This window comes from Longitalea luteola (genome assembly GCF_017356035.1).
GTDB classification, from domain to species: Bacteria; Bacteroidota; Bacteroidia; order Chitinophagales; family Chitinophagaceae; genus Niastella; species Niastella luteola.
In genome coordinates this window covers 230,686-346,028 of sequence record NZ_JAFIQX010000001.1, presented here as the reverse complement: position 1 = coordinate 346,028, position 115,343 = coordinate 230,686, and the positions used below count along the sequence as shown (strand labels likewise).

Here is a 115,343-nt window from a genome sequence, read left to right as displayed (position 1 = left end):
GAAAGGCCTCTTTCCGCATCTCGAGATATTGAGATGTATTCATCATATCTACTTTCCTTGAAACGTTTCCCCATCCTTGTTGCATGTTAAATGTAAGAGTGCCTTTTCCGGCTTTTCCCTTCTTTGTTGTAATAAGTATGGCTCCGTTGGCCGCCCGGGATCCATAAATTGCTGTAGCGTCTGCGTCTTTCAAAACAGCTATTGATTCAATATCAGCCGGGTTCACATAGTTAAGTGGACTGCCATTTTGAACTGTTCCTTCCATGTAATTTCCATATGCAAGCCTTGATGGAAAAGGCACCCCATCTATAACAATCAATGGATCTAAACCGCTTTCAATACTATTTTGCCCTTGAATACGTACATTTACCCCACCGCCAGGCAAACCGGTTAGCTGTGTAACTTCTACACCCGGAACGCGACCTTGTAATGTCAAAAGAGGGTTTTGAACAGGCTGTTTCTCAATGTCGGACGCTTTAACACTTGACACATTGCCAGTAGTCAACCTCTTACTCGTTGTACCATATGCAATCACAACAGTTTCATCTAAAAAAGTAGATTTAGGATTGAGGCCAATAACTAAAGATTTACGTCCTTTCAAAGAAACTATTGCTGTCTCAAAACCAACATAGGAGATTTCTAAAACAGAATTGTCGTCCACATCCTTTAATAGAAAGGAACCATCGGAATTCGTAATTGCTCCTTTACTCGTTCCCTTAATTTTTACATTTGCTCCAACTAGTGGCATCCCCTCTTTGTCAGTTATTTTACCTGTCACATCTACTCCGGGGTCTTCTCTAATTTTCTTCTCTTGCCTGAATTTTAATGTGATATTATTTCCCCTGATAACATAAGTAAAAGGTTGATCTTTAAAGCAAAGATCCAATGCCTGTATTAGAGGCATATTCTTTACGTTTATAGTCACTTTTTTCGCTTGACTAATCAAACTAACATTATAAAAAATAGCATAGCCCGTTTGGTTTTCGATTAGATGCATGACTTTGAGAAAAGGAGCATCAATTTCAGACAGAGTTACGGTCTGCGTTACGGCTTTTGCACTCAGATGCAAGGAGGTAGCCAATAAAATAATTCCAGAAATTTTCATAACACGTGTCAATTGTCGTGAAATAGAGCAGTGTAGTTTTGGCATGGTCATGCTGGTAGCAGAGCCTTTGCCGACAGCAAAAGATTGCATAGCTTTGTTTTGTGTGAGTAATAAAACCAGTTATAACTTGCATCCATCACGTCGGGTACCATCCGGCGTGATTTTTTTAAGGTTACTTGAGACGGGTTCAATGGTTAGCGGTCATATCACTTGGAGATGTAGCGCTATACTTTCCGTTAGGAATGGAGATAGAAGAAGGGATGGCACTGTCAGGACGGAATTGACTTTCGCCGATTAACCGCTCAATTGCACTTTTATTTCTACCGAATACCAAACAACCTCTTGGTAATCTCCAAAGGTTTAATGAATTTTTATAGGTACTAGATGTATATTCCAAGTTCTGAAATAAAAAATTACGAAGACTGAGTAAAGTAAAGCCCCGGAGGTTGAAACAAGATTTGAATCGCGAGTTTTGGACAAGCTCACGTTGATTCTATAATGTTTAGTGAAGAACTCCGGGGCTTTTCCTACGGGTCTTCCGACAAATTTTTCAAATATTAGTTGACAATTATTTTCTTTCCTTCCACGCTAAAATGTATAGAATTTTGTTCGAGTAATGCTAAAACCTCAGATAACTTACTATTTCGTTTGATTCTGCCACCATACGCCTCTGAAGAAACTGGACCTTTATACACGACTTCCATATCGTACCATCTTGCGATCTTTTTCATCACCGCTCGGATATTTTCATTGTCAAAATGAAAATATCCATTTTTCCAGGCAATCACATGATCAACGTCTACATTATCGACAGTTTTCAGCAACCGTTTTCCAACATGCAGCTGCGCTTGCTGCCCGGGCATCAATATCGACGCTGAAGTGCCACTGGTCATTTTTACCTTGCCTTCGAGTAGCGTAGTTCTAACAGCCTCTTCATCTGAATATGCGTTTATATTAAAATGCGTCCCGAGTACCTGAACACTCCAGTCCTGTCTTCCTGGCGCGGCATTGGCAACAATGAAAGGCTTATCACTTTTCGCCACCTCGAAATATGCCTCGCCGGTAATCACCACTCTTCTCTCACTTTCAGAAAAATTCACAGGATACGTGATACTCGCTTCAGAGTTAAGCCACACTTTTGTGCCATCCGATAATTTTGTAGAAAACGTTTGTCCTTTCGATGTTTCTAGTGTATTATATATGATTCGAAATCCTGACTCATTCTTCTTACCCATCCCTTGCCTGTTGATATATGTTACCTGTCCGTTTTCGTTCGTGATGGTAACGCCGGCCTGTTCTGCCACTTTTCCCACACTACTGCTATCCAAATTCAATTGCGTCCCATCGCCTAATATCAATTTTGCCTGCGCAGATCCAGGAGCAACATCTTCTGCTGCAGTTGTGGTGTGTTTGGTTTCTGCGATGGCGACGCTCGGTTTCTTCTTAATCTGAGAAAACCACAAGAATCCCCCAAAGGCTAAAAGAAATATAACGGATGCAGCAGCCACCATCCTCCAACCATGCCACCAGTTTGAATACCCTACCCGACCTGTTCCATTTATCAAAGCGTTCAACTTTTCCCATGATCTTTCATTTTGCAACTTCAACTGTTCGATACGCTGGTATTTTACCGATACGTTATCCTCTTTAACAATGTTATCAAAGATGATTTTATGTTTTACATCTTCCGCAAGCCAAGCCTGTAGCATTGCCCTTTGCTCCTGCGTTAAATCAGGATAGTGGGATAAAATATCGGCTATAGAATCGTAGTCATTCATTATAATGGTTTTGGCAGATGCACATTACCCAACGTTTACTGCACGTAACATTTACTCAACACTTTTGACAGTATAACAGCATGTGATAAAAAAAATTCAATTGAAAAAGGAAGAAAATGACATATTATTTTTTACAATATCCAAGTGACTATAAAACAACAATATAAGGAGTTCTTTACGGCAAAAAATGATCCGTAGCTTACGGACTGCGTCCGCGCAATGTTTATTTACAGTATTAATAGAAATGCTTAGCCTCTCGGCGATTTCCTGCCTGCTTAGACCAGAGAAATAGTAAAGTTTACAAGCTTCCCGGCATTGAGGCGGTAAAAGTTCTACAGCCTCATATAACTTCTCAAATAAAGCAGCTTCGTAAGTATACTGTTCAATTAACAGTTGTTCGTCGATTACATTTATCGGTATAACAGTTTCTTGGTAATTACGTGCTGCCTTTCTTGACTTCAAGTAATTTAAACAAGCGTTTTTGGCGGCTATATATAAAAAGCTACGAATTTGGCTGACCGAATTAAAATTCGCGCATCGTTCCCAATATTTTAGGAAAGCGTTGGTAGCAATGTCCTCTGCCTCCCCTGACTCTTGAACGATCTGTTCACAAAAAAATCGAATATGGTGGTATAAACGACCGTGCAGGGCTTTGAAGGCCAAAGTATCACCCCTTTGTAACTGTTCTGTTAGTAACGCATCATCTTGTCCATTGAGCATATCAGTTCCTTCTTTGTCTTTGGCGGTTCTTGGTTATATATACTAAATTACAAAAAACACTAACACTAGTTAGTAATCAGCATTTTAGGCATAGATAATAAACGACATAGGTTTTTTTGCGGCTATTGATTACCAGGACGAGGTTGGATAAGAAGTAGACATTTACGAAGGATAACGCAATGGCAAAATAGAAAGGAAAAACATTACTGCAAAATTGTGAACATTTTAATGCAGCTGGAATTGGATTATGAAACTAGTAATTTGGCAAAAAGGCGCAGGCAATTAGTCTTTTAATTTAATATTTTTTTTTAAAACTTCAAAAAAAGTTTGCCCTAAGATGGAAAAAACTTTGATTCTCGTTGAAAAGTGAACTAAATTGAATAGCAGATACAATAACCTTACCTAGAATGACACGATCAGCAAAACGGATATATGCCTTCCTGGATGAACAATCTACAGAATATAGAAATGCCCATGGAATTGAATTTCATCTTAGCGTTGACAAGTCAATCTTTGTGATATTTGCCCTTGATCTCCTGAACCATATGCAGACTTCGGACTATTATACCCCTCCAATTCTTTTGACAGCTTCCTAGAGGATTTCGAGATCAGAAGCAGTCGTCAACTAAAGACACTGAACCCTTCACAACTGCGAAAAATGTACTATAAGGGCAAAGTCGAAATTTACTGCGCAATCGTAGCAAAGTCTATTTTGTACACATTACATTTCCGGTTGACAAACAATAAATCAATGATCGTGCGGGATGACTACGATAACGAACACCTGTTGGACACAATCCTTAACACCCCTCACCAGTTCCTAAGCTATACCGAAAACCATTTCTGGAAGAAGAATCCCGGACAGGAGGAAAATGGCTTCAGATGAACTACCCTTTTTGGGTGTCTGGCTTAACAAATAGTAAATGGGTCAGTTCCGGATCATTCTTTATCCGTTCTATTTCAGTTTCAATAATCTCAACAACATCATTTTTAATGGTAATGTAGTTATTCTGAATGTCGATTGGTGAGATGTTTCGCTTCGGTAGGGGTTTGTATGCATCTTCCTCTGCTTTTATTGCCGAATGGTCGTTCTGAATTGAACAGTGAAACGCCTTCAGCTTGATCTGCTGGTCTGGATTGTCGGCCAGCACCCCTACAAATTCACCTGCCGACAGCATGGCGATTTTGGCGGCAGGAACAGCACTGTCTAACTGAGTATTTCGGCTAACATTGGTCTCTGTTCGGTTGATCGACACACTTTGCCGCTCCTGTACGATCTTTCCAATAATCTCCGACACCGCTTTTGCTGTATCTCCTGTGGCCTGGCCGCATAGTATATTACCAGCTAAATTAAATATAACGTCTGCCTGTTCGCGTCCATAACTCTTTCGCATCTGCGCTATATTTTGGATAGCCAGGTAGCAGAAAATACGATAGCCGCGTGATATAGCTAAAAAGTTCTCTATCCCATTGGCGAACAGGCTGGAAAATTCGTCCGCAATTATACAACACTTCTCCATGCCTTTCTTTGGCAATATCCGGAACACACGATTGAGATAAAGTGATATAACCGCGCCGTAGGTCTGTGTCTTTTCTGGATTGTTGGCTAACACTACAATCTTTGGATCTGATGCATTGTTTATATCAAGTGTAAAATCGTTTCCACTCAAAACATAATACAGAAGCGGAGAGGCGAGTCTAGCCAACGCGATTTTAGCAGAAGCAATTTGGCCTTCAAGCTGCTCCATCGCCCGATTGCAGTAGGCCGTTATGAACGGATTAATTTTTCCTGCGTAGCGCCCATCCAAATTTTAGATGGATGGGCGCTACGCAATCAACACCTCTATCTCCGGCTCAGTGCCGAGAACAGGAAACAAGTCTTCGTAGTCCATCTGCATCAGTTCAATTACGTGTGGGAGTGTGCAGTACTTACCGCCCTTGTACTTTCGCAAGAACCAAATAATCGCGGTGACAAAATTTATTGGCGATTCGACAAAGAAATCCCCGGTTTTCTGGATCCACTGCATATTTAACCCCAGCAAAATCGTCCGCGAACTTTCAGTTGCATCCGTAATATCCTTCATGCTGGACGGCTCCAAAGGGTTGCACCGGTTTATAGGCTCATCGAAATTAATGATGTAAAACTTTGGGGCCTTCTTATAAAGGTGCTTAGCCTTCAGCCACGAGTTGTAAGCGATCTTCGCAAGGTCATCATACTTAAAATCATAGAGCAGCATACCAGGAAATTGCCGCAGCTCAATCTTTTGTTTGATGATATGACGAATAAGGAAGTACGTTTTACCTGCACCAGGGCTGCCAATAATGAGAACCATTCGAGCGCCATTAATGATGTTCAACCACATCTGACGCAGCTTTCCTTTATAGCGATATTTACCAGGAAGATTAACGCTGTATGGATTTTCAAGTAGCCGTTCTTCCTGCGGGAAGGTTTCATTTTCCTCGTTAAAAATATCATCGCGCATCTTGAGTTTGATCAGGCGGCTGAGACGCGACCCTCCTGTAAGGATGAACAAAAAACCTATAGAGGTGGTAAGTATGTAAGTGCAGGCCGTTTGTGTAATTGATAAGTGACAGAAGAACCAAACGACACCTCCCCAGTACAGAGCATTGCCAAAAACCAGATAAAAGATGATATGACTTCCTTTCGCTTTGATATCTTTCTTGCCGGGCGTCCCTATCATGGATATGGCTAAAAAGCCAAGCGCGATCAGTTTGGTGACGTAACTTTTTGAGAACAACCCTATGTTTGCGATGTTTAAAAGTATCCGTTCTACTATCGGATGTATCAGCCCCCACGCTTCAAAAGCCGCAAAGCAAATCACTACGAAATGCAGCACCAGAATCACCACACTTGCCTTGCGGAACAGATCAATTATTGCCCGTAAGCTTTGCTCGTTCTCCCCTGTATTCATACACACCTCCTTTCTATAACGCCTTTACTAATTCAATTCTATCTTCTTCGCTTCTTTCTTTTCTTCCTGGCTTCTTCCAGTAGGGCTGACGAAATGGAATGGCCACCGGTTGTTATTTCAAAACATTCATCTACCATTTTTCTCAGATGGCTTTGTAACTGCTGATCAGACATTTCTTTGATTTGTTCTGCTACTGTACCGATCCAATCAGTCGACGCACGACGCAGGTAGTCCGTTCGTTCCGGCGTAACGCCGTTAATTTGCAGGTAACGGGATAGTTTTGGTGCCAATGTGCTGTAATCATCTCTGCTGGTATTCCGTCTTCCCAGAGCATACAAAACATTGTTATTTGATCCGCATCTCGCATCGACAAGCAATCCCTGGCTCATCCATTGAACCATTACCGACCTAACCCCTTCATCAAATCGCGTCTGAGAAATCGTATTGGCTACTAATCGTTCATTTTCGCGGTGTTGCTCGTTTCGTCTGTCATTGTGCAGGCTTTCCTTGATTCCGGCGGCAGCATACCTCTTGCTGTTATCCAAATCGGAGCCGTTAAAAATGTAAAGCGTTTTACGATCTACATATGTAATTCCATAAGTCCGTCCATCCTTGCTTTTCCTGAAAACAATGGAGATATCATAGCGGTCAAGTTCGTTCAAGAAGCCAGTTTCAGTTACCCCTTTAGCCAACACATCATCAATGATTCTACAAACTCGAGCTTTGTAGTTATCTCGTCTTCGCGCGTTTGCCTCAAACTTTTTACTTATTTCTTTCAGAATTGGATTGTCATAGATCGAGCTTGCTTTGATTGATTTTCCGATTTTATTTCCCGCCGGGTCCAGCAAAGAGTAAAGCAAACCACCGTTTTCTTGCATTTTCGTACCTGGAGCCCCTGTATCTGCTACTACATTAAAAGCATTCAAAGCCGCGTTATATTCCGCAAACGTCGTAAACTTAAAGTGGTGAAATACGCTCCGCACAACATTGCTGATTTCTGCCTTAGTTTGCCGTTTTCCGTATTGCGCTTTCGTCAGGTCTGCAGGCCTTAATATCGCCTGAGAAACACTATTACGGCCTTTGGCACGTACCAAATTGAAATCAGCTTCTAATTTTTCCCTAACGGCAGAAGACTTTGTTTTGCCCAAACAATTAAGGTTGATGCGCTCAGCATCGGACTGGATCGGGGTACTGACGATATGTAGGTGCGGGTGAGAGGCGTCCGTGTGGCTGTAGACCAAATAAGGCTGGCTACCGAATCCGATACCCTCCATATACAACCTGGCGATTTCCTGAAACTGTTCGTTGGTAAGGTTGTCAGAAGGATCAAAGTTAATGGATATATGAACGCACCTATGATCAATGGTAGGTCGCAAATCCGCAAGGCGCTGCAAAACGTTCAACTTTTCCCTAAAAGAAAGTTCGGCAGCATCTTTAGGATAATTGGCTGCCGAAAGCAGTACAGCACCCCCCTCCTCCACCTTATTTTCGTTATACGACAATGCCCCTCTGATCATCTCTCCACTTCCTATTATTGCAACCATTTATTTGAAAAAACATCTATCTTCTTTTGAATTTCTGCTATTCTTTTCAATAACTCCCCTTGCATCTCCAAGCTATACGGCACCCAAATGTTTGGATCCGTTTTAGGTATACTGTTAACTTTTTTTACAACCTGGTTAAAATTTTTACTTATCGCCAGCAGATCACCACGCAATCCGATAAGTACCCACATAAACTCGTCCATTGACCTGTCCCTGGTCAGCACGGTAATCGGTTTGTCAAAAAGCGCGCTCCGGGCATATTCACTGACCTTTTGAAAAGTAGTTGACGAAAGTTTCTCCTTTAGGAGTTTATGTTCTTGTTCTGTTAACCGGATATGGCACCAGAATTCTCGGTTACCTTTGCTGCTTTTTCTCACTTTAGCCATTCCGAAGGCATATTGATTTTTGAAACAACAACCCGCTGAGTTTCGAAGCAGGTTCCTCACCACTGCACGACTTTGGAGTGCAGTAAACTCACGTTGTGATACAACGGTACATCTTGCTGGCGACAAACGACAGTCGCCGAGATCCGCTTGCACCTCTAACAGTTTTTTGGAAGTAGCATATATATATCTATCCTAAAATAAGTTCACATAAGATTTATAGGCCACGGTTGTCAAAGTCTTACATTGAATATTTCCGGATTATCAATCCCATACTTTCGAACATTGTCCTTCAAGTCAATCCACAGCATTATCATACAGTCAGCGACTTCAATAAGCTCCTCTTTTGTCAGATTATATATATTTTTAACGGAAGGAAGTTCTTTATTGTTTTTTGAATCATGATCATAAAAAAAGACCAACCGGGAATAATAGTCAGCTAATTCAAGGGATGATACAATCGAAAAAATACCTCCCAGCACCTTGATTTGCCTTCCGCTACTAAACGTTATTATATCCTTTTTAAGTACCGCCATAATGAATGTATTTACTTCACAATCTTTTAACCTTACCAATCCAACTCTTGATGACTCGGATACCCTTATTTACCTTTATGGGAACAGTCTGAATTGATTTCTCGTATGCATCATCCGGTGTGGGCAATGCGTTATTTGGATGATTTGGATAGTATGCTGAGTAGCTGCCTTTACTTACCTGCAATCCATGAAATAGAGCAGGCATTTCATATTTTGGATCAAATTTTCCTTTGAATCCAAATTCAATCGGATCATTGTGGATTTTAGTTTTTAGAGACAAGCAAAAATCGGAAGCCTCCAGACCGCCACCATACCAAATCATGATATCGCGCTCCGAACTCTGCTCCTGAAAAGCAAAAAGGAGATAGGATTTTAGCTGGGTTTCTATGGATCCCATTGATTTTTCATAGACTAGTTTCGTGTAGCCGGCATCTCGAATCGGCTTCATAAATTCATGAACGTTTCTCTCAATAATTTCAGGTAAATCCATCGGTTACTATATTTTGTACGTGGCTACTTTCTTTGCCATCTCCTGCAAAATCTGAGGTCTGATTCGACCCGGATGCCTTTGTAAAAAGTTAGATGCTGTATCGACTGCAGCCACAAAAGTGTGGACCTTTTCATTCGGGCATACCTGACCTTCGTGCATCGACCGATTTCGAATAAAGTCCATTAGAGTTCCTTTATCATGATCATTGGCAAAGTTTCTGAACACAGTTTGCCCGTTTCGTTTTGACAGTCGAATAAGTTCCAACGGATTGTCCTTAAAAAACAATCTCGTACTTAAAGGTGTATAGCCGGATTCAACGAGATACTTTTCAAACGAAACTTTAGAATTCAGGTCTGTGCCAAGTGCGGCCAGTTCATTAACAAGTTCTTTATTAAACATTCTATAACTTTCCATATACCTGCATTTTAAGAGTTTGAGTTCTGAGTTTTTTGAAGCCATTGGCACAAGGATGCGGTTCTTCAATATGTAATTGTATATGCGATTGTCTTTGCAGTACCAGCTTCACCTTGCCCATGATCTCCCTGGTAAGGGATGGCTTTTAAGGTGTATGCGCCGGCGGCAGGAGGGTTCCAGTTCCCATAATAGAAGTTACCACTCCCATCATCGCCATGCAGCGAATAAGGAGCTCTGCTATCTATAAAAGCTTTGCTTTGCCTGCCAGCCAACTGAAATTTTATGCTTCCGGTTGTTGACGTGTTTGCCCGGATGTTTACTTTCTTTAACCCAAGCGCACCCAGGCTTATTACCTGACCGCTTTGGATTCTCAACACATCCTTTTCTGTGGCGGCGTTAACCAGGATGAAATCTGTAACTACATTTCCCGAAGCACCAGGCGATGGTGTGGTGGGATTTGAAATTCCAGGAATTGTACTCCTGTCGGTTGAAACCATATCCTCATAGGCAGCTCCTTCGTTACCCAGTTTAATGTCATCGAAATAAAGAACCCGCTTGCTCGTGGATGAAGTACGGCTACCATTCCAATAGGACTTGTAAATACCGATTTTCCAATAAGGCAAATGATAATTGCGATTGATCGGGTACGCGTTCGGTCCTTTGCGATACATAATCTTATGTCCATCACGCCACATTTCGATTAACCCATCAGATCCCGCTGCGTGGTTCACACGCATTATATAGGTATGCCATTTGTCTTTATCCAGTACACCCAGATCGATCCAGGTATCACTTAGGATTCGCAAGAACAGTCGATCTGATTTTGTGCGCAGGCAAAGAGCTGGTGTAGCGCCTCCGCCTTGGTGCCATTGGCTGATCACCTCATCGGTGGGATCAACCTCATATTCAAAACTTGGAACATACAATGCAAAGGAATACCACCGGGTATTGTGAGTTGCTTTCGGAAATATTAATTCAGCTCTTGTTCCGCTCTCTACTTGTTTATCTGAATCTCTTAATTCAAAACGAATGGATTTTGTACCACTAAAACGTTGAACTGTAGAGGCAGTGATTGAAGGAAGCCGCAGCCTGAAACTTTGCGTAAGTATCATCGAACCATTTTGCATCGGCATTCTCGTAATACAGAAGGTTGCTGGTTGCCCGGCTCGAAACCATTTCGTTGACTGTGGAGACAACTCCAACGACCGGGTAGATAACGGCATCTTTTCTACAAGAGTATAAAGATGCTAAGAATAAGTACATGGCTATTAAATAGTGTTTTCCCAGTTGGCAGTCCCTTTTTTCTTTAGTGGATATCATGCATTCCACTTCCTCTTCTTCGCGCCTAACTCGCTTTTTCATTGTGTCCTTTGCTAACATATCAAGTCCCTCCAATTTATCTTTTAGTCGAATGTCATCGTCAAGACGGCCACCGGTAACTGCAGACTTGCAGCCCCAACCGACGGCTTTATATACTTCTACCTTTTCCGGTTCGAAGGATAACCTGCTTTCCAGAGCTTTGAACTCTATTAACCCGCCTTTCCCTTTCCTTCAGGCTCATATATTTCCTCAAAACGGTATCTAAACCCTTTACCGGCTCCATTTCAGTCATAGCAGCATTCATACGGGCTAATAACCTACGTGATTCAAAACCAGGAACCACCGGTTTCAAAGGTGACAAGTCAATTCTGTCGAGGTATGACGAATGAACGGAAAGAACAACACCGTTAACATCCTCCTGGCCTTTAGGATAGTGATAAGTTGTATGTTGATAATTTACTGCAGCAAACGATTTATACCCTTTTCCATCAGGTTTAATTTCGCTTAAATGAATACCAGAACAGTATCCATTCAAATCTTTATCCCATGCCAAACCTTCTTCCATCCTGTTATAGTCGATATTGAACATGGTATAAAATGACTCGACAATATCTTTGTGATAGAAAACATCCTGACTAATGGTATTTGATACTTGCCGACTTCTTATTTTTCCATCATGTACAAATAATTTATTACTAAATGACAGCTGGAAATTAAGAGACGCCCTTTTATATGCAGGAATTGCTTCGCGCAAAAGTTTTACCCCTGAACTCGCCAACAATACGTCATTTGCGTCGTGTACCATATAAGCTGCTAACACGAAGTTATTTTTGGGACTATAACCCTTAAAGGAGGCAAGCGAAATACCAGCTTCCTGCTCAAAACCTTCTATACCTTCTGGAAATGTATAAAACAACCCGGGCACATTTACTCCATTTCCTCCTACATCTTTACTGTCAATTTGAACAACTACCTTATTCATAGCGTTGCTATCAGTAACTAATACCTTAGTGATGTATGGAATATTCAGGTGTCTCGCGTTCAAGGAATAACTGTCAAGATCCAAATCTGCCAATACATAAAGAGCGGCTTTGACATCAGCGAAATGCATGTTTCTGTTGTATTGCCAGCCCTCCGAACTCACCACCATCGCCAACTTATATTTCCATTCATCGTAACTCATAAACCTAACCAATCAACTCATCCTTTTATTATCTCGTCTTTCATTACCACCGCTAAACTTCTCCCACCAACCGTTCAAAAAACTCCTGGATGCTGGCACGATTGGGTTTACAAACAGCAGCAAAATCATTTTTAAACTTCGCATCAGCTTGGCCGCCGTCCTCCAATGTTAACACCTTGTTTCCCAATCGAAGTGAGATTTTTCCCCCTGCCATAAAGCTAATTTTCAATATCTGTTATTCAGTCCAAGCACCTATTAATCAGAACGCCTCACAGGAGTCGGCACATGCGCCCGTCTCGCAATCCAGGCATGGGTCAAATAACGGTAGCTGCTTGTACGGGTCAATGGTTTTACTATCGTCGACTGCCAACCGGTGTTCAAATGATGCCTCGTGCAGGAGATCATCTACTGATCTGTAATCCCGAAAAAATCTGACTGGCAATTTGATATTTAGATTTCCTTTGCTCTTTTCAGGAACATAAGTACCATATCGGTTTTCCATTTCCCTCCACCAATCTGCGAGGTGCGGGTTTTCCTTAAGAATGGTAATCAATTTTCGATTGCTTTTCTTCCAGCATAGATCGCAGTTACCCTCATAGCTCTTTAATTGTAGGTCAAAAGCCTGCCTTGACCAAAACAAATTGACATCGCTTTTGGTTACTTTAAGCCATTGCGCCAGCGGATAAACCAAACGTTCGTGCTTGGCGGTTCGCAAGTTAATCCGGCCGGCCTCATCGTATCGGATACCGATACCAGTGTAATATTTTTTCCACCCCAACGAGCGCGCATAAGCTCGAATCGCGTACGCTTTCAGTTCTCTTGAACATTTTGGAGCCCCCAGATTCGGAATGCCATGCTTTTGGATAAATGATTCAAAGGGTTCTCCTTTTCGGCTGGCATTGTTGAAATCAACCTTTCGCGCCGAAACCCCTTTCCCTGGTTCTAAACTCGTAACCGCCTCTATCCAATGCACTTGGAATCCTAGGATCTTATCGCACTGGTCGACAAATTGTAAGGTTTCTTCACGCTCTTTACCCGTGTTAGCAAACACGACCATCATTTCAAACTGACCGGACTTGTTTTGCAACAGCCAGTGAGTCATAAAAGCACTGGTTCTACCACCTGAAAAACTTATCAATAACCTCTCCTTCATTACTTATCTTCCTCAGTTTGTTAATAGCACACTCTACAGAATAGATGGATCTTTAAAGTATCGCTCTATTTCAGTAACCGGTACATAAATCTTTCTTTTCTTCTTTATTGTATTAATTTTATTGCTGGCCACGAGCTCATCGAACTTTGACCGGCGAATTCTGACCGCATCCATGAATTCAATAGCTGTAATGTAATTTGCAGGTATATCAGACTTTGAATTTGTAGGGGTGGTCATTTCACTTAATCTATCAATGATCTCCTGCTGCTTTGCTTTTATCAAGTTTAAATCTTCAGCAGGAATAATCAGCACTATCGTCGAACTGCTCAAATCCATTCAACCACTTTTTAAGAACCAAAATATATTCTCCGAGAAGCGACATTTCACACATTTTCCCATATGGGATAAATTAACTTCCATCGATATTATATTGCAGACACACTAAATATGATGAACATGAATAAGTGGAAGCAAGTGATTATGGATAACATGTTTTTAAGAAATGCCTGCTCGGATTTATCTGGTCGTTATTTCTTTGCCAGGGAAAGGGGAAACTTCAAACCTTATATACAATTCAAGTTGGGCCGTCAGCAAAATGATTGTTTTTTGTATTTTTCGAAGGTGCCTTTTTCCAGAGAATATGAACAGGCCTTCGTAAAAGCAGTTTCGAAGAATGATGTTACCAAAGTAAGCACGTTTCTTCATTTCCATTACAAGGCTTATCCCGATAAACAGGAATTCCTTAATTGGGTTAAGTTGACGTTAATAGCTTCGCTTAACAATGCAAAACGTTCGATTAACAGATGTGCAATAATCAAAGGGATCATTTGGGCACAACAACAAAATGACGTCATTCAATTCGAACAAGCACTTAAGGTCGAAATTGTAAAACTGCTTGAACCAGCATATGACGAAGTCGAAATACTGGAAACTGAAGCCTTCCAAATAGCAGAACAAATATCGTCCGGCGTTCAGCGACGATTAGTTGTTAGTGTTGCTAAATTTTAGATTAAGCAATTGTAAAACATGAATAAGCGGTGGGTATGGACTGTGAGAAAGCCAAGCAGGAATTGGATAAAAAAGCAACGGAAAATAATAATAATTTTGAGGAAAAACAGGAGAAAGAATTAGTAACTTTAATAGCAAACATTATTGTTGAAAAAGTATTGAAACAAGATGGACAAGAAAGGAATACGATACTTAAGGTATAGCAGTGACAAACAAAGCTTTCACAGTATCGAACGTCAAGATGCTGTTACTTCGCATTGGATGAATTTCAATAATGTCGTTATAACTGACACATTTGTTGATGAAGGTCACACTGCTAGAAATTTTGATCGCCCTGATATTAAAGAGCTGTTTCAATTTATCAAGAAGAATTATAAAACAATAGATTTTTTAGTCGTTTCAGAGTTAACTAGGTTTAGTCGAGAGGCCGGTGATGCAATTAACATGGTTAAGAAAATTCAAACAGACTACGGTGTGAGAATTGTAAGCGCAGGGCGTGGTGCAATCTATGATTGCATGGATCACAATTCATTCTTTATGATGGGGCTCGAATTTTTGATGGGGAATTCGGAGAATATCAAACGTCAGAATGATATAAGAGGGGGAATATATGCAGCCAAAGCGATTAAAGGCTTGTGGATTCAAGGTGGGCATAAAGCGCCCTATGGTTATACAAAAATTGGGTCAGGCAGCGAAAGAAGATTAGTAATAGATGAAACGCAAGCTTATATCGTTCGGTATATCTTCGAGGCTTTCCTGAACAATACGCCTATTATGACAATATACCAGGATGTTCGGCAGCTTGGCTTTAGTAAGACCGGGAACTCGGCCGTTCAGGAAATTCTAACAAACCCTATATATGCTGGATACCAAAACGTGAAAGCCTGGAAGGAGCAACCGGGAGGTTTGTTTCCAATGTCCAATCATACAAATATCATCGAAGTTGCAACTTATAATCGTGCTCAAGAAAAATTGCAACGTTCAGTTGAAAGACATCGGGTCAGTATAGCAGAAGATTTTCCGCTGCGAGGTGTTCTGCGCTGCCATTGTCAGAAAATGTTAACAGGGGCACCAAGTAAGGGTCGGCACGGAAAGTATTACAATTATTATAAGTGCAATCATAGTGGTCATAATAACTTGAACGCTAATAAAATTCACGATCAGTTACTCGAGGCACTTAAGTACATGAGCCTTCCAAGTAGGATGATAAAAAAGATCAGCAGCGAATCTGAGGGAATTTTAGAAAAAAAACTTTCAGAAAATGGAAAACTGTTGATGAGTAAGCGGACGGAAATAAGCGAGAAAGAGCGGCAATTACATTCTATCGAGGCCAAGTGGATTAACAATGAAATCAAAGCAGATACCTATCAGCGGTGGCATACTGATCTTAGCAGAAGCCTTGCTATATTAAGAGATGAAATTAAAGATATGAATCGGGCGGATGAACAGAGATATATGTTGTTGAAAAATGAATTGCAAAAATTATCTGACTTAGCGACCGTATATAGCAGTGCAACTATCCCTCAAAAACACGAACTTTTAAGAAAGGGGTTCGATAACGGTTTATACTACAAAAATGGCCTCTATCGAACCCCTTACATGATGGAAGTGTTTCATCATAGTACATTGATACTCAGCCAGAAAAAACTACTGGAAATTGATGAAAATAAAAAAACCGGACTAAAAGTCCGGTCAAGTGGAGGTGACCGGATTCGAACCGGTGTCCAAACATATCCTTCAAAAGCTTTCTACATGTTTATTCCGGAATTATTTGTCGGGAAATAACAGGAACCGGACGAACCAATTACTTCCTTAGCTGAATAGTCTTTTGTAACCGGCACAGCCTACGGTTACAGCATTCTGTATTTGTTTTAAGTCGGCGGCGGAGCGTGGTTACAGAACGACCTGCCCGGCGGCCCTAATGACTACTTAATCACTGATTAGGCAGCCATGGCAAATTGTGTATTGCCATTTGTGTTTTGAATATTCAGATTTACGTGCTAATTATCCAACGCACGACATGCTTACACCTTCAAAGATCTACGCTGTCAAAACCATACACCCCCGAATTCAGTTTGTGGTTTGTCGTTTGTTGTCCTTATTCTGCCCATCTGATTACATTCGGCATCAAAATGTTCAGAAGTAACTAACGACAAACAGACAAAATACAAACTGCAAATTTAATACTATTTCCTTGCTTCTGCCAATCTTACACCTTTTACCATTAAATTTTTCATTTTCAATAACATATCGTCACGACTCCGGCTGCACAAAAATCCCGGTCCTGGCTGGCCCAGGCTGACCTGCAGTGCCGATTCCAGCATGGATGCGCCTATAATGCGCCTTATTTTAAGTGCATTTCTTAAATGTGATAATTCAGGCAAAAAAGAATCCCGTTCAGGCCAGGCCCAAACGGGATTTATAAAAAGTTAAATCTTTTAAATTCGTGTGTTGCCCGCTTTCGGCGTTTTCCGCCTGCCTGTCGGCAGGCAGGTTAAGCGTTCTGTGTCTTAGTTCTTGAACAGATATCGCCAGAAATCCAGTCCTAGCGCATAAGCCATAACGCCCAGCAACAGGATCATTCCGGCCATTTGCGCATACTCCATGAACTTATCGCTTGGCTTGCGGCCGGTGATCATTTCATACAGGGTGAACAGTACGTGTCCGCCATCGAGGGCCGGAATAGGCAGGATATTCATGAACGCCAACACAATGCTCAACAGCGCTGTCATCGTCCAGAAACGCTCCCAATCCCACTGGGCGCCAAACATATTACCGATGGTTAAGAAGCTGCCCAGCGACTCACTGGCCTTCACTTCCTTACTGGTGAACAGCAGCTTGAAGTTCTGCACATTCATTACCAGGGTGCTCCAGCCCTTCTTTACCCCTGCCGGTAATGATTCAAAGAAGGTATATTTCTTTACTGCGAATTTTAGGAATTTGTCGGGCGGCCGGGGATAGAACCCAATACTGGCTTCAGCGCCCAACTGCACTTTTACTTCGGCCGTATCGGTTTGATTACGCAATACGGTCAACGATACTTCTTTATTCTTATAGCTCTTTTTAATGTCGCTCAATTCATAAAACGAACTTACCGGCATGCCGTTGAAGGCAATGATCTGGTCGTCTTTCTGCAAAGCGCCTGACGTAAATTTTGCTGTGCTTTTATTAATGCTGTCTACTACTGCCGGAAATTTGGGATAAGCCAGCGGATCGCCTTTACGTTTGATCAACTGACTGATCGTTCCGTCTGGTATGGCTACATCCATGTTTTGTCCGTCCCGGACAACCTGTATGGTCTTTGCTTCATTCAGGATGATGTCGGTGCTCAGGCGGCTAAAGTTCTCTATTTCCTGGCCATTAACAGCGACGATCTTGTCGCCATCCTTCAATCCAATGCTTTTTCCAAGGCTGTCTACATACACGCCATACACGGCATTTTTTGCAGGCAGGTATTCTTCGCCCCAGACCCACAGGATCATGGCAAATAAAAAGAATCCGAGTATAAGGTTAACCGTAACACCGCCGATCATGATGATCAGGCGCTGCCAGGGTTTCTTGGCCCGAAATTCCCAGGGCTGCGGCGGCAATTTCATCTGCTCCTTATCCATACTTTCATCGATCATCCCCGAGATCTTTACGTATCCGCCGAGGGGTAACCAACCGATGCCATACACCGTATCGCCGATCTTCTTTTTTACCAAAGAAAACCAGGGATCAAAGAACAGATAAAATTTTTCTACCCGGCATTTAAACCATTTGGCGGGCAGAAAATGGCCCATTTCATGTAATATGACAAGTATAGATAAGCATAATATTAATTGTCCTGCTTTTATACCTACTACAGCCCAGTCTATTGCTAACAATGTGATCATATATACGCTAGATAAGCGGTGTGTTTATTTTAAAATAGACTCAAAATATCGAATAATCCTGCAATTCAGTCAACCGCTCAAAAAATTTAACGGAAAAGGTTTGTGACCGGTTCCGGCTGGAGTTACAAAGTCAGCGCTGGCCTTGATTGAAGGAGTTCCAGGTTTCAAGTTACAGGGAAAAAAGCCCTGAAACATGGAACATGTAACATGGAACTTTGAACTTGTAACCCGTATCACCACCTTTTCATTATCATTCATAGTTCCTCTTAGCCTAAACTACAACTTTATAAGTGAGGCAGCAAAATTACGGGCCTCGCCATCGCTGTCAAAATATTCTTCCAGCGTGGGTTTTTCAATAACCGGCACGTGTTGCAGGGTTCTTTCAATCAGGTCGGTCATATCTAAAAAGCCAATACGATTGCGTAAAAAAGCAAATACGGCTATTTCATTGGCGGCGTTCAGCACACAGGGCTGATTTCCACCCCTGAAAAGGGCTTCTGTTGCCAGTATCAGATTCCTGAATGTTTTGGTATCGGGTTCCTCAAATGTAAGCTGGCTGGGATTCTTGAAATTATACCGGGGAAACTCGTTGGGAATTCGGTGGGGGAATGCCAGTGCATATTGAATGGGCAGCTTCATATCGGGCAGTCCCATCTGTGCTTTAATGCTGCCGTCTTCAAACTGAACAAGGCTATGAATAATACTTTGGGGATGAACCAATACCTGTACCTGCTCGGGACCCAGGTCGAACAACCAGCGGGCTTCGATCATTTCGAGGCCCTTGTTCATCAGGGTAGCCGAATCGATGGTGATCTTGGCGCCCATTTGCCAGTTGGGATGCTGCAGCGCATGGTCGCGCTTTACATTCACCAGGTAGTTGGGCTTCTTACCCAGGAATGGTCCGCCACTGGCTGTTAATATAACTTTTTCGATCTTGTTGCGGGTCTCTCCTACCAGACACTGGAAGATGGCTGAATGTTCTGAATCTACCGGAATGACCGGCACGCGTTTTTCAATGGCTTTCTGCATCACAATATCACCTGCCACTACCAAAGTTTCTTTATTGGCCAGCGCAATCGCTTTCCCCGCTTCCAACGCGCATAGTGTAGGGCGTAAGCCGGCAAAACCTACAATGGCGGCCAGCATCATATCATAACAATCCATGCCTGCCACATCTTCCAATGCTTTCTCGCCGGCAAATACTTTTATATCGGTATGCGAAAGGGCTTCTTTTACCGTGAGGTATTTATTTTCATCTCCAATTACCACAATATGCGGATTGAACTGCAGGGCCTGTTTTATCAACAGCTCATCATTGCTGAAAGCGGTTAATATTTCCGCTGTGAATTTGTCGGGATTAGCGGCTATCACTTCCAACGCCTGACAGCCAATTGAGCCTGTTGATCCAAATATTGCAATACGTCTGTGTGGAAAACTGTTCGACATGATCCGGTTTCAATAATTTGTTTAGTAAGCTGATCAGACAGCGTTAACGTTAAAACTACTCTACATATTTTTCGAGTGCCGAGGCAATATTACGATCATTGCTTAAGCGCGGCACTTTATTCTGACCGCCTAATTTACCAATGGATTTCATATAATCTATGAAGCCATGTTTTTTAACCGGGCGAATATGTAATGGTAACAATATATTGCCAGTGATGAGATCGTTGTAGTAAATATTCTTTTTGCGCAGATTCACATCCACCTTCTCGGCAAAACGGTCGAGGTTCTCCGGTTTGTTCTCGAACTCGATGAACCACTCGTGGTACGATTTGCCTTTGCCCTGTTGGATCATGGGCGCTACCGTAAATTCAGTGATATGCACCCCTTCTTCTTCTGCGGCTTTTATAAGGCTTTGTTCTACTTCTTCCCCAATAACATGCTCGCCAAATGCCGAAATAAAATGTTTGATACGACCGGTCACTACCAGCCTGTACGGATTTGTTGAAACAAATTTAACAGTATCGCCGATATTATATCCCCATAAACCTGCATTGCTGTTTATGATAAGGGCATAATTCTCGCCCACTTTCACATCTTTCAGTGATAAACGGGTGGGGTTGGCATTAAATATTTCACCAGCCGGAACAAATTCAAAGAATATTCCGCTGTTAGTATTCAATAATAATCCTTCTGCTTCCTGGGAATCCTGGAATGCCATAAAACCTTCCGATGCCGGAAATGTTTCAATAGCGGCTATCCGTGCGCCGATGCTGTCGAACAATTTGGTTCTGTATGGTTCAAAGTTCACACCACCATGCACCAGCACCGAGAAATTCGGAAATATCTCTTTGATCTTTTTGCCGGTCTTCTCCATCAGCCTGTCGAAATACATTTGCGCCCATGGCGGAATGCCGCTGATGAGGGTCATATCCTGTTTGATGGTTTCCGCTACTATTTTATCGAGCTTGGTTTCCCAGTCATCTATACAGTTGGTTTCATACGAGGGTAACTGATTTTTGCGCAGGTAACTGGGCACATGATGGTTTACGATGCCGCTCAAACGGCCTGTAGGTATCCCTCCAATGCGTTCCAGTTCGGGCGAACCCGATAAAAAGATCATTTTACCATCGGTAAACGTAGTATTTCCCGATTCGGCAATATAACAAAGCAGGGCATTACGTGCCGTGTTGATGTGGTTGTCGATCGATTCTTTACTGATGGGAATATACTTTACACCACTGGTGGTGCCGGAAGTTTTAGCCAGGTAAATTGGCAGTCCTTTCCACAGAACATTGTGTTTGCCTTCCTTGATCTTTTCAATATAGGGCTTGAACTGTTCGTAATCCCGGATAGGTACGGCCTGAACATACTCTTCATGCACATTTATTTCCGGTAAACGGTGGTCTTTACCAAATTCAGTTAGCTTACCTATTTTGAGCAGTTCCTTCAGGATGTTTTCCTGGTCTGCTACTGCGGTGGCCATGCCCTTTCTGATACCTTTATATATATAATGGGCAAATGGTTTTGCCAGAAACGATTTTATTTTCATTGAATCCCGTATTCCATCGTTAGGAGAAACAAACCTACGTCAATTAGTGAAATGCGCAAAGATTGATTTGCTGCAAATCGCTCAAAACATTAATTAACTCGTTCAATGTCTGAATGTTCGAAGAAGCAGGTGTTAAAAATAGTTACTTGTTACCATATACCGGGAAATCAGTTTACAGTTTAAAGTTCATAGTTTTCAGTCGCTGCGCCCCGGTAACTGGAAACCGGTAACCGGCCACTGAATTCAATCTATAGTATATAATGTTATGGTTTCGCCCGGCCTGTAAACAGTTAACAATCAATATTTCTTACTAATTTGCCTGAAAACCGGCCATTTCCAGGGCAAAAACCTGAAAAAAATGTTTCGTTAAAGCCTTCACAATCTGATGCAAACCCTTACCTTTGCACTCCTAATTTTGGAAACCTATGTTTGCAATAGTTAAAATCGCCGGACAGCAATTTAAGGTTCAAAAGGACCAAACTTTATATGTACCGCGTGTAGACGGTAAAGCCGGAGACAAAGTTGAATTTTCTGAGATCCTGCTGTTAGATGATGCAGGTAAACTGTCTGTAGGCAGTGCAGTTAAAGGTACTGTTAAAGCAGAGATCCTTGATCAAGTACAAGGCGATAAAGTGATCGCTTTTAAAATGAAAAGAAGAAAGGGTTTCCGCAAAAAACACGGACATCGCACGCAATACACAAAAATTCAGGTAACAGGTATAGCCTAATAAATTCCAAATCACAAATCTCAAGATCCAAAAATAAGATCTCAAAATACAAATCACAAAATCCAAAAACCTGATTAGAAATTTGGACCTGGATTTTGGAATTTATTTGAAATTTGAATTTTTTTTGGTTTTTGGAATTTGGTTCTTGAGTTTTATCTGGCTCTTGTTATTTGGTTCTTGAAACTTGAGTTTTGAAATTTTAAAATAAATAACCATGGCACATAAAAAAGGGGAAGGCAGTGTAAAGAACGGTCGCGACTCCCAAAGCAAACGCCTGGGCGTTAAAATATACGGTGGTCAATCTGCTATTGCAGGTAATATCATCGTTCGTCAACGTGGCACTGTATATCATCCCGGAAAAAATGTTGGTATCGGAAGAGACTACACCATTTTTGCATTGACTGATGGTGTTGTTGAATTCAGAAAGACCAGAAACGATAAAACTATCGTTAGCGTAGTAGCAGTAGCGTAAGTTGTATAGTGTATAGTGAATTTTTCACAAAATGTGAAAAATTTTTTGGCGGTTTGAAATTAGTTTTTATTTTTACACTAGTTAAATTCTATTTACTAACCGTTAAAATTCACAAAAACATGGCAACTAAGAAAAAAGCTGCTAAAAAAGCTGCAAAGAAAGCTGCTAAGAAAGCCGCTCCAAAGAAAAAGAAAGCTGCAAAGAAGAAATAACTTCGGCTTCTTGGAAAGCAAAAAATATCAAGTCCTTTCGGTTCAACCGGAAGGACTTTTTCTTTGTACCTACTTAAGCCAACGCAGAACGCTGAACGCAGAATGCAGAATGCAGAACGCAGAACGCGAAACGCAAAACGCGGAACGCTTAAGGCAGAACCCACATCAGCCAGCAGGCGCTCAACACCCAATAGAACGCTCGCCTGCCCGGCAGCAAAACGCTTAATCCGCCAAAGCCGGACATGCGCGAAACGCCGGACCAGCACGCAGAACCTGCCTGCCGGCAGGCAGGCGCAAAACGTTTAACGCAATGAAGAACGCCCGCCCCTCCGCCACTTCCGCGTAAATTCTTAATTTTACAGCGGTCACCATAGCATTCCCCCTCTTATCTTACATAACTGTATCGAATCCTATATAAAACCATTGGCAATTACCCTGGTACCGTTTTTTCATAGTCACATGTAAAATGTAGTGAACATACTATAGTGTAACTGTACAGTAAGCGTAATGAGTTATGTTAACACTACACCCAGGACTAGTTATTGATGTATGAAGTCGAAAGTATGAAGCATGCGCCTTGTGCCTTCAGCCTTGCGCCTTAAGCCTTATGCCTTCAGCTTTAAGCCTTGAGCCTTATGCCTTGAGCCTTTTATAAGGGATTTCCTTTATCGATATACAAAACAAAAACTACAACTGCTTGTCATGTTTAAAAAAATCCTTGTTGCCAACCGGGGCGAGATTGCTATCCGGGTACTACGTGCTGCTACCGAGTTAAACATTAAAACCATTGCCGTTTACACGTTTGAAGACCGGTACTCCCTGCACCGGTACAAAGCCGATGAAGCCTACCAGATCGGCAAAAACGATGATCCGCTTAAACCTTACCTCGATATTGAAGAGATCATCCGCGTTGCCAAACACGAAAAAGCCGATGCCATTCATCCCGGTTATGGCTTCCTGTCAGAAAATGCACGTTTCGCCCAGCGATGTGCCGAAGAGAATATTGCCTTCGTAGGCCCTACAGCCCATATCATGGATCAGCTGGGTGATAAGATCGCTGCGAAAAAAGTAGCGCAACAGGCCGGCGTACCTATGATCGAAGACAGTAAAGCCGATATTCAATCCATCGACATTGCTGTACAGGAAGCGCGCCGTATCGGTTATCCCATCATCATTAAAGCGGCGGCCGGTGGTGGCGGCCGTGGGATGCGGGTGGTACGCAATGAGGAAGACCTGCAGAAGAACGTGCTGGAAGCCCGCAATGAAGCCAAAACAGCATTTGGCAACGATACCGTGTTCTTCGAAAAATTCATTGAATCGCCCAAACATATTGAAGTGCAGATACTCGGCGATCACCATGGGAATATCATTCACCTCTTTGAACGCGACTGCTCTGTACAACGACGCTTTCAAAAAGTAGTGGAAGTGGCGCCCGCTATATCACTGAACACCGAAACGCGGCAAAAATTGCACGACTATGCCATCCGCATCTGTAAACAGGTACACTATAACAACGCCGGTACGGTAGAGTTCCTTGTTGATAAAGCGGAGAACATCTATTTCATTGAAGTGAATCCGCGCATCCAGGTGGAACACACGGTTACTGAAGAAATAACCGGTATCGATATTGTAAAAAGCCAGATCCTGGTCGCCCAGGGTTATGCCCTCACCGATCCGCCGATCAATATCGCTTCACAACAACAGTTACAGATCTCCGGTGTAGCCATTCAATGCCGGGTGACTACGGAAGATCCTTCCAATAATTTCAAACCCGATTTCGGAACGCTCATTGCCTACCGCAATGCGGGCGGCCCCGGCATCCGCCTCGATGAAGGCAGCTCCTACCCCGGCGTAAGCATTTCTCCTTTCTTCGATTCATTGCTGGTAAAGATCACCGCCAGCGGCCGCAGCCTCACAGAGACCTGCGACCGCCTCGTGCGTACGTTAAGAGAGTTCCGTATTCGCGGTGTAAAGACCAACATTCCCTTTTTAGAAAACGTATTACAACATCCCACCTTTCAGAACGGACACGCTACTGTTGATTTTATCGACAACCATGCAGAGTTGTTCCACTTCGCGCCGCGCATGGACCGCGGCACCAAAGCATTACAATACCTTGCCGAGATCATTGTGAACGGCCATCCGGATGTGCCGGCTGTTAATCCTGCCGTAACCTTTCGCTCACCGGTAGTGCCCGATGCCGCGCAACATCATATTACCCCCGGTTCCAAAGACCGGCTTACCGAAATGGGCCGCGACCGGTTCATCGACTGGCTAAAGAACAATCCCGCCATTCAATATACCGATACTACCTTCCGCGATGCGCACCAGTCGCTGCTCGCCACGCGGGTACGCACCACCGATATGTTGAAGGTGGCCGAAACTGTCGCTAAAAACCATCCAGAGATCTTTTCCCTGGAAATGTGGGGCGGCGCTACATTTGACGTGGCCCTGCGCTTTTTACACGAGTGCCCCTGGCAGCGCTTGCAGCTCATGCGCGAACGCATTCCCAATATCCTGTTCCAGATGCTGATCCGCGGCTCTAACGCCGTAGGTTACACCGCCTATCCCGACAACCTCGTAGAAACCTTCATCGAGGAGTCGTGGAAGAACGGCATCGATATTTTCCGCATCTTCGACTCGCTCAACTGGCTCGAGGGTATGACCGTAAGCATCAATGCCGTTCGCGAAAGAACGGGCGGGCTGGCTGAAGCCTGCATCTGTTATACGGGCGATTTCCTCGACCCGCAGCGCAATCAAAAGTTCAACCTGCAATATTATATCGACCTGGCAAAACGCCTGGAAGATGCCGGCGCCCATATCCTTGGCATAAAAGATATGGCCGGGTTATTAAAACCCATGCAGGCCGGTATCCTGATAAGTGAATTGAAAAAAGCGATCGATATTCCCATCCACCTGCATACCCATGATACGTCCTCTATTCAGTCTGCCACCTATTTAAAAGCTATTGAAGCCGGGGTTGACGTAATTGACGTAGCCCTCGCTTCCATTTCGGGCCTGACGTCACAACCCAATTTTAACTCCATCGTGGCCATGATGAAAGGCCATCCGCGGGAATTGCCTTTGAACCTGCCGAAACTGAATGAACTTTCCAACTACTGGGAAGATGTGCGCGAATACTATTATCCGTTTGAATCGCAGTTAAAAGCAGGTACGGCAGAAGTTTTCGATCATGAAATTCCGGGTGGACAATACTCCAACCTGCGGCCACAGGCGCGTTCGCTTGGGTTAGAACACCAGTTTACCGACATCAAGAAGAACTATGTGGTAGTAAACAAACTGTTTGGGGATATTGTTAAAGTAACTCCCTCCTCAAAAGTAGTAGGCGACATGGCCTTGTTCATGACCGCCAACGGTTATACCGAGCAGGACATCTTTGAAAAAGGTGAAACCCTTTCTTTCCCCGATTCAGTGATCGGTTTATTCCGCGGCGACCTCGGACAAACTCCCGGCGGCTTTCCGGCCACGCTGCAAAAGCTCATTCTTAAAAATGAAACAGCGTTCACCGACCGGCCCAACGCGCATTTACAACCGCTGAACCTGGAAAAGGAATGGAAAAAATTTGTAACCAAATATGGCAAGCAGTACACGCCGCTCGATCTGTTGTCAGCCCTGTTCTACCCCCGGGTATTCGACGAATACCATCAATTCAAAATGCAGTTTGGGGAAGTGTATTATGTTCCCTCCCCCGTTTTCTTTTATGGACTGAAACCAAACGAAGAAACCCTGATAGAACTGGCGCCGGGCAAAAGCATTCTTATTAAATTCTTACATACGGGTGGAACCGATGAGAATGGCTATAAACAGGTATTTTTTAAACTGAACGGACAAACGCGCTCGATCTTTGTAAAGGATAAAAGCTTTACATCCGTAAAACCCACCCATAAAAAAGCAACTGCTGATAACGAGATCGGGGCGCCCCTGCAGGGAAAACTGTCTAAAATACTTGTGAAGGCCGGCGATACGGTTCAAAAGAATACAGCGTTGTTTGTTATCGAGGCCATGAAAATGGAATCGACCATTGTAGCGCCGCATGCGGGCGTAGTAAAAAGCGTTGTGTTGAACGAAGGGGTTTTCGTGGAGCAGGATGATGTGGTGGTGGAACTGTGAGGCGTGATTGTCACCAGGTACGTCACATCTTATGGATGTGGCATACCTGGTAACCTTGGAATTAAGCAATTTTTGTAGTAAATTACATTGAGTTTCAGTATGATTACTGGTAAAAGAAATTAAATTATGCCTGAGAATACTTTTCATATTCGCATAAAAAAACAATATGCAGCCGCTCTGATCGAAGATCTGATCAAAGTGAACGCAGTTGAATCAATTTCCGATGACGAAACGGTGGAGCTTACTGAACAGCAAAAAGCCGCTTTGGATAAAGAACTGGCAAATATTGCCTCCAACCCCGATTACTTACTTAAATGGAATGATGTAAAACACCGGTTTAAAAAACCCTGATGTCATATACCATTTATGTTTCTCCTACCGCTGTTGAAGATATTAATGCAGCCATCGAATACTATAATGCCCTTGCGACCGATCTGGGTTACCGGTTTGCCGATATCGTAAATGAATATTTCGAACGCATTGCATTTTCTCCTACATCGTCTGCCATTCGTTATAAAAGCATTCGCTGCAAACCTATTAAGCGGTTTCCCTTTCTAATTACTTTCACGATAGATGAAATAAACCAATCTGTTAACATCCTGCGTGTTTTTAACACTTACCAGGAGCCTCTTTGGTAATTACGCACGATAAAATAAACTGGAAAAAAGTAATTTAGCAGGCTGGTTAACCTAGCACAAATCAACATGATAGATAATTACTTCATCGCTGATCAATTTTCCATGCTGGCCAAACTGATGGACCTGCACGGCGAAAATTCGTTCCGGTCACGAACCTATTCCAGTGCCGCTTTTGCTATTGAAAAAGTAACGCATCCCCTGGCCGACATGCCCGAAGAAAAACTGGTGACCATAAAAGGCATCGGCGAATCGGTAGCCAAAAAAGTGATCGAGATCCTGCAAACCGGCAAACTGAGCTCCCTGGAAGACATCATTTCCAAAACACCGCCCGGCGTACTGGAAATGATGAACATTAAAGGACTCGGCCCCAAGAAGATCGCTACCATCTGGAAAGAAATGGGTGTTGAATCGGTAGGTGAACTGTTGTATGCCTGTAATGAGAACCGCCTCCTGCTGTTCAAAGGTTTTGGCGAAAAAACACAAAAGAACGTACAGGAATCCATCGAGTTCTATATGAAGAACCAGGGCAGCCACCTGTATGCAGAAACGGAACCTTACGCTGTCGTAATTGACGCCACCCTGAAAAAACAATTTCCACAACGGCAGTTTGCCCTTACCGGACAATTCCGGCGTCAGGCAGAGATCATTGACCGGCTCGAATGGGTAACCACCGCCACCACTACAGAACTGCTGGCCTTCCTGGGCGCCAATAATTACACGACAAGGGAAACACTGGAGGATATCTTCACCGTAATGGGCCCCGAAAATGTATTACTGAAATTTTATACGGCCACACCCGGGAACTTCGCCACTGTTCTGTTCCAGACAAGCGGTAGCGAAGAATTCGTTACAGCCTGCCAGGCCTTACCGGGCTGGAACGGTACAGCTACCTACCCATCGGAAGAAGCTATTTTTACCGCATTGGACCTGCCCTTTGTTGCCCCACCGATGCGCGAACAGGCCAATGTGCTGAAAACGGTAAAGAATAACCCGGTAAACCTCATCAAACCCGGCGACATTAAAGGCATCATTCACAGCCACAGTCAATGGAGCGATGGCGTGCATACAATAGAAGAGATGGCCAAAGCCTGTATTGATAAAGGTTATGAATACCTGGTGATCAGCGACCACAGTAAAAGCGCCGCGTATGCCAATGGCTTAACCGAAGAACGCATCCGGGAACAACACCGGTATATCGATGAGCTGAACGAAAAACTGAAGCCGTTCAAAATATTCAAAAGTATTGAATGTGATATTTTAGGGGATGGCGCCCTGGATTATTCCGATAATGTGCTGGGCACCTTCGACCTGGTGATCGCCTCCGTACATTCCAATTTGAAAATGACGGAAGATAAAGCCATGATGCGGTTGTTGAACGCCATCCGTAACCCGCATACTACCATCCTGGGACATATGACGGGCCGTTTATTGTTGAGCCGTCCGGGTTACCCTGTCGATCATGTAACGATCATCGATGCGTGTATTGAACACCAGGTGGTCATTGAATTGAATGCGCACCCACGCCGCCTCGATATTGACTGGCGCTGGATCGATTACGCTATTGAAAAAGGTGTGCTGATCTCCATCGATCCCGATGCCCACTCCATTGATGGCTATGATGATTGCCGTTATGGCGTGCTCGCCGCGCAAAAAGGCGGATTAACGAAAGAACAGAATCTTAGTAGTTTTACGCTTACGGAGTTTGAAGAATACCTGGCTAATAGGAAGAAAGCCAGGGGAATATAGCTTCGCGTTTATGGTTTGTTGTTTGTGGTTTGTGGTTCTTTACCTTTCAGCAGTCTTACTATTGCCCAACTCAAAACAATTTTGGATTTTGTACCGCTAAGAATTAATGAGGAATGCCGAACCTGCGAAGCAACTACAAACAACAAACCATAAACCACAAACGCTAACTACGAAGACGAATCACCCCGCTTACGAATTAATTTGCTCTTAACAAGGGTATTTTCACATAAAACGTCGTTCCTGCTCCTTCTTTGGTCACAAACCAGATCTCCCCTTTCGCCTGCTCCACAATACCTTTACTCATCGCCAGCCCCAAACCTGTGCCGGATGTTTTGGTAGTAAAATTAGGGGTGAAGATGCGGGATTGGGTTTGCTCAGGAATGCCCTCGCCATTATCTGTTACACTTACCGTTATAAACTCGCCGTTCAATTGTTCATTCACCCTTATGATGCGATGGTCGCGGTTAGCACAGGCTTCCACAGCATTCTGCAGCAGGTTGGTGAATAACCGGTTCAGCTGCGTGCGGTCGGCAAACAGCAATACCCGCTGCTCAACCGGGTTCCATTTAAAGTCGAGGTTACCACCGGTATTGTATAAAGAAGCCAGCGATTGTAACATTTCATGCAGATCGAACACTTCATTCTTCGGATTACCAATATTGGCAAACTGCGAGAAATCGGAAGCGATCTTCGACAGGTGATCGATCTGTTCTACCAGGGTTTTTGCTACATTGGTCGTGAGCTTCTTTACGTCTGTCTGGTTATTATCGATGGCTTTCTGCAAGTATTGAATGCTCAGCTTCATGGGCGTTAGCGGGTTCTTGATCTCATGTGCAACCTGCCGGGCCATTTGCCGCCAGGCGCCTTCCCGCTCGCTTTTAGCCAGTGCTTCGGCACTTTCTTCCAGCTTTTGCACCATCTTGTTGTACTCCCGAACCAATACACCTATTTCATCATCGCGCTTCCAATCGATCGCCTCGTTCACCTTGCGCAGGTTCACTTCGCGCATCTTCTGACTGATGATGGTAAATGAATGCGCGATCCGGTTGGTGATGAGCAGGGCGATACCACCTGCGATCAGGAAGATGAATGCAATGAGGTTGATCACGGTAACCACAAAGTTCGAGATCTCCTGTTTTAATTCTCCCTGGCTGCTGTAGGAAGGAATATTCAGGAACGCCACGGCATGACCGCGCTCGTCCCTTATAGGCGCATATATACTCAGGTAATCAAGTTTACCTACCTGTTCATTCGTAACGGTTTGTACCTGCTGCAAATGATTTAACCGGTAATAAGCCAGCGGGTTCATTTTATTGCTCAAGACCCCGGTTATATAAATATTCATATCGGGGTTCGAAGTCACGCGTAACCCGCCGATGGTATCGTACAGGTTCACATCCATACCATGCACCTCTGATATCTCCTGGATGAGCTTTTCCATTTGTTCACTGAACACCGGCTCATAAAACACGGTATCATAATTGAACGAATGGTGCTGATTGATATGTGACTGCACCTGGTTCACCATAATGCCCATGGCACGGGTAAGCCGGTCCTGGTTATTACGTTCGTACCGGTTGATGAAGAACAGGATGGTAGCCACACCGATCACCACAAACGACAGTAAGCTCACCATGAGAATGGTACTATGGATCTGCGACCGGATGTTTAACTGAAAGGCCTGCTTCAACGCTGACCAATGGAACCGGCTTTTGATGATAACAGAGCTTAACCGGTAAAAAGCCAGCAGGAACAAAAAGGTACTGAACAGGTAAGCGAACAGCGTAATGGCCTCGATGAACGTATTACTTTTACGGGCAATGATCACCACTTTGTCTGATGAAGGCCGGTACCACAGTTCTTCAAATGAATTATTGCGGCGGCGCTCAAATTCATTCTGCGGGATCAGGTAAGGCGATAAATGCGTGGGAAAAGCGTAATCATTGTAATTCAGGATCAGGTTGCGCAAGCTGTCGTAAATGGCGTATGAATACACCGAAGAATACTGCTCCGGCAGCAATACGTTGGTTTGGCGGAACAGTTCGGGCGTAAGCGCTTCAAATTTAGACCGCCGAGGATCGGCGAGTACGAACAGGGTGCCCAGTTTCTTTTGTTGGTTGTATGCTTCGCGCCTGTAGATGTAAGAGAATTTATCGAATGACTGCTCAAAAAAGCGCATGCCGGGGATGGCTGTTTTCTTACCCTGGATCTGAAAGATCGTATTCAGGGTATCGTACGATGCCTGCTCGTCGTTGTACAAAGGCATATCTGTTGAGTCGAACGTAAATATCCTCAGATTATACCTGTAGTTGAGCTCAACACTTTTTTGAACGATACTGTCTTTGAGGTAAGCATTGGTTTGCGGTTTGCTGAAGCGGTCCATATTCTGCACCACAAAATTGCTATCGAGGTAGGCGAGCGTAACGCTCAGCATATGTTCACTCGAGGGGTCGGCCTGCAGGGCCAGTTTCTCGGCAAAGCGCTTACGTTGCTCCAGTTCAATTTTACCATTTTCGAAAATGATAACGGCCGACATGGAGAAAGAAAACACGAACAACCAGAATAACACGCCTGACACGTTCAACCGTAAATTATGGCCGGCGAAAATACGCTGCTGCATCAGCCACATAAAGGCCAGCAGCCATAACAATACATACAGGTTCAACTCTACAATATTGTTGTTGCCCGTGAAGGTGAGTATAGCCAGACCGATGCCGGCGGCAACGATGAACATGAAATAATTGCGGTCACCTACCAGTTTCCCGGAAACGGTGAGCAGGATCTGCGACATGAAGAAATAGCTCAGCGCCAGGGTCGCCAGCACAACAAAGCCGACAAAGCTGTACGGTGTCGCAATCAGGCTGAAGAAATTGGTAACATTGAAAGAGATCTTGGCATCCGATACCATGGTTTGCAGAATGGCGGCAAATGTAAAGGTTACGATCACCAGGGCGCTCACCGCAGCCCCCAGCACCAGCCAGTTCTTCCAGGGTTCGTTGTAAGGGCGTATAGCGGCGACATTTATCCGCCGGTTTATAAAGGTGATCACCCAGCATAAGAGCAGGGCATTGATCATGAGATCGCCCAGCGAGCTCAATACATAACTTGACCCATAGATAGCGGGATCGAATAACTCAAACTGCCGCAAGGCAAGAATGTCGGGGAAACCATATACGATCAATCGCAGGGCGCCCAGCACACCGGCCAACAGGCCCACGCCATACCAGGTGCCATACAGGCGGCCAACATAATCGGCTAACTGGTGCAGGAACAAAAACAACAGGAAAAAGCCGACAACCATCACCGATATTACCCAGATATTGTTGGGCTTGCCATGCATGGTATTCTGCTGCAGGTAGAACAATACATCGCCGGCGAGGCTTTTTACCGGGAAATCAGTCACGGTATTGGATATATCCACCTGCTGGGTGGCTCCTTTTACGCCAACAAATTCCTTTTGCAGGTTTTCCGTTTCCACATTATACTGCCACTTACGCATTACCGGTATCAGTGCTTCGGCTACGAGGCGGCGGTCGTTCCGCAACAATAATACCTTGGCCGTATGCACATAATAGCCGTTCGATAAACGTTCCCACCGGCTGCTCATGCTGTCTTCCGATACATACAGCCCGTTCTTTAACCGCTCCATCTGGTTCGACTCGTTGTCTTCACGCGCTTTTTTAACGGGAAGGATCAATTGCGTATTCCAGAACAGTAGCACGGGACGTGCATCATACTCCGATTCTGTTTCGTCATAAATGTATAAACCATATCCTCTTTCCTTATCGAGCAATTTTTGCAGGGTGGCTTCGCTATAAGTTTGATCTACCAGCGAACCCATCAGGGCAGTGTCACTGGTGATGCGCTGAAAGTCCCTTTCCTTTTCCTGGATCCTGTTCTGAATCAAGTGCGCAAAATACCGGGGAGAAGTAACATCAGTGACATACCTGTTCAAAAAATAGGCAAGTGTAAACAGGCTGATGGCGGCTATTAAGATATACGTCTGCCTGTTCAATAATTTGTGCTGCAATGACTTCAAGTATCGGGGTTTTGTTTTTTGATAGCGTTCCAAATGGCATCCATTTCCGCCAGGGTCATATCGGCCAGGGGTTTACCCTGTTGTAATGCCAGTTCTTCCATGCGGGTGAACCGTGCAATAAATTTCTTGTTGGTCTTTTCAAGCGCGTTCTCTGCATCAATCTGCAAAAATCGTGCATAATTGATCAGGGAAAACAGCAGGTCGCCAAACTCTTCTTCTATCCTGTTCTTTTCATTGGCGGCCACTGCTTCATGCAGTTCCTGTGTTTCTTCGGTTACCTTATCCCAAACCTGGTCGCGGTTATCCCATTCGAAACCAACCTGCCGGGCTTTTTCCTGCAGGCGGGTGGCCTTTACCACGGCCGGCAATGAAACCGGAACGCCGCTTAACACCGACTTCTTGCCTTCTTTTAACTTCAGCTTTTCCCAGTTCTGCTTTACTTCTTCCTCATCTTTTACCTGTATATCGCCATAGATATGCGGATGGCGGTGGATCAGTTTTTCGCAAATGCCATGGATGGCTTCCTCCAGGGTAAATTGCTGTTGTTCAGCTCCGATCCTGGCATAAAATACCATATGTAACAGCAGGTCGCCGATCTCTTCTTTAATGCCTTTCCAGTCGTTCTCCGTAATGGCATCGGCCAGCTCATACATTTCTTCAATCGTCAAAGGCCGCAGGGTTTGAACCGTTTGTTTTTTATCCCACGGACATTTCTCACGCAGGTCATCCATAATAGTTACCAGGCGCATAAATGCATCCGCTACCGCTTGTTGTTGTGCCATATATCAACCAATTGTTAAAATTTAAACACTGCAAATAAAAAGAATGCCGTGAACAGGAAAAGGAGCGACAGGGAAGCCAATGTATTCAATATAAAGAATTTGAGCAGTGTTTTACCCCTGCCCTGCCCATAAAACTTACGCATGGCCTTATAGGCATACCATACTCCATATAACAATACCGCCGCTTCCAGCCAGCCGATCCAGTTCCAGTGCATTGACTCGCGTATTTTCATAAGACCGAAATATACAAGCAGGTCAATGAAGGTAAAGATATAGAGATATATTAAAAATATGCCGTGTGTTACATACAGGAACTGCCTGCGCCTGATGTACAACAATTTCAGGTATAAAGCATACAGCGGCAACGACACAAACAACAGGTAAGGTAATGTATGTGTGAATTTTTGCAGCAGGTCTTTCAACATGGCTCGCTGGTTGCCATTGTACCGGGCATGCAGAGCTATTTCGCGGTGTTTGGCCTTGCGCGCTATCCAGTTGTCACGTTCATCAGCCGGTAATTTTTTTTGTGCAGAGTCGTACTGGGCGATGCTGCGGTACTTTTGATCGGGATTTACCAGATTGAAACTATACCGCTCCTTTCTTCTCTTTTCCCTCCGTTCCAGTTTCTTCCTGTAATTTTCCTTCCATTCCTCGCTTTTTCCGGCAGTATCTGCCTCCAGCTTTGCCACGTATGGTTCCATTGCAATGGTAAATGCATCTTCAATTACTGCCGAATCACTGCTGTTCTTTGCATTTCCCAGCGCTTTCAGTCTGGCCGAATCAAGGCTGTGTTTAGTCAGTTCTGCATCTTCCACTTCTTTTTTCTCACGCTTCCGGTCAAGCATGTTAAAACTGAACATGGAATAAAAGATGATGAAGAACACTGCAGACGAAAATACATACATCCTGATAGGATGCAGGTAACGGGCCCGGCGGCCCTCAAGATATTCTTTTGGTAAAAATCCCGGGCGGGTGATCAGGTACCTGGTTGTGCTGAAAAATTTGCCGTCGTAGTGCGTGATGTCATAAAAAAAGTGGGTTATCAGGCCCCAGACTGTTTCTTTTGGCTCAATATTTTCCTGACCACATTTATGGCAATACCTACCGTGCAGCTCGGCATTACAATTCAGGCAGATTTTCTCATGGCGCTCTTTACTATGTGACAAAGCAGAAATTTTAACTAAAAATAAGGAAACAGGCTATTTTACAGAAAAATTCACAGTTACGTTGTATTATTGGATCAAATTATTCGTTACTAAAGCGCTAAAAAAATAAGCCGTTTATAATATGACCAGATTTTTGGGGTTAACTCTTCTTATTAGTTTTATTGCTCATACAGGATACAGTCAACATTACTATAATGATCTTGTGATGAGCAATGAAATTGTTAAAAAACGGGCAGTATACCAGGCCAATAAAGTGAGATCGGTTAAAATGATCAGCTACGATAACAACAACCAGCCGATCGAGGGTTTTGGCGGTTCACAGGCCGTTGCATCTAATTATGCTACCATCACTACCGAAACCTCTACCAGTCTCAGCGGCAAAGACGAGATCACGCATTACTTCAACGAAAAGGGACAGCTGAGCCAAAGCATCGACACCACTGATGGCAACAAAGTGGTGATTCAATATACGTATGATGCCAACAACCGTATTAGCGGTATAACTAATACATCTTTTTCACCCGGCGGTTACACCACCCGGGAACAACACCTGTGGTTTTATAACGCAGCCGGCAAACCGGAAAAGATGTTGAAAATTAAGAACGGCACAGATACCACCAACGTTACCTTTAAGCTTGATGAAAAACAGAACGTGGGTGAAGAAAGAAGTGTACACAATGGCGTTGAGCAGCCCGTAGTGTATTATTATTACGATGACAAAGACCGCCTGACCGACGTGGTCAGATACAACAATCGCGCAAAAAGGCTCTTACCTGATTATATTTTTGAATATGATGAAGCTGGCCGCATTGCCATGATGCTGGTAACCACATCGGGCGGCGCCGATTACCAGAAATGGTTATATAAATATGATGAAAGAGGATTGAAGCTGAAGGATGAGTGTTATGCGAAGAATAAGATGTTGATCGGGAAGATAGAGTACAGCTATAAATAATGTGCTGATGTGCTGATGTGCTGATGAAATACAATGCAATAATGTGATAATGTGATGATTTGATAATGAAATTGAATGGGTAATTTGCTGAGTGCAGGTTGCCCATTTTTAATTGAGTGTCGTTTAGTTAAGTAGTGTTTCGGCTTTGTTCAACGCCTGATCGCCGGACGTTCGACTAAGCTCAGGGCCTACCTGCGTTGCATTTACCAGATATCAATTGTAAGTTCGATTTCTTTATCGCCGGAAATGGTGATTACCAGCTTACTGGCAACGAAGCTGTTGCCTTTATATTCTGGCACAGCGGAATAGTTTAAATTATGACCTGCCACCAGCAGCTCTTCTATCATGCCATCTATACGGGCTTTTTCTTCCAACACAAAGGGCGGCACATAAATGATGTTCATAACAAGGTCCTGTCCGCCCCAGTCTAATGGCATCAGATGTAGTTTAACCAGCTCTTTTTGCGCACATAACTGTTGCGCTTTTTCATGGTCATCGATATGTGAATAATCGGCAGATGGCGGCATGGGAGTGGTTACAAGTGGCAAGTTACAGGTTTCAGGTTTATCGGGTACCAGTTACCGGTTACCGGGTACCAGTTACCGGTTACCGGGGTTCCAGTTACCGGGTACCAGTTACCAGGTACCGGGTACCAGTTACCAGTTACCAGTTACCGGTTACCAGTTACCGGTTGCCGGCAAAAAATGTAAGCAGCCTGAAGTGCCTCGTTGCCTTTCGCCTTCAGCCTTTCGCCTTCAGCCTTTCGCCTTTAGCCTTTAGCCTTTAGCCTTTCGTCTTGTGCCTTGAGCCTTGTGCCTTTAGCCTTTCGCCTTTTGCCTATTGTCTATTGCCTATTGTTTATTGCCTCCTTCGGCCATATAGTGCTAGTCAGCCAGGCCACCAACACACAGATGAATACTGCAGCCGCCGGATACAGGAAGAAATTAATGATGCCTGCTGCCTGGATAAAATACAAACTGATGGCGCTGACAACAAAACCGATTATGATACCGGCACTGTGCACGCGGGGGAAGAAAATACCAGCCACAAACATACCTGCCAGGCATCCACCGAATAAACCGATGATCTTGATATACTGATCCCAGATAGAAGCATTGCGCAGGTATACCATATACACCGCGATCAGGCAACCGAGGGCGCCCAATATCACCGTTGTCCAGCGGGCAAACACAAAACGCTGCCTGTCGGTACTGGCGGGCCGTGCACTCTGGTAAAAATCGGTGGTGATCACCGTAGCAATAGAGTTCATACTGCTGCTTATCGTAGACATTGTTGCAGCAAACAAACCGGCAATAACCAGTCCGGCCAATCCCGAAGGCAGCTGATTACTGATGTACCAGGGGAAAACATCATCGGTACGGCCATGCGGATTCAACGCCGCAGGATGATGCCGGTAATACACCCATAAGGCCGTTCCTACACTGAAGAAAATAAGTGACGCGGGTATTACCAATATTGCATTTGTATAAATTGACTTTTTTGCTTCTTTTTCGGTTGAGGTGGTGAGGTAGCGCTGCACTACCACCTGGTCAGAAGAATAGGTGACGAGCTGCGTCAGGAAGCCCCCCACAAATACCACCCATAACACCGGTTCGGTGATCGTCCAGTCGGTGATGGCCAGCCGGAATTTATCGTGGTCCATAGCTTCATTGAATAACTGCGTAGCGCCGCCATCCAATGAACCGGCAATAAAGAACAGCGTGGCCAGTGCGCCGCCCAGCAACACACCCACCTGCATCACTTCCGTCCAAACGACTGCTTCAATACCACCGGATACACTATACGCAGTAGTGATGAGACTGGTACCAATGATACAGATAAAGATGTTGATGCCCGTTACCGCACTGAGTACCAGGGCGGGCAAATAGATCACAATGCCCAAACGGCTTACCTGGAACAATACGAAAGTTAAACTGCCCAGCCATTTTACCTGGCGGTTGAAGCGGATGTTCAGGTATTCATATACACTGGTGAGTTTCAGTTTGCGGAAGTAAGGGAGATAAAAATAGACGACAATGGGCGCCACCACCACGATCATTACATTATTCAACAGGTATACCCAATCGGTTGCATAGGCTTTGGCGGGAATTGCAATAAATGTTAACGCACTCAGTTTGGAACCGAAGATGCTCAGGCCCGCAGCCCACCAGGGAATTTTTCCGCCGCCGAGAAAAAAGCCGCTCGTCGTGCGCTGCATGTTACGCGATACAATAACACTGATGGCAATCACCAGCAGGAAATAAATGCCTACGATCGTCCAGTCGAACAGGTGAAAGCCACCGGGCGGCTGCACGGGTGTTGCCATCAACACGCGGTTGGTACGTGTACCGGGGCGCACTTCACCGCCTGGCAGCACGAGGTTGCCATTCCAGACAACAGCTGTTGTGGTCACCGGCGCCCAGGTACTGGCAAGGGGATTGCTTGCTGCATCTGCTTTTTTATCGGTAATAACATTCCCTATGGTGCTCCATGAATCGGTTAAGGAATTATACATTAATACTTCCCGCGAGAAGCCCGGATGTTTTTCCTGCAGGGCCGCATTCTGTTCAAAATAATTTCCGTTATCGCCGCCAAATAATAACAGGTGCGTTTGGCCGGTAGTGAAAGCGGGTGATGGGGCTGCTGCTACGGATCGTGGCAGATCGGCAATGCGGCTCCACCCTTTGCCGGGAATGAATTTATAAGCGTCTTTTAAATAGGTGCGACGAACGGTACTATCGCCGGGCTGCTTTGACAGGGATGCGCCACTGATCAAATAGAAAGCGCCCTCCTGGGTACCGGCAACTGCCAGCATTCTGGCGGGTCCGGGCCAGGGTTCCAGCGCCTTCCAGCTGCGTTGGGCAGCCGGCGCGGCCAGATCCATTACCCAAAAGTTCTTTTCTGCGTGGGTAGCAGTTGGTGTGGTTATGCCGCCGGCTATATACATTTTGGAACCTATTACCAGGCCACATGCATTGGCCACCGGAGCAGGTAATGCCGGCAGGTGCTCGGTATCAATACGTCCATTTTTGTAACGCAACAGCAACACCTCGTTGTAATGTTTTTCTGCATCACTGCCGCCGGCGATGATCACGCCATCCTGCCAGGTACATGATACGCCATATGCCAGGGGATGCGGTAATCGTCCCACTTCTTTCCATGCGCCATTGGGTTGTTCCAGCACGTATATTTTGTCGTACCAGGTTTTAACTCCCCCATTCCAGGGTGTGCCTGCACCAAAATTGGAACCACCTGCTACCACCAGGGCGCCGTTCGATACACCCGCAAATGAACCGGCAAATCCTACCGGCGAGGGAATGACCGGTAACTGGCTCCATTGGAGATAGGTTTTGGTAGAGTCGCTACTATAACTGGCCACACTTAAAAAAAGAAGAAGAAATAAATGGAAGAAGCGTTTTTTCATAATTGCTTTACGTTACGGCTAGTAGTAAATGGCAAGGGCACCTGGTGAATGGTGAATGGTGAGTGGGCTCGCTATTGTTCAAATGGCCTAAATTCGAGAACCTCGCAATTGTTCAGAAACCTAAATTTTCGGGAACCCACTCACCACTGGCCACTCACCACTGACAATCAGAGCAAGATTTAAGATTATTCTATCTAAGAAGCTACAGTTGCCGCCTTCGGCTTACAGATCCAGTCAAAGAATCCGATCTTTCTCAAATCAGCTTCCAATAATTTGTATTCATTCTCTTTGAACGGATTCAACGGATAACGCACATTGCCGCAATCGCAGCCGATCAGTTTCATCATCGCTTTTTGCGCCCGCAGTCCGCCATACTTCACGATCACCCGCACCATTTCTACCGAAATATATTGCAGGCGCTGCGCTTCCTTCAGATTGCCTTTCTTAAATTCTTCCATAAGGGCATTGTACAATGGCGCCACAAAATTATAGGTGCTGCCAATGAATCCTTTTGCCCCAGTGGCGAGTGCGCCTAACAACATCTCATCGGTTCCGTATAAAATGTCGTATTTATTATTATTGAAGTTAACACAAGCCTGGTAATCATGGATCAGCGGAGCAGTATATTTAATACCTGCAAAAGAAGGGATGGCGTCCCCTGCTTTTTCCAGCAGCTTCACCATATCGAGACTGATGCCGGTGAGCGCCGGGATATTGTAATAATATAACGGTAAAGCCGGTGCGCCTTCGGCAATCTCCTGCAGACAGGCAACCAGCAGGTCAATGGAATCTACTTTAAAATAAGTTGATGGCGTGGCGGAAATATAGTCAGCACCGATCTGCTGCGCATGCGCCGCCAGCTGACGGGCTTCTGTAATGCTGTTATGCCCAACATGCACAAATACCAGCAATCTTTTATTCGCTGCTTTTACAAATGCTTCCGCCAATTGCTTTCTTTCTTCGGTGGTAAGTGAGGGTCCTTCGCCGGTGCTGCCACAAACAAACATGCCCTTTACCTTATTATCAATTAACAGGTTTACTACATCGGGTACTTTACTGAAATTAATAGTTCCATCAGGATGCATGGGTGTAAAGGGTGCGGATATCAATCCATTAAGATGGCTCATGTGTGTGCTCATTATGATTAAATTATAATATTTACCTGGTTAACAATTCCTTTGCGTTCAGTTTTTGAAAGACAATAGTTTCATAGGGCCTGTTCTTACCCGCTTCGTACAAACAATTAATGCTTCCATCGGGTAAAACGGTCATACTGGAGTAAGCGGAAGGTCCTGCATGTAAGGTGCGGATGACCGGCCAGGTTTGTCCTTCATCGTAACTGGCCCTGATGGTCATGTTGATCCGTTTGGCCGAAGCCGGGTTCAGGAACAGCATGGTGCTTTTTGCTTTTTTCGATGGCCAGGAATAGCGAATAATACTGGCCTGGCAAACCGGTTCCATCAGCGCCGGTACATCAACAGGAGCGGTCCAGCTGATGCCACCATCATAACTAATGGCATGGGCGCGACAATTGCGTTGAAAATAGGAGCGCATATTCATGAGCAGGGTGCCGTTGCCATCTGCCACTTCCACTACCTGGCATTCATTCATCTTTGGTGTGATGGTGCCGCCTAACTGCCAGGTGGCGCCATGATCATCGCTATAGATACTATGTGACCCCATTGATAAATGCCCCTGTGCGGGAATGGTAGTTGAATCGTCATAACTGAAATCACAGGGTATCACCAACCGCCCTTTGTGCGGGCCGTTCTTTATTTGAATGCCAATGCCCGGCCCTGTTGCATACCAGCCCCACTCCTTTTTCTTGGTGGTAGCTGTAATGTTCTCCGGCGCCGACCAGCTAAGGCCATCATCCTTGCTCCTGCTCACCCAAACCGTGCGGGTGCTGCGGCTTATTTTTTTATTGATAGCTTCTTCTTTGTCATCGCCCAGGTTATGGCACATGATCAGACAAATGGTACCGGTTTCTTCATCTACTACCGGGCATGGATTGCCACATGTATTGATACTATCGTCCCAGATCACCTGCTGTTTACTCCAGGTGCGGCCGCCATCGGTTGATCGTTTTACTAACATGTCAATATCGCCGGCATCGGCCGCATTGTTCTTCCTGCCTTCGCAAAATGCCAGCAGGGTGCCTTTATTAGTGGTTACAATAGCCGGAATACGATAGCTTTTATAACCATCTTTACCGGATACGAATAATGCAAGGGTATCGGGGTTTGACTGGGCACGAATTACAGCGGGTGCACCTATGATTATAATAAAACCGAAGAACAGGAAATAGCTTAATAATTTCATAGTTAATTTGTCTCTTTTTTATAACTCAACGCTCGACTTTGCTCAGCTGAAAGAACGCCGACATCATTTCATGTGCTATCGGGCGTAACCTGGCGACCTCGCCGTCATCGATACCATTGTAAGGCCACCGCAAACGGGTACCCACATTCGACCAGCCGCCGATCGCTGCCAGTAATTTATCCGCCGCCTGGTTGCTATACCCCTGCTTACTGATAAATGGTTGAATGTACTGGCTCATGAACAACTGGATCCCTTTCTCAATGTTCAATGCCCGCGGCAGATCTGTCAACATCATATCATACCATTGCTGGGCTGCCGCGGGTTGTAAACAGGCGACATTTGAATACGCGCCGTGAGCGCCCAGGCTGATACCCGTTGCCAGGTAATGCCCGGGTACAAAAATGGAAATATCAGGCGCCCATTTTTTCATGGCTGCATACCAGGCCGCATCGCCACCCACGGTTTTGCAACCTACCAGGTGGATCCCGGCTTCTTTTAACTGGTAAAATTCTTCAGGCGTTAATCTCTTTTTTGCATGGGGCGGATTGTACAGCACCAACCCTGCCGGCGCTGCAAGTTCGCTTAATACCCACAGGTAGTTGATCACTTCGGGCATCGAGGGGGCCGACCAATCGGGCAGGATCACCTGGATGGCGCCGGGCTGCAAGGCGGCGGCCCGCTTCACCCGCTCGCGCGCCATGACGGGACTGGTATGACAGGCGCCGATCTGAAAGGGCATACCGGCTGCATTGCATTTTTCAGCCAGCATCTTACTGATGGCATCGAACTCTGCTTCGGTTTGATTATAGAACTCGCCAGCCGTGCCATTTGAATATATGCCGTTCACCTGCATGTCGATCAGTGTATCTATTTCTGCCGACAGGTTATGGTAATCGATGCTGTCATCGTTTTTCATGGGTATCAAGAGCGTGGCCCAATTACCTTTGATATCGTTTGCCTGCAATGGCTCCATTATTTGTTTTTATTGTGGTTTTTATTCACTCCCGGTGTATTGAATTTGGTTCTTCATTATCACATCAGCTAATTATTTGTTTTAATATCCATCCGTTTGACGTAATTCGCCGTTGTTGGCCATTACGTTGGCTGCCAGCGGCCAGAACAGGGGCGTGGTTTTGCCCACCAGGTTCGGCACATAGGTATACACATCGATGGTACCTCCTTTATGGAACCGCACCAGGTCGTGCCAGCGCTTGTTCTCGAAGAACAGCTCGCGGCCGCGCTCATCCAGGATCTCTCTTTCTACACTGGGTTTATCGGTTGCACCGGTATAATTACCTATGCCGGCGCGGTTACGGATCCTGTTCAGGTATTCAATGGCTTTTGTTGTATTATCAATACCGGCGTACGCTTCCGCCGCCATCAGGTATACTTCGCCCAGGCGATACAGGATGATATCATTATCGGGCACGCGGTCATCGGCATATTTATTGCCAGGCAGTTTGGTGATCCAGGAAATTTTAGGGGTTGTGCCCTGGCGCTCGGTGACCCAGGTGAAGGGAATGCGTTTATCATTGCTGGCGAACAGGGCCCTTGACCTGGGACTGATCTGGTAAGCGCCCTGTCCATTCGAGGTAGTGTTGCAATAAGGCAGACTATCCTTATTGGTGGCGCCGGTAATACCGGACTCATAAGGAAGGGCGTTAACGGCGTAATTATTATAACTTTCATCCCGGTTAAAATATGCGGCAACGATGATCTCGCTATTGGCGCGCGTGGTGGTCACTTCCTTAAAATCTGCGCGCAGGCTGAGGCCTCCTGTTTTTTCCACTTCGGCCACCGCGGCAATAGCATCGTTGAAATCACTGGCTCCACCGCCCAGCACTTTGGCGCTCCACAGTTTGGCATCTGCTTTCAGCGCCTGTGCAGCAACGTAAGAAAACCGGTATTTACTTGGGATGGTTTTCTGTGGGTAAAGGGCTATGGCCTGGTCAAGGTCGGCAATGATCTGCTTCATTACATCAGTAGCTTTTGACCTGGGCAATTCGGGTACGTGCTCGTTGGTGATGGCTTCAAGCATTAACGGCGTATCGCCGATAATGCGGATAAGACTGAAATAAATGAAAGCCCGCAAACTGTAGGTTTCTGCCATCACTCTCTTTTTTACGTCTTCATTGGTAAATTCGAAGTCCTCGATCCTGGCCAGCAACAGATTACAGTTACCAATGGCTTTATACCAGTTGGTGTAATCAAATGCGCCGGTAGTAGGCGTTATGTTGTGTGTCCACGCCTGGGTAAAACGCGAGTTCAGGGCTGGCACCAGCTCTTCACCGCGCTCCGTTCCATAGGTAATATTATTGGCTATGCCTGTAATATTCTGCAGGCCGGTTCTGGCCGATCCGCGCAAATACATATAAATTCCCACGACGTACGGCTCAAAATCACTTTCATTTGAAAAGTAGTCCGCCTCGGTAATATTCGATTCCATCTTTGCGTCAACCAGCTTCTCGCAACCGGTCCCTATCAACAGCAACCAGCAACTTGTAATTAAAAGAAATAATTTGTTCATATGTTGTAATTACAATCGTTATGAATAGTTATTTAAAACCGCACGCTTGCGCCCAGCGAAAACTGACGGGGTCGTGGATAACCTATTGCATCGAACCCGCTGTAGGTTTCCGGGTTCACCCCTTTGTATTTTGTCAGATACCCGATGTTATAAATGCTGCCGAATACATTCAATCCTGAAAGGCGTGCTTTTTTTACCAGTTCCCTGGGAAGATCATACGCCAGGTAAATTTCGCGGAAAGCCAGGAAGTCGCCTTTTTCGAACATGGTGCTTACGTCAACGCCGTAGGAGTTGTTAACGCCAACCGTGTTCACCTGGCGAATATAATTGCGCTGACCAAAATCGAAATCGGCAAAAGAGAAGCGGGCGTATTTCTTGCCTACATCGCCGGGTTGTTTCCAGATGTCATCACCTAACGCTTCTGCGGGAGCGCCTTCGTTGTAGGCACGGCCCTGTCCTAACGACCGGGCCAATGCGCCATTGCTGATCACATGCCCCAGGGCATAATCCATAGTAAAACGCAGGGTAAGCCTTTTATAAGTGAAAGTATTTTGCATACCACCGATCTTGTCAGGCGCCCGGAAACCCATGAACACCATGTCGCGGTTGTCGATGATGTTGTCGTCATTCAGATCGGCCCAGATATAATCACCGGCTCTTTTACCCACGGTCTGACCACGGGGAGAAGCCATCAGGTCGGTCTTACCCCAGGCAGCTGCTTCTTCGTCGGTAGCAAAAACGCCTTCTACTTTAAAGGCATACAAACTGTAAGGCCGCTCGCCTTCAGCAATACCGCCTACTTCGATTTCACTCTTTGAAGCGGGGTCATACACCGTACCACCGTTCTGGCGGTTCTTGGCCCGGCCATTATCCGGCAGGTCAACAACTATGGTACGGTTCAATGCAAATGAGAAATTGGTTTTCCATGTAAAATCCCTGTATTTTAAAACAGTGGCGGAGAGTTCCACTTCAACGCCCCTGTTCCGCAATGTTCCATTGTTATAGGTGATGGCAGTAAATGGCCCTTCCAGCGGCAACGGCTTCGAAGCCAGCCTGTTTTTGGTGAGCTTATTATAATAATCTACCGTCAATGTGATCCTGTTCTGCAGAAAAGCGGCATCAATAGCCAGGTCGGTAGTTTCGGTTGATTCCCATCTCAGGTTCGGATTGGCCAGCCCATCGCGCACGATGCCCGAAGTTTGGCCATAGGAAGTACCCACATAACTACCATAGGTATCTCCCGGATCCAGATCGTTCAACCCCGAAGCACCCCAACTGGCCCGTAGCTTTAAGGCACTGATATATTTGCTGCGCCAGAATGATTCATTATGCAGGTTCCAACCCACTGATAAAGCAGGGAAAGTAGCATATTTGTTTCCGGGAGCAAAGTAAGAAAAGCCATCATAGCGAAACGAACCGCTTATCAGGTACTTATTGTCATAATCATAATTAAACTGTGCAAAATAACTGGCAGACCGTTGATCTGTTATAGACGTGTACAGATCGGTTACGTTGGGAACGGTTTGCCCGTTTATGATGGTTGTGGTAGGTTCTTCAATAGTGTACACGTAATCGTTGGTAGCCCGTTGAGAACCCAGTCTTGCCGTATCCAACTGTTTGCGGGTGTAGTTAAAACCGGCCAGCACGCTGAGGTTATGATCGCCAAAAGAACGATCGTACTGCAGGATCTGGTCTACCATCAACTGGCGCTCGGCATGGATGGCCTCAAATTTTTGCCTGGTGGTAGAGAACTGTGGTAAACCGGGAAACGCTTTGCGGAACAACCGGTTCTTGTTATCGTCCAATATATAGGAAACTGCAGGTCTGAAATGCAACCCTTTGGCAATGGTAAGATCTCCGGCCAAACGGGAGATGATACGTTCGGTATTTACCCGCACATCATCGTACTTCAATGTATGAAAACGGTTGCGGGTAGTTTGCACTTCCCCAAACACAGGCGTACCGTCATCACGGAAGATGCGGATCAGCGGCGTAATACGTGTAGCTCGCACAAGGTCGTTCTGGTACGACTCAACGTAGTTCGGGATCACATTCTGGTAGTTCACCTGGGCATCGAGTTTAAAGTTCCTGGCCACTTTGAAACCAAAATTGCCCAATACGTTGTAGCGTTTGTAGTTGGTTCCAACAAAAATACCTTCCTGGTTCACATAACCCAGCGATACATTGTAATTCGCGTTCTCGCCGCCCCCGTTCACACTGGCATTGTAGTTGTCGGTGATCCCTGTGTTCCATAACATATCCTGGTAATTGTTATCGGCAAACAACAAGCGGGTGCCGGGGTTTACGGGATCATCTATCACCTGCCAGCCTTTTGCGAGCAGATTGTTCACATAATCCTGTCCTTCTACCGCTACAATATTGTCGTATAATGCGGTTAAATTAATGGAGTTGCTATACTCGCCTTTTTGCGTAAATACCCTGGCACCGGCGGAAAATTCGCCGTTCAGCAGGTTGTCTTTATTGATGGGATCATGGGTGTTCTTAACCGTGGTACGTGCCAGGATCAGATAATCTTTGGCACTTAAATAATCATAATCGCGCATCTGGGTTTCCCAGTTGCGGCGATAATTAAAGGTGATCACGGGCTTTGCACCAAACTTGCCTGACCTGGTCTTAATGACAATTACGCCATTAGCGCCGCGGGCTCCATAAGCAGCTGTAGAAGCAGCATCTTTCATTACCTGCAACGACTCAATATCGTCTGGATTGATATCGTTCATTGACCTGAACACCCCATCTATCACAACGAGGGGATTTGAATTATCTACACTGCTGTTGGCCCTGCCGCCGCTGGTGCCCAAACCGGTACCATAGGAATTGAGTTTGGTACCACCGCGAATGAGAATATTATTGGCCCCTGAACCCGGTTGTCCGTTCACAATAGGAACCGAAACCCCGGCCAGTTTTCCCTGCAGCGCCTGTACCGGGTTCGGGTTTGGGGTGTTAACCATTTCTTCTGCCGCCAGCTTTGATACGGCGGCTGCCGTTTTATTACGGGTTTGTGTCATATACCCGACCACCACTACATCGCTAAGCGCAGTGGCTTCAGCCTCCAGCGATACATTGATCACCTGCCGGCCATTGATAGCCACTTCTTTTGGCTGGGTGCCGATATAAGAAAATACCAGGGTGTCGTTCAATGAATTTACCCTGAGCTGAAACTGACCGTTGTTGCCGGTAACAGCGGCCCGGTTAGTTCCTTTTACAGTAACGGTTACATTCGAAAGCTTGTCGGCTGTGGAGGTTGTGGTAACGGTACCTGAAACGATGGGATTGGTTTGCGCAATACCCATAGCACTAATCAATAACCAGCAACCAGTGAGTAGCCAGAAGAGGATCTTTTTCATATGGCTTATCGTTAGTTTCTCAATACGTAGTTATGTACTACATAATACAAATATAGAACTATCCTAATTCAAACCAAATATTTTTACGGGTGAATTTGTGCATTAAGTGCCGGTTGTATGGTACATGCTTTGGAGCCTTCCACAGCAGAAGAAATTATGGTTACGCCTTCGTCACTCAATAGGTTGCAGTTTTTCAATACGTTAAATGTGTAAGAGCTGTTGAGCGAGGGAATTGCTGCAAGGCTGCCGTCGGATCTTTTAAAATCATCGAATGCAAGTTTACGCAATCGATTGACTACATTTATACGACCGAAGCGGCAAGCTAAAGCGCTAATTTCTATTAAGTATTACATATTGAACTAACTTTTTGTTACTTTTGATAGTATGAGTATTGACAAAGATCTTTTCAAACTTAAGCCGATCGCCTATACCACGATGGCCGATCAGGTGGAGAATCACCTGCGCGAGTACATCATCAAACGTTCCATAAAACCCGGTGACCCTATTCCGAAGGAAACTGAAATTGCCCAGGCATTGGGCGTAAGCAGGAACGTGGTGCGGGAAGCGCTGAGCCGTTTGCGCATGCTGGGCATGATAGAATCGCGCAAGAAAAGAGGGATGATACTCACCCAGCCTGATGTTATGAAGGGCCTGGAACTGATCATTCACCCCACTATCCTGGATGAAAATGTTCGTAAGCAATTGTTTGAATTGCGGCTTGTGCTGGAAGTGGGTCTGGGCGATCTTTTATTCCGCCGTAAAACGGAAGAACATCTAAAGAAACTGGATGCCATTGTAGAACGCGAGCACAAAGCCACCACACAAATTGAACGCATCCGCTGCGAAGTTGATTTTCACTCTACCTTATATGAAATGGCCGGTAATGAGACCCTGAAACGTTTCCAGGACATTCTGATGCCGGTGTTTGAATATGTAGTAGAATACGAATCAAAACTCGATCATACTTCCGTAGGTTCGGTAACCCATGCCGACCTTGTTAAAATATTATACAGTAACAATGCCGAAGCATATCCCAACGCGATGCGTAAACATCTGATGCCGCACCTGGATCATTTATAGGTTTCAAATGCGGTGTTTGTTTCGTGTTAATTGAAAATCTGCGTTAAATTATCCAGCGTTTATAGTTTTTGGTTCATCGTTTATGGTTTCCTGCACATAAACGGCCTGATTATTGTCCATTGCTCCCGCTAAGCAAGACCAATTGTCTATTGCTAAACGCCCCGCCTTCGCTGTTGCTAAAAAACAATTAACACTAAAACAGAGGTATGAAGAACATAATTATTATCGGCAGTATGTTATTATTAACCGGCACAACAGCATTTTCGCAGGAGATCCTGTCGCTCAACGATCCTATTTTCCCTTCCACCCATAAGATAGCCAAAGAACAAGCTGCTGCCACTCCCACCTATACCACCGAACAACATTTTCTCACTGATTTTCCCAATGCAACCAATATACAATGGAAACGGATGGGGTATGAAGAAGTTTCTTTTGCGATGAATGGAAAAGACATGAAAGCATTTTATGATCACAATCATAAGCTGATAGGCAGTACCATCTCCGCCCACTTCACCGATCTGCCGGCCAAAGCTCAAAGAGAAATAGAAAAGCGCTACCGGAACTACACACTTCAGTCTGTTCTCCTGTTTCATGACAACCAATACAACGCCACTGACATGATGTTATATGGCAATGTGTTTGAAGATGCGGATAATTACTTTGTAGAGTTGGTGAACAATGAAAAAACCATCGTGCTGCAGGTAAATATGGAAGGTCTTGTGACGTTCTATAAGGACATTTCCTATAGTAATGTTAAATAACAATCCATAACTACAGGTTTCCCTATAATAAGGCAACCTGTAGTGAAAATAATTGTTAGTAAACACAATTAATCAAGGAAATTGTCATTAATACATTTTATGAAGGGGGTTACTATATTACTGGCAGAGGATAATTTGGTTTTGGGCTTATTTGTTAAACGCGTGTTGCAGCAGGCTGGTTACCGGGTCTGGTTTTGTTCCAATACGTCGGAAGCCTGGCAATATTATGCTGATAAAAATCCCGACCTGGTATTACTCGATAACAACCAGTCGGTGCAAACCAACCTGTTGCTGGCTCACCGCATCAGGCAGGATAATAAGTTAATCCCTATTCTTTTCCTGTCGGGTAAAACGTATGAAGAGGAAGTGTTTGAGAACATCTGGCCGCAAGAGATCCAACCTGCTACTTCCGAATCACTGAGTGAAAAAAAATTACTGGAGAACCTGCACAATATGCTGCCGGTGGCAGCACCAGCTGCCGCGCTGGCGCCGGTATATGATGTCAAAGGAATGAAATTGTGCGGGCCCGAAGATATCCTGATCCTTACCAGTTTCTTTGAAGGATCGGTGCACCTGAGAGAATATGTTCCTAATTAATGGTTACCGGTTACCAGTTACCGGGTGCCGGGTTCCAGTTACCGGTTACCAGTCACCAGTTGCGGGGTACCAGTCACCAGTTACCAGTTGAAGCTCGCGATGATCGGGTTACTGTTTCGAGGTTACAGGTTACAGGGCTTTTTCCTCAGATCACACATCACTGCTTTATGCCCTGCAACCTGAAACATGTAACGTGAAACGTATAATATTTAAACCTTATTGGGAATTAGCACCGTTTCGTGTGTTTCTACGAAATCTTTAAATCCTCTTATTTCTTCTTCGATCAATCTTTTGAATACCGGTGTAAACAACCTGGCCACCTGTTCACCGGCTTTGCCCAAAGGCGCATGGTACGTGAGCACTACATCGACAGTAGTACCTTGTCCGCCCAATGAATCGCGGAAACCTACTTTACCGGCATTATCTATTGAGGAACCGGGAAGGCTTTGCCACGCGATCATTTCACCGTAGCGTTCTTTTACGATCTCTGCATGCCATTGCAGGGTACCTACATGGCCTGGCAGCTCCATTACCCAGTTTGAATACAATTCGTCCTGTTCTTCTACCCGCTTCAGATGTTTCATGAAGGAGGGCAGGTTACTCAGGTTACGCCATGCAGCGTACACCTCTTCGCGGGGTTTATTGACTACCATCGATACCCTTATGTTGAGGGAGCGGCCATGGGCTACCTTTTCGATGGATTGATACATTTCGTTGAATGTACGTTTGCCGGCAAGTCCCTTATACGTGAGGTAGCAGCCTACTGCCGCTTTCAACACGCGTCTGGAAGAATTTCTGTTGAATGCACTGCCGATCAGCATCATTCCTCCAACTACGGAAGCCAGCCTTTGGCAGGAGGCTGAGCTCAATAATTTGTCACGGTTGGTATGCATAACCTATAGTTTTTAAGTGGATAGTATTTGATGAATAGCATTAAGTATCAAAATACTATACCACGAATGGAGGGGCAGCCAGCTTAGGTTATGTTGCCTGGGAGGTGAAATTGTGGCCTTTTTTCTACAGAAAAACAAACATGCTGATTTCGAGATTTTGAGATTTCGAGATTTCGAGATTTGCTTTCTGCTCAGCACTCTGAAGAATTTCGAGATTTTGAGATTTCGAGATTTCGAGATTTGCTTTCTGCTCAGCACTCTGAAGAATTTCGAGATTTTGAGATTTCGAGATTTTGAGATTTGCTTATACGCAAGCATCCTGACATTCAGTAACCTCAAGAACGGGCAATCTCTATAGATGGCGACATTTCGGGATTTTGGGATTTTGAGATTTTGAGATTTTGAGATTTTGAGATTTGCCTATTGATCAGCAGTCTGACAAATAAATAAATCAAGAAATCTCAAAATCAGGAAATCAGAAATTTCTTAATCATGTCTCATCCCTTCTGCCACTCTGAAAATATGTATAATATAGGGAAACAACGCATCCATGGTCTCTTCGGAGCCTTTGGTTGAACCGGGCAGGGTAAGCACCAGCGTATTTTGAACAAAACCTGCGACACCCCTCGATAACATGGCGTAAGGCGTACGTTGCTGTCCGTACTGACGGGCCGCTTCCATAATGCCGGGAATGGCGCGATCGAGCAAAGGCGTAATAGCTTCGGGTGTTACATCACGTGGAGAAAGACCTGTACCGCCGGTGAACAGTACCAGGTTGTACTGTTCGCTTACCAGCTGCTTTAGTTTTGATTGAATGATCTCCACTTCATCCGGGATGATGTCGTAGATACCTGCAGCGAGATTGTATTGTTTTAATTTTTGCAGAATGACCTTGCCGGCCCGGTCCTCTTTTTCGCCGGCAGAAATGCTGTCGCTGCAAACGATCACGGCGCAGCGCAGGCTTTCGGTGAGTGATTCCCTGAAATCGGTTTTACCGCCTTTTTTGTTAACGAGTTTGATGGTGCTGATCTCAATTTCTTTATCGATCGGTTTCAGCATATCGTACATCGTCAGGGCCGTTACAGAGGCGCCGTGCATGGCCTCAACTTCTACGCCGGTCTTATAGATCGTATGTACTTCTACGGTGATGGTGATGTTCAGACCTTCTATCGTATGGGTGATACCGGCATATTCTACGGGCAGCGGGTGACAATCGGGAATAACATCACTTGTTTTTTTGATGGCAAGCAATCCGGCCGCCCGGCTGAATTCGAACACGTCGCCCTTGGGCACTTTCCGTTGCTGGATGGCGTCGATGGTTTCCTGTTTGGACACTTTTACAATTGCAGTGGCTATGGCCTGGCGTAAACTATTTACTTTGTGGGTTATGTTTATCATTCTTGGTTAGTCTCTCTTAAATGGTCAATGGTCAATGGTCAATGGGCAGACGGCAGACGTGAGACGGCAGACGTTCACAATTTAAACATTCCTATTTTCCGCTTACCTAATAATTTCCACTATCTCTTTATCACATCAGCACAACTTGTCCCGACTTTAGTCGGGATTAGCAAATTACCACATTGCATTTCTGTATTCCATTATCACATTATCAAATTATCACATTATCAAATTATCACATTATCAAATTATCACATTATCAAATTAGTTATTTGTTTTCCTTCCATTGATAACTCTCATCCTCAAAGATCTCCTTTCCCCAAATTGGCAGCTCCGCTTTCAGTCTTTCCACCACTTCGTTACAGGCATCGATGGCTGCCTTGCGATGCGCAGAGGAAGTGAATACAAACAGGCAGATGTCGCCGGCCGCTATCTTACCCAGACTGTGATGCACATGCATGCAAACCAGCGGGTATTTGGCAAAGATAGCTTCCCTGATCGCGTGCATTTTTTCCAAAGCCATTTCTTCATAGGCCGTATATTCTATCGCCGACACTTTTCGGCCATCGATCTCATCGGCCCGCACCTGTCCAAGGAATATACTATGCCCGCCAATATTTGTTTTGGTATTATGCTTTTGGATGCTGTCTGCAATAAAGGAAGGGGCAATTGGTCCCTGGGTGAATATGTTTTTTGGCTTGCGTTCTGTGATCATGATGCTGCTTTTGGTGGTCAATGGTGAATGGTCAATGGTGAATGGTCAATGGTGAATGGTCAATGGCTCGCGCATTTTGGTATTAATAACTAATATTACGCCCCCACTTATATATTGCCTATTGCCATTCATTTATTGTCTATTGTCTATTGCCTATTGTCTATTGTCTATTGATTCTATCCTCCGGCAAAAGGTGGCAGCAAGGCTACGGTATTGTTCCCCGATAAAGCGGTATGCACCGTTACAATCTGCCTGTCAACGGCAATAATATACGGCTTATTCACCAGCGCAGGATAACGTTGATTTAACTGCTCGATCAATTCACTGGTATCCGCCGCATGGTCTACCATTACGGGACTGTTGCCCATAATATCTGTAAGCTGTCCAAACACAATGACCTGTACCGCCATAAATATATTTTATTCAATGTTATTTAAACGTTTCTACCCTTTGCATCTACCCTTTCCGGGCCGACCACAAATTTACTTAACTAATTGAACATGACCGCAGCACGCTTTTCCCGGCATCAATGGGTTGCATTGGTTACTGAAGCAGGGGCATCGACGCTTTTGTCGGCCGGCTTTTTATCGGTTGAAGAAAAGATCAGTTTTATTGAAGCCACCAGCAATGCCGACGCCAGAATATTCTTCAACACCGCCTGCCTGAACCGCAGGGCGCCAAAATAAGCACCTGCCAGTCCGCCAACAAAGGCAATGGCTACATACAAATACATATCGGCACTAAAGTGAATCCCTTTCTGTAATTGACCCAGCAGGCCGGCTATTGAATTTACAAAAATGAACAGCGCACTGATAGCTGCCGTTTGCTTTTGATCGGTCCATTTAAGCATTAGCAAAATGGGCGATAAAATGATGCCGCCGCCAATACCTATCAGCCCCGATAAAAAACCAATGCTGGCGCCAATCATCAGCGACCATAGCCAACTTGCCGGTTTAAACTCCGTAACATCTACTTTACTGAAGAACCAGAAACGAATAACCGGTATCAGCAACAGGAGGCCGAGGATCTTTTTATATACATCGCCGTCTATCTGGATCAACCCACCCAGGTAAGCCATCGGGATGGAAGCAATTGCAAAGGGTAAAAATATGCGCCATTTAAAATGTTTACCGCGATAGAACTGAATGAAGGAAGTGAGCGACACAAACAGGTTCAACATCAATGCCGTGGGCTTCATCACGTCTGGAGCTATACCAAACAGGGCCATGAGGGCCAGGTAACCACTGGCGCCTCCATGACCTACGGAAGCGTAGAGGAAAGCTACCAGGAAAAGTAGACAGTAGAATATGATTTCCATAATAGTCATAGACTGTTACAGGTTGCCGGTTACCGGGTACCGGTTGCCAGTTACCGGTTACCGGTCAAAATCTCAAAAGTCAAATCGCAAGAACCAAATAAAAGTCAAAATCTCAAAAGTCAAATCGCAAGAACCAAATAAAAATCAAAATCCAAAACGCAAATCGCAAGAACCAAATAAAAATCAAAATCCAAAACGCAAATCACAAAAGGAAACATCTATATAACTGAATAACCAAATAACTGAATAACTGAATAACTGAATAACTGAATAACTGAACAACTGAACAACTATAAACTTTGAACTTTAAACTATGAACTTTGAACTGTGAATGTGAACTGTGAATGTGAACTATGAATCAGGTAATAAATGAACTTCCACTTCGTCCCCGGCATTGTATTCCATTTTCTCTTCCGGCAAGCACAACAGGCAATTGGCCATGGCAAATGATCGAAGCCTGTACGATTCCTGGGCATCGAGCGGAGCAGCCGATTGTCCGTCGTAATAGCCTTTCAGGAAAAAGGTCAGCGCCGCATTTTTGGAATACGATCTTGATATAGTCGTTGTAATGGTTTTTAACACCGGTGGCAACTGCATCAGCTGCTCGAGGGCCGGTATCACATATTCATAAAAACAGGTGAGCACCGATGACGGATTACCGGGTAAACCGAATACCCATTTATTTCCTTTTGTACCTACGAACAATGGTTTGCCCGGCCGCTGCTTTAGTTTGTGGAATAAAGTGGTTACGCCACAGGCTGCAGCTGCTTCGGGCACAAAGTCATAATTACCTACACTAACACCCCCGGTCAACAGGACCACATCACTATTGTCCAATGCGTTTTGCAATATATCTTTTACTGTTTGCGGATCGTCCTTCGCTTCAAACACCGGAACATTTTCTATCTGTAATCCCTGCAAAGCCGCCCGTAGCTGAAAGGAATTGCATTCGTATACCTGTCCATGCAACAATTCCCTGCCCGGTTGTTGCAGCTCATTGCCGGTCACAATAATGCTCATCACCGGTGTTGGATAAACAGTTACTTCCGACACACCTGTTGTGGCCAAAAAGCCCACAGCGGCAGGCGTTAGCTTTTGTCCTTTCGACAATACCAGCTCACCGGCTTTTATTTCAGAGCCTTTGAGGCGCACGTTGCTGCCGGTCTTTAATTGTTCGTCGATGATGGTGAGCCGGCCATTGGCAGCCTCCACTTTTTCCTGCATCACCACGGTATCGGCGCCGGCCGGTACAGGCGCCCCGGTAAAAATGCGTATGGCCTGGTTGCCCTGTAAAAGGGATAACGCAGATGCACCGGCGGGCACTTCGCCCTGTATGGTTAATGTTTTATGCAATTCGTAACCGGCAAACGATAAAGCGTAACCGTCCATTGCCGATTGATTGAAGGCGGGAATATCAGTTCTCGCCGATACGTCGGCAGCCAGTATGCGGCCTGCCGCTTCCTGCAATGGTATGGTTACCGGCGTCAACGCTTTGGCATTGGCGCGGATCAAGTTTTTTGCTTCTGTTACAGAAATCATGACGCTGATATTAACCTCCGATGGTGATCATACTGCGGTTCTGGATAGCATTGGCTTCCAGGTGTTCAAAATCGGTATTGAATTGTCCGCCCAACGCTGCGGCCTTTGCATGAATGCTCTGGCGGATCAAAGGAATGATGTCGCCGCCATTTCGCAATGTGGTAAGCAGATCGGTCTCTTCTTTCGAAAAAAGACAGTTTTTCATTTTGCCATCTGCTGTCAGGCGCATCCGGTTGCAGGTGCTGCAGAACGGAGCGCTCATGGTGCTGATGACGGCAAAGGTTCCGGCAAAACCAGGCACCATATATTTTTTAGCGGTATCGTTCAATTCGTCTTTCAGGCGAATGAACGAGTACTCGGCTTCAATGATCTGCAGCATCTGTTGCCAGGTAAGCACTTTGTTGCTCGTCCACCGGTTACCCTGGAAGGGCATGAACTCGATGAAGCGAACATGCACGGGCGTGTTTTTCGTCCAGGCAACAAAATCATTGATCTCCTGTTCATTGAAATCTTTCATCACTACCACATTCACTTTGGCGCGAATGTCGTTTTCCAGCAACAGGTGAATATTATCGTATACCCGCTGGAACTGATCGCGGCGGGTGATGAGTTGGAATTTATCGGCCTGTAACGTATCCAGGCTTACATTGAGGGATGTGATGCCGGCCTGTTTCAACGTAGGCAGAAACTCATGCAGGCGGGCGCCATTGGTAGTTAATGTTAAGGTAACTGGCAGTTTCGACAGGGCAAGGATAATGTCGGCGGCATCTTTGCGTACCAGCGGCTCCCCGCCGGTTAACCGGATCTTTTTCACCCCCATATTGACAAATGTTTTCGCGATGGCTTCTATTTCAAACGCCTGCATCAGTTTGGAAGCGGGCGTGAATTCGTATTCCTCTTCGGGCATACAGTAGAAGCAGCGAAAATTACAATTGTCGGTCAATGAGATCCGTAAATAATCGTGCACTCTGTTAAACTGATCAATTATCATTTCCTGCAATTGGTTGAAGTGGTAAATTTAACTAATTCAGCTGACAAGTTGATTGGACAGTTGATAAGTCACCTTTATCACCTTTTCACCTTTTCAATTAGCCCCTCATACTCCCCCAACGTATCAATATCGATATTTCCTTGCGGAAATAACACTGTAGCGGTATCATCGAGATTGTTTTTAATCAATTGCTTCGCCCCTGTGTCGCCCTGAAGCTCAAGCAATTGCGGAAACATGGTCCTGTCGAACAAAGCCGGAATGCCCAGAGTGCCGTCATAAGCGCTGGCTACGATGGATTTACCGGTGTTTTGCCGTTCATTGATCAGCTCCAGCAACAATTCCGGCGTTACAAAGGGTTGATCACATACCATAAAGATCACCTGGTCGGGCTCCGGCGTGCGGTTCAGCAGGGCCTGCAAACCACAGCGAATGGAAGACGCTATTCCCTCCTGCCAGTCGGGATTGTACACTATTTTCGCTCTGCCGGCATCGACAGCAGTGGCCAGGTGTTCTGCATTAGCGCCGGTTATGACTACCGGATTGGTGGCCACTGCCAGTGCCGTTTCTACTGCATGGCGCAATAAGGTGGTTCCCTGCCAGGGCAATAACTGCTTGGGCTGGCCCAACCGGGTAGATGCGCCAGCGGCGAGAATTATAATATCAGTGTGGAAGATTGTCATATACCCCCTACCCCCTAAGGGAAGAATTTAAGATCGTTTATATATTGGTTTTCGCTCTTTGTCGGTTGACCGTTACAGCTTACAATTACCGGTTTACCGGACGAATGTTGTCAATCTTTTGCCGGATCGAGTACCGGTTTTTGCGAATGTGATGGTCCGCTTACCTGATTCACTGGCCTTTTTGCGGCTTATATCGATCTTTTGCCGGATTGAGTAATCAGTTTTGCAATTTGTATCGAACTTTTTCCGGATTGAGTGATCTGTTGTGCGATTTGTATAAATCATTTGCCGGATTGAGCACCCTGTTTTTCAACTTGTATCACCCAATTGTGAAATTGCTTGATCAAATGACCGAAATGATCAGTTCTTTTTTCAAATTGTGTGCGCAGTTTGCTGGTTTGATAGTCCTGTTGCTCATGCGGCCTCGGCAAACAGCCAGTTGGCCTGCTCAATCAGCTAAAAGAGTAACGCAAACCGCTCAATGAGTTAGTCAATTAAACAAATCAATATACAAAATCACCGAATGCATTGTAATAACCCGCAAACGGCTTATCAAAATCAGAAAATGATCGAAGCTATTTAGCAAACAGATGGTCCAATTAGCAAAAAGTACCATCAGATCCTGAAAACATACAACCTCAATACCCAATTGCCTATTGTTTATTGCCAGTTGCCCATTGCTTATTGCCCATTACCTACTAAACCTTCACCTCCTCCATCTCCTTCTCCACCCGCGGATGAATAGTATCCGCACTGTTACGTAACGATTCGCCGGTTCTGCCCGTTATAATGGCTTTTATTTCGGCAACGATCGATAATGCGATCTCCTCTGCATTTTCTGCTCCGATATTCAACCCCACAGGACCAAACACCGACGCCATTTGCTCCTGTGTTGGTTCAATACCTTCTGCCTTTAACTCATCGAGCATACGCACCAGTTTTTTGCGCGGTCCCAACATGCCAATATATGTAATGCGTTGGCTGATCAGCTGCCGGAACACTTTCAGGTCATAATTATAATTGTGGGTCATCAGCACAAACACCGTTTGCGCATCCACGACAACCTGCTCTATCACTTTATCGGGTTTGGTCACCAGCACCCGGGTAGCGGTTGGAAAGCGTGCCGCGGTTGCATAAGCCGGCCGGCCATCGGCTACCGTTACCTGCCAACCGAGCAAATGCGCCATTTGCGCCACCGGTATGGCATCGTTGCCAGCGCCAATTATGACTACAGACACAGCAGGTTTAACCAATTCAATAAAGGCCGTATACTGTTTTCCTTCTGCTACGTATGTTTTTGTGGCTGATACCTGGTTAATGAAAGCGGTTTGCGCATCGTTCGCAATGGCCTTTTGCAACGCTTCGCTGGTCAGGCGGGTTGAAATGGTTTCACCCGGTAATTGCAATAAACAGGTGCCTGGCTGCACTTCGCGCCGGTCGTTCAATGAGAACAGCATTACCAGTACAGCATGTTGCCGCCGGGCGCTGATATTCTTTAATAATTGTATGGGATTATCGGCTTGCGCAGGAACGATCGGTTCAATAACTATATGTATAATGCCTTCACAACCGAGTCCTACACCTAACTTGGCATCGTCTTCATCTGTTGTGTCATAAGTCACCAGCATGGGTTGCTGCTGCGCCATCACCAGTAATGCCTTGCGCAAAGCATCACCTTCCAGGCAACCGCCGCTGATAGCGCCGGTGAGTTGTCCATCCTGGGTGATCAGCATGCGGGCGCCCGGCCGCCGGTAAGAAGAACCCTGTACATGCACCACGGTAGCAAGGGCCGTTTGTTTGCCGTGTTGCTGCGCCTCCTCAAAGGCCTGTATAATGGCCTGTATTTCTTTCATGGAAAGTAATTTATTCTATAGCAATTATATTAAAGTTACAACAGTTGGTACACATATTTTCAGGCAAATTCGACCAACGGCGTTCGGCATAATTCCATGACCATTAGAATAATAAATTAGCCGGCCGCCTGTTCATTGTCGTACCTTAACATTCTCTTAAATCACCCGACTTATGGCTTCCTACAAACTTAGTATCAACGGCACTACGCATGCTGTAGAAGCTGACCCCAAAATGCCCCTGCTTTGGGTATTGCGCGATCTGTTGAATTTAACCGGAACAAAATATGGTTGTGGCATGGCCCAGTGCGGAGCCTGCACGGTGCATCTAAACGGTAATGCCATTCGCAGCTGCTCGATGCCCGTTTCCGCAGTAGGTAATCAAAAAATCACGACCATTGAAGGGTTGGGTACCGATAATTCTCATGTGGTGCAACAGGCCTGGCTCGCCGAACAGGTGCCCCAATGTGGTTATTGCCAAACGGGACAGATCATGGCAGCCGTGGCATTGTTGAAGCGCAATCCCAATCCTACCGACCGCGATATCGATATCGCCATGCAGGGAAATATCTGCCGTTGCGGCACGTATCCCCGCATTCGAAAAGCCATTCACAAAGCAGCCGCTTTGATGAAACAGCCGCCGGCAAAAAGTTTTTAACCTGTTAATCAACCTGCGTTATGCAAACGAAAAATTCCATCAACCGCCGCGCCTTCCTGAAATTAAGCAGTTTTACAGGCGCAGCGCTCACCATAGGTTTTTATCTTCCTGCCCTGGCAGAAGAAAGTACGATCATCACTGCTGAAACAGCCGAAGGCCTCGGCATTCCGCTGAATGCATTTATTTCTATTGATAAGACCGGCAAGGTATTTATCCTGAACCATCGTTCAGAAATGGGCCAGGGTTCTTTCCAGGCTGTTCCGCAAATGATAGCAGAAGAGTTGGAAGTGTCGCTCGACGATGTAGAGATCGCCTTTGCGCCCGGCCATCAAAGCAAATATGGCAACCAGATCACCGGGGGCAGCTCTACTGTACGCGGCGCATATAAACATTTGCTCAGGACCGGCGCCACGGCCCGTGAAATGTTGATCCAAGCCGCCGCAAAAAAATGGGGCGTGCCAAAAGAAGAATGTTATGCGTTGAAAGCCGAGGTGATCCATCGGCCCAGTAATAAAAAGCTCGGTTATGGCGAACTGGTAGAAGAAGCCGCAAAACTCACGCCGCCCAAACAGGTTGCGCTCAAAGAAAGAAAAAACTATACGATCATTGGCAAGCCATTACCGCGCCAGGATAATCCTGACAAAATAAATGGCAAGGCCACATTCGGGCTCGACAAAAAATTACCGGGTATGTTGTATGCCGTGGTAGAACGCAGTCCGCACTTCCTGGGAAAAGTAAAAAGCTACGACGACAGTGCCGTGAAATCTATGCCCGGAGTGAAACATGTTATCAAAGTTCAAATGCCGGTATTTGACACCATAAGGGAAGGTATAGCCATTGTTGCGGACAATACCTGGGCCGCCATGCAGGCACGCAAAGCGCTGAAAGTAGAATGGGATACTGCGGGTTTTGAACACCTGGATACTGCCGGTTTGTACACCCGCATGAAAGAAGACCTGAAGAAGCCTGGTTTGTCGCAACGCACCGGCGGCAATTTTGAGGCCGCCTTTAACAAAGCGCAAAAGAAGCTGGAAGCCGTATATGAAACACCGTACGAAGCGCATGCCTGTATGGAGCCACTGAATTGTATAGCCGATGTGAAAGGCGACAAGGTTACTATCTACGGCCCCATTCAGGGCCCCGACTGGATCCAACGCGACCTGGCGGAACGGTTGAAGTTACCCATGGAAAACATTACTGTTCACATGACATTTTTAGGCGGTGGTTTTGGCAGAAAAGCATTTACCGATTATACTGCGGAAGCTGCATTGATCTCAAAAGAAATAAAAGCCCCTGTACAGGTTGTCTGGACGCGCGAGGATGATATGACACAGGGACCTTTTCGTCCCGGCGCGGTATATGAATGCAAAGCCGGACTGAACAGTGGACGCATTGCTGCTTTTCAAACGAAAATGGCCGCACAAAATATGGACCACCAGTGGCCGCATGCCGATAAAACAAACTTTAACGGCAGCACTACGGAAGGACTGCCAGAAGCTTTTATCAATGGCATCGATCACTACAGCTTTGCCGATATTCCCACCGAATCGCCGATCCCGGTAATGTGGTGGCGTTCGGTGTATTCATCTACCAACGGATTTGCATACGAAAGCTTTATGGATGAACTGGCGCATGCCGCAGAAAAAGACCCGCTCGATTTCCGGCGGCAGCACCTGCGCGAAGAACGCTATGCAGCCCTGATAGATACCCTGGAAGAAAAAACAGGCTGGAAATCGCGGGAAAAAAATGCAGGCTGGGGCGTTGCCATCACAGAATGTTTTAAAAGTATTGTGGGCGAAGCGGTGAAGGTCTCGCGCCAGGCCGATGGAAAATTAAAGATCGACCGTATTGTAGCCGTCATGGATTGCGGGTGGTATGTGAACCCCGATATCATCAGGGCGCAGGTGGAAGGCAGTATTGTAATGGCCCTCGGCGCAGCCACCACCCATGAAACCCATTTTACTGATGGCAAAGCGGTGGAAACCAATTTTCATCAATACCAAATGCCAAGGATAAGCGATGTACCCGACATCGAGGTTTATATTATGGAGAATGAAGAAAAGCCAGGCGGTGTTGGTGAACCCGGGCTGCCGCCTTTTGCCCCCGCTTTATGTAATGCGATATTCGATCTTACCGGTAAACGGATCAGAAAGCTGCCCTTCAATATGAAAGCGATCTAAATAAGAAATCACAAGAACCAAATCTCAAGATCCAAATAAGAAATCACAAGAACCAAATCTCAAGATCCAAATAAGAAATCATAAGAACCAAATGTCAAGATCCAAATAAGAAATCACAAGAACCAAATCTCAAGATCCAAATAAGAAATCACAAGAACCAAATCTCAAGATCCAAATAAGAAATCACAAGAACCAAATCATAAGAACCAAACAAGAAAATAAATCTCAAACTCTCAATAGCCTTGTGATTTGGGATTTATTTGGTTCTTGATATTTGGGATTTGGAATTTTATGATAGTGTGGATTATTGAAACTCAGCCTACATTAAAATTACCGTCAATATGACACTCCCACTCATATGGGTAATTTAATATGCCAGTATAAAATAACATATATCTTTGCAGCATTAATTACGAAACCTGACTCGTGAAAACCCCTAAACCAACAACTACTGCCCGCAGAAGGTTTATTAAAAATGCTGCCCTGCTGGCTCCTGCCATTACATTATTTCCATCCTGGTTAACCGCATCAACCGGTTCCCGTTTGCGCATAGCGATCATTGGAACAGGTAGCTGGGGCCGTTTATACCTCGAAGCAGCGTTGCTGCACAAAGACATTGAAGTAGCGGCCATCTGCGAACCAGATACCAGCGCATGGCAGGAAGCGAAACAATTGTTTAAGAAAGCAGGCGTTTCACTGCCCGCCCCCGTCAACGAAGCAGGCAACAATTACCACACCCTGCTATCCCGCAATGATATCGACGCTGTGATCATAGCTACCCCGTGGCATACGCATTACGAAATAGCGAAAGCCGCTTTACTGGCTGGTAAACATGTAGCCTGTGGGCCCATCATGGGCAGTACGGTGGATGAGCACCGGGACATCGTGAACATAAGCCGGAAGACCGCAAAACAGTATGTTACGCTCGATGAATTAAGCTGCCGCCGCGACCTGCAGGCCATTCAGCAAATGGTGACAACCGGACAATTAGGCGAACTGCAATCGATCCAGGCGGGCGCCGCTTATACAACGCTGCATAAAACCACCGGTAACAGCAACCTGCCATACGCCGTGTATCCCGCAGCAGCTACGGCCCAATTACTGGGCATTTCGGCGAACAATCCATACATATCGCTGCGTTTACAACAGCAACAGCAGGATTATGTGATCGCAAAGTCAAACGCCAAAACCGGCAAAACCAGCCTGTTTGTTACCCGGGGACTCGTGAGCACGATCCGCCTGAGCACCGGCAACCGGCAAACTGTTTATCTGCAATCAACTTCCAATATTGATCAGCCTTTTTCAACCGGTTTCCGGTTACAGGCTACTGGCGGCAGCTGGTTGGATATTTCGAAAACAGTTCAACTTACAGGTGCAACTGCCAGTATTCGTTTAAATGACAATCTTCCTGCAAATAACCAAACAGGCCGTTACAGGCAATCACCTGCTCATGAAGCCGTAGCCATGGCGCTGCATGATTTTGTAAAAACCGTGCAACAACCGGTGGCCGGTAATATACCGGTGTGTATAGCTGCTACGAACAGTGTGATAGGTATGCTGGCAGATCAGTCTGCCCAACAAGGCGGCGCCAGTATTGAATTCCCGAACTTCTTTATATAAACATAGAAGCTGAAGGCTCCATCCGCTGAAGGTTTTGCTTTTCGCAGGTACAGCGGCACCACCCGGAATTCAGCAATAACGATCACGCTATTTATAAACTATTAAATTGAAAAAAATATGGATCAACCCTTTTTAGCGAGTATAATCTTGTTTGGCGGAAACTTTGCGCCGAGAAGCTGGGCCTTTTGCATGGGCCAGATCCTGTCAATAGCACAGAATACCGCACTGTTCTCATTATTGGGAACAACCTTTGGCGGCAATGGCCAAACCACATTTGCATTGCCGGATCTCCGCGGCCGCACTCCTATCGGTACCGGACAGGGCCCCGGTTTACCTAATTACAATTTGGGCGAAATGGCCGGGTCGCCGCTAACCACCCTGCTGAATGTGAATATGCCTGCGCATAACCATTCAGTGAGTGGCACCGGTTTAACGGTGGCGCAATCGGCCAGTACCGCTGCTGCTACCACGAACACGCCCGGCAGCAACCTGGTTCCGGCAAAACTGCCCACAATAGGCGCAGGTCCCACTGCAACCAATGTTAACGGTTATGCCCTTCAGGACAACACGGCGACTTTGGCAGCCAGCCAGGTGAGCGGAACAACAACAACAAGTATTTCAGGCAGCAGCCAGCCATTTTCAATAATGCAGCCTTATTTAGGCATGAATTATATCATTGCCATTGAAGGTATTTACCCAAGCAGAAACTAATAATTGCTTTTTAAAAGCACTATCATTATAAAGCGCACATGACCGCACCCCTAACCGTTGGCTTCCTGACGCCTTATTCAGGCACCTACCCCTATTTCTCACAACACCTGGTCACAGGCTGGTTACTGGGTATGGAGCTCGATCCCGTGCGACAACGCACCATTCAGTTCACGCAGGAATATACCAACCTGGGAAGTGCGCGCGATACGGAAACGGCAGCCCGCAAACTGCTTTTCTTTAACCGGGTAGATGTATTGTCGGGGCTGGTTAGTTATAAAGCCATCCCCGACATTACTCCCCTGATCAACCGGGAAACAAAACCTGCTTTCTTTTTCGATATGGGCGAACACGTGCCCTATTTTCCGCATTTACATCAGGATATCTTTTACGCGTCGCACCAGCTTTGGCAGTCGCAATATGCATTGGGATACTGGGCCCAGAAAACCTATGGCAGCGGCGGTCACATGATCATGCCCGTATATGAGGCCGGTTATCATTTGCACAGCACTTTTCAGCAGGGCGTAGCCGCCGCCGGCGGCACCCAGCTGCAATTATCGGTGATCCCCTACGATCCCAACAACCACAACCGCATGGAGCTGGGCGGCTTTTTCGACCGCCTGGCAAAAGACCCACCGCCATACGTACACGCAATCTTCAGTGGTGATCGCGGTACTGTTTTCCTTAAAAAATGGATCAGCAGCGGTTTTCATAAGAAGATCCCGCTACTGGTACAGGAAACGATGGCTTACGACGACATTCTCGCCGATATTAAACACATTGATCTCGAAATTTACACTGCCCAGCAATGGATACGGGAAGCAGAACATAAACCCAACCAGGTTTTTGTAAAAAGATTTGAAGCCCTGGCCAAACAACCCGCCAATATCTATGCTTTAATGGGCTATGAGGCCGGACTGGTATGGAAAGAAGTATTACCCCATGCCCTGAAAAGGGATTGGGATACGGTCAAGCAACAATTGCGCGACGGAATTATCAATGGCCCCAGAGGTGAAAAGAATTTCTTTCCAAGATCAGGCTTTGCTTTACCTACCACCAATATTCTCAAGCTTACAACAACCGGAAATAAAATACACAAACTTATTCTTGACCAGGGAAAAGGAATGCGCTTCGATGCACAGGAATTCGAAATCATACATCGGGAAAGCGATTCAGGCTGGCAAAACCCCTTTCTCTGTTATTAACCAAACACCATGAAGCAAATTTACATGCTGTTACTGGGTCTGTTGTTTTGCACATTGCAAAGCAGGGCGCAGTATTCGGCCACAAACCTTGAAACAGGCAACTATTGTTACGGGGTTGCCAGGGACAACGGCAATAACGTATTCGTGACCCGGTATAATGCATCCCAGAATTATTATGAGGTAGTAAAGTATACAAATGGTACGGGAACACCCGCCGTCATTTATACCTTTTCTACAAATGGCCCGTCTATTCCCTATGGACTAACTGTAAATGCCAATGGCGATGTGTTCGTGAAAACGGTTAGTGGTAATTGGAGCATCGTAAAACTTACAGCTCCGGCCTATACTCCATCTGTAATACAAAGCGGGAACTTTTATACAGCACTTGCGGTAGACAATAACAACAACCTGCTTTCGATGGAATACAATAGCAGCACCAACAGCTACCAGTTGGTTCGTTATCCCGCAGGCGCTGAAAACAGTGCTGGAACAGTCATTTATAATGGCTTACCGGTGCCACCAACCGGCGGACCAGTCGTTGAAGACAGTTATCCCTGGGGTATTGTAACTGACCAGGATAACAGTATTTATATAACAGATTTCTTTACAAATGGGCGGCTGATCAAATTGACCGCTCCTGGTTATTCTTCCTCCGTGCTGGCAACGAATAAAAAGATAACCACATTAACGAAGGATGCCAGTAATAACTTCTATACGGTTGAAGTGGTAAGCAGTACTCAGTCACGGGTGATGAGATATACCGACCTGGCAGCAGCCGGAACAGAGATCTATGCCGGACTATCGAGTGCAAACTACGCGTATGGCTGGGGTTTGGCGATCAGCAACGCCGGTGAAATATTTGTTGGCGATGCGGCGGCACCGGGAAATGGAAGAGTCGTAAAATTATCACCGCCCGGAATTACCGTTTCCAGTGTCAACCGAACCGGTGGTACTCACTCCAATGCCACTTCTGTACAATATACTGTTACCTTCAGCGGATCGGCCGCTAATGTAACGGCCAGCTCATTCGGATTAACGACAGCCGGGGTAACCGGCGCCGGCATAACCAGTGTAAGCGGCAGCGGTAACACGTATACAGTAACGGTGAACACAGGCACCGGTGATGGCACCATACGGCTGGACGTGAACGGTACAGGCATAAGCCCTGCAGTAACCAATGTTCCTTTCACCACCGGACAGGTTTATACGATCGATAAAACAGCACCTACCGGAAGTATTTCCATCAACAACGGTGCAACAGCTACCAACAATGCCAATGTAGTATTGACTGTTACCGGTAATGATAATGCGGCGCTGCAAATGCAGTTTAACAATGACGGTGGCGCTTACAGTGTTTATGAGAACCTGGCCGCTACCAAGAACTGGACACTCACCGCCAGCGAGGGCGCCAGAACGGTGAACATGCAGTTGAGAGACCAGGCTGGTAACGTAGCGGTTTTTTCAGATCAGATCATACTAGATCTCACAGCACCTGCCACAACTTTGTTAACAACCCCAGCCAATCCTTCCACCAGCAATTCAGCTACGTTCACATTTGACGCCTCAGAACCGGGTTCTACCTTCCAGGGCAGCCTTGATGGCGGCGTCTTTGCGCCCGTGGCCAGTCCGCTGACCTTGACAGGGTTGGCTAATGGCAGCCATACCTTCAGCGTACGGGCAACAGATGGCGCAGGAAATACCGGGGCGCCCGCATCCTATACCTGGATGATCGATGCTACGGGGCCTGCGGTAACTTCCGTGAACGTTCCGGCGAATCGCTATTACAAAGCGGGTGAAGTACTATCTTTTACAGTTGGCTTTAATGAAAATACCACAGTGACCGGTACACCGTCGCTGCCCGTAATTATCGGCTCAACTACCGTACAGGCTGCTTACACTGCTGGTTCAGGAAGCACCATGCTGGCATTTGCCTATACTGTACAGCCAGGGGATAACGATATGAATGGCATTCAACTGGGAGCCAGTCTGCAATTAAATGGCGGCACCCTTACAGATGCACTGGGTAATAATGGCAATACCACCCTGAACAGTGTAAGCCCTACCAATAACATATTTGTGAATACGGTCATTCCTACGGTAACGTTGTCAACAACGGCCCCTGCCCTCGTGAATGCACCGTTTACAATTACAATTACCTTTAGCGAAAGTGTAACAGGATTTACAGTGGCTGATATAAATGTACTACAGGCTACTGTCAGCAACCTGCAAACAAGTGATAATATCAGCTACACAGCACTGATAACGCCTACAGGCGACAGGACTTACAATATAAGTGTGCCTGCCAACGCAGCAGTCAATGTAGGCAACAATGGCAATAGTGCATCCAACGCACTCTCAATTGCCTATGATGCTACCGCACCTGTGATCACGTCGGTAGACCCACCAGTTAATGGCTATTATAAAGCCGGAGATGTATTGACATTTGCAGTGAACTTTGACGGGCCGGTTACATTGAATACAGCGGGTGGATCACCCTACCTGCCCATAACCATTGGCGCCACTACCGTAAATGCTACTTACTATAGCGCTACATCAAACACCATCAGCTTCCGCTATACTGTTATGAATGGCGACCAGGATATGGATGGCATTGCGGTAGCTGCAAGTAATGTTATTGCGAATGGCAGCGTGATCCGGGATGCAGCCGGCAACAACGCCAACCTTACCCTGAACAACGTTGGCCCAACCAATAACGTGTTTGTCAATACAGCCATACCAACGGTGGCTATATCAGGCACACCGGCTTTGAACGCACCATGGACAGCTACCATTACGTTCAGCGAAAATGTGACCGGGTTTACAACTGCTGATATTACAGCGACCAATGCCAGTCTTAGCAACTTCAGTGCTGTCAATGCAAGCACTTATACTGTAACCGTAACACCGGTATCAGAAGGTCAGGTAACCATCCAGGTACCGGCGAACGGAGCCCAGAATGTGGGTGGCAATGGGAATTCAGCATCAAGTCCATTCACCTATGTATATGATATCACCGTACCGGTGATCACGGGCGTCACTGTGCCCGCTAACGGTTTTTATAAAGCAGGTGACCAGCTGACATTTGTCGTTGCTTTCAGCGAAAATATTATCGTTGGTGGAGGAGCTCCGGCGCTTGAGCTTGCTTTAACCAGCGGTTCGGTGCAGGCAGCGCTGGTTGGTAATACCACTGCTTCCCTGACATTCCGATACACGGTGCAGCCCGGCGACATGGATGCCAATGGCATTGAAGTGACAGCCCTTCGCCTGAATGGCAGCACCATCAGGGATGGCGCTACCAACAATGCCAATACAACACTGAACAATGTTGGCAATACCAGTGCAGTAATTATCAACACAGGTACTCCATCAGTAACAGTTGGAGGCGCAGTTTCCTTAACCGCACCATGGACGGCAACCATTACCTTCAGCGAAGCGGTAACCGGTTTCGACCTGAGTGACATTACGCTCACCAACGGAACCGCCAGCAACCTGCAAACAACCGATAATGTTACCTATACTGTATTGGTAACACCAGGCATAGAAGGCGGGGTAACTATCAGGGTGCCAGCCAATGCTGCTGTAAATAATGCCAATACCGGGAACACGGCTTCCAATAATATATCATATTATTACGATCCAAACCCGCCAGTGATCACTTCGGTAACTGTACCTGTTAACGGTTATTACAAACAAGGGCAATTACTGAATTTCACGGTGAACTTCAATGAGACTGTGCGGGTTTCCGGACCACAACTTTCCCTGCCGGTTGTAATTGGCAGCACCACCGTGCAGGCGGCCTATATCAGCGGTGATAATACGAATGCCCTGTCATTCTCCTATACCATACAGAACGGCGAGATGGACCTGGATGGCATTTCACTTACAGCGAGTCTGCAAATGAATGGCGCAACCGTTCGCGATCTGTCTGATAACACAGCCGTTCTCACCCTGCAAAATCCCGGCAATACATCCAATGTATTCGTACATACCGGACATCCGACGGTAACGTTGTCAACTACCGCCGCAGCCCGGGTAAATGCACCGTTTACCGTAACGGTTGTTTTTGATGAAGCTGTAACCGGGTTAACCGCCGGCGACTTTACTGTTAATAATGGTACTGCCGGCACGCTTACAACTACCGATAACGTTACGTATGCCGTTGAAATAATACCAGCTGCTGACGGCGCGGTGACCATACAACTTCCTGCCGGCGTAGCGCAGAACATTGTTAATAACAGCAACCAGGTTTCCAACAGCCTTACCGTTACTTACGATGCCACCGCACCGGTGATCACCGCTGCACAAAACTTCTCCATTTTGCAGAACAGTGCAGCTGGTACACAGGTAGGTAAAGTAATGGCTACAGAAGCAGCAGGCACTTTACAGAACTGGACCATCACTTCCGATGGATCAGGCGGCGCTTTTGCCATCGATGCCAACGGTAATATCACTGTACAGAACGGAACGACCCTCAACAATAACGTGGGCAATACGGTCTCAGTAATGGTAACTGTAAGCGATGGCCTTAATACCAGTGTGGCGACACCAGTTGCCATCACCGTGACACCGATCAACAAAGCACCCGTGCTTGATGCCATTGGCAATGTAAGTATTTGTGCCACTACCGATGCCCATACCATCCAGGTAACCGGCGCTTCGGCCACAGAGCCTGCACAAACCTATGCGTTGAGCATTGCCAGCAACCAGGCTTACTTTGATGTGCTCACCATAAACAATGCAGGCCTGATCAACTACCGCCTGAAGAACAATGTGACTTCCGGTACAGCGACCATTACCGTTACCATTAAAGACAATGGCGGCACAGCCAATGGCGGGGTGGACACTTACCAGCGCAGCTTCACTATTACGGTAAATCCGCTGCCGGTGATCACCATTACCAGCGATAAAGGCAACAGCGTATCAAAAGGTGATATCGCACACCTCACCGCTACCGGCGGCGCTACGTTTAACTGGGAAGCCAACAGCAGCATTATCAGTGGACAACAAACTGCTACGGCGGAAGTACGGCCACAGGCCAACACTACCTACCGGGTAACGGCTACCAGTGTGGAAGGTTGCAGCAACTCGGCTGGTTTCAATCTGTCGGTCATTGAGGACTTTAAAGTAGACGCTACCAACGTGCTTACGCCGAATGGCGACGGCAGAAACGACAGATGGGTGATCCGCAATATCGATAGCTATCCCGATAATGAATTGAAGATCTTCGACCGGGCAGGACGACTGGTATATAGTCAACGGAATTATAACAACACCTGGGATGGAAAAGTGAACGGTCATCCATTGGCTGAGGGCACTTACTATTATTTCCTGAGTATTTCCGGTGGCGCCAAAACCGCCAAAGGGTATATTACCATCATCCTGAAAGCAAATTGATAAACATTAAATTATTACGATCATGCGCACAACAATAAAGTCAAGATATATCAAACAGCTTCGGGCGATAGCAGTATGCTGCCTGTTATCAGGCGGCGTGTTTGTGCAGAAAACCATTGCCCAGTCGCCGAGCAATGCAACAGGCCTGCTGAACCCTTCCGGCACTATGTTCTTCCAGAACCAATACCTGGGCAACGCCGCCATGGCAGGCATCGATTCGGGCTTACACCTGAATGCGGCGCATCGCCGTCAGTGGCAGAACAGCATCGATGGCGCTCCGGTAACCACTTTCTTTTCTGCAGATGTGAACACCGGTAACAGGGGCGGTGCAGGTTTGAATGTGATGAGCGATGTGGCCGGATTGATAAACCGTACCCGCCTGGCTTTATCCTACGCCTATCACATGCCGTTGAGCAGCACCCGCAACCAGTTCCTGCATTTCGGGATGTCGCTTTCTTTTAACTTTCAACGCATTGATATGAGCAAGATAGATGGTGACATCAACGACCCCGCCTTGCTGGCGTACAATGCACGTGATAACTATTTTGAAGGTGATTTTGGTATGGCTTATACTGATGAGCACTGGAATGTGCAGGCGGCTTTACCGAATATCAGGGCGATGTTCACAGGCATTAACCGCGGTATCAACGGAGGTACGCTGGTATATTCGGCGGCTTCTTATAAATTCAAAAATGAAGGCGCTGTAAGCACCATTGAACCAAAGGTCGCTTACCGGAACATCAGAGGATTTGATGACATTATCGACGCAGGTGTGAATGTTTCTTTCCTGGATGATGTAGCCAACGTTATGGCAATGTATCATACTTCAAAAAGCTTTACCGCCGGCATTGGTGTCAACATTAAAAAGACAGCTGTTATCCAGTTGATGTACACCACGCAAACCGGTGGCATAAGATCACATGTCGACGGCAGCTATGAGGTGGGTGCTACAGTGAATTTGTTTAAGTAATAAATTCTCAATATAACGAAGCCTTCCCATTTTTATGGGAAGGCTTTTTTATCCGGCCATTGAGCTTACTGATGCTGCTATAAAAAATCAGTGTACCCTGAAATGGTCCTCATCTTCTTTCCTGCGCACGGGCAAAGAAAGAAGGATGACGCATGCTACGAAAAGCAATGGAAATCCCATAAAAAACCAGAACCAGCATTTGCGGCCAATGATTAACCGGATTAACAGCCAACAACCGCTTATAATGTAACTTTATCATCCAAGCGGCACTGTATGGATCACATGACAAATAATAATGAGGATGAGGCGTTAAAAAAAGCACTGGGTAAACCGAAGTATTATATCGATACGCCTGGAAAGCTGGCAGGCGAACAATACTATTGGTTTCCCAACCAGGGCAATAGCATGACCGATGGTACGGCCAGGTCAATTCCCGGCGGCAGCCTGGTACTGGGCCGACTGCTGTCGATCAATACCATAACTGATATTCCCCTGCACCGCCCGATGGTCTTTATTATTGATTATAAGGGTGAACAATATTGCTTATTGAAAAGCCCCTGCGCTATCAAAACAACAGCCGAAGATTCCGATGCCGATATGGTTTGCCTGCATAGCTATAACCCTGCACCTGGTTTTACCGATCTGTGGGTTCCTTATCATTATATTAAATACTTTTTTGTGATTGAACGGGTTCGCCGGCCAGATGGAACTGACTTTCTTCCGGAACAACAAGCGGAGATTTAAAAAGAAAAAAGAACGGCCTCATTGAGGCCGTTCTGCTTTATCTCAATCTGTAACGTGATAGATGACCTCATGCGCTTCCCAGGGTGCCGGCACTTCCAGTTTCGACACCAACTTGTCCACAGCCCTGTCCGGCACAACCGCCTCGCGGCCTTTGTTCTGTCCATGTAACTTTTGATAAGGCACTTCCACATACACTATTTTAACATAGGCCTTATATGTAATGAACAGTTCTATCAACTGGCTGCGCATCTGCCGGGTGATGTTCGTGGCATTCCAAACAAAGCCCTGCTTTTTGCGCAAGCACTCACGCGCTTTTTCCTTGGCCAGTTGCACTGCCCTGCCATTGCCGCTTTTGTCGGTGGCCGTAATTTTATGCTCCCTTCGTATATGGTCCAGGTTTATGGCTGGCCAGTCTTTATAATGCTGTTGAACATAAGTATCCTTGCCGGCGCCCGGCAAACCACTCATCAGGATCACTGTTGGGCCAAAATCATCAAAGGGAACAAAATCGGGCCCGTTCTTCGGATTTTGAAAGTATTTAAACCGGGCATTGGGTGTTTTAAATTCCCTGGGTTTGCCCCAACAATCCTGCTCCTGGCACAAAGTTTCAAACAACCCGATGCGATATAAGAGATCAGCCTGGTCGGGACTGATCCTTCCCAATGCATCTGCTCTTGCCAGCAGGGCGAGCAACTTAGTATCAATCATCAAACTGGATTCGATGACGGTCCATATTGGGTCTCGCTTTTCCATAGCCCAAATGGGCTGACCATGCAGCCGCACCAGTTGTACGATCTGTTCGCGAATGGCGAATGGCGCAGGTTCTTCGGCATATAAGATCCGCCGCGTGGTCATGGCGCCTTTTTTCGAATGGCCCTTCGATGTTATCCGGCCATCGGCTTCGTGTACGGTGGTCGACCGTTTCTCCACATCGTGCAAGAGAGCGGCCGCCCATAGGATCTCCTTTTGCTGCGGCGAAAGTTGTTTGAACCCTTCCAGTTGTTGCAGTGCTTCCATGACCATCTGCGTATGGATAGCCACGTTACCTTCTGCATGATATGCCGGGTCCTGGGGAACAGCATCCATATCCCGAACCCAGTCGAACCGGTCATGCAGATGGGCCCAGTCTTTATCAGCCGTTAAAGTCCACATACTTACCTCCTTCCTGTTTCAATGGCGCCCGTTTCCTGTTGACGGGGCTCAATACGTCTTCCTTTATGGAAGTACATAAAAATGGCGTTCCAGTTGTTGGTACATCAATGCGGCACTCAAATTGCTTATTCAAACATTGAATAAACTTTACACTATGACACTCACAGAGTTATTGATCCTACTGGTTATTGCAGCCATTTGCGGGGCGGTTGGTCAGTCCCTGGCGGGCTACGACCTGGGCGGCTGTTTGGTATCGATCGTTGTTGGTTTTATCGGCGCCTGGATCGGACTATGGATCGCCGGTAAATTCGGCTTACCCGAAATATTTGCCATAAAAGTAGGTGGAAAAACTTTTCCCATAATTTGGGCCGTGGTAGGATCGGCGGTATTTACATTGATCATAGCACTTATCAGGGGCGCTATCTTCGGAAGGAACCGGTATTAGAACAGGCATAGTCACCTAACGTAACCACAATAACTAATCGGTTCAATATTGATCGATATATAAAAATTGATGATTTAGTAAAAAGCTGTATCACTTCCCGATACGGCTTTTTTTTATGACCATGGTCATAAATCCATAGCCATTCGTTGAACTTCCAGGTTATAACTGTTAATCTTTTAATTCGTTCTATTTTATAATTTTTAACTCGCCCTGCAGAAACATCATACACATCACGAATATTTGGCATGACTGGGCATGAAATTTTCAGCAATTCAAAAGTTATTTCTGTGAAGGCTTACAAGCTTAGCTAAGACATTTATATCAGGGGATATCCTTGCCCAAACAGATCATTTTGTGCACTTTTTAAACTGACGGCTATGATAAAAATTGATCTCAACCAAAACAGGATTCTCTATTGCTCCATCCTTTCCCTCCTTCTCTTTCTATCACTACCCCCGTCTGCCGATGCAACCGGGGAACCAGAGAAAAGATTTATTCCGGTAAGCGGAAGAGTAACTTCCTCAAACGATCAGCAACCACTTGAAGGTGTATCTGTTACAATCAAAGGTACCAACACGGGCACCTCAACAGATGCAAGCGGACAGTACAACTTCGCCAATGTTGAAAGCAATGCAACACTTGTTTTCAGCTTTGTAGGTTATCAAACGATGGAAGTGCCGGTAAGGAACCGCAATGTCATTGACGTTACCTTACAGGTAGAAGCCGGTACACTCGTTGAAACGATCGTTACAGCCAACGCCATCCGGCGCGACAAAAGATCACTGGGATATTCAGCCCCGGTGGTAAGAAGTGAAGAACTGCTGACAGGGCGGAACACCAGTCCGTTAAACGCTTTACAGGGAAAGGTTGCCGGTGTAAATATTACCAGCACAGCCGGCGCTCCCAACAGTTCATCCCGCATCGTATTGCGAGGCGGATCCTCAATCACGGGCAACAACCAGGCCCTCATGGTAATAGATGGTATCCCTATCGATAACTCCGACTTTCTCGGCGGAAGCGATGTACGCACTACGCAAAACAGCGGGGTTGTTGACCCCAGAAGCACCGTCAACTTCGGTAACCGCGGAAATGATATCAACCCCGAGGATATAGAATCCATCACCGTATTAAAGGGTCCCACAGCGGCGGCACTGTATGGTTCCAGAGCCTCCAATGGAGCAGTGGTAATTACCACCAAATCTGGAAGAAGAGGCCAGAAAACGGAAGTAACAGTAAGTTCAACAACCACTTTTTCAAACATCCTGCGACTGCCCAGGTTCCAGAACAGTTTTGGCCAGGGCTATGCCGTTGATATAAATCCAGACAATACGCTGGAGTATTATCTTGACCCGATAGAGAACTGGAGCTGGGGACCTCCTTTTACCGGCGAAATGCAGGAATGGGGACAGGAGATCAATGGCGTACGGCAACAAAAACCGTATTCGGCACAGGAAGACAACATAAGGAAGTTCTTTGAGACCGGAAGAATGATCAGTAACACAGTATCATTCGCAGGGTCGGGCGAAAAAACAACTTTCTATTTATCGCTCAACAGCCTGAACTCCGATGGTATCATGCCTACAAAAAAGGACAATTATAACAGGTACAACGCCCGGTTCAATGGTACTGCCCATTTCAATAATAAGTTCTCTGCCAGCATTGGTGTCAACTACAGCAGGCTGAACAGTAACCTCGTACAGGGCGGACAGGGCCCAGGATCTGTTTATGACAACGTGATGCAAACACCACGTGATATCCCGATTGATAAAATGGGCGATCTGAACAATCCTTATTATGGTTACGGATTCCTGAACGAACGCGGTGAGCAGGTTTATGGCTTTTACGGAGGTTATACGGTAAGTCCATATTATATTTTACAGAACTATAAAAATGAAAATGAACTGGACCGTATCATCGGAAACTTCACGATCACGTACGAGCCGTTTAAATGGCTCAGTATCGTTGAAAGAGTGGGCGCCGATGTATACTCAGACCGCAGAAGGTTCATGTATCCTAAATTCACTTATTACCCGGCAGATGAAACAACCGGCAACTACTCCCGCTCAAATGTTCAATCGGAAGTAGGCCAGTACCGGGAAAATAATTTCAATATCAGTGAAATCGTGCATGACCTTATGATCACCGCCAAGAAAAATGTTGGCGATGATTTCACCGGAAGTTTAATGCTGGGACACAATATCCGGCAAAGGGTGTCTTCTATCCTGGATGCCAGCACCAATGAATCATTCGGACTTATAGTACCCGGATGGTACAATCTGGATAACAGCAATGGGCCCGTATATAACTTCAATGAATTCAGCCGCCGGCGGTTAATGGGTTTATATGCGCAATTGACGATGGGTTTCCGGGAAATGCTTTTCCTCGACCTTACAGCCCGTAACGACTGGTCATCTACCCTGCCGGAAGATAACAGGTCTTTCTTTTACCCAAGTGCCAGTGCCTCTTTTGTGTTTACAGAATTGATGAAAGACGGGCCATTAGCTGATGCGCTGAACTATGGTAAAATACGCGCCAGTGTAGCACAGGTGGGTAACGATGCCAGCCCGTTCCTGCTCAACAATTATTTCGCAAGGCCCGAGATCGAAGGAAATTTCGGAAGCACAACATTTCCTTTCAACGGGATACCCGGTATCACCAGGTTCGGACGGATCGGAAATCCCAACCTGAAACCCGAGATCACCACAGCCTATGAAGTGGGCGCCGAACTCAATTTATGGAACAACCGGTTGTACCTTGATTTCTCTTATTACCAGAACAGATCAAAAGACCAGATACTTACCATTCCTATATCAGAAGCATCTGGATTTACCAGTATGGTGATCAATGGGGGTATTGTAGAAAATAAAGGTATTGAGATCAGCTTACGGGGCACTCCTATACGAACCCAGGGAGGATTTTCACTGGAACTGTTTGGTACCTACACCCGCAATCGCAACAAGGTGGTTGATCTTGAACTGGAAGGCGTAACGCAGGTATCGTTGGGTGGATTAGCCGATATGTCGGCCGTAGCAGCAGAAGGAAAACCATACGGAACTTTCTATGGCGTAGATATCCTGCATGATTCCCTGGGAAGAGTTATCGTGGATCCTTCCAGCGGCATTCCGCTTGAAACACCAGGCGCCGTTTATTTTGGTTCATACAACCCGGATTATTTAGCATCCCTGGGCGCCACTGCCCGCTACAAAGGATTTACGTTCAATATTCTTTTTGATACAAAACAGGGCGGACAGTTCGTTTCCCGCACAAAAGACATCATGGCTTTTGTTGGTACATCGTACGAAACAATAGAATATGGACGGGAACCTTATATATTTCCCAATTCAGTGTATTACGACCAGACAGACAAACTGGTGACCAATACCGATGCACGGCTTCTACCGCAGGATTACTTCAGCAATCTGCCTTATGGGCGGAACGTAATAGACGCCTCTTACGTCAAACTGCGCGAAATGAGCCTGAGTTACAGGATCCCGAAGAGTGTACTTAGGAATTCGTTCCTGGGCGATCTAACAGTGGGCATATTCGGGAATAACCTCGTGTTGTGGACACCATCACAGAATAAATACATTGATCCGGAAATTAACTCGGCCGGCGCCACCAACCTGCAGGGCTTTGACTTTACTGCCCAGCCCTCACAACGGAATTTTGGCTTTAACATAAGCGCCAGCTTCTGATTAACCTACAAAATAGCTGAGATATGACAACTATCCATATAAGATACAAATGGCTGCTGTTTTTACTGGTTATCGTGACCGGCATCAGCGGTTGTAAAAAGTTTTTGGATACCAACGATAACCCCAACCTGGCATCCAATGCTTCTGTTGAGTTATTGCTGCCTTCCGTGCAGGCCGCCATCGGCCATGCGCTTGGCAATCCACTCCAGATCCATGGCAGCATCTGGGCCCAGTACTGGACACAAAATCCAACTTCATCGCAATACAGAAGCCTCGATCAATACTCGGTAACAACTACTTCTTTCGACAGACCCTGGAGAATGTTGTATTCCGATGCGATAGCCGATATACAGGAAATATTAAACCTTACACAGGGCAAGGCGGCCTCCAATCAATATACTGCCATTGCCTATTTAATGAAAGCCTATGCATTTCAGTTAGCAACAGATGCATTTGGCGACGTTCCGTTAACGCAAACGGCTAACCCGGCTATTACCAACCCTGCTTACAATCCGCAGCAGCAGGTATATGACAGCATACTTGCGTTTGTTGACCGTGCTATTTCATTAATAGACGTAGACGCAGAGGTTCACCCGGGTTCAGATGACCTGATCTTCCAGGGCGATATGGAGCAGTGGTTACGCTTTGCCAATACTTTCAAATTGCGGGCTTTGTTACGATTGTCAGAAGTGGCGCCGCAAAAAGCCGCCGCCGGCATTGCCACCCTGAACGGCGCCGAGTTCCTGGAAGACGATGCACAAATTGAATACAGTGCCGTTGGTGGTAACCAGAATCCATTGTTCTCGGAAATGCTGGGCTTAAGCCGCGTACAAAACATGGTAGCCAGCGAAACAGTGGCTAAATTCATGACACAAAACCGCGATCCGCGGGCAGATGTTTTCTTTGACAGATATAGAAATACGGCCGGCACCATCGATTCTATCATTGGGATCAAACAAGGCTCTTACCGAACCAACACCCGCGTATTCAGTTTACCATCGGCTGCGGTGGGCGCTAACGGAAGAAATGACCAGTCGGCCAATGCACCTGTAAAATTCATGTCGGCCGCTGAAAGTTATTTTCTGCAGGCAGAAGCAGTTGTAAGAGGATGGTTAACTTCAGGCCAAACTGCTGCCAGCCTATTCAGGCAAGGTATAAGAGCGAGTTTTGAATCTTATAATGTGAATGGTGTTGATACATACCTGGCTTCTGCCCCTGCTGCTCAATGGCCAGGTGGTGGAACAGAAGCACAGATCAGGGCAATCATCATTCAAAAATGGCTGGCCATGACAGGCAATCAGGGTTTTGAAGCATGGACGGAATGGCGGCGTACCGGTTACCCGGATTTCTTTACCGTATCATTGGCAACCGCATTAGGAGATGAGAGATTGCCGGCACGTTTACTGTATCCGAGTTCCGAGGTAACAAGGAACGTGAACTTCCCGGGCATCAGGCAGATCTATGAACCTGTTTGGTGGGATGTTGATTAAAGATCTCAACATGCAAATTCCAGGAACCAAATAAAAAACACAGAAAAAGAACACAAATAATAAATCACATGATCCAGACTGATCCCAATAACAAATGTTGTGGGAAGCGTTTTGGGTTTTGTGATTTATTTTTTGGTGAATGGATCTTACACTTTGGAATATTTTTTACTTCCTGCGATTTGGTTCTTGCAGTAGGATCTTGAAAGTTTGGTTCTTGAGATTTTGCTCTTATTTGGTTCTTGCGATTTTGGTTCTCTTATTTGGTTCTTGAGATTTGGTTCTTGAGATTTGGTTCTTGAGATCTATCAATTATGACCTTACTCCATTAAAATAGGTATCAGCTATAAAAACCAGTTGGCTGTTCGTTAAATTAAATTCATCTTCCAGGAAGATCTTATTGGCCGTGCCTTTTAACGTTATATTCATCATTTTCGCCCACAAACTCATTTCTGCATTGTTCATCATTTTTACTTCCTGCTGACTGATGCCGAGAATAAGAATATCTTTTATCAGCTCTTCAATATAGGAATCGCGCTTTTTTACGATATTCTCAAACAGGAAATGATTCTCGTACAGGTCTGTTTTAAAAATCGAAAATTTATTGGCTTTATATTTTACATCCTCCAGCAGGCTGGTAAACAATACCCGGAACTTGCTGAGAGCCGACGATTCCTTTTTTACCGCATCTGCCACTTTTGCCTGCGAAGCTTCAATATCATTTAGAATAACTGCTTCAAAGATCTCTTCCTTTGTCTTATAATAATAGTATAAAGCGCTTTTCGACTTGCCTATCTGCCGGGCAATATCTTCCATGGTGGTCTTTTTAAACCCAAACCGCTCGAACAATTCCCGCGCTCCGTTCAAAATTTCCTCTCTGATGGGATCTTTTACAATTTGACTATTCGACATTTCTGGTCGATTTTAATGATTTACTCAAAAATACAAAATCCGGTCTAACTGTCAGTCCGGGAAACGCAGAAACAATGAACATTTACAAAGTTTCAGTCGTGTAATCAGCAAAATATTTGGCTTACAATTAATTAAATCCATCCGCTCTCTGCCTTTCAATTCCAACAAAACGCTTTTAGGCCTTGCTTTCACAGTCCTTTAACATTTATTTTCGACCATTTATACAAATTAGTCGAAAAGTCATATTACCTTTGACCAATAAACCAAATTGGTCGAAAATTTGATGAATGAACTAGTCATATTAGAAACGGCTTTCAGGTTATTCACCACACAGGGCATCCAGCTCTTTACGATGGATGATATTGCCTCAAGGCTGGCCATATCAAAGAAGACCTTATACCGGTTCTTCACATCCCGGCACGACCTGGTGCAGCAGGTATGCAGACAGGTGGCCGGCAATTATAACCAGTCGATGGCAGCGGCTGAACAGGCCGAGGTCAACAACCTGCAACGGGTGCTCCGCTACATGGCCGTGAATGTAGATTTCTGTAAAAAGACCTGCCCGGCATTTTTCACGGATCTGCAGAAGCATTACCCGGCAGAATCTTCGTGGCTGGTGAACAGCATGAATGAAACCATTCAATCGAGATTGGTAAAGGCATTGGAGCAGGGCATTGTGGAAGGCGTGTTCAGGGGAAGCCTGCATCCGAAACTGGTGGTTTCCATTTTACAACAGCATATCCAAAAGGATTTTGAATTCGCTGCCGAACTGGTGAACGATTATTCAAAAGATGAAGTATTCAGGCAGGCGATGTATATGTTCCTGTATGGCATCATAGCGCCGGAAGCCATTCCTCAACTGGAAAACGAGTTGGAAAAATACAGTTTCGCTAACCGCGCGCTGTATACCGGAATAAACGAACCCACTTTACATAAGAAACAGCTCAACTAAATACTGAATTAATGAAACACAATCCATCGCTTCGAAAATTAGTGCAACGTGTGGTATTGCTGGTGGCAGGAGTGAGCATTTTGTCGCTGGCCAATGCGCAACCAACGCCACTCTCGCTGAAAGAAGCTTTACAACATGCTTTGAAGAACAAATCGGAAGCCGTTAAGGCAAGGCTTGATGAAGAGAACAGTCAATACAGGATCGACGAAGCCAGGTCACAGGCACTTCCGCAGGTGAACGCGAATGGCAGCCTCACCTACAATCCTATTCTGCAGCTGAGCGCTGTACCGGGCGACCTGGCGGGTCAACCTGGTAAAACGCTGCTGATCCCGTTCGGACAAAAATGGAACGGCAACGCTGCTGTGTCCCTGTCGCAAACCTTGTTCGACAAATCGGTTTTTACTGGTTTAAAAGCGGCCAGGGCCACGCAACAATATTACCAGCTCGTAGCCGGATTAACCGATGAGCAGGTCATTGAAAAAGTAGCTACCCAATACTACCAGGTATTGGTGCAACGCCAGCAACTGGCGATCGTTGACAGCAACATAGCTACTACCACCCGGGTAAAAAATGTCATTGAAGGCCAACATAAGAACGGCCTGGCCAAAAAGATCGATCTCGACAGAAGCAAGGTGAACCTCTCAAACCTGGAAGCACAAAAGCAGCAACTGGTGAATGCCGTTCAGCTGCAGGAAAACATGTTGAAATTCTATATGGGCATTCCTATTGAAACACCCATCGCTGTTCCGCCTTCGGCACTCGACAGCATACAACCGAACATGGCTGTGCTGGCAGAAACGCCGGATGTTAAAAAGCTGTCTGATTACCAGGTGCTGAAAAAACAGGAAGAGCTGTTGGTATTACAGAAAGAAGCAAAAAAAGCCGCCTACTACCCTTCTTTGTCGCTTACAGGTAATTACGGTTACATGGGATTAAACAACAAATTCCCCATTGGAACAGGGGCTAACTGGTTCGACTATTCGTCCGTTGGACTGAACCTGAAAATTCCCATCTTTAACGGATTTGCTACCCGCTCAAGAGTACGGCAGGCTGATATTGAAATAAAAAAGCTGCAGCAGGACATCAGGAACACCGAGCTATCATTGAACCTGGGTTATCAGAATGCCACTACTCAGCTTCGCAACAGCATCATTACGCTCAATACGCAAAAAGAGAACGTAGCGCTGGCCGAAGAAGTGTATGCCAACTCACAAAATAATTATGCGCAGGGATTGGCGCCGCTGACAGACCTGCTGGATGCAGAGAACTCACTGGCCACCGCGCAGAACAATTATACCGCTGCCTTGCTCGATTACCGGCTGGCAGAGATCCAACTCATTAAAGCACAAGGAAACTTAAAATCACTCTTAAACTAACAGATAATGAAGAAGAAGATCGTCAGGATCATTATTACAATCGTAGTCATTGCAGTTTCTCTGGGCGCTATAGCCAAAGTACTTTCGAACAACAAAAAGAAATCGGAAGAAAAGACCCAGATCGTAGCCCAAACCAATGCCACGGTATCCGTACGAATAGATACTGTTTCGCGCGCCATTCCAAACCTGGACGTAATTGCCAATGGGAATTTTGCGCCCGAACAGGAATTAAGCCTGGCCGCGGAAAAATCTGGCCGGGTGGTACAGGTGCTGGTTGATGAGGGCAGCTACGTACGTAAAGGACAAACCGTAGCCACCATTCGTGTTGATCAGTTATCAGTTGATCTTACCAATGCGGAAGCCAACTATCAGACTGCCCTTACCGACCTCGACCGCTATGAAAACGCCTTTAAAACGGGTGGTGTTACCCAGCAGCAACTCGATCAGGCAAAGCTGAATGTAGCCAATGCCAAAGCAAAACTGGAACAATCGCGTATTAACCTTGGGGATGCCAGCATTCGCGCCACCATCAATGGTATTGTAAACAAACGCTATATTGAACCAGGCAGTGTTGTGTCACCCGGCACCAAGATCCTTGATATTGTAAATGTATCAACGCTCAGGCTGAATGTAACGGTAAACGAAGCGCAGGTGCCTTACCTGGCCATCGGCAAACCGGTAAAGGTGAAAGCAAGCGTGTTCCCTGATAAAACATTTTCAGGCAAGATCAATTTTATTGCGCCCAAAGCCGATGAAGCTTTGAACTTCCCCGTAGAGATCACGATCACCAACAATGCCGCCAATCAACTGAAAGCCGGTATGTATGGAACAGCCATCTTTGATTTCCCGAATCAATCAGCAGTTATCATGATACCCCGTACTGCCTTTGTAGGCAGTGTGAACAGCAAGCAGGTGTTTGTAGCCGATAATGGCGTTGCCCGGCTGAAATCAGTTACACCCGGTCGTGTAATTGGTGAAAATGTAGAAATACTGGATGGGTTAACCGAAGGCGCCCTGGTTATTACCAGCGGTCAGATAAACCTTGTTGATGGCAGTAAGATAAGCATCCTTCAATAAGCCGGAACAACAATATAAAAATATTAACAGATGAAATTAGCTGAATTATCGATAAAACGGCCTTCCCTCGTGATCGTACTGTTTACGATCCTTACGCTGGGCGGTTTGTTCAGTTACACGTTGCTGGGCTACGAACTGATCCCGAAGTTCGACAGTAATGCGGTAACTATTACAACGGTATATCCGGGTGCATCGCCGGCTGAAATTGAAAATACCGTTACCAAAAAGATCGAGGACGCGGTAGCCTCCCTGGAAAACATCAAAAAGCTGGAATCGAAATCAATGGAAAGCATCTCATTGGTTACTATCCAGCTTAACAGTGGCGCCGATGCCGACTATGCATTGAACGATGCCCAACGCAAGATCAATGCGATCTTGAAAGACCTGCCTGAAGATGTGGATCCGCCTTCCCTGAATAAATTTTCACTCGACGATCTTCCCATCCTCACGCTTTCTGCTTCTGCCAAAATGGATGAGGCGTCCTTTTACGACCTGGTCGATAAACGGATCAGTCCATCCCTTTCCCGCATCAACGGCGTGGCCCAGGTAAACCTGGTAGGTGGTGAAGAAAGAGAGATCCAGGTAAGTCTTGATGCGGAAAAACTCAAGGGTTACGGTTTATCTGTTCCCCAGGTGCAGCAGATGATCGTTGCTTCCAACCTCGATTTCCCTACCGGTAATGTGCAAACCCGTGAGCAAAGCATCCTGGTGCGTTTGTCAGGTAAATATAAGAATGTAGAAGAACTGCGCAACCTGGTGCTCACTTCCCGTAACGGCATTGCAGTCCGTCTTTCAGACGTTGCTGATGTGCAGGATGCACAAAAAGAAGTGGAGAAGATCTCAAGGGTTAACCAAAAGAATTCTATTGCCGTACAGATCATCAAGCAAAGCGATGCCAATGCGGTGGCCGTTGCAGCAGACGTTAAAAAGAAAATTGCGGAGCTGCAGGCTCAGTATAAAACAAACAACTTACAACTTGATATTGCGAACGACAGCACCGTATTTACGCTGGAAGCAGCAGACTCTGTAGTGCACGACTTATTGCTGGCAGTGGTGCTGGTTGCTTTTGTGATGTTGTTTTTCCTGCACAGCATCCGGAACTCATTGATCGTAATGGTGTCGATCCCCGCCTCGCTGATCGCTACCTTCATTGGCATGGCGTTGCTGGGTTATACCCTCAACCTGATGAGTTTGCTGGGCCTTTCGCTGGTGGTAGGTATCCTGGTCGACGACGCCATTGTGGTGTTGGAGAACATTTACCGGCATATGGAAATGGGTAAGAACCGCGTTCGGGCAGCATTTGATGCCACCAAGGAGATCGGTTTTACCGTTACCGCCATTACCATGGTAATCGTGGTGGTGTTCTTGCCTATTGCGCTGAGCACCGGCCTGGTATCGAACATCATTAAACAGTTCTGTGTAACCGTAATTATAGCTACCCTGTTATCACTGTTATCATCCTTTACCATTGTACCCTGGTTGTCTTCGCGTTTCGGGAAACTGGAGCATCTTTCTGCGAAATCGATCTTTGGCAGGATTATCCTGGGCTTCGAAAAAGGCCTTACGAATTTCACCAACTGGATCACCAGTATCCTGAAATGGTCGCTGAACCATAAACGCATTACGCTGGGTATTGTAGTGGTACTGTTTGTAGCCTCCTTATATATGTTAGCGGGCGGATTTATCGGTGGTGAGTTCTTTGCCAAAAGCGACAGGGGTGAATTCATGGTGCAAATGGAATTGCCCAAAGATGCATCCATTGAACAGACCAACCAGGTAACCCGGAAAGCCGAAGAATTCCTGCGCAAAAAGCCGGAAATAACGGACCTGATCACTACGGTGGGACAAACAAGTGAAGGCATGGCGGGAAGCCAGTCAACAGCTTACAAGTCGGAGATCCGGGTAAAGCTGGTTGATGGCAAACAGAGAACGGATGATTCCTATGTGTATGCCGCTAAAATAAAAAGTGAATTACAAAACGAACTGGTTGGCACCAAAGTAAAAACGACGCCCGTAAGTATCCTGGGTACTGCCGACAATGCGCCCCTGGCATTGGTAGTGATGGCGCCCGACCTCGATAGTGCAATGGCATTTGCCAATGCTGCACATGAGGAGCTGAAAAAGATAAAAGGCGCTGCAGAAACAAAACTGACCGTTGAAGCCGGTAATCCCGAGATCAATGTTCAGGTAGACAGGGATAAAATGGCCAGCCTGGGTTTGTCGCTGCAAACAGTAGGCGCCACCATGCAAACAGCCTTCAATGGTAATACCGATGGTAAGTTCAGGGCAGGTGAATATGAATACGATATTAACATCCGCTATAACAGTTTTAACCGGTCGAATATTGAAGACGTTCGCAACCTTGAATTTGTAAACGATCAGGGACAGCGCATCAAACTGTCGCAGTTTGCATCGATCAACGAATCTTCAGGTCCCAGTTTGCTGGAGCGAAGAGATAAAAGTCCTTCCGTAACCGTACAGGGACAAACCGTGGGCCGCCCTACCGGTACAGTAGCTACTGAATGGCAGGCCGCTTTTGAAAAATTAAAAAAGCCCGCCGGTGTAAGTTATGTGTGGGGTGGCGATATGGAAAACCAGTCTGAAGGTTTCGGTACCCTGGGTGTTGCCTTGCTGGCCGCTATCTTACTGGTGTACCTGGTGATGGTGTTGTTATATGACAGCTTTGTGTATCCTTTAGTGGTATTGTTCTCTGTACCCTTATCATTTATCGGTGCCCTGTTAGCACTGGGTCTTACGAACAATTCACTCAACATATTTACGATCCTGGGTATTATCATGCTGATCGGTCTGGTTTGTAAAAACGCTATCATGCTGGTTGACTTTACCAACCACCGGAAAGCGGCTGGTGAATCCACCTTCAAAGCGTTGATACAGGCCAACCACGCGAGGCTTCGCCCAATTTTGATGACAACTATTGCGATGGTGTTTGGTATGTTGCCAATAGCCATAGCCTCCGGACCTGGTGCCGAATGGAAAAATGGTTTGGCCTGGGTAATTATCGGAGGCCTGATCAGTTCCCTATTCCTTACGCTGATCATTGTACCTGTTATCTATGCGATCTTCGATCATTGGATCCAACGCAGAAAACACAGAAAACAACAAAAATCCATTGAAGAACTAATGACGGAGGAATACGTACCCGCTGAAAGCGAGGACGGCTTTACGCCTGTTCATGTTGTTTGAGTAAAGGAAGGATCAGAACAATAGACAGGATCTGTTTACGAATGGCAGCAGGACATCAGAAGTCAACTTCTGTGTCCTGCTTTTTTTATTAAGATCGCAAATCACAAGATCCAAAGGATAAAACTCAAATCGCAAATCGCAAGATCCAAGAATAAAACTCAAATCGCAAATCGCAAGATCCAAAGGATAAAACTCAAATCGCAAATCGCAAGATCCAAAGAATAAAACTCAAATCGCAAATCGCAAGATCCAAAGGATAAAACTCAAATCGCAAATCGCAAGATCCAAAGAATAATACCTAAATCTCAAATCACAAGATCCAAAGAATAAAACTCAAATCTCAAATCGCAAGATCCAAAGAATAATACTCAAATCGCAAATCGCAAACGATATGGGAATTTTGGGCTCTGTTTTTTGTATTTATTTTTTGGTTCTTGCTGCTTGGTTCATGAGATTTTTAATAATTATCCACGGCCTTACCGCCCATTTGCACAGTAAGCTTTCCTCCTTTCGTAATGTCGGCAAACGACAAAAACGGCTGCCGCAGTTTTTTTTCATTGAGCTGCATGGATTGAATATATACATTCTCATCACTGTTGTTTTCAGCTTCGATCACGAATTGTTTACCGGCGTAATACTTTTCATTGAGCCGGATAGTGATCTTGCTGAACAATGGACCCGCTATGCCCATTTGCGGCTTTGCATCAGTTAATCCCTTTACATCAAATAAGCCCATGGCAGCTATTACATACCATGCCCCTAACTGTCCCTGGTCTTCGTCCTGCCCAAAGCCATACCCATGTACGGCTTCCGTTCCATAGAACTTATTGCAGATCGATCGCACCCATTTCTGTGTTAAGGAAGGTTTGCCGGAAAAATTAAATAACCAGGAAATATGTAGGCCGGGCTGATTGCCATGGTTGTACACCCCGCCAATACCGGCAAAAGCGTCAATATTGGCGCCACCGCCAAACAGCGCTTTTTCTGAAATAATAAATGTGCTGTCAAGTCTTCTGTTAAATGTACCGGCGCCAACTTTCGCGATCAGGGCCTTTGGATCCTGCGGCACAAAATACGTGTATTGCCAGGCATTGCCTTCCTGGAATCCGCGCCACGGTTGCGCAGGATCGAAATTATCGATAAAAGAACCATTGGCCATTTTAGGACGCACCAGTTTTAAATCAGCGTCGAACAAATGCTCCCAGCCTTTTGAGAGACGAAGAAAAGTTCTATGATCGGTTTCTTTGCCCAGCCGTTTAGCCCATTGGGCCATAGCATACGCACTGAACGCATATTCCAGCGTGTGCGAAGCAGAGAACTTCCATACTTCTTCCCAACTGCTGCCTTTATCTAAATGGTTCACATAACCGTATTTTATAAAGCTGTCCACATCCAGCTTGCCGGCGCCACGCGGACGGTCCTTTCCTTCCAGCTCATTTTTTCTGGCGGCAGCGTACGCTTCCTCTACATTAAAATCCCTGATGCCTGCCATCCAGGCGCCAGCAAAAACAATACTTACCATGTTGGTGCCAACGCCCGATACAAACCGGCTGTTGGCAATGCCATCTGCCAGCCAGCCGGCATCTTTATAGATCAGCAATTGACTTTTTATAAAATCAGCATAATATTCCGGATATGCCAGCGCCCACAATTGCGTAAGATTCCAATAAGCGCCCCATACGGCATCCGTGTTGTAATGATTATAGGTTGGCCGGCCATTTTTATCTAATGGGATCTGCCCCTTTGTGCCATCATTCTTCGGATAAGCACCATTCACATCACTGGCCAGTCCTCGGCCCAATAAGGCATGATACAGCCCAGTGTAAAATTTAACAGCGTTGTTCCGGTCAGCCGTTTCTACCTCTATTCTTCCCAGGTAATCATTCCAGGTTTTGAGGGCCTGTTGTTTTGCATCATCGAACGATAAACCGGCCGCTTCCTGTTGCAGGTTTAACCGGGCATTATCAATAGATGTGAACGACAATCCCGCCTTAATGGTAACCGCTTCATTTTCGTTGGTCGCAAAACGCAGGTATAAGCCGGCGCCTTTGCCGGAAATCTCATTCTTATCAGGCGTTATATTGTTACCCGTGAATACGCCAAATGCGGTTGGCTTTTTATCAACCAGGGCAGAAAAATACATGGTCACTTCGCCACCCGGCTGGTACTTCTGCACGTACACGGGTAAGGTGGTTACATAACCTTCAATGCGGCCATCGGGCTGCAGGTATACCCTCGCATCTTTCACCGGACCGCTTTCGCCTTGTGTATTTCCTATATCGAACAGAACATACGCTTCATCAGTTCTGGGAAAACTATACCGGTGAAAAGCTACCCTTTTGGTAGACGTCAGTTCTGCTTTGATATTATAATCTTTCAGCAATACAGCATAATAACCAGCAGTGGCCGTCTCGTCTTTTTTATCGAAGCGCGAACGGTAGCCTTCATCCGGATTTTCCAGTTTGCCCGGCATTGTTTGTAGTTTACCGGTAATTGGTGCAAACACAATTCCCCCAACCTGAAACTCATGAAAATTGGGAAAACCCTCTATCGACTCGTGGCGGGTATCATAGCCGGTGGCCTCCCAGCCATGGACATTACCGTAAGACCCATTCGTTGAAGGAGCAGGTTTGGCCATGCCGAAAGGAACAGCACCGGGTGTATAATGAAACCAGCGGCAATGAGCAGTACCAATATTGGGATCAACAAACTTTGTATAATTCGTTGACGTTTGAGCTACAGATGGCGCACAGATCGCCATAAACAGAATAGCAAAGGCAAGCAATTCTCTTTTCAAGATGGTTATTTTTTTTGATCACTTATATAATGAAGGTTGCTGACTAAAGAAACCGGCTGCGCCCAGCAGGGCTGCCTGTTCGCCCAGTTCTGATCTTACAATACGCACTTTGGGAAACCGGCTCCTTGTGGTTGCGAGTAAAGCATCTTTAAACAGCGGATATGACTGTGCAATGTTGCCGCCGATCACTACCGCCTGTGCGCCGGTTTGTTCAATAAAACGGCTTAAGAAAGCAGCCAGGTTATTGCCGAACTCCGTAAATAATGCTTGCACCCACTCATCACGCATAGCCAGTCCTGCCAGTTCCTTTACACCGCTGATGGCATTGCCGGCAATGGCCGTGTATTGCTGCACAAACCAGCGCGCAGAAAGATAATCTTCAGCAATTCCGCTTTTAAATGGCATATTCCAGAGATCGGCGCTTCTGGCCTGTCCATTTTCAAAAACAGCCGTTCCCAAACCGGTACCTAATGTTACACTTATTACATGCTCACAGCCGCTGACACAACCACCAAATACTTCCCCCTGCAAAAAACAGGCAGCATCGTTGTTGAGGCAAACAGCCGAGGGCGCTATCGCCAACGCCTCCGCGAGCATGGTCTTTACATTGAGGCCATATAACATCGGGTACTTGTTCTGATCACTGATCAGGCAAATGCCTTTTTCATAATCGAATGGTCCGGGCATGGCCAGGCTGATGTTGGTGATCCTGTTATGCTGCATGGCCTGCCGGATGCCGGAAGCCCAGACATCGATCACCTCCTCTGCTGCAGCCATTGAATCAAGATGCAAACGTACCAACGAAGGCACGATCAACTGCCTGGTTTGCACATCAACCTGTGCCGCCGTAATATGCGACCCACCGATATCAGCACCTATTACTAATGTATGGCTCATCTTTTTGTAAAACAGTTCTTAATGAAGTTTATACTTAATGACCAATGGGCGTTACGAACAGATCCTGCTCTTTTGACTGGTCTTTCCAGTCATTTTCTATCTGCTCCAGTGATTTGCCTTTGGTTTCAGGTAATAATTTGTATACAGTGATAAACGCAATCAAACAACACAAGGCAAACACCCAGAAAGTAAAAGCAGTACCAATGCTTTTTAAAAAAACAGGCGTTAGCTGGCCAACGATGGTATCGGCGATCCACATGACCATAATACTAATGGCCATTGCCCTGCCCCGAATGATACCGGGAAAGATCTCTGACGCCACCACAAATTTCAATGGACCAATAGAAAAAGCAAAGGAAGCCAGAAAAGCCAGTACACAGATCAATAGCGCCCAACCGGTGGTAGCGCCGGCATAAAAACATATACCGGTCGCCAGCAGACTGATGGTAGCGCCCGCGGTTCCCACTAAATACAAAGGTCTCCGCCCCAGGCTATCTACTTTCCAGATCGCGATCAATGTAAATAACATATTGGCCCCGCCAAAAATCACCTGGCTTAACAATGAATTGCTAAGTGAGATCCCTGCATTGTTTAAAATGCTGGGACCATAATAAATAATAGCATTTATACCGCTGAATTGCGAGAACAACGGCAATAATATTCCAATGATCAAGGCTTTACGCCATTGCGGCGCCAGCAGCGTTCGGTATGAAATGTTCTTTTGCTTCTGCAAAAGCCTTCCCTGTTGTAAACTGGCCTGCGCCTCCATGGCATTATGATTGATACGGTTAAGAATAGTTGTTGCTTCCTGTTCCCGGTGGTGCTGCATCAACCAGCGCGGACTTTCCGGAACCATAAAAAGCCCCGATACAAACAATACCGCTGGTATTATGCCCATACCAAACATCCCGCGCCATACTTCACTCACGAATAAGGCATGCATAAAGCTACCAGTATCGTTTGTATGCACCAGGGCGTAATTCAATAAAGCTGCATTGGTTAAATACGCTACCAGTATACCCAGGGTGACCGCTAATTGATAATAGGTTACCAGCCGGCCGCGGATACGGGCAGGTGCTATTTCTGAAATGTATAAAGGAACGACATTTGAGGCCAGTCCGATACCAATGCCGCCGATCAAACGTGCTGCAATAATGCCCGGTAATGAAGGCAACAGTGAACAACCCAGCGCCGAAAGCAGGAACAACAAAGCTGCCAAGAGCAGTGGTTTCTTCCGGCCTAACCGGTCGCTCAGCTCGCCTGATATTGCAACACCTATGATGCACCCTACCAATGCAGAAGATACAAACCAGCCTTCCTGGAAAGGTGACAGCTTAAACTGCTTTTGTAATAAAGGCAGGATTCCTGAAACGACCGCCATATCGAAACCAAATAAGAACCCGCCCAGCGAAGCCACCAGGGTTATAATGAAAAGGTAAGCGCTCTTGTTGCGTGTTTCCATTTAAAAGTCTTTTATTTTATATTTCCTGGTTATGCTTACCACAAAACCATGTTTAAAGCTTTTGTATTTTGCCTTTGGCGTTGCGCGTTTTTACGTTTTGCGCCTGCCTGCCGGCAGGCAGGTTCATCTTTTTGCGTTCACCGTTTTAGACATGGAAGGCGGTGCATCACCGGGTTTGCTGCCCCATTCCATATTGGCTTCAGGTCCCATTTCCAGTACCAGCGAACCACCATCTACGAGATCGCTATGATAAAACCAGGGTTTGGTCAGTGGTTTTCCATCCAGCGTGGCCGACTGAACATACCGGTTCTTATCCGATACATTATGTGCTTCTATTGTAAAGGTTTTGCCTGGATAATACGTTGGATCCAGCTGGATCGTAGCTTTTTCAAAAAGAGGACTGCCAATCTCGTAAAATGGTTTTACCGAAGCACCGCCATCTGTTTGAAACAATCCCAAAGCAGCCATTACATACCAGGCGCCCATCTGCCCTTCATCTTCATCTCCCAGCCAGCCATGTAACGGCGTTGAACCATAATACCGGTTCATGATCTCGCGGGTATAGTGCTGGGTAAGCCAGGGTTTGCCGGAATAGTTGAACAACCAGGCAGCCTGCATGTTAGGCTGATTGCCATGGTTAATAGGAATCCGATCGTACAGATCACCTTCTGCATTGAAATTATACCGGGTCGATTTTTTAAAACCCTCTTCCAACCGGTTATTAAATTCGTCTTTTCCCATCAGGTTCAATATGCCCTGCACATCGTGCGGATTAAAGAAACTGTATTGCCAGGCATTGCCTTCCAGATAACCGGTTCCGCTGAAAGAGGTACAGCAATAGGGATTCCAGTCTTTTACCCATGATCCGTCCCGGTGTTTCATCCTGATGTATTTGGTAGCAGTATCAAATACATTCTTGTAATTCCCGGCGCGTTTGATAAACTGCTCGTATTCTTTTTTCTTACCCAATGCTTTCGCCATTTGTGATACACACCAGTCGTCGTAAGCATACTCAAGGGTGTTAGACACCTGGCCTTCTTCTGTGGGCACATACCCGAGTTTCATATATGATTCAAAGAATTTGTTACCTGCAAAACCATTCTCGGGCGTTACAATCCCGGGCGTTGTTTGCTGATGCACCATGGCCCTGAAAGCGTAGGCTGCATCAAAATCACGGATCCCCTTTTGGTAAGCACCCACAATGAGCGCAATCTCGTGCGAGGCTTCCATGATACCTGAGTACTCTATACCGGCAGGACCTTTAGGCAACCAGCCACCGGTCTTATAGATCTCTAAAAATGATCTTACCCATTTGCTGGTAATATCTGGATTTACCAGCGCCCACAATTGGTTGAGGTTCCAGAAGGTGTTCCAGAGTGCATCACAACCGTAGACGGGGCTATCAGGATGTACCTGCTGTACTTTTTCATTTACATCGACATATTTTCCATTCACATCGCTCCACGTAGTACGGGCTACATACGAACGGTACATGTTTGTATAGAACTTCTTTTTTTCTTCTTCCGATCCGCCCTGCACCTGGATCTTGCTTAACATGCCGTTCCACACTTTTCTTGCATTGTTCCTTACTGCGTCGAAATCCCAGTTGAAAGGATTCATTTCCGTTTCAAGATTCAGCCGGGCCTGCTCGATGCTTACCAGGGAAATAGCCGTTTGCATCAATAATATCTCATTCTTCTTTGTGTGAAAATCGGCGAAAGCGCCCATACGTCCCTTACCAGCCACCTCTTTTACATCTTTGCTATTCTTATTGCCATTCCAGCCGCCAAAAGTTTCGAATGGTTTGTTGAAACGTACTACGAAATGAACGGTGTACTCGTTCCAGCTCCATTTCTGCTTTGAATACCCTTCAATTTCTTTGTCAGTCACTTTGGTGATCTTTGCATCGAGGATCTCCGCTGTATTTTCAAAAGGAATATCCAGATCTAGCAGAACATGCAATTCTTCCTCCTCTGGCGTCGTAAACCGGAAGAAGCCGGCGCGCGTCGTACTCGTTAACTCAGTATGAATGTTACCATTCATCAGCGTAACTGCATAATACCCTGGGCTAGCTTTCTCGGTTTCTTTATAGATCCGGGAGCGGTAACCGGTCGTCCAGCCGGTGGTAGGACCATCAGCTGGTCCGCGCCGCGTATTCAATGCCCCAACAGTAGGCATAACCGATAAGCCGGCCATCGTCCAGGAATGGATATGGCTGAAGCCACCAATATTATTGAGTGAATATTCGTAGCCGGATTTCCAAACGCCCCCCTGGTTATCCGGAGCCAGCTGTACCATACCAAAAGGCATGGTGGCACCCGGGTTCAGCATCCAGCGCGATTCGGAAGTTCCCAGTAAAGGATCGGCATAATCGACCGGCTCTTTTTGCTGGGCAATTGTAAACAGGGCACAACAACTCATGAGAACAGGCAGGAACAATCTTTTCATAATCGACGTGATATTATTTAAGTTCAGTTATATTTTCTTTACAAAAAGCCTTTACCACTTTTGCGATACCTGCGCCTTTGTTGATGAGCGTATAACTTCTGGCAGCAGCAGGGATCACAAAGGTTTCTGCATAATTAAAGGTAGTTGTAACACCTTCAGCCGTTTCAACGGAAATAGCAGTGCCTTCTACCAGCATCAGGATATGACAGGTATCATTTGTTTGTACGGTTATGCCAGACATAAACTCAAGCCGGTGGATATCGTAAAAATGAACCGGATGGGTTGGACAGTGCACCAGTTTCCAGTCTGCCCCCTGATCGATCACTGCCTGTTTAGAGATGAGCTCATTGACCACCGCCGATCCTTTCCGGTCGAAATTCAGGTTGTTGAAAGCATGATCAATATTAATAGCTCTTGGCTCACCGTTAAGGTCCAGCCTTAACCAGTCATACATCTTGAAGGTAAAGATATACGGCGTTGCACTGATCTCGAGCACCAGGTTATTTACGCCGGCGCTGTGCACGGTGCCATTGGGAATTAAGAACAGGTCGTGTTTTGCTGCTGTATGAGACTGCACATATTGTTCAATGGCCACTATCTCTTTGTTCGCTTTGCTCTGCTCCAATACCTGCTTAAAAGCTGCCGCATCGATCCCTTCCTGGAAACCCAAATAGACCTGTGCATTTTCCTTACAATCCAGGATATAATAGGTTTCGTCCTGGGTAATGGTCTCGCCAAAATGCTCACGGATATAGTTTACAGTGGGATGGCATTGAATAGATAAATTACCCCCATCCCAGGTGTCGAGAAAATCGAAACGGATGGGGAACTCATAGCCAAACAAGCCGGCATGTTTACCGAGCACATTCCTGTTTTCTTTGAACATTAAAAAGTCAAAGGATATTTCCAGCAAATTACCATTGCTTTCGAACACGAGGCCATTTTCCGGCACGATCAGTTCAAATGACCAGGCGTAATTCACTTCCTCCTTATTCAGGTCACGGATCTTATCCTTCATCCATTGTCCGCCCCAGGCGCCTGCTTCAAACCAGGGACGCACGCGGAATATTGTTTGACTGATCTTTGACAGGCCTGCCTGTAGGGAATCGCCTAACATCCAGTTCAGCGATTCTTTCCATTGAGCGTCCCCAATAACAGCTATTCGTTGTAAAATATTCTTTTTATGTTCATTCAATACTACCCAGTCAACAAAATAAAAACGCTTATACATCTCTGCGGAACGCATTACCTTTTTGCTGCCTAGGTTGGTTATGCTGCCGGCCCGCATACGGTACTGTATTTCGTTCTTGGGCAGATCGAGGTAAACCACCGGAGCATCCCAGGTCAACAGCGCGGCGCCGGTACCGAATACGATCGTACAATCAGCATCCTGCGCCGGTTTCAATGATAAAAGATCATCAGGGTTGAAAAAATCAGCCAGTGTACAATTACATTTTGTTCCCCAGACTGAATCCTGTGCACCAAGGAATGGTGTCACCATTTCCCCGATCACTTCTTCTTTTTTCATACAGGTACTTACATCTATCCAATGCACCTTCACGCCCAATTCCTGCAAGGCAATGTGCAGGCATTGCTTCACTTCTTTCCAGAAGATACCGCCATATCCATCTAACAGAATTTGCCGGTGGTCCGACATCCATTTGGCCAATGATCCATACCCGCTGAAGATCCTATCAGCGCCCAATGCATGAAAGGGGTACATGTTGTATCCTTCCTTTGTCACGGTATCTTTGCGGATCTGCTGAGGCAATAATGACTGCGAACTTATCCGTCTTTTACTCCCTGCACCTTTGGTTTTTCCTACAATATTCTCCGATGTTTCGTACATACTTTACTTATTTTAATGCTGCGTTATTGACATACTTAATGAATCCAATACTTCTGTTAAAATACCATTCGTAGACTTACTGTTCCGTATTTCGGTAACACCAGGCGTCCCATGTTTCGTTGTAATAGCTTTTCGCCTACTGTGCAGGTAAAAACCGATTTTGGTAACTGCGATGGATAAGTTATGCTGACGGTTTCTGTTTGAGCTGATAAAGAGCGCAGGCGAACGATCAATGCCTGCTTATCATCACTTACCTTCAGCGCTGAGATGATCGTTTTTGAATTATCGAGTGTGATCAATGATCGATTCAGGGGATTGTTATTTGCCGGTACTGCTATCAGCGGGCGATGCTGTTCCATACCAAACCGGTTGGCTTCTACCACATCGTATTTACCATGCACTTCCATGCTGTAGGTAGAGGTAATGATACCCTGCTGCTTAGGCGAAAAATTGGTATCCCAATGATTGTTCACCGGCCATGAGATGATGGTTTGAGTAGCCGGTAATTTTTTGAGCCAGCGATCGACCTGCCGGGCCCCATCGAGTATAGTGCCGGTAATATTTCCCAATTCAACCACCGGCGATTCAATGGCAGTCCAGGTAATCCCATAGTCGTTGTTCGATACATCGATCCATCGTTGAAACGCCAGCCAGTTCCTGTTGGCGCCGGGTAACTGATCCATCTCAGGCGTCATAACTCCCCAGGGAATATCCATTTGCACATTACCACCGGGCACATTAAACGCAAACCCGTAGTGTATTGCCTCTTTTTTCCTGTTGGGCAGTTTATCTATGGTATTGATGAAAGTGACTACCGGTTGGTCCCTGACAATTCGAACTTCCCGGGTTAACCATTGGCAGCCTGGCGCTTTTGACGTGATCACCAATGAAGCAACCAATGGACCCTGTTCTTTGATGCGAACGGCTACATCAGTAGCCGGAATGATCGGGCCGCTGCTGTCTTTACCATTCCATACACCGGGCACATAATTAAAACTATTGAGCTGAAAAGTGGACGAACGATCAACCAGCTCGCGGTTATTCTTCAGATCGACCAGACTGCTGATACCACCTGTTCTTTCATCTACTATCAGCAGCAACCGCTCATTCCTTAAAGAAGTTGAATCTGCTACCAACGTGTGCGCTGCATGGCTATTGCCAGGTATTACCCGGTATAACTTCGAAGCCAATGCCGGTATAATGCCCGATTGAAAGACCAATTCTCCATTCGATAACCGCTGCGCCAACACTTCGCGATCGGCTTCATCCACCACCCGGTCGCCCGCCTTGCTTTGCTGTGGCGACAAAACCACCAGTCCGCTGCGGGCCCAGGACAAGGTATTGAATACGGCTATGGTATCGCTGTTCGTTACGGAGACAGTTTCAAGTGCTTTCGCAATAAGCTCATTGCTGATTTGTGCGGCATTTTCAAAATAAGCTCCTTTGTTGGCTTCAATTCTTTCGGCTAATGGTGTACCGGGATTTTGCGCGCCCCAGGTATGCTCTGCAGCCAAGAGCAGGTTTTCCCAGGCGTTATAGAACTGTTGCGCCGGCGCCGCTTTTCCCGGGCGTAACAAAGCCCATAATGTTTCAGCCTGTACCAGATCTTCTTTAGCTTCCCTGGCCAATGCCACCCGGCGTGCGTCGGAGCCCAGGCCGTCTGTCCAGTATTCCGTGAAGTCGCCGCTATAACTGGGAATTATCTTTGCATACTTCGTTTCATAAGCCTGTAATATCTGCTTTGCTCCGGCAATGATCAGTCTGGGATAGGCATAACTGGCATTCCATTGCTTCACTGCCTCCGGCAGATCGGCATCGATCAAACAATTATCAGCCATAGACCAGGTGATGGCTATAATATCGTAAGGAGAATTATTCTTTTCCAGCCGCGCTGTTTCCTCGAAAATGAATGGATCTATGAAGTGCTTCATCGGCGTTGCCGTATGCAGGCGGTCGCAGGTATCGGTAAACGATTGAATTTTACTTAACCCGTATTTGCTGCCCTTAATGGTGTAGCCTATACCATAGGGCGTGGCCTGCAGGAACAGCAGCTTGCTTTTGCCATCGGGCGCCATCCAGTAAAATGGTTTATGCCCCAGGGTTCTGCGCATATCATAGTAATTAGGAAAACTGATAAAACCTTTTATGCCGTTTTGTACAGCAGCTTGCACCAGCCCCCAGCTGCCACCGGGATTATCAAATTGCACCATCGTATTCACCGGTACGCCTGTCACGCTTTGGATATATTGCTGGTTGCGGAACATCCGCATCAATTCCTCTTCAGAACAGGTGCTGGTATTCATGTTGGAATGTGCGCCGTCAATTTGTACCCAACCGTTTTTTACGGCATCGATCAGCTTTTTCCTTTTTTGCTCTGTAGCCGTCTTCAGGTAACTGTTCACCACCCAGGTAGCTTCCGGGTTCCATACAAAGCGTGCACCTACCGGGTAATGCTGTGTTTTCTTTGCCAGGTCGATGCCTACGTCGATGTTTCGCACCTGTAATTTTTCAACCGTTTCCTGTAAGGCTGTATAACCAATATCCAGATGTGCATGCGGATAGATATATACAGTCCATTGCTTTTTAGCTGGAACCAGCACAGTGTCTGTACTGCTCTGGTTATTTGAGCGTAAGGCAATCGTTACGGTTGTTTCGGTTACGCCTACATCTGCAGGCAATAAAATGGCGATTGAATCGGCATTAGTACCCGCTTTGATAGCTGTCGTTTCTTCGCTCCTGTTACTTTTTACGGTAACGGTTGAGTTATCTGCCAGTTTTCCCTTACTAATATAGAGTACCACTTCTCTTCCTGCCTTTCCATCTTTGCGGTACCTGTACCAGGGCTTTACTTCGCAACTAAATGACAGCGCTTCGTCAGGCTGATATAAACAATCTACACATTTTAATTTATTCCCCGTTGTTTTGTTTATGGAAAAAACCAGCATTATACCTACCGACCAGAATAAAGCATACCGTTTACTGCTCATACGAATAATTTATAACTTTCTATACACCTGTTCAATGCCAACATAAAATATTCCATTACGGGATCGATACCTTTTTTACTTCATTGTAGTTATACGGACGACCCAGGTTAGGGAAAGTCGTTCTGGCCGCCACCCGTACAAACCAATCGCGTTTATCAGGTAAAGCACCGCCTGAAGTAGTGAATGTGAGCGTTTGCCCCAGCAAATTGTTACCGTTCGTGCCAGTATATGCTACACGGGTCGAGTAACGAGGATCGAAACTATTGGCATTGCTGCCTACGTATGGCAATCGATTCACATACAAATTAATGTCGGTTACATTCAACTGGTAGTTCGGGTCATTCGTACCGCGGGTAACAATGAACTGCACACTAACGGTTCCGTTGGCATTCAAAACCGGTTCGCCTACCCATTCTATGCGCAGAAAGGGCTCCACCGTAAAATCAACTTCTGTTATACCACCCTGGATATCCACCTCTTTACTTTTGTCAACCGGGTTGGCGCCTGTTTGTACCAAAGGGACAAAAGCGCCATCGGCAGAAATTCTATAATGACCGGCAAATATTTTGGTATTGTTATATGTACCATCCTGCATAGTAGCCAGGTAGAGCGGCGTTGGGTTATCACTCCAGCTCAATTCTCGTAATTCAATGCGGGTTCCGGTTCCATTTTCACCCGATACTTCGCCCGGAACATTTTTACCTGTGCCGGCATCGATGATCCTGCCTCTTAATGTTTGATCGGGAGCAGCATAATTATCCACTTTCGAGCAGGCGGCTGCTGTCATCAACGCCATGCCAACGGTGATATAATAAATTACATTTTTCATATTGAAAGAATTAGAAACCTGGGTTTTGAACTAAGTTTGGACTTTTTGTAATGGCAGCTGTTGGAATTTGTTGATAATACCAGCGGGTATCAAAGGTGAACCGGACGTTTCTCTCATCTGTGCGCGCATCGAAGAAATACTTACCGGCGTCTGCTGAATAGAATGGCATCAACACTCTGTACAGTGTGCTGTTCTGTTCTTTATCAAGAATGCGCCATCTGCGCAGATCCCAATAGATCTTGTTTTCAAAAGCCAGCTCTTTTCTGCGCTCTCTCCTAATGGTATCAATAGTTAAGATGGCAGCCGGTGTGGCGCCAGCCCTGTTCCTGATGGCATTGATATTATTCAAAGCTGTGGTGAGGTAATTAGCCCCCTGCCCTGCTTCATTTAATTCAAAACCGGCCTCAGCTGCATTTAACAACACTTCTGCATACCTGATCTCGATCCAGCTTTGTTCTGAGCGGTTGGTCATTACTTCCGAGGTTGGTTTATCCGGCACCAGGTATTTGCGAACAGAAAATCCGGTTATGCTGCCACCAGGCCCGTTGGCTGCCAGATTGGTAAATATTCCACTGGCGCCGGCCGGATTCATCTTTGAGCCGTTGGGTAATGTATAAGGTGTTTGCAATACCGCCGCTGATTGTACAATGTTCGTAGTGGGGTAATTCTGGGTAGAACCTTCCGGCAATAACCGGCTGATGCCGCCGGCTGCACTACCGGTGTATATTCCACGCCGGAATTCGATGCTTTGCCCTTTGAACATATCCCCGGGTAAGATTACAGTAGCTCTCAGCCTGGGCTCGGCATGGGCAAACAGGTCCATCGTATTGTTATATAAGATGTACTTACCGCTGCCATCGAGTGTTTGAATAGTGCCGTCAGCATTTTTGGGCAGGCCTTCAAACATTTCCACAAAATCGAGTGTAGGATTTGTTTCTGATGAATAATTACCACCGGGACCTTCCAGTTGCTTAGGCACGCTTAAAGCATCGTAAGCATGCACGGCATCAGGATATTTATACTGACGGATAAATATGTTCTCCGGACTGGCGGCATCCAAAAACAGGTTCACAAAATTCTGGTAGATCGCCGTTTTATCACCGGTAACAAAATTCCGGGTATATAAAGAATATTTACCATTCAGCAGTGCTGCCGCATCGAAGCTGGCTTTAAAGTAGGTGTTTGCTTTTGCAGCAGGAATGCCGCAAAGACGTTCCGAACCAGCCGTTAAATTAATGGTATTGTATTTGGCAACGGTTCCAGCGAACAACATCGCCCTCGATTTAAAAGCTGCTGCCGCATACTTGCTGGGTCTCCCCGGTTTATTGCTTTCCGGCAGATTGTTCCAAGCAAAATCCAGGTCTTCGGCAATCATGTCATACACTTTTTCTTCCGATGACCGCGGAATTTTCAGCTCCTCTATACTGGCCGTTAATTCGTCGATGGTTTGGTTGGGTTTTGTCAATACCTTATCGACTATTGGCACGCCGCCATACCTTTTAACCAGAGCGAAATAGGTTATTGCCCTGATGAACCGCGCTTCGCCCTGCCAGTTATTCACCTGGCCGGCACTAAAATTTTCGGCATAGGCGGGCAGCGTTTCCATGAAGTAATTACTTTCCCGGATCAGGCTGTATGCATCTGCCCAGTAATTAAAAGTTTCAATGGTATTGGGCATATCCCTGCTCAACGCCTCACCGGTTAAACCACTAAAGGAACCAATAACAAAAGCGTTGAAGTTAATGGTGGGTGAGTATTTAAAATCCTCGATGGGTAAACGGCTGTACATCCGCGCCATGTAGGAAGTGATACCTGCTTCGTTGGTAAATATGTCTTTGTCCTGCACAACGTTCAGCGGTGGCACATCCAGCTTTTCACAGGCACACAACCCGATAAAAAAAACAGCTACTATGATAGATATAGACTTTTTCATGGCAATAATTATAATTGAATATTTACACCGAAAGTGAGTTTAATATCGAGTGGGTACAGATAGCCAAACTGGCTGGAAGGATGTTCGGGATCAAGGTAACGGAGTTTTGTAAACGTTATGGGATTATAACCGTTGGCATATATCCGCATGTTTTTTATGCCTGCTGCAGAAAGCCATTTATTAGGCAATGTATATCCCAGCTCTACCGTTTTTAACCGCAGGTAGGCGGCGCTCGAGGCGTTGGCCAAAGTATTTGTATAAGGAACCGTACCGGTATAAGCAAAATGACCGGGCACCCATTCCGTTTTTGGATCGTATGGATCTGCCGTTGGATCTGCGGGATGCCATCTGTCCATAAACTGCTCAAGCGCACCGCCGCCCGCCCAAAGCGGTGTATTCAATTGTTCAAAATAAGAAACGTACACTTTGCCTGCGCCGTTCCAGGTCATACTAAAGTCGAATCCTTTGTACGCTGCATTGATCGTGAACCCGTAAGTGATGCTGGGCAATCCGGCGGTTGCAATGGGGCGATTGTCCTGTGTGCTGATCTGCCCGTCGCCATTCCAGTCTTCATACATATAATCGCCCACCACGGTATTCCTTGGTAAATAAAAGGGGTTGTTAACAATGTCTTCGTATGACTGGAATTGTCCATTGCTACCATAACCCCAATAGATATTGTTCCAACGATTGGCAGTGTAAGTACTGTTGTTCCAGTTCAGGTACGAGTTGCCTGCTCTGGCTGCAACACGGGTCGTATTCATGGTTCTTGTATAACCGAACACACCTTTCACCATATAGTTCCAATCACCGATCCGGTTTTCATGGCTTAGTTCCAGGTCAAAACCTTCCGTGCGATCGCCATTCAGGTTCTCCTGTGGCAATCCGACTCCCACCACATCGGGCAACGTTAAAACTTGAGTAGCCAGCAAACCGGAACGGTCGCGGCGGAAATAGTCGAATGTGACGCCCAATAATCCACGCCAGGCCTGCGCATCTACACCAATATTCAGCATTTTGGCAGTGTACCACGAGATGGCAGGATTAGCCAGGCCTTTACTTTGTACAGCACTGATGAAAGTACCGTCAAATACAGCTCCACCGGGTGTACCGGTTGCACTACCGCCTGCAGGGTAATTGTAACCGGTAATGAATTGGTAATTGGAAGCGTTCTCATCACCGGTTAGCCCATACGAGCCACGCAACTTCAGGTTGTTGATGAAAGAGAGTTTGGAACTGTTCTTAAAGAAATTCTCTTCAGAGATCCGCCAGGCGACAAAACCGGCCGGAAAAAACCCCCATTGTTTATCAACAGCGAATTTCGAAGAACCGTCTTCCCGGAAAGTGAACTCGGCAAAATACTTTCCTTCATAGTCATACGCCAAGCGGCCTACATAGGAAGCATTGATGGTCTTGTACAACCAGTTAGGCGACATATTTGCCTGCTGGTTGGTGCTGTTACCTGCCAGCAGCTGGTCTACCGCAATGGCCAGTTCCCGCTGGGCATAAAGATTGTCGGCGCTGCGCGTATTCCTTTCATACAACAAGAGGGCCGAAAGGTTGTGGCCGCCAAACTGCCGGTGGTAATTCACAGAAGCCTGTAATAAGCTGGCCGGGAATTCAGCGTATTGTCTTCTGATAGTAGCTGGTGTTTGCTGGGGTACCGGTTTATACGTATCGGTACTGGCGTCGTAATTATACAGGTTGTACGCCTTCATATATGTTTTGTAGCTGGTATCGTTGAAATCGTAACTGTACAATGCTTTCAACGATAAGCCCTTTACAGCCGGCACTTCATAGGTTAAACTAACTGAGCTCTGAAACCATTTATTCCTGTGGTCAATATAACCGTTCACATCGGACCGGGAATGCGCAACGCCATTGAGGTTGCTTGGCACATTATTGAAATACGCCGGATTATTGTTCGCATAAATATTTTGTATCGGCGGCTGATACCAGAGACTGCGGAAAACATACCAGGGAGAAATATAAGGCTGCATCTTGCGATCAAGGATCCCCGACAGGTTCATATCCAACGTTAAGCCTTTTGCCACTTTGGTGCTCAGGTTCGAGCGGATGTTGTAACGCTTATAGTTTACATCATCACTTTTGAAGATGGCATCCTGCGACATATAGCCAAGGCTTACAAAATAAGTGGTATTATCGGTTCCGCCCGATGCGCTGATATCGTGTTGTGTAAAGGGAGCCGAATTGCGAATGATAGCATCCTGCCAGTTGGCCGCCACTTTGGTTCCATTTCTATAAGCTTCGAAATCGGCTTCTGTGTACAGCGGCGTGCCCCCGTTGACATTATGCATGCGCTGCTCATTCACCAGGGCCATATAGTCGAAAATGCCAACCGGCTCGGGCAAACGCGAAGGGAACTGCAGTCCATACGTTCCGTTATAAGAAAGGTCTAATTTACCTTTTTTGCCTTTTTTAGTAGTGATCAATACCACGCCGTTGGCAGCCCGAACACCATAAATAGCAGCTGAAGCATCCTTTAACACAGAGATGCTTTCGATATCTGCCGGGTTCAAACGCGTGATGTTATTTCTGGGAACGCCATCGATCACCACGAGCGGATTCCCCAGGCCTCTTATGTCAAATGAGTTATCGAAACTTCCGGGCTCACTGCTGTTTTGTATTACCCGTAAACCGGCTACTTTACCGGTCAACATATTTTGTACGTTCTCATTTTTCGTAGTGACCACTTCTTTACCGGTAACAGCGGCTACTGCACCGGTGAGCGTGGCTTTCCTGCGGGCGCCATAACCGATCACCACCACATCATCGAGCGAAGTAGCGCTGGCTGACAGGGTTACATTGATCGGACTCAGATCACGTATCAGCCATTCCTGAGAAGCATAACCTGTCATGGTAAAAACAAGTGTCTGCCCTTTTTGTGCGTGAATGGTAAAAAGTCCCAGGGAATCGGTTGAAGTACCCGTTTTTGTTTCTTTAACGATGACAGACACTTTTGCCAGCGGATTTCCCGTTCCACTCATCACAAAGCCTTTAATAGGATTGTTACTTTGCGCCACGACCGGTTCAAGACTGCCGATGAACAGCAGGCCTATAAGTTGAAAGGCAACATAAAAAAAGACCTTGGGTGAAAATGATTTTGTCCGCACAACCGGAGGCGGCTGGGTGTTATCGGCATCAACCGATGAGCGGGTAAAGCTTCGCCATAGGTTACTACGATCAAAAGAAGAAAGTTTTCTTTTTGGGGTAGTAAATATTGTCAGGGAATTCATATGCAAACGCAGGTTATGAAATGATTAAATGACGTTACATAGAATAAGGAGAAAGGGCAGGCTTTGATAGCGTTCCGATGAGGATGAAGGTTTATGTCGTTTTGTGCTGGTGGTTGGAACGAGGTATGTAAAAAACTGTGTAGCGGTTCTTATGTTGACGGTCGTGCAGGAACTGAAAAAACTGTTTTATCGGTAGATGTTGATGGCATATAATCAACATGCCCTTCACGGGAGCTGGAACTTTGTAAAAGGATCGCTTTTTTCATATGCAGGCAGTTTAGTTTGGCAGCAATTTCAAGGCAAATATATGTACATACATATAAACATACAAAACATTTCGCCGGGTTTTTTCTATTTTTGTCCCGACTGCACGAAAAATTAACCCAGCATGAAGCTTCGTATAGACCATAAAAGCCACGTCCCACTTCATTTACAGGCCGAAGAGCTGTTACGGAATATCATCCGCGATCCGCAGTATGCCGAAGGCAAGTTCCTGCCCAATGAAGTAGACCTGGCGAAGGAACTGGCCATTTCGCGTACCACTTTACGGCAGGCGCTGAATAAACTGGTGTATGAGGGTTTGTTGATACGTAAGAAAGGGATCGGCACCAAGGTAGCAGAAGCGTCTGTTAGCTCGAAATCGAAGAACTGGTTGAGCTTTTCGCAGGAGATGCAGGCCCGTGGCATTCCTATCAAGAATTTTGAACTGCATGTTACCTGGGTATATCCCGACGAAGCCGTGGCTAATTTTTTTGAGATCACCACACAGAAAAAAGTGTTGAAGCTGGAAAGGCTGCGAGGCCGTCCGGAAGGGCCTTTCGTGTATTTTGTATCTTTCTTTCATCCCCGGGTAGGATTAACCGGTGAAGAAGATTTTAAAAGACCCCTGTATGAGATACTGGAGAAAGATTACCGGGTAGTAGCCAATTTGTCGAAGGAAGAGATCAGTGCGAAAGCGGCTGGCAAATTCATTGCTGGTAAGCTGGAAGTAGAGCCTGGCAGCCCCATCCTCTTTAGAAAGCGTTATGTGTACGACCAGGGCGACCGGCCTATCGAATACAATCTTGGTTATTACAAGGCAGACAGCTTTGTATATACAATTGAATCGAGGAGGGAATAGTGGTCAATGTGCTGATTTGCTAATGTGCTAATATGCTAATGAAATACAAGTATCGGTATCGGTATGGCTGTTTCGCCATCCGCGTTTCAAGGTGAAAGCCCCTCCAGGCGCCAGGCATTCACCATTCACCAACATCGTCCTTATATCGCTGCTGCAGCGCCCGTAACCGCGTTTTAAGGTCCTGAATAACCTTCGCATATTTCGGATCATTATATAGGTTATGTATTTCCAGCTTATCTTTTTTCAGATCATACAATTCCCAGGCATGGATCGGATCATAAAAATGCATCAGCTTATAACGTCCTGTATAAATGCCGTAATGGCGGGTAAGGCCAAACGAAAGCTCATAATAATGATAATATATTTCCTTACGCCAGTTGCGGACCTGGCCTTTTTGCAACAGCCTGTTCATTGACTCACCCTGCATGTCTGCAGGAACCGCAACGCCTGCATACTCAAGTAAGGTGGGCGCTATATCCAGGTTCAGCGTAAACTCATTTACCTGTTGACCTGCTTTTATCTTTGCCGGGTACCGTATAACCATAGGTGTTCTGAACGATTCCTCATACATGAACCGTTTGTCGTACAGGCCATGTTCACCCATGTAAAATCCCTGGTCGGAAGTATAGATCACGATGGTATTTTCAGCCAGACCGGTTTTATCGAGGTAATCCAATACCCGCCCGACATTATCATCTACCGACAGAATACAACGCAGATAATCTTCCATATACCGGCGAAACTGGAACTTTACCAATGAAGCAGGATCATGGATCTTTTTGAATTGCGCATACTCCGCTTGATAAACGGAATCCCACTGCCTGCGTTCCTGGGGTGTTAACCGTTCAATTTCCCGCTGGTATTCGGCAGGCGCCCAGTTATTGATGGCTGTAACTGCACAGGTGTCACAGGGAATTTTGCTATCGTACCGGATATCGAGGTCATGAGCCACCGTGATCTGCTGCCGCTGCAAGGCCGGACGATCTTTATAATCATCATAAAAACTGGCTGGCAACGGGAATGCAGCATCATCGAATTTGTGCAGGTACTTCAGTGGCGGCATAAAATTGCGATGCGGCGCCTTGTGATGCAGCATGAGAAAGAAAGGTTTGCTGCGGTTTGCATCGATCCATTGCAGCGACAGATCGGTAATAACATCAGTTACATAACCCTTGTATACGGTATCTTTTCCCATTTTAATAAAGGGCGGATTATAATAATGCCCCTGCGCCGGCAGAATATTCCAATAGTCAAAGCCGCTCGGCTCGCTCCATAAATGCCATTTACCTACAATGGCCGTCTGATAACCGTTTGCCCGCATTATCTTCGGCAGCGTTTGTTGCGCCCCGTTGAAATAAGTGCCATTATCCCTTAGGCCGTTAAGATGAGAATATTTGCCGGTCAATATAACCGCCCGGCTCGGACTGCAAACCGAATTGGTGACAAAGCCATTCTTCATAACAGCGCCTTCACGGGCAATGCGGTCAATATTCGGCGTTCGTACCAGCTTAGAACCATAGGCGCTGATCGCCTGCAGGGCATGATCATCGGCCATTATGAAGATGATATTGGGACGGGTACACTTCGCCTGCTGACTAAAAGCAGTTTGTCCAGAAAAAATAAACAGCAAGCTCACTGCATGCATCATCAATACGAACAGCAGGCGGTTCATATGGCATATTTTGTTGAGTGTTCAAAAGTAAGGCACTTTGTACATACATACAAACAAATTATTACAGAAAAAGACGGTAAGAAGGTTAAACAACGCTGCCCACTTTGAGAGCCGCCGTCACAATTACTTTATCCAACACGATTCCGAGGTACATTTGTTGCATTAGTTTTTATATGAAACGTTCAGCGACAGACTGGCCGGCTTCATTAAAGCCCCTGCTGAAGAAATATAAAAGAAGCCAACATCCGCTGGAAGCAAAGAATGCTTATCAATGGATGGTAATGGTGGTATTATCAGCGCAGTCAAGTGATGATCTTATCAATCACCTGGCTCCTGAATTCTTTAAGAAGTTCCCCGATATGCGGGCGCTGGCAAAGGCAGATCCAAAATCGCTATTTCCCTATATCAGTAAGGTCAGAAATTTTGCTCACAAGGCGCAGTGGCTGGTTGAAACGGCAAAAAAATTAAAAGATACCAATCAAATTCCGCTGGAAATGGAAGCGCTGGTTGAGTTTCCAGGCATCGGCCGCAAGTCGGCCAATGTAATACGGCGGGGTGCGGGTTTACCACCGGATGGAATTATCGTTGACCTTCACACCATAAGAGTTGCGAACAGACTGGGTGTTGTAGATACAACCAATGCAGAAAAGATCGAAAAACAATTGATGGAAACCCTGCCTAAAAACGAATGGGATGCAGGAATGGCCATGTCATTTTTAGGCCGGGAGATCTGCAGGCCGGAACCTGAATGTCCGATCTGTTTAATGAAGAGAGTTTGTGCTTACTACAATACAGTTATAAAAAAGAAAGTGAATAGATCATCGCCTAAACGATAACCACCATAGAGAAGGGCAGCCCATACTTGATGAACTGCCCTTACGCATCCTTAAATCACACTAAAGTTTTATCAGCTGTAGCTGTTTAATTGTATTACCCTGTCTTACCTCAAGATAATAGAAACCTTTTTGGTATGCCTGGCCTAATCGCAGCGTTCCTTCAGCCACATTACTGCGCTGCTCTATAATTCTGCCCTGTACATCAACCACGCGAAGGCTTATTTTACCAACAGCTCCCTGGATATTAATGTTGAAGTAATCGGAACTTGGGTTGCCAAATACCTTAACAGTAAACGGCGTCACAACGGGCACTATCTCTTCAGGCGCCCCGACACGTGCAATGGTTGCAGTTGGTGTGGTTGATGGAGTGCTGCGAACAGAAACGTTACCGCCACCCAGGTTCTGTAAAGCTGTTTGTATACCATTCCAGTTGCTCGAGAAGATCACCTGTGAGGTATTGGGATCCATTAACAAAATACTCACCTGGTCGTTTTGCCCACCTGTAGAAACATCATTCATCCTGACAGTAAGATCTATGTTACCACCTAATGAGATCGGGTTCAATGGATCGGTGATATCCCTGTAATTAGCCTTGGTGTTAAAATAGGCCGGCGTACCGCTCGCATTTTTTGGAGAGACGACAAGCGTGTTCACCGCGTTACTTTTTACCTGGTAGATCCTGCCATTGCAACGTATTATAATATTACACTGCCCTTTCAGGTTGGAACCCGATTTATTGTACTGCATGTTAAAACCAAAATTGGTCTTTAAGCCGGTTGTTCCAGCTATTGTACCGTTGCAGGAAGCATTACGGAGATAACCACCACCGGTTACAAAATCAGCACCGGGACGGGCAATTGTAATGGTGGTAGCCACATCAGATGTACCTCCCGTATAATAATTATCTGCCACTGCATATACCTGCAGATTAGCACCACCTGCCTGTAGTTCGGTACTGGTTAACGTATAATTAAAAGAAGTTACCACAGTTCCAACTGTTGTGTCCGTCATCAAGGCTGGTGTAATATTAGCCGTACCTAATATGGCGCCAGACACAGGGTTATCTCTTCTGAAAGTGATCTTTGCATTCTTGATATTTCCACGGCTTCCATCGGCAGTCGGGAACAGGTCTCGTACGGTGGCACTCAGGCTGACAGTTACCGAAGTGGCTGTGGTACTCGGTAGAGAAATGTAATCAGCACCTGTATAAGTTATGTCAGCATTTTCTTTTTCGATAGTAAGTAAGCACGTAGAGGTATTATTGCTGCTGTTCAATCCATAATTCGCATTAGGCGTATTGAAGATGGCCGTTACGGTCTTTGTGCCGGGAGCCATTTGCCCCGTCAGACCTTCTACCAGTTGTTTGTCTGCAAGTATACCTACCAGGTTGTTGCCAGCAACGGTTAAGGGAACAGTACCCATTACCTGGTTTCCTACTTTAAAGGTGACAGTAGATGCTGCGCCATTCGCGCCAGTTACGACCGGTGCTCCGTTAGTAATGGTAGCGGTAAATGTTATCTTATCGCTGTATTGTTGGGTAGTGAGGTCAGTACTGGCGTAGGTAATTACCGAAACAGCTGTAATACTTAATGTTGCCGGTGTATTTGATACCGTATAGTTGAACAACCGGTTGTTGGGATCATTCAGCGTGGCGGTGATGGGGTAATTGCCGATCCCCGAAGCGGCAGTGGCTGTTGTTATATAGCTAACGGTAATATTATCTGTTGATATTATACCGGTTTCAATGCCATCGAGCACAGGAAGATCGGCGCCGTAAACTTTCGTTTTGTTATTAACGGTGATGGTAAGTGCTCGCTTGGTGATGGTAAGATCTTTACCAACATAAGAAACGAAATAATTATTATTTAGTGCTAATGAACCTTGCTGAATGGCATAATTACCTATGTCCTCCCCTGCCACTCTTGTTAATGAACCAGTGAAATCATCGGTGAACGCCAGACTGCCTGCACTAATTTGATAGGTTAACACGGGATCACTTTCGCCATAGGTTTTGCTCTTCTCGTCCGCGGTGACGGTAATAGCGCGTTGGCCGATCGTCAGATTGGCGCCGATATAACTCAAATTATAATTTGCGTTCAAAGCCAGGCTGCCTTGTTGAATGGCATAAGCGCCCACGTTCTCGCCGGCAGTTCTTGTGAGTGCACCGGTGAAATCATCGGTGAACGCCAGGCTGCCGGATGTGATCTGATAAGTTAACGCCGGATCGCTTTCGCCATAGGTTTTGCTCTTCGCATCGGCAGTCACAGTAATGGCGCGTTGGCCGATCGTCAGGTTGGCGCCGATATAGCTCAAATTATAATTTGCATTCAAAGCCAGGCTGCCTTGCTGGATGGCATAAGCGCCCACGTTCTCGCCGGCAGCTCTTGTGAGTGCACCGGTAAAATCATCGGTGAATGCCAGACTGCCGGATGTGATCTGATAGGTCAATGCCGGATCGTTTTCGCCATAGGTTTTGCTCTTCTCGTCCGCGGTGACGGTAATGGCGCGTTGGCCGATCGTCAGATTGGCGCCGATATAACTTAAATTATAATTTGCGTTCAAAGCCAGGCTGCCTTGCTGAATGGCATAAGCGCCTACATTTTCACCGGCGGCTCTTGTTAACGAACCAGTGAAATCATCGGTGAATGCCAGGCTGCCTGCACTGATTTGATAAGTTAACGCCGGATCGCTTTCGCCATAGGTTTTGCTCTTCTCGTCCGCGGTGACGGTAATGGCGCGTTGGCCGATCGTCAGGTTGGCGCCGATATAACTCACATTATAATTTGCGTTCAAAGCCAGGCTGCCTTGCTGAATGGCATAAGCGCCCACATTTTCACCGGCAGCTCTTGTGAGTGCACCGGTAAAATCATCGGTGAATGCCAGACTGCCTGCAGTAATTTGATAAGTTAACGCGGGATCGCTTTCGCCATAGATCTTGCTCTTCTCGTCCGCGGTGACGGTAATGGCGCGTTGTCCGATCGCCAGATTGGCGTCGATATAGCTCAAATTATAATTTGCATTCAAAGCCAGGGTGCCTTGCTGAATGGCATAAGCGCCCACATTTTCACCGGCAGCTCTTGTCAGTGCACCGGTAAAATCATCGGTGAACGCCAGGCTGCCTGCACTAATTTGATAAGTTAACGCCGGATCGCTTTCGCCATAGGTTTTGCTCTTCTCGTCCGCGGTGACGGTAATGGCGCGTTGGCCGATCGTCAGATTGGCGCCGATATAACTTAAATTATAATTTGCGTTCAAAGCCAGGCTGCCTTGCTGAATGGCATAAACGCCTACGTTCTCGCCGGCAGCTCTTGTGAGTGCACCGGAGAAATCATCGGTGAACGCCAGACTGCCGGATGTGATCTGATAAGTTAACGCCGGATCGCTTTCGCCATAGGTTTTGCTCTTAGCATCGGCAGTGACGGTAATGGCGCGTTGTCCGATCGCCAGATTGGCGCCGATATAGCTCAAATTATAATTTGCGTTCAAAGCCAGGGTGCCTTGCTGGATGGCATAAGCGCCCACGTTCTCACCGGCAGCTCTTGTGAGTGCACCGGAGAAATCATCGGTGAACGCCAGACTGCCGGATGTGATCTGATAAGTTAACGCCGGATCGCTTTCGCCATAGGTTTTGCTCTTCGCATCGGCAGTGACGGTAATGGCGCGTTGGCCGATCGTCAGCGTTCCATTTACATAAATGAAATTATAGTTTGCGGCTACCCCGCTGGCAGGTACAATAGCATAAGTACCCACCCCACTAGTTGCCGTAGCAGTGGAGGATACTGTTGGTTCTGTTGTAAGCGCTGACGCATTTTCTCCGTTGACAAACCCCGAATAACTGATAGTGAAAGCAGGGTTTGCCTCACCATATGGCTTTTCTTTATTATCAGCCGTGACCGTTAAGTTCGCCTTATTAACAGTTAAATTGACCACGTTACTGGTGGTGGTCTTAGCCGGTGTACAGTTAGAAGCAATACACCGATACTGGTTTCCATTGTACGATGCAGGAGGTTTGGTTACACTAAGCGTACTCGTAGTTACACCTGCATAAACAAGGTCATTAACTATGTTAGTCCAGGTGCCACCTACATTTACCTGCCATTGGTAGGTTGCCGGACTGCTCGTACCGAAAGTAAATGAAGCGTTGCTGCCATAGCTGATCGATTGAGCAACAGGCTGCGATGACACGGTGGGTGCAGCACATGCTAAGACAGTTACGACAGGATACTGTTCCTTACCACTAACCTTAACAATAGGAATATCATTTGAACCAGTAAACGAATAGTTATCGTGTTCAGAAGCCAGGGTGGTAAAAGTATATTGCGTTTGCGCCGCCACTGAAGGATTAGTAGCAGTAAAACTAATATCCACATAAGCCGCCGATCCCGGCGGCACATGAATAGGCAGCCCGCTCCCGCTGGTTACAGCCTTGCAACGGATATGATTCGCAGCACTATTGTAACCGTTGGTATAACCAGCAGCCGTTTCAAAAATAAAAGGATAGCTGCCATTATTAGAAGTTGTAATACCTGTGGTAGTAATGTTTGAAAAACCGGTGGGGATCATGATCTCTATTGATTCCAAAATTTCGGCACCACCGCTTGACGACAAATTGGTAACTCTTATGGTGTAAGCAACACTTGCACCCGAATTACCTGTCGTTGGTGATATTGCTGCTGAAAAAAGTTCGGCATCAGTGAAAGTAGTTTTTGCAGTTAATGCCGAGATCATCCCGGTTGCTGTTAAAACAAAAGATTCACCTAAATGAAATGGCTGAATAATATACTGCTCGTTCCTGATATGTCCGTTCGCATCAGCAGTTGCATATAATATGGTATTACCGTGCGTTACTGTCGAATGATCAATATCCAATTTTACAGGTTCACCTGGCAGCCAGCCGTCGCCTTCAATAATAACTACTTCACCAGGCTGATAATCCGCTTTATCAGTATATACAGTAGCGTTAGTAGTCTGGCCTAAAGTACGGGCAGTAAATAGCATGGCAATAAGCATCGCCAGCATTCCCAATTTGGTATGCATAATAAGCAGTTGTTTAGGGTTAAACTAATTTAACAGAGGAAATGGAGAAACGCGGTTTTTCGAAAGATGCTACTATGAAGGAACAGGTCTTACAATGGTTTTGCAAGGTTACGGAAGGCAGTACCCGATGTTGAACAGGTATGTAAATTTCTAATATAAATTTAATATAATTCTAATCTTATGCAAGCTTCTCAGTAATTATCTGTTTATACTTATGCCTTTTATAAGGAAGTTGATGGGAGTCAAGCATAACTAAGAGCTTACGGGTTAAAAAATTATAATGAATGCACCGGATTGAGACGGTCTCATAAACGGCGCGCTCACCCCGGTTACCAGCTGGTAAAAGCGGCATTGCACTTACCAAGGCAGCCTCCAAAACGGCGGCTGAAACCGGTTACCAGCGCCCCATAAAAAGCGACGATGAACTGATTAAGACAGCCTCTGATAAAACTGCGAGCTCACACCGGTTACCATCGGCCCAATAAAAGAGGTTAGGTGGCATTAGTGATAATGTCCAAATGGGGCTGCGGATCCGTATCAGCTATCGCAAACACATAGCCAATTTACTGACAATCATTTAGGTCAAGTGTCCAAAATTATCAACACTTCTCTGAAAGGTATTGGCTTATTATTTGTGCCTTCATTTAAAAAACGTGAAATATGAAAAAGAT

The 115,343-nt window shown here is 45.9% G+C and carries 81 protein-coding genes, 1 other RNA gene and 1 pseudogene (2 of these 83 only partly in view); 32 read left to right on the top strand and 51 right to left on the bottom strand.

Annotated elements, in window-relative coordinates; translation table 11 throughout:
* The 15 genes from JUB15_RS01385 to JUB15_RS01320 all read right to left on the bottom strand — a co-directional run.
* Positions 1-1,195, bottom strand: partial view of a SusC/RagA family TonB-linked outer membrane protein gene (locus JUB15_RS01385; RefSeq protein WP_207510447.1) — the beginning only. 2,189 nt of this gene lie to the left of the window's left edge; the window shows 1,195 of its 3,384 coding nt (coding positions 1-1,195); it begins with the start codon at positions 1,193-1,195; its stop codon lies off the left edge, out of view.
* A gap of 467 nt (positions 1,196-1,662) precedes the next feature.
* Positions 1,663-2,883, bottom strand: coding sequence for a FecR family protein (locus JUB15_RS01380; RefSeq protein WP_207510446.1), 1,221 nt, complete (start codon positions 2,881-2,883; stop codon positions 1,663-1,665).
* A 96-nt stretch (positions 2,884-2,979) separates the two neighbouring features.
* Complete coding sequence (locus tag JUB15_RS01375; RefSeq protein ID WP_207510445.1) at positions 2,980-3,603, bottom strand: RNA polymerase sigma factor; 624 nt, start codon at positions 3,601-3,603, stop codon at positions 2,980-2,982.
* Between the two features lie 887 nt (positions 3,604-4,490).
* Positions 4,491-5,411, bottom strand: coding sequence for a type IV secretory system conjugative DNA transfer family protein (locus JUB15_RS28350; RefSeq protein WP_255539591.1), 921 nt, complete (start codon positions 5,409-5,411; stop codon positions 4,491-4,493).
* Between the two features lie 18 nt (positions 5,412-5,429).
* A complete protein-coding gene (locus JUB15_RS28345) occupies positions 5,430-6,536 on the bottom strand; it encodes a YWFCY domain-containing protein (protein WP_242696154.1) in 1,107 nt (368 codons plus the stop codon).
* Positions 6,537-6,574: 38 nt separating this feature from the next.
* Positions 6,575-8,080, bottom strand: coding sequence for a relaxase/mobilization nuclease domain-containing protein (locus JUB15_RS01365; protein WP_207510444.1), 1,506 nt, complete (start codon positions 8,078-8,080; stop codon positions 6,575-6,577).
* A complete protein-coding gene (locus JUB15_RS01360) occupies positions 8,068-8,466 on the bottom strand; it encodes a plasmid mobilization protein (protein WP_207510443.1) in 399 nt (132 codons plus the stop codon). Before JUB15_RS01360 ends, JUB15_RS01365 begins: the two co-directional genes overlap by 13 nt.
* Positions 8,467-8,696: 230 nt before the next feature.
* Entirely contained in the window at positions 8,697-8,999 is a 303-nt protein-coding gene (locus JUB15_RS01355; protein WP_207510442.1) for a hypothetical protein, read from the bottom strand.
* Between the two features lie 16 nt (positions 9,000-9,015).
* On the bottom strand, positions 9,016-9,489 hold the full coding sequence (locus JUB15_RS01350; protein WP_207510441.1) for a hypothetical protein: 474 nt from the start codon (positions 9,487-9,489) through the stop codon (positions 9,016-9,018).
* 6 nt (positions 9,490-9,495) lie between these two features.
* Complete coding sequence (locus JUB15_RS01345; RefSeq protein ID WP_207510440.1) at positions 9,496-9,903, bottom strand: hypothetical protein; 408 nt, start codon at positions 9,901-9,903, stop codon at positions 9,496-9,498.
* A 65-nt stretch (positions 9,904-9,968) separates the two neighbouring features.
* Complete coding sequence (locus JUB15_RS01340) at positions 9,969-11,036, bottom strand: polysaccharide lyase family 20 protein (RefSeq protein ID WP_207510439.1); 1,068 nt, start codon at positions 11,034-11,036, stop codon at positions 9,969-9,971.
* Between the two features lie 335 nt (positions 11,037-11,371).
* Positions 11,372-12,406: a hypothetical protein gene (locus JUB15_RS01335; protein WP_207510438.1), complete on the bottom strand. Its 1,035-nt coding sequence runs from the start codon at positions 12,404-12,406 to the stop codon at positions 11,372-11,374.
* 52 nt (positions 12,407-12,458) lie between these two features.
* Positions 12,459-12,620 carry a hypothetical protein gene (locus JUB15_RS01330; RefSeq protein WP_207510437.1) on the bottom strand — a complete coding sequence of 54 codons (162 nt, stop codon included), beginning with the start codon at positions 12,618-12,620 and terminating at the stop codon, positions 12,459-12,461.
* Between the two features lie 45 nt (positions 12,621-12,665).
* Positions 12,666-13,559: a phosphoadenosine phosphosulfate reductase domain-containing protein gene (locus JUB15_RS01325; protein WP_207510436.1), complete on the bottom strand. Its 894-nt coding sequence runs from the start codon at positions 13,557-13,559 to the stop codon at positions 12,666-12,668.
* Positions 13,560-13,592: 33 nt separating this feature from the next.
* Positions 13,593-13,895, bottom strand: coding sequence for a hypothetical protein (locus JUB15_RS01320; RefSeq protein WP_207510435.1), 303 nt, complete (start codon positions 13,893-13,895; stop codon positions 13,593-13,595).
* Between the two features lie 120 nt (positions 13,896-14,015).
* Here JUB15_RS01320 and JUB15_RS01315 point away from each other — a divergent pair, with 120 nt between their 5' ends.
* The 3 genes and pseudogenes from JUB15_RS01315 to JUB15_RS28725 all read left to right on the top strand — a co-directional run.
* A complete protein-coding gene (locus JUB15_RS01315; RefSeq protein WP_207510434.1) occupies positions 14,016-14,567 on the top strand; it encodes a hypothetical protein in 552 nt (183 codons plus the stop codon).
* A 35-nt stretch (positions 14,568-14,602) separates the two neighbouring features.
* A complete protein-coding gene (locus JUB15_RS01310) occupies positions 14,603-14,770 on the top strand; it encodes a hypothetical protein (RefSeq protein WP_207510433.1) in 168 nt (55 codons plus the stop codon).
* Positions 14,736-15,536, top strand: a pseudogene (locus JUB15_RS28725) (recombinase family protein); the annotation flags it as partial. The gene JUB15_RS01310 and the pseudogene JUB15_RS28725, both read left to right, overlap by 35 nt.
* A gap of 725 nt (positions 15,537-16,261) precedes the next feature.
* On the opposite strand, the gene ssrA reads toward JUB15_RS28725, so the two are convergent.
* The 4 genes from ssrA to JUB15_RS01285 form a co-directional block, all read right to left on the bottom strand.
* Positions 16,262-16,633, bottom strand: a transfer-messenger RNA (tmRNA) gene (ssrA, locus tag JUB15_RS01300).
* Positions 16,634-17,077: 444 nt separating this feature from the next.
* Positions 17,078-18,442, bottom strand: coding sequence for an RIP metalloprotease RseP (gene rseP / locus JUB15_RS01295; protein WP_207510432.1), 1,365 nt, complete (start codon positions 18,440-18,442; stop codon positions 17,078-17,080).
* A 276-nt stretch (positions 18,443-18,718) separates the two neighbouring features.
* Complete coding sequence (locus tag JUB15_RS01290; protein ID WP_207510431.1) at positions 18,719-19,888, bottom strand: 1-deoxy-D-xylulose-5-phosphate reductoisomerase; 1,170 nt, start codon at positions 19,886-19,888, stop codon at positions 18,719-18,721.
* 55 nt (positions 19,889-19,943) lie between these two features.
* Positions 19,944-21,437, bottom strand: a complete 1,494-nt coding sequence (locus tag JUB15_RS01285) for a GH3 auxin-responsive promoter family protein (RefSeq protein WP_207510430.1) — start codon at positions 21,435-21,437, stop codon at positions 19,944-19,946.
* A gap of 425 nt (positions 21,438-21,862) precedes the next feature.
* Between JUB15_RS01285 and rplU the strand changes: the two genes are divergently transcribed.
* The 6 genes from rplU (at position 21,863) to JUB15_RS01255 (ending at position 29,364) form a co-directional block, all read left to right on the top strand.
* On the top strand, positions 21,863-22,165 hold the full coding sequence (rplU, locus tag JUB15_RS01280) for a 50S ribosomal protein L21 (protein WP_207510429.1): 303 nt from the start codon (positions 21,863-21,865) through the stop codon (positions 22,163-22,165).
* A gap of 214 nt (positions 22,166-22,379) precedes the next feature.
* On the top strand, positions 22,380-22,637 hold the full coding sequence (gene rpmA, locus JUB15_RS01275) for a 50S ribosomal protein L27 (protein ID WP_205510635.1): 258 nt from the start codon (positions 22,380-22,382) through the stop codon (positions 22,635-22,637).
* A gap of 914 nt (positions 22,638-23,551) precedes the next feature.
* Positions 23,552-26,980 carry a pyruvate carboxylase gene (locus JUB15_RS01270; RefSeq protein ID WP_207510428.1) on the top strand — a complete coding sequence of 1,143 codons (3,429 nt, stop codon included), beginning with the start codon at positions 23,552-23,554 and terminating at the stop codon, positions 26,978-26,980.
* A 126-nt stretch (positions 26,981-27,106) separates the two neighbouring features.
* Positions 27,107-27,331: an addiction module protein gene (locus JUB15_RS01265; protein WP_207510427.1), complete on the top strand. Its 225-nt coding sequence runs from the start codon at positions 27,107-27,109 to the stop codon at positions 27,329-27,331.
* A complete protein-coding gene (locus tag JUB15_RS01260; RefSeq protein WP_207510426.1) occupies positions 27,331-27,618 on the top strand; it encodes a hypothetical protein in 288 nt (95 codons plus the stop codon). Before JUB15_RS01265 ends, JUB15_RS01260 begins: the two co-directional genes overlap by 1 nt.
* A 66-nt stretch (positions 27,619-27,684) precedes the next feature.
* The gene (locus tag JUB15_RS01255) at positions 27,685-29,364 is read left to right on the top strand and encodes a DNA polymerase/3'-5' exonuclease PolX (protein ID WP_207510425.1); all 1,680 of its coding nucleotides are present in this window, start codon (positions 27,685-27,687) and stop codon (positions 29,362-29,364) included.
* Between the two features lie 196 nt (positions 29,365-29,560).
* Here JUB15_RS01255 and JUB15_RS01250 read toward each other — a convergent pair whose 3' ends face one another.
* Genes JUB15_RS01250 through JUB15_RS01240 form a run of 3 tightly spaced genes read right to left on the bottom strand, consistent with a single transcriptional unit; the run spans position 29,561 to position 35,351 of the window.
* The gene (locus tag JUB15_RS01250; protein WP_207510424.1) at positions 29,561-33,403 is read right to left on the bottom strand and encodes a sensor histidine kinase; all 3,843 of its coding nucleotides are present in this window, start codon (positions 33,401-33,403) and stop codon (positions 29,561-29,563) included.
* Positions 33,400-34,185 (bottom strand): nucleoside triphosphate pyrophosphohydrolase, encoded by a 786-nt coding sequence (gene mazG, locus JUB15_RS01245; RefSeq protein ID WP_207510423.1) that lies wholly within the window; start codon positions 34,183-34,185, stop codon positions 33,400-33,402. The genes JUB15_RS01250 and mazG overlap by 4 nt, the downstream gene beginning before the upstream one ends.
* A 14-nt stretch (positions 34,186-34,199) precedes the next feature.
* Complete coding sequence (locus JUB15_RS01240; protein ID WP_207510422.1) at positions 34,200-35,351, bottom strand: DUF3667 domain-containing protein; 1,152 nt, start codon at positions 35,349-35,351, stop codon at positions 34,200-34,202.
* 205 nt (positions 35,352-35,556) lie between these two features.
* On the opposite strand from JUB15_RS01240, the gene JUB15_RS01235 reads away from it, so the two are divergent.
* Positions 35,557-36,306 carry a hypothetical protein gene (locus JUB15_RS01235; RefSeq protein WP_207510421.1) on the top strand — a complete coding sequence of 250 codons (750 nt, stop codon included), beginning with the start codon at positions 35,557-35,559 and terminating at the stop codon, positions 36,304-36,306.
* A 203-nt stretch (positions 36,307-36,509) separates the two neighbouring features.
* On the opposite strand, the gene JUB15_RS01230 is transcribed toward JUB15_RS01235, so the two are convergent.
* A complete protein-coding gene (locus JUB15_RS01230) occupies positions 36,510-36,833 on the bottom strand; it encodes a hypothetical protein (protein ID WP_207510420.1) in 324 nt (107 codons plus the stop codon).
* Here JUB15_RS01230 and JUB15_RS01225 point away from each other — a divergent pair.
* Positions 36,832-37,086: a hypothetical protein gene (locus JUB15_RS01225; RefSeq protein ID WP_207510419.1), complete on the top strand. Its 255-nt coding sequence runs from the start codon at positions 36,832-36,834 to the stop codon at positions 37,084-37,086. The two genes, JUB15_RS01230 and JUB15_RS01225, sit on opposite strands and share 2 nt — an antisense overlap.
* 64 nt (positions 37,087-37,150) lie before the next feature.
* Here JUB15_RS01225 and JUB15_RS01220 read toward each other — a convergent pair whose 3' ends face one another.
* From JUB15_RS01220 to JUB15_RS01195, 6 genes are all read right to left on the bottom strand, one after another.
* A complete protein-coding gene (locus JUB15_RS01220; protein ID WP_207510418.1) occupies positions 37,151-39,730 on the bottom strand; it encodes a sodium:solute symporter family protein in 2,580 nt (859 codons plus the stop codon).
* A gap of 194 nt (positions 39,731-39,924) precedes the next feature.
* The gene (locus tag JUB15_RS01215) at positions 39,925-40,869 is read right to left on the bottom strand and encodes a dihydrodipicolinate synthase family protein (RefSeq protein ID WP_207510417.1); all 945 of its coding nucleotides are present in this window, start codon (positions 40,867-40,869) and stop codon (positions 39,925-39,927) included.
* Positions 40,870-40,888: 19 nt separating this feature from the next.
* Positions 40,889-42,052: a sialidase family protein gene (locus tag JUB15_RS01210; RefSeq protein ID WP_207510416.1), complete on the bottom strand. Its 1,164-nt coding sequence runs from the start codon at positions 42,050-42,052 to the stop codon at positions 40,889-40,891.
* 25 nt (positions 42,053-42,077) lie between these two features.
* Positions 42,078-43,025 carry a dihydrodipicolinate synthase family protein gene (locus JUB15_RS01205; RefSeq protein ID WP_207510415.1) on the bottom strand — a complete coding sequence of 316 codons (948 nt, stop codon included), beginning with the start codon at positions 43,023-43,025 and terminating at the stop codon, positions 42,078-42,080.
* A gap of 81 nt (positions 43,026-43,106) precedes the next feature.
* Complete coding sequence (locus JUB15_RS01200) at positions 43,107-44,579, bottom strand: RagB/SusD family nutrient uptake outer membrane protein (RefSeq protein WP_207510414.1); 1,473 nt, start codon at positions 44,577-44,579, stop codon at positions 43,107-43,109.
* 32 nt (positions 44,580-44,611) lie between these two features.
* The gene (locus JUB15_RS01195; RefSeq protein WP_207510413.1) at positions 44,612-47,947 is read right to left on the bottom strand and encodes a SusC/RagA family TonB-linked outer membrane protein; all 3,336 of its coding nucleotides are present in this window, start codon (positions 47,945-47,947) and stop codon (positions 44,612-44,614) included.
* A 384-nt stretch (positions 47,948-48,331) separates the two neighbouring features.
* On the opposite strand from JUB15_RS01195, the gene JUB15_RS01190 reads away from it, so the two are divergent.
* From JUB15_RS01190 to JUB15_RS01180, 3 genes are all read left to right on the top strand, one after another.
* Positions 48,332-49,027: a FadR/GntR family transcriptional regulator gene (locus JUB15_RS01190; RefSeq protein ID WP_207510412.1), complete on the top strand. Its 696-nt coding sequence runs from the start codon at positions 48,332-48,334 to the stop codon at positions 49,025-49,027.
* Positions 49,028-49,233: 206 nt separating this feature from the next.
* Positions 49,234-49,788, top strand: coding sequence for a hypothetical protein (locus JUB15_RS01185; RefSeq protein WP_207510411.1), 555 nt, complete (start codon positions 49,234-49,236; stop codon positions 49,786-49,788).
* Between the two features lie 99 nt (positions 49,789-49,887).
* Complete coding sequence (locus JUB15_RS01180; protein WP_207510410.1) at positions 49,888-50,385, top strand: response regulator; 498 nt, start codon at positions 49,888-49,890, stop codon at positions 50,383-50,385.
* Between the two features lie 209 nt (positions 50,386-50,594).
* Here the strand turns inward: JUB15_RS01180 and JUB15_RS01175 are convergent, their stop codons facing one another.
* The 9 genes from JUB15_RS01175 to JUB15_RS01135 form a co-directional block, all read right to left on the bottom strand.
* Entirely contained in the window at positions 50,595-51,278 is a 684-nt protein-coding gene (locus tag JUB15_RS01175; protein WP_207510409.1) for an SRPBCC family protein, read from the bottom strand.
* A 486-nt stretch (positions 51,279-51,764) separates the two neighbouring features.
* Complete coding sequence (gene moaCB / locus JUB15_RS01170; RefSeq protein WP_207510408.1) at positions 51,765-52,676, bottom strand: bifunctional molybdenum cofactor biosynthesis protein MoaC/MoaB; 912 nt, start codon at positions 52,674-52,676, stop codon at positions 51,765-51,767.
* Between the two features lie 268 nt (positions 52,677-52,944).
* Positions 52,945-53,391: a molybdenum cofactor biosynthesis protein MoaE gene (locus JUB15_RS01165; RefSeq protein ID WP_207510407.1), complete on the bottom strand. Its 447-nt coding sequence runs from the start codon at positions 53,389-53,391 to the stop codon at positions 52,945-52,947.
* A 176-nt stretch (positions 53,392-53,567) separates the two neighbouring features.
* The gene (locus JUB15_RS01160; protein WP_207510406.1) at positions 53,568-53,801 is read right to left on the bottom strand and encodes a MoaD/ThiS family protein; all 234 of its coding nucleotides are present in this window, start codon (positions 53,799-53,801) and stop codon (positions 53,568-53,570) included.
* A gap of 116 nt (positions 53,802-53,917) precedes the next feature.
* Positions 53,918-54,709 (bottom strand): sulfite exporter TauE/SafE family protein, encoded by a 792-nt coding sequence (locus tag JUB15_RS01155; RefSeq protein WP_242696153.1) that lies wholly within the window; start codon positions 54,707-54,709, stop codon positions 53,918-53,920.
* Between the two features lie 351 nt (positions 54,710-55,060).
* Positions 55,061-56,248 (bottom strand): molybdopterin molybdotransferase MoeA, encoded by a 1,188-nt coding sequence (locus JUB15_RS01150; protein WP_207510404.1) that lies wholly within the window; start codon positions 56,246-56,248, stop codon positions 55,061-55,063.
* Between the two features lie 10 nt (positions 56,249-56,258).
* On the bottom strand, positions 56,259-57,239 hold the full coding sequence (gene moaA, locus JUB15_RS01145; protein ID WP_207510403.1) for a GTP 3',8-cyclase MoaA: 981 nt from the start codon (positions 57,237-57,239) through the stop codon (positions 56,259-56,261).
* A gap of 77 nt (positions 57,240-57,316) precedes the next feature.
* Positions 57,317-57,919, bottom strand: coding sequence for a nucleotidyltransferase family protein (locus JUB15_RS01140; RefSeq protein WP_207510402.1), 603 nt, complete (start codon positions 57,917-57,919; stop codon positions 57,317-57,319).
* Positions 57,920-58,617: 698 nt separating this feature from the next.
* Positions 58,618-59,772, bottom strand: coding sequence for an XdhC family protein (locus tag JUB15_RS01135; protein WP_207510401.1), 1,155 nt, complete (start codon positions 59,770-59,772; stop codon positions 58,618-58,620).
* Between the two features lie 172 nt (positions 59,773-59,944).
* Here JUB15_RS01135 and JUB15_RS01130 point away from each other — a divergent pair, with 172 nt between their 5' ends.
* From JUB15_RS01130 to JUB15_RS01095, 8 genes are all read left to right on the top strand, one after another.
* Positions 59,945-60,427, top strand: a complete 483-nt coding sequence (locus JUB15_RS01130) for a (2Fe-2S)-binding protein (RefSeq protein WP_207510400.1) — start codon at positions 59,945-59,947, stop codon at positions 60,425-60,427.
* A gap of 20 nt (positions 60,428-60,447) precedes the next feature.
* Entirely contained in the window at positions 60,448-62,607 is a 2,160-nt protein-coding gene (locus JUB15_RS01125) for a xanthine dehydrogenase family protein molybdopterin-binding subunit (RefSeq protein ID WP_207510399.1), read from the top strand.
* A gap of 426 nt (positions 62,608-63,033) precedes the next feature.
* Positions 63,034-64,227, top strand: coding sequence for a Gfo/Idh/MocA family protein (locus tag JUB15_RS01120; RefSeq protein WP_207510398.1), 1,194 nt, complete (start codon positions 63,034-63,036; stop codon positions 64,225-64,227).
* Between the two features lie 117 nt (positions 64,228-64,344).
* Complete coding sequence (locus JUB15_RS01115; protein WP_207510397.1) at positions 64,345-64,938, top strand: phage tail protein; 594 nt, start codon at positions 64,345-64,347, stop codon at positions 64,936-64,938.
* A gap of 38 nt (positions 64,939-64,976) precedes the next feature.
* Positions 64,977-66,140 carry an ABC transporter substrate-binding protein gene (locus JUB15_RS01110; protein ID WP_207510396.1) on the top strand — a complete coding sequence of 388 codons (1,164 nt, stop codon included), beginning with the start codon at positions 64,977-64,979 and terminating at the stop codon, positions 66,138-66,140.
* Positions 66,141-66,149: 9 nt separating this feature from the next.
* Positions 66,150-71,534, top strand: a complete 5,385-nt coding sequence (locus JUB15_RS01105; RefSeq protein ID WP_207510395.1) for an Ig-like domain-containing protein — start codon at positions 66,150-66,152, stop codon at positions 71,532-71,534.
* Between the two features lie 22 nt (positions 71,535-71,556).
* Complete coding sequence (locus JUB15_RS01100; protein WP_207510394.1) at positions 71,557-72,504, top strand: PorP/SprF family type IX secretion system membrane protein; 948 nt, start codon at positions 71,557-71,559, stop codon at positions 72,502-72,504.
* 273 nt (positions 72,505-72,777) lie between these two features.
* Complete coding sequence (locus JUB15_RS01095; RefSeq protein WP_207510393.1) at positions 72,778-73,248, top strand: hypothetical protein; 471 nt, start codon at positions 72,778-72,780, stop codon at positions 73,246-73,248.
* Positions 73,249-73,290: 42 nt separating this feature from the next.
* On the opposite strand, the gene JUB15_RS01090 is transcribed toward JUB15_RS01095, so the two are convergent.
* Positions 73,291-74,400, bottom strand: coding sequence for an AAA family ATPase (locus tag JUB15_RS01090; protein WP_207510392.1), 1,110 nt, complete (start codon positions 74,398-74,400; stop codon positions 73,291-73,293).
* A 154-nt stretch (positions 74,401-74,554) separates the two neighbouring features.
* On the opposite strand from JUB15_RS01090, the gene JUB15_RS01085 reads away from it, so the two are divergent.
* From JUB15_RS01085 to JUB15_RS01075, 3 genes are all read left to right on the top strand, one after another.
* Entirely contained in the window at positions 74,555-74,845 is a 291-nt protein-coding gene (locus JUB15_RS01085; RefSeq protein WP_207510391.1) for a GlsB/YeaQ/YmgE family stress response membrane protein, read from the top strand.
* 377 nt (positions 74,846-75,222) lie between these two features.
* Positions 75,223-78,540, top strand: coding sequence for a SusC/RagA family TonB-linked outer membrane protein (locus JUB15_RS01080; protein ID WP_207510390.1), 3,318 nt, complete (start codon positions 75,223-75,225; stop codon positions 78,538-78,540).
* Positions 78,541-78,563: 23 nt separating this feature from the next.
* Positions 78,564-80,030, top strand: a complete 1,467-nt coding sequence (locus JUB15_RS01075) for a SusD/RagB family nutrient-binding outer membrane lipoprotein (protein WP_207510389.1) — start codon at positions 78,564-78,566, stop codon at positions 80,028-80,030.
* A gap of 309 nt (positions 80,031-80,339) precedes the next feature.
* Here the strand turns inward: JUB15_RS01075 and JUB15_RS01070 are convergent, their stop codons facing one another.
* Positions 80,340-80,939 (bottom strand): TetR/AcrR family transcriptional regulator, encoded by a 600-nt coding sequence (locus tag JUB15_RS01070; protein WP_207510388.1) that lies wholly within the window; start codon positions 80,937-80,939, stop codon positions 80,340-80,342.
* Positions 80,940-81,222: 283 nt separating this feature from the next.
* Here JUB15_RS01070 and JUB15_RS01065 point away from each other — a divergent pair, with 283 nt between their 5' ends.
* Genes JUB15_RS01065 through JUB15_RS01050 form a run of 4 tightly spaced genes read left to right on the top strand, consistent with a single transcriptional unit; the run spans position 81,223 to position 87,548 of the window.
* Positions 81,223-81,891 carry a TetR/AcrR family transcriptional regulator gene (locus JUB15_RS01065; protein ID WP_207510387.1) on the top strand — a complete coding sequence of 223 codons (669 nt, stop codon included), beginning with the start codon at positions 81,223-81,225 and terminating at the stop codon, positions 81,889-81,891.
* A gap of 11 nt (positions 81,892-81,902) precedes the next feature.
* Positions 81,903-83,267 (top strand): TolC family protein, encoded by a 1,365-nt coding sequence (locus JUB15_RS01060; protein WP_207510386.1) that lies wholly within the window; start codon positions 81,903-81,905, stop codon positions 83,265-83,267.
* Positions 83,268-83,273: 6 nt separating this feature from the next.
* Positions 83,274-84,344 (top strand): efflux RND transporter periplasmic adaptor subunit, encoded by a 1,071-nt coding sequence (locus JUB15_RS01055; RefSeq protein ID WP_207510385.1) that lies wholly within the window; start codon positions 83,274-83,276, stop codon positions 84,342-84,344.
* Positions 84,345-84,374: 30 nt separating this feature from the next.
* On the top strand, positions 84,375-87,548 hold the full coding sequence (locus JUB15_RS01050) for an efflux RND transporter permease subunit (RefSeq protein WP_207510384.1): 3,174 nt from the start codon (positions 84,375-84,377) through the stop codon (positions 87,546-87,548).
* A gap of 457 nt (positions 87,549-88,005) precedes the next feature.
* Here the strand turns inward: JUB15_RS01050 and JUB15_RS01045 are convergent, their stop codons facing one another.
* The 9 genes from JUB15_RS01045 to JUB15_RS01005 all read right to left on the bottom strand — a co-directional run bounded on the left by JUB15_RS01045 (position 88,006) and on the right by JUB15_RS01005 (position 106,007).
* Positions 88,006-90,348: a GH92 family glycosyl hydrolase gene (locus tag JUB15_RS01045; RefSeq protein ID WP_369411488.1), complete on the bottom strand. Its 2,343-nt coding sequence runs from the start codon at positions 90,346-90,348 to the stop codon at positions 88,006-88,008.
* Between the two features lie 15 nt (positions 90,349-90,363).
* Complete coding sequence (locus JUB15_RS01040) at positions 90,364-91,242, bottom strand: ROK family protein (protein WP_207510382.1); 879 nt, start codon at positions 91,240-91,242, stop codon at positions 90,364-90,366.
* A 34-nt stretch (positions 91,243-91,276) separates the two neighbouring features.
* Positions 91,277-92,704 (bottom strand): sugar porter family MFS transporter, encoded by a 1,428-nt coding sequence (locus tag JUB15_RS01035; protein ID WP_207510381.1) that lies wholly within the window; start codon positions 92,702-92,704, stop codon positions 91,277-91,279.
* 123 nt (positions 92,705-92,827) lie between these two features.
* Complete coding sequence (locus JUB15_RS01030) at positions 92,828-95,152, bottom strand: GH92 family glycosyl hydrolase (RefSeq protein ID WP_207510380.1); 2,325 nt, start codon at positions 95,150-95,152, stop codon at positions 92,828-92,830.
* A 13-nt stretch (positions 95,153-95,165) separates the two neighbouring features.
* Complete coding sequence (locus JUB15_RS01025; protein ID WP_207510379.1) at positions 95,166-97,001, bottom strand: class I mannose-6-phosphate isomerase; 1,836 nt, start codon at positions 96,999-97,001, stop codon at positions 95,166-95,168.
* 56 nt (positions 97,002-97,057) lie between these two features.
* Entirely contained in the window at positions 97,058-99,988 is a 2,931-nt protein-coding gene (locus tag JUB15_RS01020; protein ID WP_207510378.1) for a glycoside hydrolase family 38 N-terminal domain-containing protein, read from the bottom strand.
* 55 nt (positions 99,989-100,043) lie between these two features.
* Entirely contained in the window at positions 100,044-100,817 is a 774-nt protein-coding gene (locus JUB15_RS01015) for a DUF3823 domain-containing protein (protein WP_207510377.1), read from the bottom strand.
* A gap of 10 nt (positions 100,818-100,827) precedes the next feature.
* On the bottom strand, positions 100,828-102,750 hold the full coding sequence (locus JUB15_RS01010; protein WP_207510376.1) for a RagB/SusD family nutrient uptake outer membrane protein: 1,923 nt from the start codon (positions 102,748-102,750) through the stop codon (positions 100,828-100,830).
* An 8-nt stretch (positions 102,751-102,758) separates the two neighbouring features.
* A complete protein-coding gene (locus tag JUB15_RS01005; RefSeq protein ID WP_207510375.1) occupies positions 102,759-106,007 on the bottom strand; it encodes a SusC/RagA family TonB-linked outer membrane protein in 3,249 nt (1,082 codons plus the stop codon).
* Positions 106,008-106,395: 388 nt separating this feature from the next.
* Here JUB15_RS01005 and JUB15_RS01000 point away from each other — a divergent pair, with 388 nt between their 5' ends.
* Positions 106,396-107,127: a GntR family transcriptional regulator gene (locus tag JUB15_RS01000; protein WP_207510374.1), complete on the top strand. Its 732-nt coding sequence runs from the start codon at positions 106,396-106,398 to the stop codon at positions 107,125-107,127.
* Positions 107,128-107,245: 118 nt separating this feature from the next.
* On the opposite strand, the gene JUB15_RS00995 is transcribed toward JUB15_RS01000, so the two are convergent.
* Positions 107,246-108,799 carry a sulfatase family protein gene (locus tag JUB15_RS00995; RefSeq protein ID WP_242696152.1) on the bottom strand — a complete coding sequence of 518 codons (1,554 nt, stop codon included), beginning with the start codon at positions 108,797-108,799 and terminating at the stop codon, positions 107,246-107,248.
* Positions 108,800-108,972: 173 nt separating this feature from the next.
* Here JUB15_RS00995 and JUB15_RS00990 point away from each other — a divergent pair, with 173 nt between their 5' ends.
* Complete coding sequence (locus JUB15_RS00990) at positions 108,973-109,635, top strand: endonuclease III domain-containing protein (RefSeq protein ID WP_207510373.1); 663 nt, start codon at positions 108,973-108,975, stop codon at positions 109,633-109,635.
* A 60-nt stretch (positions 109,636-109,695) separates the two neighbouring features.
* Here JUB15_RS00990 and JUB15_RS00985 read toward each other — a convergent pair whose 3' ends face one another.
* Positions 109,696-114,672, bottom strand: coding sequence for an MBG domain-containing protein (locus JUB15_RS00985; protein WP_207510372.1), 4,977 nt, complete (start codon positions 114,670-114,672; stop codon positions 109,696-109,698).
* Positions 114,673-115,332: 660 nt separating this feature from the next.
* On the opposite strand from JUB15_RS00985, the gene JUB15_RS00980 reads away from it, so the two are divergent.
* Positions 115,333-115,343, top strand: partial view of a PepSY-like domain-containing protein gene (locus tag JUB15_RS00980; protein WP_207510371.1) — the beginning only. Its footprint extends 469 nt past the window's final position; 11 of the gene's 480 nt are visible here — the first part of the coding sequence; its start codon is at positions 115,333-115,335; its stop codon lies beyond the right edge, outside the window.

What these genes read in the sequence shown, in the direction of transcription:
- JUB15_RS01180 (WP_207510410.1), top strand. Translation starts at nt 49,888, where the DNA reads ATGAAGGGGGTTACTATATTACTGGCAGAGGATAATTTGGTTTTGGGC.
- JUB15_RS01175 (WP_207510409.1), bottom strand. Translation starts at nt 51,278, where the DNA reads ATGCATACCAACCGTGACAAATTATTGAGCTCAGCCTCCTGCCAAAGG.
- JUB15_RS01075 (WP_207510389.1), top strand. Translation starts at nt 78,564, where the DNA reads ATGACAACTATCCATATAAGATACAAATGGCTGCTGTTTTTACTGGTT.
- JUB15_RS01225 (WP_207510419.1), top strand. Translation starts at nt 36,832, where the DNA reads ATGGGAGTGGTTACAAGTGGCAAGTTACAGGTTTCAGGTTTATCGGGT.
- JUB15_RS00995 (WP_242696152.1), bottom strand. Translation starts at nt 108,799, where the DNA reads ATGAACCGCCTGCTGTTCGTATTGATGATGCATGCAGTGAGCTTGCTG.
- JUB15_RS00990 (WP_207510373.1), top strand. Translation starts at nt 108,973, where the DNA reads ATGAAACGTTCAGCGACAGACTGGCCGGCTTCATTAAAGCCCCTGCTG.
- JUB15_RS01150 (WP_207510404.1), bottom strand. Translation starts at nt 56,248, where the DNA reads ATGATTTCTGTAACAGAAGCAAAAAACTTGATCCGCGCCAATGCCAAA.
- JUB15_RS01195 (WP_207510413.1), bottom strand. Translation starts at nt 47,947, where the DNA reads ATGAAAAAGATCCTCTTCTGGCTACTCACTGGTTGCTGGTTATTGATT.
- JUB15_RS01380 (WP_207510446.1), bottom strand. Translation starts at nt 2,883, where the DNA reads ATGAATGACTACGATTCTATAGCCGATATTTTATCCCACTATCCTGAT.
- JUB15_RS01000 (WP_207510374.1), top strand. Translation starts at nt 106,396, where the DNA reads ATGAAGCTTCGTATAGACCATAAAAGCCACGTCCCACTTCATTTACAG.
- JUB15_RS01065 (WP_207510387.1), top strand. Translation starts at nt 81,223, where the DNA reads ATGAATGAACTAGTCATATTAGAAACGGCTTTCAGGTTATTCACCACA.
- JUB15_RS01160 (WP_207510406.1), bottom strand. Translation starts at nt 53,801, where the DNA reads ATGGCGGTACAGGTCATTGTGTTTGGACAGCTTACAGATATTATGGGC.
- JUB15_RS01140 (WP_207510402.1), bottom strand. Translation starts at nt 57,919, where the DNA reads ATGACAATCTTCCACACTGATATTATAATTCTCGCCGCTGGCGCATCT.
- JUB15_RS01090 (WP_207510392.1), bottom strand. Translation starts at nt 74,400, where the DNA reads ATGTGGACTTTAACGGCTGATAAAGACTGGGCCCATCTGCATGACCGG.
- JUB15_RS01010 (WP_207510376.1), bottom strand. Translation starts at nt 102,750, where the DNA reads ATGAAAAAGTCTATATCTATCATAGTAGCTGTTTTTTTTATCGGGTTG.
- JUB15_RS01215 (WP_207510417.1), bottom strand. Translation starts at nt 40,869, where the DNA reads ATGAGCACACACATGAGCCATCTTAATGGATTGATATCCGCACCCTTT.
- JUB15_RS01265 (WP_207510427.1), top strand. Translation starts at nt 27,107, where the DNA reads ATGCCTGAGAATACTTTTCATATTCGCATAAAAAAACAATATGCAGCC.
- JUB15_RS01285 (WP_207510430.1), bottom strand. Translation starts at nt 21,437, where the DNA reads ATGAAAATAAAATCGTTTCTGGCAAAACCATTTGCCCATTATATATAT.
- JUB15_RS01020 (WP_207510378.1), bottom strand. Translation starts at nt 99,988, where the DNA reads ATGAGCAGTAAACGGTATGCTTTATTCTGGTCGGTAGGTATAATGCTG.
- JUB15_RS01025 (WP_207510379.1), bottom strand. Translation starts at nt 97,001, where the DNA reads ATGTACGAAACATCGGAGAATATTGTAGGAAAAACCAAAGGTGCAGGG.
- JUB15_RS01115 (WP_207510397.1), top strand. Translation starts at nt 64,345, where the DNA reads ATGGATCAACCCTTTTTAGCGAGTATAATCTTGTTTGGCGGAAACTTT.
- JUB15_RS01315 (WP_207510434.1), top strand. Translation starts at nt 14,016, where the DNA reads ATGAATAAGTGGAAGCAAGTGATTATGGATAACATGTTTTTAAGAAAT.
- JUB15_RS01095 (WP_207510393.1), top strand. Translation starts at nt 72,778, where the DNA reads ATGGATCACATGACAAATAATAATGAGGATGAGGCGTTAAAAAAAGCA.
- JUB15_RS01345 (WP_207510440.1), bottom strand. Translation starts at nt 9,903, where the DNA reads ATGGAAAGTTATAGAATGTTTAATAAAGAACTTGTTAATGAACTGGCC.
- JUB15_RS01050 (WP_207510384.1), top strand. Translation starts at nt 84,375, where the DNA reads ATGAAATTAGCTGAATTATCGATAAAACGGCCTTCCCTCGTGATCGTA.
- JUB15_RS01235 (WP_207510421.1), top strand. Translation starts at nt 35,557, where the DNA reads ATGAGCAATGAAATTGTTAAAAAACGGGCAGTATACCAGGCCAATAAA.
- JUB15_RS01310 (WP_207510433.1), top strand. Translation starts at nt 14,603, where the DNA reads ATGGACTGTGAGAAAGCCAAGCAGGAATTGGATAAAAAAGCAACGGAA.
- JUB15_RS01015 (WP_207510377.1), bottom strand. Translation starts at nt 100,817, where the DNA reads ATGAAAAATGTAATTTATTATATCACCGTTGGCATGGCGTTGATGACA.
- JUB15_RS01165 (WP_207510407.1), bottom strand. Translation starts at nt 53,391, where the DNA reads ATGATCACAGAACGCAAGCCAAAAAACATATTCACCCAGGGACCAATT.
- JUB15_RS01260 (WP_207510426.1), top strand. Translation starts at nt 27,331, where the DNA reads ATGTCATATACCATTTATGTTTCTCCTACCGCTGTTGAAGATATTAAT.
- JUB15_RS01230 (WP_207510420.1), bottom strand. Translation starts at nt 36,833, where the DNA reads ATGCCGCCATCTGCCGATTATTCACATATCGATGACCATGAAAAAGCG.
- JUB15_RS01255 (WP_207510425.1), top strand. Translation starts at nt 27,685, where the DNA reads ATGATAGATAATTACTTCATCGCTGATCAATTTTCCATGCTGGCCAAA.
- JUB15_RS01100 (WP_207510394.1), top strand. Translation starts at nt 71,557, where the DNA reads ATGCGCACAACAATAAAGTCAAGATATATCAAACAGCTTCGGGCGATA.
- JUB15_RS01030 (WP_207510380.1), bottom strand. Translation starts at nt 95,152, where the DNA reads ATGAAAAGATTGTTCCTGCCTGTTCTCATGAGTTGTTGTGCCCTGTTT.
- JUB15_RS01185 (WP_207510411.1), top strand. Translation starts at nt 49,234, where the DNA reads ATGAAGAACATAATTATTATCGGCAGTATGTTATTATTAACCGGCACA.
- JUB15_RS01035 (WP_207510381.1), bottom strand. Translation starts at nt 92,704, where the DNA reads ATGGAAACACGCAACAAGAGCGCTTACCTTTTCATTATAACCCTGGTG.
- JUB15_RS01290 (WP_207510431.1), bottom strand. Translation starts at nt 19,888, where the DNA reads ATGTCGAACAGTTTTCCACACAGACGTATTGCAATATTTGGATCAACA.
- JUB15_RS01070 (WP_207510388.1), bottom strand. Translation starts at nt 80,939, where the DNA reads ATGTCGAATAGTCAAATTGTAAAAGATCCCATCAGAGAGGAAATTTTG.
- moaA (WP_207510403.1), bottom strand. Translation starts at nt 57,239, where the DNA reads ATGATAATTGATCAGTTTAACAGAGTGCACGATTATTTACGGATCTCA.
- JUB15_RS01340 (WP_207510439.1), bottom strand. Translation starts at nt 11,036, where the DNA reads ATGCCGATGCAAAATGGTTCGATGATACTTACGCAAAGTTTCAGGCTG.
- JUB15_RS01350 (WP_207510441.1), bottom strand. Translation starts at nt 9,489, where the DNA reads ATGGATTTACCTGAAATTATTGAGAGAAACGTTCATGAATTTATGAAG.
- JUB15_RS00985 (WP_207510372.1), bottom strand. Translation starts at nt 114,672, where the DNA reads ATGCATACCAAATTGGGAATGCTGGCGATGCTTATTGCCATGCTATTT.
- rseP (WP_207510432.1), bottom strand. Translation starts at nt 18,442, where the DNA reads ATGATCACATTGTTAGCAATAGACTGGGCTGTAGTAGGTATAAAAGCA.
- JUB15_RS01365 (WP_207510444.1), bottom strand. Translation starts at nt 8,080, where the DNA reads ATGGTTGCAATAATAGGAAGTGGAGAGATGATCAGAGGGGCATTGTCG.
- JUB15_RS01125 (WP_207510399.1), top strand. Translation starts at nt 60,448, where the DNA reads ATGCAAACGAAAAATTCCATCAACCGCCGCGCCTTCCTGAAATTAAGC.
- JUB15_RS01155 (WP_242696153.1), bottom strand. Translation starts at nt 54,709, where the DNA reads ATGGAAATCATATTCTACTGTCTACTTTTCCTGGTAGCTTTCCTCTAC.
- JUB15_RS01130 (WP_207510400.1), top strand. Translation starts at nt 59,945, where the DNA reads ATGGCTTCCTACAAACTTAGTATCAACGGCACTACGCATGCTGTAGAA.
- JUB15_RS01105 (WP_207510395.1), top strand. Translation starts at nt 66,150, where the DNA reads ATGAAGCAAATTTACATGCTGTTACTGGGTCTGTTGTTTTGCACATTG.
- JUB15_RS01325 (WP_207510436.1), bottom strand. Translation starts at nt 13,559, where the DNA reads ATGAAGGAGAGGTTATTGATAAGTTTTTCAGGTGGTAGAACCAGTGCT.
- JUB15_RS01135 (WP_207510401.1), bottom strand. Translation starts at nt 59,772, where the DNA reads ATGAAAGAAATACAGGCCATTATACAGGCCTTTGAGGAGGCGCAGCAA.
- JUB15_RS01330 (WP_207510437.1), bottom strand. Translation starts at nt 12,620, where the DNA reads ATGGCAGGGGGAAAAATCTCACTTCGATTGGGAAACAAGGTGTTAACA.
- JUB15_RS01360 (WP_207510443.1), bottom strand. Translation starts at nt 8,466, where the DNA reads ATGGCTAAAGTGAGAAAAAGCAGCAAAGGTAACCGAGAATTCTGGTGC.
- JUB15_RS01205 (WP_207510415.1), bottom strand. Translation starts at nt 43,025, where the DNA reads ATGGAGCCATTGCAGGCAAACGATATCAAAGGTAATTGGGCCACGCTC.
- JUB15_RS01210 (WP_207510416.1), bottom strand. Translation starts at nt 42,052, where the DNA reads ATGAAATTATTAAGCTATTTCCTGTTCTTCGGTTTTATTATAATCATA.
- JUB15_RS28345 (WP_242696154.1), bottom strand. Translation starts at nt 6,536, where the DNA reads ATGAATACAGGGGAGAACGAGCAAAGCTTACGGGCAATAATTGATCTG.
- JUB15_RS01005 (WP_207510375.1), bottom strand. Translation starts at nt 106,007, where the DNA reads ATGAATTCCCTGACAATATTTACTACCCCAAAAAGAAAACTTTCTTCT.
- JUB15_RS01335 (WP_207510438.1), bottom strand. Translation starts at nt 12,406, where the DNA reads ATGAGTTACGATGAATGGAAATATAAGTTGGCGATGGTGGTGAGTTCG.
- JUB15_RS01200 (WP_207510414.1), bottom strand. Translation starts at nt 44,579, where the DNA reads ATGAACAAATTATTTCTTTTAATTACAAGTTGCTGGTTGCTGTTGATA.
- JUB15_RS01355 (WP_207510442.1), bottom strand. Translation starts at nt 8,999, where the DNA reads ATGGCGGTACTTAAAAAGGATATAATAACGTTTAGTAGCGGAAGGCAA.
- JUB15_RS01220 (WP_207510418.1), bottom strand. Translation starts at nt 39,730, where the DNA reads ATGAAAAAACGCTTCTTCCATTTATTTCTTCTTCTTTTTTTAAGTGTG.
- moaCB (WP_207510408.1), bottom strand. Translation starts at nt 52,676, where the DNA reads ATGATAAACATAACCCACAAAGTAAATAGTTTACGCCAGGCCATAGCC.
- JUB15_RS01040 (WP_207510382.1), bottom strand. Translation starts at nt 91,242, where the DNA reads ATGAGCCATACATTAGTAATAGGTGCTGATATCGGTGGGTCGCATATT.
- rpmA (WP_205510635.1), top strand. Translation starts at nt 22,380, where the DNA reads ATGGCACATAAAAAAGGGGAAGGCAGTGTAAAGAACGGTCGCGACTCC.
- JUB15_RS01270 (WP_207510428.1), top strand. Translation starts at nt 23,552, where the DNA reads ATGTTTAAAAAAATCCTTGTTGCCAACCGGGGCGAGATTGCTATCCGG.
- JUB15_RS01190 (WP_207510412.1), top strand. Translation starts at nt 48,332, where the DNA reads ATGAGTATTGACAAAGATCTTTTCAAACTTAAGCCGATCGCCTATACC.
- rplU (WP_207510429.1), top strand. Translation starts at nt 21,863, where the DNA reads ATGTTTGCAATAGTTAAAATCGCCGGACAGCAATTTAAGGTTCAAAAG.
- JUB15_RS01320 (WP_207510435.1), bottom strand. Translation starts at nt 13,895, where the DNA reads ATGGATTTGAGCAGTTCGACGATAGTGCTGATTATTCCTGCTGAAGAT.
- mazG (WP_207510423.1), bottom strand. Translation starts at nt 34,185, where the DNA reads ATGGCACAACAACAAGCGGTAGCGGATGCATTTATGCGCCTGGTAACT.
- JUB15_RS01060 (WP_207510386.1), top strand. Translation starts at nt 81,903, where the DNA reads ATGAAACACAATCCATCGCTTCGAAAATTAGTGCAACGTGTGGTATTG.
- JUB15_RS01080 (WP_207510390.1), top strand. Translation starts at nt 75,223, where the DNA reads ATGATAAAAATTGATCTCAACCAAAACAGGATTCTCTATTGCTCCATC.
- JUB15_RS01085 (WP_207510391.1), top strand. Translation starts at nt 74,555, where the DNA reads ATGACACTCACAGAGTTATTGATCCTACTGGTTATTGCAGCCATTTGC.
- JUB15_RS01055 (WP_207510385.1), top strand. Translation starts at nt 83,274, where the DNA reads ATGAAGAAGAAGATCGTCAGGATCATTATTACAATCGTAGTCATTGCA.
- JUB15_RS01110 (WP_207510396.1), top strand. Translation starts at nt 64,977, where the DNA reads ATGACCGCACCCCTAACCGTTGGCTTCCTGACGCCTTATTCAGGCACC.
- JUB15_RS01375 (WP_207510445.1), bottom strand. Translation starts at nt 3,603, where the DNA reads ATGCTCAATGGACAAGATGATGCGTTACTAACAGAACAGTTACAAAGG.